The following is a 113,974-nucleotide window of genomic DNA, read 5'->3' as shown; positions in this document are numbered from 1 at the left end:
CGTACGAGCCCGACCGCTTCCCGGTGGTGTTCTGGGATCTGTTCGGCGACCAGGGGCATCCGATCCGCGCGACCGTGATCGAGATGGGACCCCTGGTTCTCGCCCGCCTGTTGGAACTCAACGACACCCAGGAGGGCGTCCTCAACATCGCCTTCCGGATTGCCGACGACAACGAATGGCCAGTCCTCGACCTCAAGGATCTGCGTGCCCTCCTGCTCTACGTCTCGGAGAACCTGAAGGCGATCTCGGGCCAGTACGGCAACGTCTCGGCGGCGAGCGTGGGGGCCATCCAGCGTCAGCTGCTGATGCTGGAGAATCAGGGTGCAGACCAGTTCTTCGGCGAGCCGGCCCTGGACCTCAACGATTTCATGAAGACCGACCGCGAAGGGCGCGGCATCGTCAACATCCTGGCCGCCGACAAGCTCATGCAGCGGCCCCGGCTCTACGCCGCCTTCCTGTTGTGGATGCTGTCGGAGCTGTTCGAGCAATTGCCCGAGGTGGGAGACCTCGACAAGCCCAAGCTCGTCTTCTTCTTCGACGAGGCCCACCTGCTGTTCGACGATGCGCCCAAAGCGCTTCTCGATGCCGTCGAGCAGGTGGTGCGGCTGATCCGCTCCAAGGGTGTCGGCGTCTACTTCGTCACCCAGAACCCCCTCGATGTCCCCGAGTCGGTTCTCGGTCAGCTCGGCAACCGGGTGCAGCACGCATTGCGTGCCTTCACGCCGCGCGACCAGCGTGCGGTGAAGTCGGCGGCCGAGACGTTTCGCCAGAATCCGGGTTTCGATGTCGCCAAGGCCATCACCGAACTCGGCGTCGGCGAGGCCTTGATGAGCTTCCTCGAAGCGAAGGGAACGCCTTCCATCGTCGAGCGGGCCCTCGTCGCTCCGCCCCAGGGCCGCGTCGGCCCCATCACGCCGGCCGAGCGAGCGAGCCTCATGGCGAACAGCCCCGTGCGGGGGAAGTACGATGCGGCGGTCGACAACGAGAGCGCCTACGAGATCCTGGCCAAGCGCAAGGGTTTAGATTCCGCGCCGGCAGAGGCGGCTCAGCAAGCCGAGGGCGGTCTGACGGGCATGCTCGGTGGATTGCTCGGCAGCGTCTTCGGCTCGAAACCCGCTGCAAAGGGGCGCCGCCCTCCACAAACCCTCGCCGAACAGGTCATCGGTAACGCTGCCCGTTCCATGGCGCGCAAGGTTGGAACGGAGGTGGGGAATGCGATCCTTCGCAATGTGCTGGGCGGGCTGACCAAGCGTTGAATTCGTGGCACGCGGCTCTTGCCCGAACCGGCATCGCATTGACAAATCACCCCCATCGCGCCTATGCACCAGCGCAATGCGCGGCTTCCTCGACGAAGTCCGCGCGTTTCGCGTTCGCGCCCGGCTCGACCCGGTGTCGCGGATGACCTGAACAAGAAGACGGTCCAGGTTCACCTGACGGTGAGCGGGAGGCCGGCAGAGAACACGAAAGAGAACGATGTTCGCAGTCATCAAGACGGGCGGCAAGCAGTATCGCGTTGCCGCCAACGACACCATCACGATCGCCACCCTCGAGGGTGAAGCCGGCTCCACCGTGACCTTCGGGGACGTGCTCCTTTTCGCCGACGGCGCTGGCGCCACTCAGATCGGCGCGCCGCTGCTCTCGGGCATCAGCGTCACCGGCGAGATCGTCAGCCATGGCCGCGACGCGAAGGTCATCGCCTTCAAGAAGCGCCGCCGCCAGAACTCGCGCCGCAAGCGGGGCCACCGCCAGCACCACACGGTGGTTCGCATCACCGGCATCAGCGCCTGACGGTCGGATCGTTTTTCGAGATTTCGGAGTAAGCCACAATGGCCCATAAAAAAGCAGGCGGCTCGTCCCGCAACGGCCGCGATTCCGCCGGCCAGCGCCTCGGCGTGAAGAAGTTCGGCTCGGAAGCCGTCATCGCCGGCAACATCATCGTGCGCCAGCGCGGCACCAAGTGGCATCCCGGCACCAATGTGGGCATGGGTACGGATCATACCCTGTTCGCCAAGACCGATGGCCGGGTGCTGTTCATGACCAAGCGCGGTCGTGCCTTCGTCACCGTCGTGCCGCTGCAGGAAGCTGCCGAGTAACGAACTTTTCTTTCGGTCGCCCGGCCTTCCGGCCGGTCGGGGCATGGATGGGGGAGGATGGGTATCCATCCTCCCTTTCGTCGTCTGAGGCGGAGTAGGTTCCGCCCACAGCGATGGGGTCGAGGCCATGAAGCGTACCCTTGCCGTATCGGGCGCGGCTGCCCTGGCGGCCTTCGGGTTTGCCGCCCTCCTGTTGCGTGGCTTGGACCACCCCCAGCCAGCACCCGGTGTCGTCGCGACGACGTCTGCGATGCCGACGCTGTACTGTGAATTCTACAATTTCGTCGGCCGCGCTCCGAAGGTCGGGTTCACCTTCTCGACCTCGCGCGCCAACGAAGCTCCGGCCTTCGCTCAAGTGAACCAGATCGAGGCGGACGGGACGCGGACCGCTTTTGGCGCGGACAGCGAGCCGTCACGGAATTGGACTTTCGAGGCGGGAGACCCGCCGAATCTGGTTTCGCCCGACGATGCCATCCGCATCCTCCTTTACGGATACGAGGGCACCACGTCCGCCGGGACGTGGTTCGAAGCCGGACTTCGGAGTATCCAGTACCTGAACCTCGACGGGAAATGCCGTCGCGGCGGCGCCTGACGCCGATACCGGCATCCCGCCGGAGCCGACCCGCGAGACCGCTTCGCGTGTCCGAGACGAATGAAGTGAGACGAGCAGTACCGTGAAATTCCTCGACGAAGCCAAGGTCTACGTGCGCTCCGGCGACGGTGGTGCCGGATGCGTGGCCTTCCGGCGTGAAAAGTTCATCGAATTCGGCGGTCCCAACGGCGGCGACGGCGGCCGCGGTGGCGACGTCTGGGTCGAGTGCGTCGACGGTCTCAACACCCTGATCGACTACCGATACCAGCAGCATTTCAAGGCCAAGAAGGGCGAGCACGGCATGGGCTCGAACCGCCACGGGGCCAACGGCGCCGACGTGGTGCTCAAGGTGCCGGCCGGGACTGAGATCATCGCCGAGGACGGCGAGACACTGATCGCCGACATGACCCATATCGGCCAGCGGGTACGCTTGGCCAAGGGAGGCAACGGCGGCTTCGGAAACGCCTATTTCACCACCTCGACGAACCGTGCCCCCAAGCATGCCAACCCGGGCCTCGAGGGCCACGAGCAATGGGTCTGGCTGCGCCTGAAGCTCATCGCCGATGCGGGCTTGGTCGGCCTGCCGAATGCCGGTAAATCGACGTTCCTCGCCACCGTGACGGCGGCCAAGCCGAAGATCGCCGATTACCCCTTCACCACCCTGCACCCCGGCCTCGGCGTCGTCCGCTCGGACGAGCGGGAATTCGTTCTCGCGGATATTCCCGGTCTCATCGAGGGCGCACACGACGGCGTCGGCCTCGGCGACCGGTTCCTCGCCCATGTCGAGCGCTGCCGCGTGCTCCTGCACCTCGTCGAGGCCACCAACGAGCATGCGGGCAAGACCTACAAGCTCGTCCGCAAGGAACTCGAGGCCTATGGCGGCGGCCTGACCGACAAGCCCGAGATCGTCGCCCTATCGAAGGCCGACGTGGTCGATCCCGACACGCTCAAGGAGCAGGTCGCCCGGCTCAAGCGCGCCTCGGGGAAGAAGCCGTTGATCCTGTCGTCGGCGACGGGGCTCGGCGTTCAGGACGCGCTGCGGGCGATCACCCGCTCCATCGCGGAGGCCAAGCGCGCCGAGGCGGAGGCGCAGCCGGCCGATGCGTGGCAGCCGTGAGTGACGCGGCGGTGACTTCGCCGCGTGCATCGACGCCCAACCTCCAGGACTTCCGCCGGATCGTCATCAAGGTCGGTTCGGCACTCCTCGTGGACCGCGCGCGCGGACGTCTGCGCCATGCCTGGCTCGCGGCTCTGGCCGAGGACATCGCCGACCTGCACGCGCAGGGAGCCGACGTCCTCGTCGTCTCCTCGGGCGCCATCGCCCTCGGGCGTACGGTGCTTGGATATCCGCCCGGTACCCTGCGGCTGGAGGAGAGCCAGGCGGCGGCGGCCGTGGGACAGATCGCGCTCGCCCGGCACTGGTCGGAGGCGCTCGGCCACCACGGGATCGCGGCCGGCCAGATCCTGGTGACGCCGCAGGACACCGAGGAGCGCCGACGCTACCTCAACGCCCGCGCCACCGTGCTCAAGCTGCTCGAAGTGCGCGCCGTGCCGGTGGTGAACGAGAACGACACCGTGGCCACCAGCGAGATCCGCTACGGCGACAACGACCGGCTCGCCGCCCGTGTCGCCACCATGATCGGTGCCGACGTCCTGGTGCTCTTCTCCGATATCGACGGCCTCTATACGGCGCCGCCTCACACCGACCCGCTCGCTCGCCATCTTCCGGTGATCGAGCGCATCACCCCCGAGATCGAGGCCATGGCCGGCGGTCCGGCCTCGGATCTGTCGCGCGGCGGGATGCGCACCAAGGTCGAAGCCGCGAAGATCGCCGCCAGCGGCGGCACCCACATGGTCATCGCCGACGGTCGCGAGAAGAACCCCCTGCGCACCATCCTGAAGGGGGGGCGTTGCAGCTGGTTCCTGTCGGGCTCCAACCCGATCGCCGCGCGCAAGGCCTGGATCGCCGGGTCCCTCGAGCCGCGCGGCATCCTCATCGTCGATGACGGTGCCGCCCGCGCGCTTCAGGGGGGAGCCAGCCTGCTGCCGGTGGGCGTCACCGGGATTCACGGCGGATTCGGACGCGGCGACGCCGTGGTGATCCGCGATGCCGCCGGGCGGACCCTCGGGCGTGGCTTGGTGGCCTACGACAGCGATCAGGCCGTGCGGATCATCGGCCGCCCGAGCCGCGAGATCGCCGATCTGCTGACTCATCCCGGCCGCGCCGAAATGGTGCATCGCGACGACCTCGCCATGGTGGGCGAATAGCCGGGTTGTCATGCGTTACGCTTGTTTCCCCAGTATCCGGCATGCGATGACGGGCGGGACAACAGGCGGGCGCGCCGGATCGCGCGACGGCCCGCGAGGATGAAGGCCGTGCCCGTTCTGAATCTGCGTACCGATTTTCAAGCTCCCGATCTGACCGCCGAAATGCATGCCATCGGCCAGCGCGCGCGAGCCGCCGCGCGTGGCATCGCGCTGGCACCAGCTCAGATCAAGGATATCGCGCTTCGCACCATCGCCGAGCGCTTGCGGGGGGCACAGTCCGAGATCCTGACAGAAAACGCCCGGGACGTGGAAGCGGCCCGCGCCGCCGGCCAGACTCAGGCGCTCATCGACCGGCTCACCCTCGATCCCACGCGCCTGAGCGCCATCGCCGACGCCGTCGAGAAGATCGGTGCCTTGCCCGATCCCGTCGGGCGTCAGGTCGCTGCGTTCGAGCGTCCCAATGGCCTGCTGATCGAGCGCATCGCCGTGCCGCTGGGCGTCATCGGCGTGATCTTCGAGAGCCGCCCCAACGTCACCGCCGATGCCGGCGCGCTGTGCCTCAAGGCCGGCAATGCCGCCATCCTGCGCGCCGGGTCCGACAGTCATCGCACGGCCATGGCCATCGCGCGGGCCATGCGGGCTGGTCTGGAAGCGTCCGGACTGCCGGCGGACGCGATCCAGATCGTACCGACCCGTGATCGGGCTGCCGTTGGCGCCATGCTGTCCGGCCTCGACGGCTGCATCGACGTGATCGTGCCCCGGGGCGGGCGCGGTCTGGTGGAACGTGTCCATGCCGAGGCGCGGGTGCCGGTCTTCGCGCACCTCGATGGTATCTGTCACGTCTACGTCGCCGCCGGCGCCGATCTCGACATGGCCCGTACCATCGCCCTCAACAGCAAGATGCGCCGTACGGGTATCTGCGGCGCCGCCGAGACCCTCCTGGTGGATCGCGCCTGCGCCAGCACGCATCTGGCTCCCCTCGTCACGGCTCTCATCGAGGCAGGGTGCGCCGTGCGTGGCGATACGGATGTGCAGGCGGTCGATGCCCGTGTGACGCCGGCCGCGGAGGCGGACTGGCGTACGGAGTACCTCGATGCCATCATCGCCGTCCGAGTGGTCGATGGTCTCGATGCGGCGATCACCCATATCGAGACCTACGGATCGCACCACACCGATTCCATCGTGACCGCCGACCGCGCCGAGGCGACGCGCTTCCTCGCCGAGGTCGATTCCGCCATCGTCGTCCACAACGCCTCGACCCAGTTCGCCGATGGCGGGGAGTTCGGCTTCGGGGCCGAGATCGGTATCGCAACGGGCCGGATGCATGCGCGCGGCCCCGTCGGCGTGGAGCAACTCACCACCTTCAAGTACCGCGTCCACGGGAGTGGGCAGACGCGTCCTTGACGCTTCGCTTCGTTCCGCCACCACACGCGGCTTCCGATGCGACTTGACGTGTCGGGACCCGTTCGGCTTCCGCCGGCCTGCCCCGGCCTCCGGATCGGCCTCTACGGCGGTTCGTTCAACCCGGCTCATCTCGGGCATCGGCATGTCAGCCGCGTCGCCCTGCGGCGCCTGGGCCTCGACCGCGTCTGGTGGATGGTCACGCCGGGCAATCCCCTGAAGGACCGGGCCGATCTCGCTTCCATCGACGCGCGCGTCTCGGCCGCTCAGGCTATCGCTGCCCATCCCCGCATCGTGGTGACGGCTTTCGAGAGCCTCATCGGTGCTCGCTACACTCGGCAAAGCCTTCGCTACCTCACGGACCGCCATCCGGCCGTGCGATTCGTCTGGATCATGGGAGCCGACAGCCTCGCGACATTTCATCGCTGGCAGGGATTCCGTGCGATCGCCGAAACCATGCCCATCGCCATCATCGACCGGCCCGGGTTCACTCTCAAGGGGCCGGTTGCGCGGGGTGCGCAAGCCCTCGGCCGTTGGCGGATCGACGAGGCGGATGCCCGTGTGCTCGCCGATCTCGACCCACCGGCCTGGGTCTTCCTGCACGGTCCACGCTCTCATCTGTCCTCCACGGCCCTGCGAACCGGGGGGCGGAAAGATGGATTGCGCGAAGACGCAACGGGAACGTTCCATGTCGCGCCCATTCAGGGTACGATCCCCGCATGACGATGGCCATTGCAGGAACTGAGACGCTGAACGACGCGGTCCACCAGGGAGCCCCAGGTTCCGACGACGTTGCCGACCGCAAGATCGGCGACCTCAGAGCGCTCGCCCTCGATTGTCTGGAGGACATGAAGGCGGAGGAGACCATCGAGATCGATCTGATGGGTCGGACGTCGCTCGCCGACACCATGATCATCACTTCGGGTCGCTCGCAGCGCCATGTCGGTGCCATCGCTGACCGCATCCTCCAGGACATGAAGGCCAAGGGTCTCGGCTCCGCCCGGGTCGAGGGCATGCCGGCCTGCGACTGGGTGCTGATCGATGCAGGCGACATCATCGTCCACATCTTCCGCCCGGAAGTGCGCGGCTTCTACAATCTCGAGAAGATGTGGGGCGCCGACCGTCCCGCCGTCGACCTGCCCAGCAACGCCCTGGCCGAGTAAGCGACCGCGGGTCGTCGACTCCATGCGGCTCCTCATCGCGGCGGTCGGGCGCCTGAAGGCCGGTCCGGAGCGCGACCTCGCGGCACGCTACCGCGAACGGGCGGCCCAACTCGGCCGCAGTCTCGGCTTTCCAGCCTGCGATACGGTCGAGATTCCCGAGAGCCGTGCACGTCGGCCGCAGGATCGTTGTGCGGAGGAGGGCACGGCCATCCTCGCGCACGCGCAGGGAGCCGCCCTCGTCGTCTACGACGAACGCGGACGCGCCGATCTCACCAGTGAAACCTTCGCCGATCGCGTGGCGGCCTGGCGCGACGCCGCGCGTCCGAGCCTCGCCATCGCCATCGGCGGAGCCGACGGACTCGATCCGGCGGTACGAGCGCGAGCCGATCTCACCCTGTCCTTCGGCGCGGCGACGTTGCCGCATGGCCTTGTGCGCGTGCTGGCCTTGGAGCAGGTGTATCGAGCGCTGACGATCCTCGCCGGCCATCCCTATCATCGCGGAAACCTCGACGAACGATGACGGCGGTGAGGCCATGGATGGCGGCACGGGGGGGAGGGCGCAGCTTATGCGTGCTCGCCCTGACCGGCCTCGCCGTGACCACGCCGGCTGCGGCGCAGGAATCTGCCAGGCAAGAGTCTGCCAGGGAAGTGACTCCGAAAGACCCAAGCGCCAAGTCACCGGCTGCCGAACCGGATGCGGTTCAGAAAGCCGTCGAGGAAAAGAACCGACGTGCCGAGAACTTGAAGCGCATCGAGGAGGCACTCGCGGCCTCGACGGGGACGCGTGCGCAACTTGAGGCCGAGATCGCATCCATCGGTGGCGACCGGGCCAAATTCAATACGGCCCTCCTGGATGCGACCCGTCAGGCTCAGGCGACGGAAGACCGGATGACCCGGTTGGAAGAGCGTCTCAAGACCCTTGGGGCCTCCGAGGCGGCCATCCGCCGGTCGCTGGATGGGCGGCGCGGCGTCATCGCCGAGATCCTCGCAGCCCTCCAGCGCATGGGTCGTCGGCCGCCTCCCGCGGTGCTGGTGCGTCCCGAGGACGTGCTCGCCGTTATCCGAACTTCGATGTTGCTCGGTGCCGTGGTGCCCGAACTGCGCGGCGAAGCCGAGACCTTGGCGGCCGACCTCACCGAACTCGTGCGCCTGAAAGGTCTCATCGCCGCCGATCGCGAGGGTTTGAAGAACGATCTCGCCGGATGGGCGCGGGAGCAGCAGCGCCTCAACGGCCTTATGGCTGCCCGAAAGGCGCGGCTGGCCGAGGTGGAGAGCGGCTTGGCGACCGAACGCTCACGCACCGCCGAACTCGGCCTCCAGGCCCGCACCCTCAAGGAACTCCTGGAGCGGATGGAAGGCGAGGTGGCCTCGGCACGCCGTGCGGCGGACGAGGCGCGTGCGGCCGAGACCCGGGAGGCGCGCGCCACGCAGGAGCGCTTCGCCGCCGCCGGTATCCGCGACCCGGCGCGCCTCGCCCCCAAGGTTCGGTTCGCGGACACGCGCGGCGATCTGCCTCGACCGGTGAGCGGAGTACTGACGCGCGGCTTCAACCAGCCCGACGGCAATGGTACCACCACCCGCGGCATTTCGCTCACCACCCGACCCAAAGCCGTGGTTTCGTCACCGGCCGATGGCTGGGTCTCCTTCGCCGGCCAGTTTCGGTCGTATGGCCGACTCTTGATCATCAATGCCGGCGATGGCTACTATCTACTGCTGGCGGGGATGGATCAGATCGACGTCGAGGTCGGCCAGTTCGTCCTGGCGGGCGAGCCCGTGGCGGCCATGGGCGAGGGCGGTGCGGGTACGACCCCGGCCGGCGGCGATCCGGTGTTATACGTCGAGTTCAGAAAAGACGGCGGCTCCATCGATCCGGAGCCTTGGTGGGCCAAAAGCCCCAGCGAGAAGGTTCGCGGATAATGCGCAAGGTTTCCCTCGTTCTCCTCGGCGCGTTCATCGGCGTCGGGTCCTCCATGGTCGCGACCCAGACCCGCCTGCTGTCGGGGACCAGCGCCGTGGCGGCCTCGGCCGAGACCTATCGCCAACTGAGCCTGTTCGGCGACGTGTTCGAGAAGGTCCGCACCGACTACGTCGAGAAGCCCGACGAGGCCAAGATCATCGAGGCGGCGGTGAACGGCATGCTCACGTCGCTCGATCCGCATTCGAGCTACATGGACTCGAAGAGCTTCCGCGACATGCAGGTGCAGACCCGCGGCGAGTTCGGCGGTCTCGGTATCGAGGTCACCATGGAAGACGGTCTGATCAAGGTCGTCACCCCCATCGACGATACGCCCGCGTCGAAGGCCGGCATCCTTTCCAACGACGTGATCACCCAGATCGACGAGGATCAGGTCCAGGGACTCACCCTGAATCAGGCGGTGGACAAGATGCGTGGCCCGGTGAACTCGCCGGTCAAGCTCAAGATCAGCCGCAAGGAGTCGAAGGACCCCATCGAGGTCGTGCTCAACCGCGACGTGATCAAGATCAAGCCCGTGCGCTCGCGCGCCGAGGGCGGCGACGTCGGCTACATCCGCCTGACCCAGTTCAACGAACAGACCTTCGACGGGCTGCGGTCGGCCATCGACAAGCTCAACGGCGAGATCGGCGCCGACAAGCTCAAGGGCTACGTCCTCGATCTGCGCAACAATCCGGGCGGCCTCCTCGATCAGGCCGTGATGGTCTCCGACGCGTTCCTCGATCGCGGCGAGATCGTCTCGACCCGCGGCCGCAATCCCGACGAGACGCAGCGCTTCTCGGCGAAATCCGGTGATCTGACCAAGGGCAAGCCCATCGTCGTACTGGTCAACGGCGGCTCGGCCTCGGCCTCCGAGATCGTGGCCGGCGCTCTGCAGGATCATAAGCGCGCGACGGTGCTCGGCACCCGCTCGTTCGGCAAGGGCTCGGTGCAGTCGATCATTCCGCTCGGCGGCAGCGGCGCCCTGCGCTTGACCACGGCACGCTACTACACCCCGTCGGGTCGCTCGATCCAGGCCAAGGGCATCGAGCCGGATCAGGAGGTGCTGCAGGAGGTGCCGGACGAGCTCAAGGGCAAGGACGAGACCAAGGGCGAGGCCGGCCTGAAGGGCCACCTCAAGCAGAAGGACGTCGAGGAGCGCGGTGGATCCTCCGCCTACGTTCCGCCCGACCCGGCCAAGGACAAGCAGCTCACGGCCGCCTTCGACTACCTGCGCGGCATCCAGAAGGGTGCGTCCAACACCAAGACGACGGTTCCGAACTGAGCCGGCACACGGTCGCTCTTTAGGGAAGCGTTAACCATGGCGGCCCCCAATGTCGGTTCAGAACCGATATCGGGGGCCGCTTTCGTTTCGGGAGGCGGTTGCCGTTCTCGTCCCGACCCTGAGGGAAGCGGCTGAGCGTGGCCTCCGACGACATCCTGACCCGGCCTCTCGGCGCCAAGCGAACCCCACGGGAGCGCCTTCGCAGCCTCAACGCCACGTACCTGACCCCACGGATGGTGACAGGGGGCCTCGTCCTCGGCCTCGTCGGTGGCCTGAGCATCCTCGGCGCCGTCGGCGATCCGCAGGGAGGCGAGCCGGTGGCCGTCGCCACCATCGCCCTGCGCGACCCGCCACCCGTGCCGACCGCTGCGGTCCCGGTGCCCGAGAAACCGGTCGCAGCCCAGCGCTCGGCCGATGCCGTCGAGACCGCCTCCGGTGTCACCGTGGTGCGCGCGGGCGGCGGCAATGCGCCGAGCGACGCCGTGGTGATCCGTGTTCCCGATGCGGCACCGGTCAAGCTCGCGTCCGCCCCCGACCCGCGCCTCGTCGAGCGCGGACGCCACGGCAGCGTGCCGCGCCTCGGCGAAGGGCGAATCCGCCCCCTCGACGTTTATGCCCGGCCCGATCCCGGGACCACCGGCCCACGCATCGCCATCCTGGTGTCGGGGCTCGGCATCGGGCAGGCCGCCACCGCCAGTGCCATCACCCGGCTGCCGCCGGAGGTCAGCTTCGCCTTCGCCCCCTACGGCGGCGACCTCGAACGGACCGTGGCGCGCGCCCGGGAAGCCGGCCACGAGGCGCTTCTTCAGGCACCCATGGAGCCGTTCGACTATCCCGACAGCGATCCGGGGCCACAGACCCTGCTTACGACCGCGCGTCCGCCGGAGAACCTCGACCGGCTTGCCTGGGCCATGAGCCGCTTCCAAGGCTTCGTCGGCATCGTCAACTACATGGGCGCCAAGCTGACGAGCGATGCCGCCGCCTTCGAGCCGGTGCTGCGCGAGATCGCCGCGCGCGGTCTCGGCTACGTCGACGACGGCACCTCGCCGCGTTCCATAGCCACCACCCTCGGTGCCAAGGCGAAGGTTCCTGTGGCACGGGCCGAGTTCGTCCTCGACGCCCTGCCCCGGCCCGAGGCCATTGATCGGGAACTCGCGCGGGCCGAAGCGCAGGCCCGTGCCAAGGGCTTCGTCCTGGTGTCCGCCACCGCGATGCCGATGACCATCGACCGGATCGCGCGTTGGTCGAAGGACCTCGAAGCACGCGGCGTGCGGCTCGTGCCCGTGAGCGTCGCCCTGCGTGCGGCTTCGGGGAGCGCCCGCCTCAGCAGCGCCGCGCCCTGAGTGTCGGGCCGATACGATTCTTCGCATCGTGCCGCCATCGTGCGTTGCGGCGCGGGGATGGGGTGCCCTATGGTCGCGCCGATGACAGCCCTCCCGAACGACGACGGCACCGGATTGCCGTACCGCCCCTGCGTCGGGATCACGTTGATCGCACGCACCGGTCTCGTATTCATCGGTCGTCGCCGCGCCGATGCCGGTCCGGAACACGTTGCCGATGGCCGTGCCTGGCAGATGCCGCAGGGCGGGATTGACCCCGGCGAGGCCCCCAAGGATGCGGCCTTGCGTGAACTCTACGAGGAAACCAACGTCGCACCCGGCTCCGTCCGGCTGCTGGCCGAAGCGCCCGACTGGCTGACCTACGATCTTCCGCCAGCGGTGATGAAGCAGGCCTGGAAGGGGCGTTATCGCGGGCAGACGCAGAGGTGGTTCGCCTTCGGTTTCCTCGGCGACGACAGCGAGATCGATGTCGCGTCACCCGGTGGGGGTGCCCACGCGTCCGAGTTCGATGCTTGGCGGTGGCAACCCATGGCTGGATTGCCGGACCTCATCGTGCCGTTCAAACGGCCCATCTACGAGGGTGTGGTCGCGGCGTTCGGTGGTTTGACCGACTGGTGCGTTCCGGCGTGAGCTCCAGCACTCTCCCGGCTCGCCGGTAAGGCTGCCACCGATGCGCTGGTGGTCGATCCCCGTTGTACTGGCGCTGTGCTGGTTCGTGTTCACCCTGACGCCGTTCTGGGCGCTCTACGACCTCGCCCGTGCCGTGCAGGCGCATGACGTGGCCTATATCGAGCGCCACGTGAACTTCCGCACCCTGCGGCTGTCGGTGATCCGACAGGCCGCCGCCGCCGCGCAGGCCCGTGGCGAAACGGGCGGTGCGGAACCGCGCGAGCGCCAGCGCGTGACCGATGCCCTGGTGGCCCTCGCAATCCCCATCGCCGAGTCCCTGGTGACGCCCCAAACCGTGGTCGACCTCCTCGACGACGGCTGGCCCCAATCCATCGACCTCGGCCCTCCGGAGCCCCGGCAAGGAGACACACCCGCCGACCTGCGCAAGCCCGGGCTGCATGCCGAGGGCTTCCGCCGGCTCATCCCGTTCTACCTGTCCTCCGAGATGCGCGGCTTTCGCACCGTGGTCATTCCGGTCCCGCCCGACGCGACGCGGGATCGCCGATTCCGCCTGCGCCTGCGCCTGCGCGGCTGGACATGGCGCCTCGTGGACATCGAGCTACCCGAGGAATTGCGCGAGCGGATCGCGCAGAAGCTCGCCCGTACGGGGCGGAGCCGTTAAGGCGAGGGTGCCAGGGATATAGGACCGGTTACTGGCCCCGGTTTGGTTGGGCCGGATCCGAGTGTTCGCTTCGCCAGAGCCAGCTTCTCAGGCCTATCTCTCAGGCAGCCGCATCGTCGGCGTTCCGGTTGGTGAAGCGAGCGTTGCCCAGGCCGGTGCCGATGGTGAGGATGCCCCAGCGCGTCACCTCCTGTCGGTACGGCACCTCGCTCAGGCCCTGCACGACGGCATCGTTGTGCATCACCACCATGGTGGCGTGGTCGCCGATCCGCGGGATCGCCGCGACGAGGCGCTCGGCGAGGTTGAAGCGGTCGCTCTCCCAGTTGCCGGGCAGGTTCTGTCCACCGCGGTCGATGGTGCCGTCCGCTTCGATAACGCCGGGGCAGCCGATGCCGATGAAGGGCGCCAACGTGAGATTGGCCCGGCCCGCTCGCCGGATCAGGTCGTTGAGCATCCCGATGAGCCGATCCACGGCGGCGTCGCGGGTCGGTGCCGGATCCTCGTCGCGGTGACGCCAGATCTCGGAGCGCCAGACCGCGCTCCGGGACAGGTCGGGCGCCTTGCGGAGGTTCGTCGCGACGACCCCGGCGCGGATGTTGGTGCCGCCGATATCGACGGCGAGCAGGCTGTCGTATCCGGCGAAGATCCAGGCCGGTGCGAGGTGGACCGACCCGATGAGGCCGGCTTCGTCGGGGTGGTGGCGGATCGGCTCCAGGGTTAGATCGAGGCCGGCGGCCCGCAGGAGCACACCGGCCCGGGCGATGGCGAGGTGCCCGACGCGGCTGTCGCTGAAGCCGCCCCCGACCACGATGCTCTCCGTGTCACGCCAGCCCTTCTGACGCAGGAAGCGGCGCACCACACGCGCGAGTTCCTGGGCGAACTCCTCGATGGCGCTGAAGATCAGGCCGGAGCTCAAGGGATCGCTGCCGTCCAGCGCCCGATCGAGCGCCTTCTTGCTGAGGTCGGCACTGGGCTTGTCGCCGAAAGGATCGGGGCCGGCCTTGCGCAGGGTTTCCCGCCACGTTTCCAGGATCTCGCGAAACGCCTTCTTCGAGACCTTGTCGCCGACGAACCCGTCGTCGGCCTTCAATTCGCTGTTGTAGTCGTCGACGATCACCGAAGGCAGTCGATGGGCGGCATGTGCGATGCCCGCCTCGCGGGTGAGGATGTCCGTCGCCATGCCGATACGCTGCCCCTGGATACGCGGTCGCCCCGCGACGCGGCATCCACCGTAAGGGATGGCGGAACGCGCGAGCGGGCGCCGCGGTCCTAACGCGGCGCCCGGGGCATGGGAAGCCGACCGCACCCCCAGGGGTGGGCCGGCCTGGATATCGGGTCGTCAGTTCGCCTTCGGCGCGGCCGGCGCGGCCTCGGCCGGGGGGGCCTTCGGCTCGCGGGTTTCCAGAACCTCCTCGGCCTTCTCCTCGTCGGTGTCGCCGCCGCGCTCGATTGCCTTTGCGGGATTGGCCGCGAGCGCCTTGACGATCGCGACGAGGCGTTCGCACTCGGGACCGTACTGGTAGGTCTCGAGCACGATGGCGGCGTCGCGCAGGGTACGAAGATCGCGCACGGTCTGCTTGTTGGCCGCCTCGCGCAGCTGGCTCTTCGCCGCGATGGCCTCTTCGAGCTTGGCTGCCTTCACGTCGCAGGCGGAAGCGACGCCCGTGGAGGCGATCACGAAGGCGAGGGTGGTGAGGATGGTGCGCATCGGTGGGTCCGGGGGCTGGCGCTCAGGCGTGGTGGGCGGGTGAGCGCAGGATGTCGTTGGCCAGGGCCACGAGGGCGCTGAGGCGATAGGGCTTCGGTACGAACACCGAGTCCGTCACGGCGTCGCCGTGGGCAAGATGGCCGCGTCCGCCCGAGGTGTAGACGACGGGCAGGTCGGGGCGAACCCGGCGGGCACGCTGAGCCAGGGCGAGACCGTTCGTGTTGCGGGCCAGATCGATATCGGTGAAGAGCAGATCGACCCGCTCACGGGCCAGGATGCCCTCCGCTTCATCCGCATCGGACGCGGTGAGAACGCGATAGCCTTCCTCCAGAAGCGCCTCGGCGGCAAGCTCGCAGACCATGATCTCGTCCTCGACGATGAGCACGGTCTCGGCGATCCCGCAGGAGCCGAAGACGGACGGGGTGAAGCTGGGCAGGGCGAGGGCGGCGCAGGCGAATGGGATCATGACGCAACTCCTACTCACCCGGCGGGGGACGCATGGTCCCGTACCGGATCACCCAACCAACGGACCGCAGCGGCGCGATGTTCGAGTGCGTTCACTCCAATTGCGCGGACTTGGTGAGCAAAGCTTTAACCCTGCCGGCCCGGTGGTGAACGCGAAGGGGCAGCGCCTGTGACCCGGCCCTGGCATCTCGGCTTCGGCCTGATCCTCACGGCGCTGGCCGGCTACGTCGACGCCCTCGGCTTCATTCGGCTCGGTGGCCTCTACACCTCGTTCATGAGCGGCAACACGACCCAGTTCGCCGTCGCCCTCGGACACGGCCAGCCCCACCTCGCCTGGCTGCCGGCCCTGCTCATCCTCGCTTTTCTCCTCGGTGGAATCTGCGGCGGCGCCCTCTCGGCCCTGACGCCCGCACGCTGGAGCACGCCGGTGATTCTCGGCTTCGAGGCCGCAATCGTCGCAGCTGCCTTCGAGGCTGCCGTCGCCGCCCCGGATTCGGGCCTCGCCTCCCTGATGCTGGCGCTTGCCATGGGGGCGCAGAACGCGGTCCTGTCCCACGTCCAGGGCTTTCGCGCCGGGACCACTTTCGTCACCGGCGCGCTGTTCAGCTTCGGCCAGAAGCTCGCTTTGGCGCTCGCCAGGCGCGGCGCCCGTTACGCCTGGGTCGGCGATGGGGTGGTCTGGCTCGCGCTTCTCGTCGGATCCCTCGCCGGAACGGTCGCCTACGGCCGTTTGGCGTTGTATGCCCTCGCCATCCCTGCCGGCATCGCCGGCATCCTGGCCGTCGTCGCCACGATCCTGACGGCGCGGCGTGCGGTCTCCGGCGCACCCGCCCTGTGAGGCTCGGGCTCCGCGCGCCTATCGCAACCGAGTGACGAGAGATCCCCGCCGGATGGCCGAGACTGCACCTTCCCTCCTCGACCACGTCACGCCCATCGCGGCCGGGGCTCACGTCACCGCCGCCGTGTGGTTGAAGGACACCCTGGCCCTGGCGCTGGGCGACGGCGCCGTGCTGCTGGCCGGCCGCGGCGAGTTCCGACGGATCGAATCGCACCCGGACGGCGCCATCCTGGTCGCCGCCGGTGACGGACGCCGGATCGTGACCGGGGGCGATGACGGCCGCGTGGTGGCGACATCGCCCGAGGGCGATGTCGTCGAGGTGGCCGTCGCCAAGGGCGGGGCCTGGATCGACGCCCTGGCGCTCCATCCCGACGGCGCCATCGCGTACGCCGCCGGACGAAACGTCGTGGCCCGCGACGCCAAGGGCCGCGAGAAGGTGTTCGCCGCCCCATCCACCGCGCGCGGCCTCGCCTTCGCGCCGAAGGGCTACCGCCTGGCCGTCTCGCACTACAACGGCGCCACCCTGTGGTACCCGAACCTCGAGACCGCGCCCGACTTCGTCGAGTGGAAGGGCTCGCACATCGACGTGACCTGGTCGCCGGACGGCCGCTTCGTCGTCACCACCATGCAGGAGAACGCCCTGCACGGCTGGCGTCTCCAGCCCGACCGCGGCCACATGCGGATGTCGGGCTATCCCGGCAAGGTCCGCTCCGTGGCCTGGTCGGGCGATGGCGACTGGCTCGCCACCGGGGGCGCGGAAGCCGCCATCATCTGGCCGTTCGACTCGAAGGAAGGCCCCACCGGCAAGGCCCCGCGCGAGTGCGGCGTGCGCCCGGCGCGGGTCTCGCGGGTGGCGTTCCATCCCAAAGCCCTGGTGCTCGCCATCGGGTACGAGGACGGCTGCATCCTGCTCGTGCGTTTCGCCGACGGGTCCGAACTGTTGGTGCGCCCGGCCGTGAAGGGCAGTGGCGTCACGGCCCTCGCCTGGGACGCGCGCGGCGCCCGCCTGGGCTTCGGCTGCAGCGACGGGGCCGCCGGCCTCCTCACCCTTCCGGGCTGACGTCCATGGCGCTGTTCGGGCGGAAACAGCCACAGGCCGATGCGGCGGTGCGCGCGGCGATCCTCGCCTGGGCACGACAGGCCGCGGGCTTCGACGCGGCGGGAATCGTCAAGGTGAACGAGATCGTTTGCGCCGATCCGGCCTGCCCCGGCATGGAAACGATCCTCCTGCTCATGCCGCCGGGGCAGCCGACCCGTGCGGTGAAGATCACCAAGCCCATGGCGGCGGTAACGGAAACCGATGTGGTCCTGGCCCTCGCGCGGGATTGACGATCCCGCGCAGGATTGAAACCGCGTCGCTTTTCTGTCATACGCCGCCTCGCGTTGAACCGCCCGGCCGATCGGGCTGCCGTGGCGGTTCGTGCTGCTCCATCAGAAGCATCAACCGAGCGCATCCCTTCGATCCCAACCCGGATCGGGGTGCATGCGCGTTCAGGAGAGCCAAATGCCCAAGCTGAAAACCAAGTCGGGCGCGAAGAAGCGCTTCAAGATCACCGGCACCGGCAAGGTCATGTACGCCCAGGCCGGTAAGCGCCACGGGATGATCAAGCGGACGACGAAGCAGATCCGCAACCTGCGCGGCACCACCACCCTGTTCGAGGGCGATGCCGCCAACGTGAAGAAGTATTTTTTGCCGAACAGCCGGTAAGCCTTCTTTCACCCGCCGAACTGCTTTTTCTGATCCAGGAGACTCCATATGGCCCGCGTCAAGCGCGGCGTGACCAGTCACGCGAAGCACAAGAAAGTCCTCAAGGCCGCCCGTGGTTATTACGGTCGCCGCAAGAATACGATCCGGATCGCCAAGCAGGCGGTCGAGAAGGGCATGCAGTATGCCTACCGCGATCGTAAGAACAAGAAGCGCACGTTCCGCGCCCTCTGGATCCAGCGTCTCAACGCCGCCGTCCGTGAGCATGGCCTGACCTATTCGCGCTTCATCAACGCGCTGTCCAAGTCCGGCATCGAGGTGGACCGCAAGGCCCTCTCCGAGCTCGCCATCCATGAGCCGGCCACTTTCGCCGCCGTGGTCGAGAAGGCCAAGGCCTCCCTGCAGGACGTCGCCAAGGCGGCTTGAATCTTCTTCGTTCGGCCTTCGCGTCGGACTCTGTAGAAAAGGCGCGGCCCCGCACGGGCGCCGCGCCTTTTCGTTTTTACTGGGCGCGCCGGGTTTTCCAGGGCGCGATGGCTTGCCAAGGCGGCCTCGACCCGCAAAACCCTCGCGCCATGATCGCCCGACCATCCTGTGGTCGAGCCGCAGCCGGTGAGTTGAACCGATGACCGATCTCGACACCCTCGAAGGTGACCTTCTCGCAGAGGTCGCCGCCGCGTCCGACGAGGCCGCCCTCGACGCCGTACGCGTGGCGGCGCTGGGGAAGAAGGGCTCGGTCTCCGAACTGCTCAAGACCCTGGGCGCCATGACGCCCGACGAGCGCAAGGCGCGCGGGCCCCTCATCAACGGGTTGCGCGATCGCGTGCAGGGCGCGTTGGGCGCTCGTCGCGAAGCCCTCGGCGAAGCGGCGCTCACCGCACGCCTCGCCGCCGAGCGCATCGACGTGACCCTGCCCGTGCGCGAGGCGCCGGAGGCGCGCGGCCGCATTCATCCCATCAGCCAAGTCATGGACGAGATCGCGGCGATCTTCGCCGATATGGGGTTCTCCGTCGCCGAAGGGCCCGACATCGAGACCGACGACTACAACTTCACGGCTCTCAACTTCCCGCCCGGCCACCCGGCGCGCGAGATGCACGACACCTTCTTCCTGGCGCCCGACCGCAACGGCCAGCGCAAGGTGCTGCGCACCCACACGTCGCCGGTGCAGATCCGCACCATGCGGTCGAAAGCGCCGCCGATCCGGGTGATCTGCCCGGGACGGACCTACCGTCACGATTCCGACCAGACCCACACGCCGATGTTCCATCAGGTCGAGGGTCTCGTCATCGACAAGGCGGCCAACATCGCCAACCTCAAATGGGTTCTGGAGGAGTTCTGCCGGACCTTCTTCGAGGTCGACGCCGTGAAGATGCGCTTCCGTCCGTCGTTCTTTCCCTTCACCGAGCCCTCGGCCGAGGTCGACATCCAGTGCTCGCGCAAAGGCGGCGAGATCCGCTTCGGCGAGGGCACGGATTGGCTCGAGATCCTCGGCTGCGGGATGGTCCATCCCAACGTCCTGCGCAATTGCGGCCTCGACCCCGACAGCATCCAGGGCTTCGCCTTCGGCATGGGCATCGATCGTATCGCCATGCTCAAGTACGGCATGCCGGACCTGCGCCCATTCTTCGAGGCGGACGTCCGTTGGCTCGATCATTACGGTTTCCGGCCGCTGGATATCCCGAGCCTGGTCGCCGGGCTGACCGGCTGATGTGATGTCGCGAAGGTCCGGGCGCTGCCCGGATCGTCCTTCTCAACCCTGATGGGTGCCGGATCGCCAGTCGCTGGCCGATCGGAGAGCGCCGACGGACGCAAGTCATGAAATTCACCCTCTCCTGGCTCAAGGATCACCTCGACGCCGAGGCCTCCCTCGACACGATCTCCGAGACGCTCACGCGCATCGGGCTCGAGGTCGAAGGCATCGAGGACAAGGCCGCGAGCCTGAAACCCTACGTGATCGCCCACGTGCTCACGGCCGAGCAGCACCCCAACGCCGACCGCCTGCGCGTCTGCTCCGTGGATGCGGGCGACGGGGAGCCGGTACAGGTGGTCTGCGGTGCGCCGAATGCGCGCGCCGGCATGAAGACCGTGTTCGCCCCCCCCGGCACCTACGTGCCCGGCAAGGCCATCACCCTGTCGGTGGGCACCATCCGCGGCGTCGAGAGCCGGGGCATGCTGTGCTCGGGCGCCGAACTCGGCCTCGGAGACGACCACGACGGCATCCTCGATCTGCCGGAGGACGCGCCCACGGGGCAGACCTACGCGGTCTATGCCGGCCTCGACGATCCGATCATCGAGATCAACCTGACGCCGAACCGCGCCGACTGCACCTCGATCCACGGCATCGCCCGCGATCTCGCCGCCACCGGCCTCGGTGGCCTCAAGCACACGCCCCAGCCGCCCGTACGGGGGGAGGGGGCCTGCCCGGTTCCCGTCACCCTCGATTTCGAGCCGGCCGACCGCGGCCTGTGCCCCTACTTCACCCTGCGCCGCGTGAGCGGCATCACGAATGGCCCCTCGCCGGATTGGATGCAGGCCCGCCTGCGCGCCATCGGCCTGCGCCCGATCAACGCCCTCGTCGACATCACCAACTATCTCACGTTCGACCGGGGCCGGCCGCTGCACGTCTTCGACGCCGCCAAGGTGGCGGGCGGCCTCACCGTGCGCCGCGCCCGCGATGGCGAGGCCCTGAAGGCGCTCGACGGCAAGACCTACGCGCTGACGGACGACACGGTGGTCATCGCCGACGACAACGGTGTCGAATCCATCGGCGGCATCATCGGCGGGGAGGCGTCCGGTTGCGACGCCGGCACCACCGATGTCCTCATCGAATCCGCCCTCTGGGACCCGGTGAACATCGCCCAGAGCGGCCGGCGCCTCGGAATCATCACCGATGCGCGCTACCGCTTCGAGCGCGGCGTCGACCCGGCCTTCACCCTGCCGGGCCTCGATCTCGCCACCCGCCTCGTCCTCGAGATCTGCGGCGGCACCCCGAGCCAGCCCGTGATCGTCGGCGAGCCGCCCGAGACCGAGCGGGTCATCGATTTCCCCTGGACCGAGACCCGGCGCCTGGCCGGCCTCGAACTGTCGCGCGCCGAGATGAAGGTGACCCTGGAAGCCTTGGGCTTCCACGTCGCCGGCAGCGGCGACCGGGTGAAGGTGCTCACCCCGTCCTGGCGCGCCGACGTCGAGGGCAAGGCCGATCTCGTCGAGGAGATCATCCGCATCGCCGGTCTCGATCGCATCGAGCCGAAACCTCTTGCGCGCATCGAGGCCCAGGTCGGTAAGGCCGTGCTCACGGTGATCCAGAAGCGCACGCGGCTCGCCAAGCGCGCACTCGCCGCGCGCGGCCTCGTCGAGGCCGTGACGTGGTCGTTCATTCCTCATGACGACGCCGTGCTGTTCGGGGGCGGCCGGGCGGATCTGGTGCTGGCCAACCCCATTGCGGCTGACCTCTCCGATATGCGCCCGAGCCTCGTGCCCGGCCTGCTGCGCGCCGCCCAGCGCAATGCCGACCGGGGTCTCTCCGACGTCGCCCTGTTCGAGGTCGGTCAGTGCTTCGAGAACGATCAGCCGGAAGGTCAGACCACACGCGCTACAGCGATCCGCCGTGCCACCGCCGGCCATCTCGGCGGTGGCCGCCACTGGGACGGTGCCGCTGCCCCCGTGGATGCGTTCGACGCCAAGGCCGATGCCCTGGCGCTGCTCGCCGCCTTCGGCATTCCCACGGGTGGCCTGCAGGTGGTCGCCGGCGGGCCGAACTGGCTGCATCCCGGCCGCTCGGGTACCCTCCAGTTCGGGCCGAAGAACCCCGTGGGGTATTTCGGTGAGATCCACCCGCGCGTGATGAAGGCGCTGGACCTCAAGGGCCAGATCGTCGCCTTCGAAATCACCCTCGATGGCGTGCCGTTGCCGAAGTATCGCCCGACCAAGGTGAAGCCGGCCCTGGCCCTCTCCGACTTCCAGCCGGTCTCGCGCGACTTCGCCTTCGTGGTGCCCCGCGACGTGGCGGCGGGCGACGTGGTGAAGGCGGCGCAAGGGGCCGAGCGCAAGCTCATCGCCGGCATCGACGTGTTCGACATCTACGAGGGCGTCGGCGTTCCCGAGGGGGCGAAGTCGGTGGCCATCGCCGTTCGGCTCCAGCCCGTCGAACGCACCCTGACCGACGCGGAGATCGAGGCGGTGACGGCCAAGATCATCGCCGAGGTCGGCCGCAAGACCGGCGCGACCCTGCGCGCCTGAACCCCGGAAGAACGGAGCCTCGCCATGATCGACCGTGCCCTCGTCGATGCCCTCTCGGCGGCCGAGTACCTGCCGGCCGCCGAACTTCGGCGCGCGGTCGAAACACCGGAGGCCATCGCCGACGAGGTGCTGCGCGTGCTGGCCGGGCCTGCGGACGGTGCCGAGGTGTCGGAGGCCGACGCCAACCTGCTGTTCTACGGTCTCCACGTCCTCGCGGCCGCCCGCGACACCCGTGTGTTCGCCCCCCTGGTGCGTCTGCTGCATCAGGACGGGGATACCCTCGACGCCCTGCTGGGCGACGCGGTGACGACGACGCTGGCCCGTATCCTCGTCAGCGTCTTCGACGGGGAGGTGGCGCCGCTGCACCGCCTCATCCTCGACAGCACCCTCGACGATTTCGTCCGTAACGAGGCCCTCGCGGCCCTGACCTTCCTGACCCAGACCGGCCACGTCGACCGTCAGGCGACCCACGACCTCCTCGTGCGCTTCGACGACAAGCGCGTCGCCGTCGAGGGTGATATCGGCTGGGTCGGTTGGGAGGAGACCATCGCGCTGCTGGGGTTTCGCGATCTGGCGCCCCGCTCGGCGGCCGCGCGCAAGGATGGTCGTCTCACCGATGAATTCAGCGACGCGCCGTGGTTCCGCACCACCCTGCGTCAGGCCGAGGCCAAGCCGGACGACCTCGCCCGCTTCGATCCGCGCCGCTACGGCACCATCGACGATCCCGTCGCGGACCTCGCCTGGACGGCCGAGGATGCCGGCCAGCCCGTGCGCAATCCGTTCAAGGATGTCGGGCGCAACGATCCGTGCCCGTGCGGCAGCGGCAAGAAGTTCAAGAAGTGCTGCCTCGACAAGGCCGCCTGACGGCTCACCGCGCCGCGCCGCTGAGCGGGTTCGCGTCGTCCCAGGCATAACCCAGGGTTTCGAACCGCATCGAGCGGGCATCGACCATGAGCAGGCGCCCGACCAGGGGCTCGCCGAAATCCGTCACAGCGCGGATGACCTCCAAGGCCATGAGCGAGCCCATGATGCCGGCGAGCGCCCCGAGCACCCCTGCCTCGGCGCAGGCCGGCACGGAGCCGGGTGGCGGGGGGCTCGGGAAAAGGCAGCGATAGGTCGGGTTCGGCCGCCCGTCCGCCCCGGTCTCGTGGGCCCGGATGGTCGTCAGCGACCCGTCGAACTGCCCGAGCGCCGCCGTCACCAGGGGGCGCTTGCCGTGGAAACACGCATCCGAGACGGCGTAGCGCGTCGCGAAATTGTCCGAGCCGTCGGCGACGAGATCGTAGTCCGCGACAAGTTCCACCGCGTTCTCTGCCGTCAGCCGGAAGGGGTGGGCCTCAATGGCGACGTGCGGGTTGAGGCGACCCACGGCGTCCGTGGCGCTCTCGACCTTCGGCCGGCCGATATCGGGCGTGCCGTGGATCACCTGCCGCTGCAGGTTCGACAGGGAGACGATGTCGTCGTCGACGATCCCGATGGTGCCGATGCCGGCGGCCGCGAGGTACTGGATCAGGGGCGCGCCGAGGCCGCCGGCCCCCACCACGAGGATGCGCGCCGCCTTGAGGCGGGCCTGTCCCGGGCCGCCGACCTCGCGCAGGACGAGGTGACGGGCGTAGCGTTCGACTTCATCGGATGACAGGGCCATGACCGGGAGATAACGCCCGCGAGGGCACATCGGAAGCCCCGCGATTTGCGCGGGCACCGGCGGGCGCCTATGGCCGTGGCGATAGTCGCCGAGACCCCGCGAGATTCTGGCCGTGTCCGATTCCCTCGACCGTTCGCCGCTCACATTGGCCCAGGCCCTGATCCGCTGCCCCTCGGTGACGCCGGAGGAGGGCGGCGCCCTCGCTTGGCTCGGCGAAGTTCTGGAATCGGCCGGCTTCACGGTCCACCGGCCGCGCTTCTCCGAACCCGGCACGCCCGATATCGACAATCTCTACGCCCGCATCGGCACCGGCGCACCCTATCTGCTGTTTGCCGGCCACACCGACGTGGTGCCGACGGGCGATGTCGCCGCCTGGCGCCACGGGCCGTTCGCCGGAACGGTGGCCGACGGCCTCCTCTACGGGCGCGGCGCCGTCGACATGAAGGGCGGCATCGCCTGCATGCTCGCCGCCGCCCTCGATTATCTCGACGCGGTCGGGCCGGGCTTCTCGGGCTCCCTCGGTTTCCTCATCACCGGCGACGAGGAGGGCCCGGCCGTCAACGGCACGGTGAAGCTGCTCGAATGGGCGCGCGCGCGCGGCGAGCGCTTCGATCACTGCCTGCTCGGCGAGCCGACGAACCCCGAACGTCTCGGCGACATGATCAAGATCGGACGGCGTGGCTCCCTCACCGGCAAGCTCACGGTCCATGGCCGCCAAGGCCACGTCGCCTATCCGCACCGGGCCGAGAATCCCATCCCCGGCATGCTGCGCCTCGCGGATGCGCTCCTGGCCGAGCCCCTCGACGGCGGCACCCGGCATTTCGATGCGTCGAACCTCGAATTCACCACCCTCGATGTCGGCAATCCGGCAACGAACGTGATCCCGGCGGAGGCGCGGGCGACCTTCAACATCCGCTTCAACGAGGGCTGGACCGCCGAGACCCTCGGCGCCGAAATCCGTGCACGCCTGGAGCGGGCGGCCGGGAACAGCGTACGCTACAGTCTCGACCTGCAGCCCTCGAATTCCCCCGCCTTCCTCACGGAGCCCGACGCCTTCACCAGCCTCGTCTCCGCCGCCATCGAGACGGAGACCGGTCGAGTGCCGAAGCTCTCGACCACGGGCGGCACCTCGGATGCCCGTTTCATCAAGGATGCCTGCCCAGTCATCGAGTTCGGCCTCGTCGGCGAGACCATGCATCAGACCGACGAGTGCGTGGCGGTGGCCGACCTGAACCGGCTCACCGCAATCTACACGCGGGTGCTCGCGGCGTATTTCGCCGCCGCGGCGCCGTCGGCTTGACCGTTCGCGTCAGGCGGCTCGGCGCTTGAGACTTCGGCAGAGCCAGCCGTGTCCGGACCGGTAGCGACACCGATAGTTGACGCGGCTCGACCGAAACCGCCGGCTGCTCGCGCCCAGGCGATCACCCACGGCGATGTAGATCTGCCGCAGGCGCTGGACGTGGGGATCGTCGAGGCGCAATTCGATGCTGGCCCGGACCATGGCCACCGCAGCCGGCCGTTCGGCAATCTCCCTCGGGACCAGTCCCTCGCCCAGGATGACCCGTCCGACTTCGAGGAGAAGGGCTTCGCTCGCACCCTCGCCCGAAGCGGCGAGGCGCTCGAGGTCGAACAGGGTCCGAACGCCCAGGGGCCATAACCGGATCACGCGATCACGCCCGACCGAGCAACAGAGTTGCGCCTGGGCGACCCAGTCCATGATCTGATAGACCCCATAGGGTGTCTCCACGAACAGCATCAACGGGTTGGCCGCGGCGAGGTTCTGCGTGGAGTGGATATGATAATCCTCGATCCGGATGCGGATATCGCTGTCGATGCCGTCGATGATCTCCACGGGCGTGATCTTGAACGCCTCGAACACCTCCTCCTCCCGCTTGAAGTTCCGTAATTTGTCGCGCTGGATGATGCTCCGCAGGACGACCTCCGGCATCACGCCCGCGATGAAGCTGGCGGCGACCACCAGCGCGATGACGGATGGCGCGGTCAGGGTCGCCTCGTTCGTCACCAGGGCTTGAACCGCCTCAGTGCCGATCCAGAAGAGGCCGACGACGAGTACCGGGGCGAGCACCGCGCTCAAAAGCATCCGGATCGTCTCACCGACGAGGGTTCCGGGGCTGAGATCGAAGTTCTTGATCGCTCGGTAGAGATTGCGAAGGGCGGTGATGTAGCTGCCGGCGAACGCTGCGCACAGGCCAAGCAGCCACACCATCCCGATGCCGTCGAGCGTAGGGTAAGTCACCCCCGGCCAGCGGAACGCCGCCGCATCGCTTCCCGCAGGCGCCAAAAGCGAAACGAGGAGCGACAGAGCGTAGAACATCGCCAGCCCCGACAGGACGCTGAACGGGATGCTGCCGATAAGCCAGGAGAGCGTTGCGTTGTCTTCCTTCCGACGCGGGAAGTCTTGGACTGCCGTGCCAGGCTGCATCGGAGTGACGACGGGCACTGAGCGGCGCTTGGCGCCGACGAAATACTTGTACTTCACAAATTCGAAGGATGGGATCAGGGAGGGGCTCGACCGGTCGGCGATCTCGAAAACCAGGGCGAGATCCTTGATGGTCTCCTGCCGCTGGCGTTTGATGGCCTCTCGGATCGCAATGAAGATCAGGGGTGAAAGGACCGCGAAGGCGGAGGCAACGACGATGATGACCCGCAGGGGTGTTTCCATGGCGATAATCCCGAGCTCCTCACGATGATCGGAGAGGTTGCGCATTTGGACGCAGAGCCGGGCATAAATTCAACCTCAGATTAAACTTTAATTTGAATCAGCGGTTCATTTAGGTAATCCACCCCCACCAGCGTCAGGCCACACGACGGGGCTAGAGGGCCGCAACGACTACGGTCCCGGCTCGCCAGGATCCCTGCGACATCGTCGGCCGTGATCTTGCCGGAGCCTGCGAGCACCAGGGTGCCGACGAGCCCCCGGACCTGGTGGTGCAGGAACGAGCGCGCCGACGCCGCCACCACGATCTCGTCGAAGTGACCCATGCTCACCATCGCGACGTCGAGCTGTTCCAGGGTGCGGATCGGGCTCTTGGCCTGGCATTCGGCGGCCCGGAAGGCCGTGAAGTCGTGGCAACCCAGGAGCGGGCGCGCGGCGGCCTGCATCAGCGGGACATCGAGGGGCCACGGCACCTGCCAGACCTGTCCGCGCGTCAGGGCCGCCGGGCTGCGGCGGTTGAGGATGCGGTAGCGATAGTGCCGGCGGAACGCGGAATGGCGGGCGTTGAAGTCCGGGGCAACGCGCTCGGCACTCAGGATCGAGACCGGATGCGGGCGCAGATGCGCGTTCAGGGCGTCGCGCACCACATCCGTGCGCCAAGCCTTGGTGAGGTCGAGATGCGCTACCTGATGCGTGGCGTGAACCCCCGTATCGGTGCGGCCGGCGCAGGTGAGGCCGGCGGTCTCGCCGGAAAAGCGTTTCACCGCCGCCTCGATGGCGCCTTGCACGGAGGGCTGCGCCGTCTGGCGCTGCCAGCCGCAGAACGGCGTGCCGTCGTACTCGATGACGAGCTTGTAGCGCGGCATCAGGCGCCGAGGGACGAGCCGGGCACCAAGCGGGCGCCCCGCATGAACTCCGGCCCGGTCGCGACGCCGCCCTTGCCGGCGCGGCGCAGGGCCGTGAGGCGGACGGCGCCCGTACCGCAGGCAAGGGTGCAGGCTTCGTCGAGGATCGTGCCGGGGTCGCCCTTGGCCTCCGTCGCGAGGGCGCCCAGCACCTTCACCCGCTCCGGGCCCTTGCCGAGATCGGCCTCGAAGAAGGCGCCTGGGAAGGGGGCCAGTCCGTTGACGTGGTTGGCGACCTCAGGGGCCGGGCGGGTCCAGTCGATGCGCGCCTCGTCGTTGGTGATCTTGTGGGCGTAGACGACGCCCTCAGTCGCCTGCGGTGTGAACGCGAGGGCGCCGTGCTCCAGTTCGGCGAGGGCGCGGGCCATCAGGTCGGCGCCGAGCGGCATGAGCGCGTCGTGCAGGGCACCGGCGCTCATGCCGTGCGTGATCGGTAGGCGCGCCTCCAGGCCGACCGGGCCGGTGTCGAGGCCGGCTTCCATCCGCATCACGCCGACGCCGCTCATCGCGTCGCCCGCCATCACGGCGCGCTGGATCGGAGCGGCGCCGCGCCAGCGCGGCAGCAGGGAGCCGTGGAGATTGAGGCAGCCGTGGCGCGGCAGGTCGAGGATCGCCTGGGGCAGCAGCATCCCGTAGGCCACCACCACGGCGACATCGGCCGCGTGCGCCCGAAAGGTCTCGACGGCTTCCGCATTCTTCAGGGTCGTGGGCGTCAGCACGGGCACGCCGAGGGCTTCGGCCATCACGTGGACCGGGGATGCCTTCAGGGCCATGCCGCGCCCGGCTTTGGCCGGCGCGCGCGTGTAGACGGCGACGAGGGTGTGGCCGTCAGCATGAAGGCGTGCCAGCGTCGGCACGGCGAAATCCGGCGTGCCCATGAACACGACGCGCATCGGGCTTTTTCCTAACGTGGGATCACGCGGCGTCGCGCTTGGCCGCCTTGGCGAACTTCTTCACCACCCGGTCGCGCTTCAGCTTCGACAGGTGGTCGATGAACAGCACGCCGTCGAGGTGGTCGATCTCGTGCTGGATGCAGGTGGCGAGCAAGCCGTCGGTCTCGATCTCCTGCGTCGCGCCATCGAGGCCGCGGAACCGCACGCGGACCCGGTCCGGCCGTTCGACCTCGCCATAATAATCCGGGATCGAGAGGCAGCCCTCGTCGTAGACCCGCTTCTCCTCCGAGCCCCAGACGATCTCGGGATCGAGAAAGACCTGCGGCCGGCGGTCGTCCTCGTCCTTCGACGTGTCGATGGTGACGACGCGCTTCGCCACCCCGATCTGGATCGCCGCGAGGCCGACGCCCGGAGCGTCGTACATCGTCTCCAGCATATCGGCGACCAGGGTGCGGATCTCGTCCGTCACGGGGCCGACGGGCTCGGAGACCTTGCGCAGGATCGGATCGGGCAGGATGACGAGCGGACGGATGGTCATGGCGTGATGGGGTTCGGCTGTGGGGATCGCGGCGCCGCGATCCCCAGCAGATAAGGTCGTGCCGATGAGCGGTCAAATGACCCGTGCGTCCGCCCGTCAGAAGGGTGTGCGGCTGCGGATGGCGGCCGTCAGCGTGCCCTCGTCGAGGTAGTCGAGTTCGCCGCCCACCGGCACACCGTGGGCGAGGCGGGTGATCTTCAGTCCATGGACCTTCAGCGATTCGGTGACGTAATGCGCCGTGGTCTGACCGTCGACCGTGGCGTTCAGCGCTAGGATGATCTCGCGCATGGCCGGGTCGCCGGCGCGCGCCACGAGGCTGTCGAGGTTGAGGTGCTCCGGCCGCACGCCGTCGAGCGCCGACAGTACGCCGCCGAGCACGTGGTAACGGGCCGTCACCGCGCCCGAGCGCTCCAGAGCCCAGAGGTCTGAGACGTCCTCCACCACCACGAGGGTCGAGGGGTCGCGGCTCTCGTCGCGGCAGATGGTGCAGGGCTCGGCGGTATCGACGTTTCCGCAGGCGCTGCACACGACGATGCGCTCCGAGGCGACCCGCATGGCGTCGGCCAAGGGAGCGAGCAGGGTTTCCCGCTTCTTGATGAGCTGCAGCGCCGCGCGCCGGGCCGAGCGCGGGCCGAGGCCCGGCATGCGGGCGAGGAGCTGGATCAGGCGCTCGATCTCGGGGCCGGCGACGGCTTGGGGCATGAACGGTCCGTCTGGGCTCGTGCGGATGGCCCGAGGCCACCACGTGGTTCAAGCGGGATAGCGGGTGAGGCGTACCCGGCGAAAGCAGGAATCCTCCACACATAGGGTCGCGCCGCTCCGGTTTCTCCCCCGCAGGCCTACGCCCGCGCGGGATACGGAGAATTCAAATTTCTTTTTCCATTGTCGCAAACGTGATTTGTCGGCAAGATTTGAGGAACCGAGCACAAACGGTGACTCGTGGGGCGGCGAACCTGCGCGCGGCGGACCTGAACGACCGCGCGGACGCCCCACACACGAGTCCGGCCCGGCGGAGCGATCAGGGGCCCGAGGAGGAACGCGCATGACTAACATCGGACTTTTCAATTCGGGCCACGGCGCGGAGGCCATCGGCCTGCGCCAGCTGAAAGCCGTGCATTGGAATCTCGAAGCTCCGCGGCTCTACGAAGAGGCGCTGCGCCGCAACGAGGCGGAACTCGCGCAGGGCGGCGCCCTGGTGGCGACCACGGGAAGCCACACGGGGCGCTCGCCGAAGGACAAGTTCGTGGTGCGGGACGAGGCCACCGAGAACGAGGTCTGGTGGGAGAACAACGGCGCGATCACGCCCGAGCAGTTCGAGACGCTTTATCAGGATTTCCTCAGCCATGCCGAGGGTCGCGAACTGTTCGCCCAGGATCTCCATGGCGGCGCCGACCCGTGCCACAGGGTCAAGGCCCGGGTGTTCACCGAGCTCGCCTGGCACTCCCTGTTCATCCGCAACCTGCTGATCCGGCCCGAGCGCGAGACCCTGTCGGATTTCGTGCCGGAACTGACGATCGTCGATCTGCCGAGCTTCGAGGCTCAGCCGCATCGCCACGGCTGCCGCTCGAAGACGGTCATCGCCATCGATTTCTCGCGACGCCTCGTGCTCATCGGCGGGTCGGCCTACGCCGGCGAGATGAAGAAGTCGGTCTTCACCTACCTCAATTACCGGCTGCCCAAGGTCGGGGTGATGCCGATGCACTGCTCGGCCAACGTGGCCCTCGACGAGGCCGGCCAGTCGGCCCTGTTCTTCGGCCTGTCGGGCACGGGCAAGACGACCCTCTCCAACGACTCCTCGCGCATGCTGCTCGGCGACGACGAGCACGGCTGGAGCCCTGATGGGATCTTCAACTTCGAGGGCGGCTGTTACGCCAAGACCATCCGCCTCTCCAGGAACGCCGAACCCGAGATCTACGCCACCACCGAGCGCTTCGGCACGGTGATGGAGAACGTGGTCATCGATCCCGAAACCCGGGTGCCCGATTTCGACGACGCCTCCCGCACGGAGAACACCCGCTGCGCCTATCCCCTCGACTTCATCGCCAATGCGAGCACCACGGGACGTGCCGCGCACCCGAAGAACATCGTCATGCTCACCTGCGACGCGTTCGGGGTGATGCCGCCCATCGCACGGCTCACGGGGGCAGAGGCGATGTACCACTTCCTCTCGGGCTACACCGCCAAGGTGGCAGGCACCGAACGCGGCCTGACGGCCCCGGAGGCGACGTTCTCGACCTGCTTCGGGGCGCCGTTCATGCCGCGTCACCCGAGCGTCTACGGCAATCTGCTGCGCGACCTCATCGCGAAGCACGCGGTCGACTGCTGGCTCGTGAACACCGGGTGGACCGGGGGTGGTGTCGGCACGGGCCGACGCATGCCGATCCGCGTGACGCGCCGCCTGCTCACGGCGGCCCTGGACGGATCCCTGTCCCAGGTGGAATTCCGACGCGATCCGTATTTCGGGTTCCAGGTGCCGGTCTCGGTGCCGGGCGTCGAGGCGCAGGTGCTGTCACCCGTGGAAACCTGGACCAACAAGGCGGCCTTCGCTGAAACGGCAACGCGCCTCGTCGCCATGTTCCAGGAGAACTTCAAGCGCTTCGCCGAACACGTCGACGCCGACGTGCGGGCGGCCGAGCCGTCCGCTCAGGCGATCGCAGCTTGATCTCTCGAAGGGGGCGACCTGCGGGTCGCCCCCTTCGAGCCCCTAAAAGAGTTTCAGGCCGGGCGGCAGGGGCAGGCCCTTCGTCAGCTCGCCCATGCGCTCGGCGGCGACCTGCTCGGCCTTGCCCCGGGCGTCGTTCATGGCGGCGACGATGAGATCCTCCAGGATCTCGCGCTCATCCGGGTTCATCAGGGTCGGATCGAGCTGCACGCCCTTCACCTGTCCCTTGGCCGTCATGGTCACCCGTACGGCGCCGCCGCCGGAGGCGCCCGATACCTCGACGGTGTCGAGTTCACCTTGCAGGGCGGCCATCTTCTCCTGCATGGCCTGCGCCTGCTTCATCATGCCCATGAGGTCGCGCATGCTCGTAATGTCCTTCGGCTGTATCGGGTGAGGCGTTCGGCCTGATCTGGGGACGGAGCGGCGCCGGCGCTATGCCTCGCCGTCCGTGTCTTCGGTCTCGGCCTCGCCCGTCGGCGGAGCCTCGACCGCAATCTCAGGGGTCTTGTCGCGCACGTCGACGATCTGGGCACCGGGGAAGCCCGCCATCACCGCACGCACGAGGGGATGGACGGCGGCGCTCTGATGACGGGTTTCCGTCGCGGCCCGTGCCGTGGCGTCGAGGGTCGGCTCGCCGGCCTCCTTCGACAAGGCGACGATCCAGCGCCGGCCCGTCCACAGGTCGAGGGCCTTGGCGAGGTCGTTGGCGATGGTCTGGCGCCCGCCCTCCGCGAGACGGAACTCGATGCGCCCCTCCTCGAAGCGCACGAGATGGACCTCGCGCTCGAGGGCCATCTTCAGGCCGATGTCGCGCTTGGTGTCGGCCAGCGCGACGACGTCTGCAAAGCGCGTCAGCCGTGGGCCTTCTGGTTCGGGGGAGGGGGCTTGGCTCGGTGCGGGCGCCTGGCTCGGCATGGGTGAGGGCGCGACCATCGATAGGGCCGGACGGCCACCGCCGCCGGCCGCCATGGACAGGGCCGGGCGCGGCGGCGGCTCGGACGAGAAGGTCGGGATCGGCGGCAGGGCCGGGCGCCCCTGCGCCGTGACGGGTGCGGAACTGGCGTGGGTGTCAGCCGGTGTCCGGGCCGGAGCCGCCAGGGCCTCGCCCTTGAACTGGCGCAGGGCTTCGTCGGGGGTCGGCAGATCGGCCGCGTAGGCGAGGCGCACCAGGGCCATCTCGGCGGCGGCCAGCGGCCGCGTCGCAGTCTGTACTTCCGGAATCGCCTTGAGGAGGATCTGCCACGCCCGCGAAAGCACCCGGACGGAGAGCTTGCCCGCGAATTCGCCGCCGCGCGACCGCTCCGCCTCGCTCAGGGTCGGATCGGCCGCGGCCTCCTCCGGTACCAGCTTCAGGCGGGTGACGAGGTGGGTGAAGCTCGCGAGATCCGACAGGATCACGGCGGGGTCGGCGCCCGCCTCGTACTGGCCGCGCACCTCGGAAAAGCTCGCCGGAATGTCGCCGCGCATCACCGCCTCGAACAGGTCGACGATACGGCCCCGGTCGGCCAGACCCAGCATGTCCCGTACGCCCTGGGCACTCACGTGTCCGGCGCCGTGCGCGATGGCCTGATCGAGGAGCGAGAGGGCGTCCCGCACCGAGCCCTCCGCCGCCCGCGTGATCGCGGACAGTGCCTCGGCATCGGCCTCGACACGCTCGGCGGCGCAGATCCCGGCCAGATGCGACACCAGGGTGTCGGCCTCGACACGGCGGAGATCGAAGCGCTGGCAGCGCGACAGGATCGTCACCGGGACCTTGCGGATCTCGGTGGTGGCGAACACGAACTTTGCGTGAGGTGGTGGCTCCTCCAAGGTCTTCAGGAAGGCGTTGAACGCCTTCTCGGAGAGCATGTGGACCTCGTCGACGATGTAGACCTTGTAGCGGGCCGAGACGGGTGAATAGCGGATGCCGTCGATGATCCCGCGCACGTCGTCGATGCCCGTGTGCGAGGCGGCGTCCATCTCCAGCACGTCCATGTGCCGGGATTCCATGATCGCCTGGCAGTGGCGCCCGAGTTCGGGCATCGCGATGGTGGGACCGGTGTCGGGATGGCCGTCGCGGACGTAGTTCAGGCCCCGCGCCAGGATGCGGGCCGTGGTGGTCTTGCCGACGCCGCGCACGCCCGTCAGCATCCACGCCTGGGGGATGCGGTTGGCCGCGAAGGCGTTGGCCAGGGTCCGCACCATGGCGCCCTGTCCGATGAGGTCGTCAAAGTTCTGGGGGCGATACTTGCGGGCGAGCACCCGATAGGGCGTCGCGGACGCTTGCGGCTCGGGAAAACCCGGAAGGCCGGGGGCGTCGCTCGGAGTGCCGGAGGTCGCGTCCATGCCGCCTTCGCGTGGGTTGGCGCCGCCCTGGTCGGAGGGATGCCGCCACGCGGGCTATAGATCGAAAGGTGGGAGGCTGGACGAAGACCCGCTCGGTCTCGTTAGGGCTGCTTCCTTCCGGACCTGACCCGGTTGGCGAGTGAAACGTCCCTCGCCAACCTCCCGTGCGCTATATGGCCGGGGCCGGCGGCGGATGCAAGCGGCCGGACCGCAGCAGTGACACGGGAGAGCGAGGCATGGCTTCATTTCGGGCGCGGGCGCTCCACACCGCCTTGATCCTATCGGCCAGTTTCATTGCGCTGGGGACCACGGTGTCGGGGCAGGCCCCCGCTCAACCCTGGGCCGGACACTACGCCTTCGTACACGATGGCGGCCGCACGGCCGGTGGTTCTCCCATCGTCGTCACGTATCGCCTCGACATCGCGTCGGGCCGGGGAAACCGCGACTGTCTTCTCAGGATCGAAGGGTTTCAGACCGACGAGACCATCGTCTGCAAACTCGATGGCGACGCGACCTCGGTCGCGGTGAGATTCCACACCTACGGCGATGGGCGGCTCGTGAACGCCTACGGCACGAAGCTCTACGAGATCGGAAAGACGCTGTTCGCCCTACGCCGGACCGGACCGGTGGTTCTCACGGAGTGGCAAGCTCTGGGTCCGGACGGCGTCCGCCAGGGCACGGCGGGCACCGCGTTCGAACGGCAGCGCTGATCCTCTCGGGAGCGACCGCTGCCGTTCGCCTTACTCGGGCTTGCGCTTCACGATCGCAAAGGTCTTCGGGTCGAGCTTGAGGTCGAACTGCTTGCCGTTGGCGTCGATGGCGTCGTCCACCTCGATCTCGTCGCTCTCGACTTCGATCTTCTTCCACTTGGTGAAGCCCGCCTCCTTCAGCACGGCGTCGATCCGGGTCAGCTCGGCGGCGGTGGGCTCGCGGTCCGCGCGGGCCGCACCGGTAAGGGCGAGGCCGAGGGCGAGTGCGGCGAGGCCGGTGGTCTTGAACGACATGTGAACTCCTTAAAGACGGTCGAGGTGGGGTGCGAACGATGCACCGCATGATCCGGTTCCCGGTCCCTGCGAAGTCCTGCGTGCGCTAAGGTTGTTTCCGATCGAACTGCCGCCTACGCTTGTATCCGTCGAGCCGTCCCAAAGGGTTGAGAGCCATGGTCACCCGCGTCGCCACCGTCGCCTTCGAGGGAATCGAGGCGCGGGCCGTCGATGTGCAGGTCCAGATCGCGCCCGGCCTCGTGGCCTTCACGGTGGTGGGACTTGCCGACAAGGCCGTGGGAGAATCCCGCGAGCGGGTGCGCTCCGCCCTCATCGCCTCGGGGCTGGCGCTGCCGGCCAAGCGCATCACCGTCAACCTCGCGCCGGCCGATCTGCCCAAGGAAGGCTCCCATTACGATCTGCCCATCGCGCTCGCCGTGATGGCCGCCATCGGCGCCCTGCCGGCCGATGCCCTGGCCGGCTACTGCGTGCTCGGCGAACTGGCCCTCGACGGCACCATCACGGCGGTCTCCGGCGTGCTGCCCGCCGCAATGGCGGCCAATGCCCGCGGCCTCGGCCTCATCTGTCCGGCTGCCACCGGGCCGGAGGCGGCTTGGGCGGCGGGCGACATGGACGTACTGGCGCCGCGCTCGCTCATCCAGCTCGCCAACCACTTCAAGGGCACGCAGGTGTTGGCTCGCCCCGAACCCGCCATCGCCGCGTCGGGCGGTCCACTGCCGGACCTGCGCGACATCAAGGGCCAGGAGGGTGCCAAGCGTGCCCTGGAAATCGCGGCGGCCGGATCGCACAATCTCGTGTTCAATGGCCCGCCCGGGGCCGGCAAGTCGATGCTGGCCGCCCGCCTGCCCTCGATCCTGCCACCACTCTCCCCGCGCGAACTCCTCGAAGTCTCGATGATCCAGTCCGTCGCCGGTGCCCTCAAGGATGGGGCGCTGTCGAACCGTCGGCCCTTCCGGCAGCCGCATCACTCCGCCTCGATGGCGGCTCTGGTCGGCGGCGGGATCAACGCCCGGCCGGGCGAGGCGTCGCTCGCCCATGGCGGCGTCCTGTTCCTCGACGAATTGCCCGAGTTCACCCCACAGGTGCTCGATTCCCTACGCCAGCCCATGGAGACGGGGGAGATCATGATCGCCCGCGCCAACCACAGGGTGACCTATCCGGCCCGCTTCCAGCTCGTGGCGGCCATGAACCCGTGCCGCTGCGGTCAAGCCCTGGAGCCGGGCTACGCCTGCCGCAAGGGTCCGAACGAGCGCTGCGTCGCGCAGTACGGTGCCCGCATCTCGGGTCCGCTCCTCGATCGCATCGATCTGCGCATCGAAGTCGCCGCCGTCACCGCCGCCGACCTCATCCTGCCGCCGCCGGCGGAAGGCTCGGCCGAGATGGCGGCCCGGGTCGCCGCCGCCCGCGCCCTGCAGACGGCACGTTATGCTGCTCGGGATCTCGGACCCAGCGTCACCAACGCCTCCTGCCCGGCCACGGTGATCGAAGCGGTGGCGGCGCCCGATGCGGAAGGGGCCGCCCTGATCCGGAGCGCGGCCGAATCCATGCGCCTCTCGGCCCGCGGCTTCCACCGCACCCTGCGGGTGGCACGCACGCTGGCCGACCTCGACGGCGAGGCCCAGGTCCGTCGCATCCACCTCGCCGAAGCCCTGTCCTACCGCGGCCGCGCCGATCGGCCGGTGGCGGCGTGACTCAGCGCCCGTAGATGTCCTCGACCCGGATGATGTCGTCCTCGCCCGTGTACGAGCCGACCTGGACCTCGATGAGTTCGAGGGCGATCCTGCCCGGGTTGGTGAGGCGGTGCATCGAGCCGATGGGCAGGTAGACCGCTTCGTTCTCGTGGACGAGGACCACCCGGTCGTCGACGGTGACTTCCGCGGTGCCCCGCACCACCACCCAGTGCTCGGCCCGGTGATAGTGCTTCTGCAAGGAGAGTCGGCCGCCCGGCGTCACCATGATGCGCTTCACCTGGAAGCGTTCGCCGATGTCGATGCGCTGGTACCAGCCCCAGGGGCGGTACATCCGCCGATGGGCGTCGGCTTCCGGATGGGCCTTCTCGCGAAGCTGGGCGACGAGGTCCTTGACCTGGCCGGAGCGGGCCTTCGAGGTCACGAGCACGGCGTCCGGGGTCGCCACCACCACCACATCGTCGAGGCCGACCACGGTGGTGAGGAGTTCGCCCTCGCTGTGGATCAGGCTACCGTGGGTGTCGATGGTCTCGACCCGGCCGCGCACGGCATTTCCCGACGCGTCGCGGGGCAGGACTTCCCACACGGCGTCCCAGGTGCCGACGTCCGACCACGGGAACGAGACCGGGAGCACGCCGGCCCGCTCGGTCCGCTCCATCACGGCGTAGTCGATGGAGGTCTTCGGAGCCCGCGAGAAGGCGGAGCCGTCGAGGCGCAGGAAGTCGAGGTCGACCTGCGCGGCGTCGAGGGCCGCCCGGGTCGCCGACAGGATCTCGGGCGCCCGCGCTTCGAGCTCGGCCAGCATCACGTCGGCGCGGAACAGGAAGTAGCCGGAGTTCCACAGGGCGCCCTCGCCGATGAGGCGCTCGGCCCCGTCGCGATCCGGCTTCTCGACGAAGCGCTCGACGGCGTAGGCGCCCGGCACCCCATCGAGGCCCGCTCCGCGCCGGATGTAGCCATAGGCGGTGGCCGGCCCCGTCGGTTCTATGCCGAGGGTCATGATCCGGCCGGCCCGTGCACCGATGGCGGCCGCCTGCGCGGCGGCGACGAAGGCCGGCGTATCGCCGATGACGTGATCGGCCGCCAGGATCAGAACGACGGCTTCCGGATCGCGGCGGGCCGCATGCAGGGCCGCGACCGCCACGGCTGCGGCCGAATCCCTGCGCTCGGGCTCCAGCACGATGTCGGCCCGCACGCCGGCCTGGAGCAGCTGCTCGGCGACGATGAACCGTGCCTCGGCGTTGCTGATGATCGTCGGGCGACCGAACACGGCGGGATCGAGCACACGGCGCGCCGTGTCCTGGAAGGTCGAGCTGTCGGCGTTCACCAGGGGGGTGAACTGCTTCGGCATGCTCTCGCGCGAGGCCGGCCACAGGCGCGTACCCGACCCACCGCACAGGATCACGGGGTGGATCAGTTCGGAACGTGCCTGTGCCATGGTCGATCACTCACGCGAGGGGAGGGCCAGGGTCCAGCATGGACCGGGCCGCGTGGATCATTCCGCCGCTTGGCGCGCGGCGTAGCCCAGGCGGCCGTTCAACTCCTGGATGAGCTTGACCGCCGCCTCGGCGATGACGGTGCCAGGCGGGAAGATCGCCGAGGCGCCCGCTGCATGGAGGGCGGGGTAATCGCCCGGGGGAATGACGCCGCCGATGACGATCATCACGTCCTCGCGCCCCTGCGCGGTGAGCGCGGCCTTGAGTTCCGGCACCAGGGTGAGGTGGCCGGCGGCCAGCGACGAGACGCCCACGATGTGGACGTCGTTCTCAACTGCCTGCCGGGCGGCCTCGTCCGGGGTGGCGAAGAGCGGCCCGATATCGACGTCGAAGCCGAGATCGGCGAAGGCCGAGGCGATGACCTTCTGGCCGCGGTCGTGGCCGTCCTGTCCCATCTTGGCGACGAGGATGCGCGGACGGCGCCCGTCGTTTTCCTCGAACGCTTCCACGAGATGACGGACCGTCTCGACTGCCGGCGACATGCCACCCACCTCCCGCTTGTAGACGCCCGAAATCGAGCGGATCTCGGCTCGGTGCCGACCCCAGGCCTTCTCCAGGGCATCGGAAATCTCGCCCACGGTGGCCTTGGCCCGCGCCGCTTCGATGCCGAGTGCCAACAGGTTGCCTTCGCCCTGCGCCGCCTCGGTCAGTGCTGCGAGGGCCGCATCGACATCGGCTTGGCTGCGCTCGGCGCGCAGGCGCTTGAGCTTGTCGATCTGCAGCATGCGGACGTTGCCGTTGTCGACGCGCATGAGCTCGATGGCGCGGTCGTCGTCCGGCTTGAACTTGTTGACGCCCACGATGGTCTGCCGGCCGGAATCGATCCGGGCCTGGGCGCGGGCGGCCGCCTCCTCGATGCGCAGCTTCGGGATGCCGGCCTCGATGGCTTTCGCCATGCCACCCAATTCCTCGACCTCGCGAAGATGCTCCCAGGCGCGGGCGACGATGTCCTGAGTCAGCTTCTCGACGTAGTAGGAGCCGCCCCACGGATCGACCACGCGCGTCGTGCCACTCTCCTGCTGCAGGAACAGCTGGGTGTTGCGGGCGATGCGGGCGGAGAAGTCTGTCGGCAGCGCCAGCGCCTCGTCCAACGCGTTGGTGTGAAGGGACTGGGTGCCGCCCTGCGTCGCCGCCATCGCCTCGATGCATGTGCGGGTGACGTTGTTGAACACGTCCTGCGCCGTCAGCGACCAGCCGCTCGTCTGCGAATGGGTGCGCAGCGGCAGGGACTTGTCGGTCTTCGGCTCGAATTCCTTGACGAGCTTGGCCCAGATCAGGCGCGCAGCCCGCATCTTGGCGATCTCCATGAAGAAGTTCGTCGAGATCGCCCAGAAGAACGACAGACGCGGGGCGAATTGATCGATGGTCAGGCCGGCGGCGAGGCCCGCCTTGATGTACTCGACGCCGTCGGCGAGCGTGTAGGCCAGTTCGAGGTCGTTCGTCGCCCCGGCTTCCTGCATGTGGTAGCCGGAAATCGAGATCGAATTGAACTTCGGCATGTTCTTCGACGTGTAGGCGAAGATGTCGCCGATGATCCGCATCGAACCCGCCGGCGGGTAGATGTAGGTGTTGCGGACCATGAACTCCTTGAGGATGTCGTTCTGGATCGTGCCCGCGAGCTTCTCCGGCGGCACGCCCTGCTCCTCGGCCGCCACGATGTAGAGGGCCAGGATCGGCAGCACGGCGCCGTTCATGGTCATCGAGACGGTCATCTCGTCGAGGGGAATGCCGGAGAACAGTGTCCGCATGTCGTAGATCGAGTCGATGGCGACGCCCGCCATGCCGACATCGCCCGACACCCGCGGGTGATCGGAATCGTAGCCCCGGTGGGTCGCGAGATCGAAGGCCACCGACAGGCCCTTCTGCCCGGCGGCGAGGTTGCGCCGGTAGAACGCGTTCGAATCCTCCGCCGTCGAGAATCCGGCGTACTGCCGGATCGTCCAGGGCTGGGTGACGTACATGGTCGGGTACGGCCCGCGCAGGAACGGCGCCACGCCCGGATAGGTGTTCAGGAACTCGATGCCCTCGCGGTCCTCGGGTCCGTAGACGCCTTTCACCGGAATGCCCTCGGGGGTCATCCAGGGCTCGCCCATCGGCGGCACCGGGGCGGCAATGGCATCGGCCGCGTAGGCGACGGCGGTGAAATCGGGAATGCGGGAGGGCATGGATGCGTGCTCGTGCGGCGGCGTGTTGCCCGGCATTATAGGTAAGCGCGCGAGCCGGGCTACTGCTATCCACCGAACGGCTGGCTCGATGTCACGAAAATTTCGCGCGCCGTGTCTGGCCTTAAAATAATTTTGCCTCGGGATCGGGCAGATTTGCCGGCGGCAGGGCGATGGCTCGCTTCACTCCGCCGCCATTCGGCGCGGCGCCCAGTCCTCGACTTCGGCTGCCACCGCCGCGACGACGGTCCGCAGGTGCCATACCAGTTCCGAGAAGCCCGGCCCGAGTGCGAGGCTCGTTTCGTTCATGTAGAGGGCACGGTTGATCTCCACCTGAAGGGCATGGCGTCCGAGATTCGGTTCGCCGTAATGTTCGGTGATGAAGCCGCCCGCATAGGGCTTGTTGCGCAGGGTGCGGAATCCACGGGCACGAAGGTGGTCCTCGAAAGCCCCGATGAGCTCGGGCGCGCAGGCGGTGCCGAACCGGTCGCCGAGGATGAAGTCGGCCCGTGCGGACTCGTCCCGGCCGAGGCTCGAGGACGGCATCGAATGGCAATCGATGAGGATGGCGTGGCCGAACTCGCGGGCGGTGCGCTGGATCAGTCCGCGCAGGGTGCGATGATACGGTTTGTAGAGAGTCTCGATCCGGGTGACCGCGTCCTCCACCGGTAGGCGTCCGCGATAGATTTCCTGTCCGTCGGCGACCACTCGCGGCACGGTGCCGAGGCCGCCGGCCACCCGCATGGAGCGTGTGTTGGCGAACGCCGGCAATCGCCCGTCGAACATGCGTGGGTCGAGTTCGTAGGGCTCGCGGTTCACGTCGAGGTAGGCCCGGGGGAAGTGCGCGCTCATGAGCGGCGCGCCGAGATCCACCACCGGCGCAAACAGCCGGTCGACATGCGCGTCCTCCGACCGACGCAGGGTCAGGGCGTCGAGGCGTGAGGCCTCGACGAAGGCGCGCGGATACACGGCCCCGGAATGGGGCGCATTGAACACGAAGGGGAGGGTGTGGGCCTCAGGCTCGTCCACGCGGAAGGGCGGGTCGAACCAGGGATGTTCCGGAGAATCCGGAGGGGAGAGCGGTTCTGTCATCGCGGCGCGGGCGCCTCGGTCCGGGCGGGAAAACGCATGGCCCCACTGTGCGGGGCCGTGCGGGCCGTGTCTACCGTCACGGCGCCCGTCGCCCGCAGGCCACGGTGCCGTCGCACACCAAGCCCGGGGGGCGGCCGGCGTCCGTTGGCAACGTTCTGTTTACCAAGCTGGTGCTTTGTGGAAAGAACACAGCGACTCAAGGGCACAAGGCAACGTTCGATGAAGATCCTCCTCGCGGAAGACGACAACGACATGCGCCGGTTCCTGGCCAAGGCGTTGCAGAATGCCGGCTACGACGTGCTCTCGTTCGACAACGGCCTCTCGGCCTACAACCGGCTGCGCGAGGAGCCGTTCGAGCTGCTCCTCACGGATATCGTGATGCCCGAGATGGACGGCATCGAGCTGGCGCGCCGCGCCACCGAGCTCGATCCCGACATCAAGGTGATGTTCATCACGGGTTTCGCAGCTGTGGCCCTCAACCCGGATTCGAAGGCTCCGAAGGACGCCAAGGTGCTGTCGAAGCCGTTCCATCTGCGCGACCTCGTCAACGAAGTCGAGAAGCTGCTCGCGGCCTGAAAATCGCCTCAGGCCCCGCGGAACGCCGCAGTAGGAAGAGTCTCCGGGCTCGCCTATAAGCGATGTGGAACGCCTTGGGGCCCTGAGACATGAAGCCGGTCACGATCTACACCACCGCCTGGTGCCCTTACTGCTCGGCGGCCAAGAGCCTGCTTCGAGAGAAGGGCATCGTCTTCACTGAGATCGACGTCGAGAAGACGGCCGGCTCGCGCGCCGCCATGGTTCAGCGGGCCGGGGGACGCACCAGCGTGCCGCAGATCTTCGTCGGTGAGAGCCATGTGGGCGGCTGTGACGATCTTTACGCTCTCAACGGCGCCGGCAAGCTCGAGCCGATGGTGTCCGCCTCGTGACGGACGCATCCCGCTTCGTCGCCGCCTGCGTGCAGATGCGCTCGGGACGCGACCCCCTCGCCAACCGCGACGCGGCGGTCGCCCTGGTGCGCGAGGCGGCGGATGCAGGTGCCGATTACGTGCAGACCCCGGAGATGACCTCCCTGGTCGAGCGCAGTAAGGCAAGCCTGTTCGAGAAGGTCACCGGCCAGGACGAAGACCCGACGCTGGCGGCCCTGCGCGAGGTGGCGCGGGAGCGCGGCCTCGTTGTCCAGATCGGGTCGCTCGCCGTGCGCAACGGTGACAAGATCGCCAACCGTGCCTTCCTCATCGATGGGCAGGGGGCGATCACCGCGTCCTACGACAAGGTCCATCTCTACGACGTCGATTTGCCCAACGGCGAGCGCTGGCGCGAATCCGCCACGTATACGGGAGGAGCCTGTGCGGTGGTGGCCGACACGCCGTGGGCACCCATCGGCGTCACCATCTGCTACGACATCCGCTTCCCGGCCCTGTTCCGGGCGCTGGCCGAGGCCGGCGCCACGATCCTCACGGCGCCGGCGTGTTTCACCCAGCAGACCGGCGAGGCCCATTGGCACGTGCTGCACCGGGCCCGCGCCATCGAGACGGGATCGTTCATGATCTCGGCGGCGCAGGGCGGCCATCACGAGGACGGGCGGGACACCTACGGCCACTCGCTCATCGTCGATCCCTGGGGCAAGGTGCTGGCCGATGCCGGCGGAAACGAGCCCGGGGTGATCCTGGCGGAGATCGACCTGTCCCGCGTCACCGACGCCCGTGCGCGGATACCGGCCCTCCTGCACGCCCGGCCGTTCACCGTGGAGCGGATCGGGCATTCCGCCTGATCCCGACCCGAGTCCGCCCATGATCCGGTACACCCTCGTCTGCGATGGCAGCCACGCCTTCGAGAGTTGGTTTCCGTCGAGCGAATCCTACGACGACCAGGCCGCGCGTGGGCTGGTGGCGTGTCCGGTCTGCGGATCCGCGCGGGTGGCCAAGGGAATGATGGCCCCGGCCATCGCCCGCACCGATCGTGCGGTGGCTCGCAGTCCCGCTGCCGATGTGCCCGAGGTGACGCCAGTCCCCGCTCCTGCGCCGACACCCGTGTTCTCGGAGCCCGAACAGCGCGTTCGCGCGCTCATGCGAGCCGTGCGCGAGCACGTCACCAGCACTGCCGACGATGTCGGCACGGCGTTTCCCGAGGAGGCGCGCCGGATGCATTACGGCGAGAGCCCGACCCGCCCGATCTACGGCGAAGCCAGCCTCAAGGAAGCCCGAGCCCTCGTCGAAGAGGGTATCGAGGTGGCGCCCCTACCGCCCGCCCCCGACGACCGGCACTGACCCCATCAGCGCTTCGCGGCGGCCGTGCCCGAAATGGACGCGAGGACGAACGCCACCACGGCGTTCCAGCCGGCGAGCGAGACGCCCAGGAACCGCCAGGCGGCGGTGGAGCAATCGGCCACCCGCGTGGTCTCGAGGGTCGCGCGGAAATCCGTGACCGTGGCGGGTGCCGCCCCGGTACCCCCGCCGCAATCCGTCGGACCGGCCCAGAGCGCCCACTCGGCGCCGACGTGATAGACGCTCAACCCGGCGCCGTAGAGCAGCCCGAGGGCGGCCAGGCCCAGGGCAACGCGGCTCAGGCGTTCCGGAAGCACGAGGGCGAGGATCCCGAGGGGGATCGCCGCATAGTACGGAATGCGCTCCTCGAGGCAGAGCTTGCACGGCACGTAGCCAAGCACGAACTGGAAATAGAGCGCCGCCGCCAGGGTCACCACCGCGCCGACGACGAGGATCAGGGCGCTCCGGCGCAGGCGCAGCAGGGTCGCGTAGTTCATCTTACAGAAGCACCTTGAACAGGACGAAGCCGAGGATAATCACCGCGACCGCGATGGCTGCGACGACGTTGAGGTGCCGGTCGAGCACCCCGCGGATCTGAACGCCGTAGCGCCCGAGAAGTCCCGCCAGAAGAAAGAAGCGCGCGCCCCGGGTGACGAGGGACAGAACCACGAACCAGAACAGGTCGTAATGGGCGAAACCCGAGGTGATGGTCACGAGCTTGAATGGGATCGGGGTCAGCCCCTTCAGCAGGATCACCCAATGGCCGTACTCGGCGTAGGACGCCTGGAACGTCGCGGCCTTCTCGGACAGGCCATAGACCCGGAACACCCATTGGCCGACGGAATCGAACAGCAGGGCGCCGATGGCGTAGCCGAGCACGCCGCCGGCCACCGAGGTCAGGGTGGTGATGAGGGCGTAGAACCACACCCGGTCGGGCCGGCTCACCGCCATGGGCACCATCATCACGTCGGGCGGTACCGGGAAGAACGAGCTCTCGGCGAACGACACCGCGCCCAGCGCCCACGGCGCCGACGGCTTGCCCGCGAGCGCGAGGATCCATTCGTACAGGCGGCGGATCATGGACGGATCATGGGCTTGGCGGAATCCGGATGGATGGGGTGGAAAAGCACTGCCCTTTGAGCATAGGCCAAAGGGCGTGGCGAGCACGCGGCCGTGGAAAATCGCCACTGGCTCGAATCACGAAGGTGTGCCATGAGGCGTGCATCGCGGGCGTGGTGGAATTGGTAGACGCGCCGGACTCAAAATCCGGTTCCGCAAGGAGTGTCGGTTCGATTCCGACCGCCCGCACCATCGTCACGCTCCGGTCTCCAGAAATCGCCTGATCCAGCCGCCGAGGCGTGGTCCGTCGTTGGCTCGCGCCAGCGAGGCGAGGGCTGCTGCGTGCACCGCCGGCTCGTGCGGTACCGCAGGGCTGTGGCCGGCGACGAGGGCCAGGGCGTAGTCGGACGCGAATTCCGGGTGGACCTGGAACGAGATTGCGCGCCGGTCACGGTAATTGAGGATGCCGTACGGCGTGAAGCTGCTGCCCGCGAGGGTCAGGGTGCCGGGCGGCGGCTCCAGAACCTGATCCTGATGGATCGCCGGGACGGCGATTTCGGTGACGTCGTCCATCCAGAGTGCGCGTGCCTGGACCCGGTAGGTATGCAGGCCGATGCCCCAGCCCTTGGGCGATTTCGCCACCCGCCCGCCGAAGGCGGCGGCCATGACCTGATGACCGAAGCAGATGCCCACCAGCGGCGTTTCGGGCGGCACCGTGCGCAGGAACCCGATGAGGGCGGCGATCCAGGGCAGCGGTTCGTAGACGCCCGCTGGGGACCCGGTGATGAGGTAGGCGTCCTGCTCCGAGGGGTCCGCCGGAAGGGTCCCACGCGCGACGGCATAGTGCGTATAGGCATGGCCGGGCCCGACGAGATCGGCCACCATCCGCCCGTAGGACGGGTAGCGGTCACTCAAGCGCTCGGGCGGATCGCCGGTCTCGAGGATGCCGATCTTCATGACGGGCGGCTTACCAGGGCGCCGGCCGCACCGGAAGCTCAGGCCGCCGTCACCCGGGTGCTCAGGCGGGCCGGTGCCTTCGGTCGGATATCCATGGGGTTGCCGCGCCAGAGAACCGCGCCCCGCATCCAGGCGCCGATCCAGATCACCGGGAAGACAGCGTCGCGGACGAGGAAGGCGAGGAGAAGGCGCGGCCCACGATACCATCCAGCTCGAACCGCGAGGCCGTACTCCGCGCTGTACCAGAGGGCGGCCAGAGCGCACAGCCAACCCGCGAGAGTCGTCGATGGAACCGACAGGAGGGCGATGCCGAAGGGCAGGACCGGACCGGTGCCGATCTCGGGTGCGAAGAACGCCGGAAAGGTGACGCGGCGCAGGCGCGCCCAGCGCAACTGGCGCGCCCAGACTTCGGCGGGCTTTCGCCGCCCCAGGGGCTGCTCGAACGGGCTCGCCACGAGATGGACCCGGGCGCCGGCCGCCCGCACGAGCTTCGTCGCCGCCGCGTCCTCGGCGATCTCGGCCGCGAGGGCGCGGATGCCGCCGCGGGCTTCCAGGAACGGCTTGTGCCACAGCATGCTCTTGCCCTGGGCGAAGCCGAGGCCCACGGCCTCGCCTGCATATTGCCAGCGGGCCTGGAGGGTGTTGAGGAACGCGCATTCGATCTCGGCGATGAAGCCATCCGGTCGCGCGCCGATGGGCGTCGAGCAGACGAGGCCGGTGTCGTGACGCCATGCCGACTGGAGCCGCTGGAGATAATCCGGTGGCATCAGGACGTTGGAATCGGCCAACACCACCCAGTCGTGACGCGCCGCCTCCCAGCCGCGGACGCAATTGTTGAGCTTCGGATTGTCGCTGATTCGCTCGTCGCCGACGATGAGGCGGGACGGAATCTCTGGATGAGCGGCCATCAGGCGGTGGAGCAGCGGCACGATGGGGTCGGCCCGGTCGGCCACGCAGAAGATGAGTTCGTAGTCAGGATGCTCGAGGCGAAAGCCCCGGGTGAGCATCTCCTCGCTGAAGGCCTCGAGGCCGCAGACCGGGCGCACCAGGGAGATCGGCGCTTTCGTGGGGAAGATCGAGGCGCCGCGCCGTCCCCCGAGACGCAGACCCGCCAGCCCGAGGCTGGCGAAGTTGATCAGCGTCAGGGCGAGACACAAGATCAGGGCAAGGTCCGTTCCGGTCCAGGCGTCCATCATGTCCGGGTCTCCCGCGCCGAGGCCGACATCGTGCCGCGCCCCGGTCGTCCGAACGGCCCTAACAGCCCCTCGGCTTCAGTCGTATGACAAGGTCTGCGGGATGGGCGGCGTAAGGGCGGGAATGCGGGGGATGGTCCACGGAGCGGAGGCCGCGGGGGCGTGACGGTCCCGCCCATCGTCTATCACCCGGACTATCAGGCGAGCCTGCCGGACGGGCACCGCTTCCCCATGGGCAAGTACCGCCGCCTGTCCGAGATCCTCCAGGCGCGGGGCCTCGCGCCGGGGGGATTCGTGCGTCCCGAGCCGGCGGATGTGGATCTCATCGCCGGGGTGCACGACCGGGCCTACGTCGAATCCGTCTTCGCCCACGACGTCCCGCGCGCCGTCGCGCGGGAGATCGGGCTGCCCGTGGAAGCGAGCGTGGTCGCGCGTTCGCGGGCCTCCGTCGCCGGGACCCTGCTGGCGGCGCGACTCGCCCTGGCGCATGGCCTCGCGGGAAGCGCCGCCGGGGGGAGTCACCATGCCCGCCGCAGCGGCGGGGCCGGGTTCTGCATCTTCAACGATGTCGCCATCGCGGCCCGTACCCTTCACCGGGAGGGCACCATCGCCCGCGCCGTGGTGATCGATTGCGACGTGCACCAGGGCGATGGCACCGCCGATTGCCTGTCGGGCACGCCGGACCTGTTCACGTTCTCGCTCCACGCCGAGAGGAACTACCCGGCCCGCAAGATCGCAGGCGACCGCGATGTCGGCCTGCCCGACGGGCTCGAGGACGCGGCATACCTCGCCGCTCTAGGAGCCCATGTCGGCCCCCTCCTCGATGCGCTCGCTCCGGATCTCGTCTTCTACAACGCCGGCGTCGATCCCCACCGCGACGATCGTCTCGGTCGCCTCGCCCTCACGGATGCGGGGCTGTCCGCTCGGGACCGCTTGGTCGTCGCGGCGGCGCGATCCCGCAACATTCCCCTCGTGGCGGTGATCGGCGGCGGCTACGCAACCGATATCGATGCCCTCGCGGCCCGCCATGCCGGTGTGTTCGAGGCCATGGCGGCGCAGGCCGCCTGAGCGTCACGCCCGGTCCGGGTCGCCTTTGGGAAGATCCCGCGCGAATCGCTCCATGGCGTCGAACAATCGAGCCAGATCCGCACCCTCGATGGTGTGGAAGCCGAGCGTCCGCGTCAGGAGCAGGCCGAGCGTCGCGAAGGTCAGCACCGCACCCGCGCCGGGGCAGCGGGCGACGTCTTCCATCTGGGCGAGGCGGTCCTTCAGGAATGTGTTGAAGCCTGCGAAGGCCTCGGGATTCTCCGCCGATGCCAGCAGGAGGGCGCGGGGAAATCCCTCTTCGTCGGCGTAGACCTGCCGGACATGGGCGATGAGCGCCAGAGGGAGAGCGGCCGGACCGGGTCCCTGAGCCGCCTCGTGGGCCGCGATGCTGTCGCGGATCATCCCGAGCTTGCGCTCGGCCAGCGCCTGGATCAGCGCGTCTTTCGAGCTGTAATGATGCAGCACGCCGCCCTTGCTCAGGCCGGCCTCCGCCGCCACCGCATCGATGGTCAGGGTGCGTGTCCCCACGCGGCGGATCAGGCGCTCGGCCGCATCGAGGATGATCGCCGGGCGGTCTTCGCGCCGCGTGCGCGGTTTGGTCATCACGTTCCTATTTCTAAAAACCGTCTGGACGGTCGGTAAGATAGCCGATAAGGATCGCCACCGATAGGGTCGCGCGAGGGACGAGCGGGAAGCGATGACGGATTTTTCACCGATCCGATCCTGGCCGGCTCTCCTCGGCGCGGCGCTTTTCGTGACCGTGGCCGTCCTTGCCGCAGTTCCCGTCCCCGCGGCGGCCGACGAGAGCGTTCGTTCTGGCGCGGACAGGATTGCCGGCACCGACAGGAGCCAAGAGCTCGCCCTGGTTCGCACGGTGGTGGCCCAGCGCACCACCATCAGTTCGGACCTCATCTTCACCGGGGACATCGAGGCGCAGTCTCAGGTCAACGTCTCGTTCCGCACCGCCGGCAAGATCGCCAGCCGCCTCGTCGAGGTCGGCGATCACATCCGGGCCGATCAGGTTCTGGCGCGCCTCGATCCGCAGGAGCAGCGGGCCAACCTCGACAACGCGAAGGCGGCGCTGACGTCGGCCGAAGCCCTGCTGACGCAGGCCAAGGTCAGCTTCAAGCGCCAGGAAAGCCTGATGGCCGGCGGCTACACCACGCGGCCGAGCTACGACGACGCCGAGCAGCAGTTGCGCACCACGCAGGCGGCGGTGGAATCCGCCAAGGCGGCCCTCGGCACGGCCCAGGAGCAATTTTCCTACACGGATCTCAAGGCCGGGGTCGACGGAATCGTGCTCAGCCGAACCTTCGAGGTCGGCCAAGTGGTCCAGGCCGGCCAGACCGTGATGGTCATGGCGCAGGACGGCCCGCGCGACGCGGTGTTCAACATCTTCGAGGCGGTGCTGGCGGCACCACCCGAAAGCGAGACCGTCGCCGTCGCCCTCCAGGCCGACCCCAAGGTGACGGCGGTGGGCCGCGTGCGCGAAATTTCGCCGAGCGTGGATTCCGCTTCCGGCACCGTGAGGGTCAAGGTCGGGCTCCAAGCGACCCCGCCGGGCATGAGCCTCGGCGCCGTGGTGATCGGCACCGGCAAGTTCCACGCGCGCCAGGCCATCGTCCTGCCGTGGTCGGCCCTCTACCGCTGGCAGGATGGTCCTGCGGTGTGGGTACGTGATCCGAAGGACGGCACCGTGGCGCCGCGCAAGGTCACCCTGGAGCGCTACGCCCCCGATACCATCGCGTTGGCGGGCGGGATCGAGCCCGGCGAGGAAGTGGTCATCGCCGGTATCCAACTGCTCCGACCGGGCCAGGTCGTCGCCGTCGCCCAGACCCTGGGGGTTGCCCCGTGAACCATCACCCCGCTCCTGCCGTCGTGGCTTTCCTCGCGGTCCTCGTCTCGGGGGGCTGCAAGCCGGAGCAGGAGGCCGGTCCGGCCCCTGTTCGCCCAGTGCTGACCACCACGGCCAAATCGGTCGCAACGGAAGTCTTCGGCCCCTTCGCGGGGGTCGTGGCACCGCGCTACCAGTCGGAGATCGGCTTCCAGATCGCCGGACGCATGGTGGCCCGCGACGTGACCGTGGGCGATGTCGTGAAGAAAGGGCAGCGCCTCGCCGCCCTCGATCCCGTCGTGCCGCGCTTCGCCCTGACACGTGCGGAGGCGGACCTCGCCGATGCCGAGGCCCAGGCCGAGAATGCCGGCGCGACGGAGAACCGCCGCCGCAAGCTGCTCGCCGGCGGAAACGTCACCCAGGCTCAACTCGACAGCGCGGTCGCCAGCCGCGACACCGCCCAGGCCCGTCTCGCCCAGGCCCAGTCCAGCCTCCAGAAGGCCCGCGACCAGATCGGCTACACCGAACTCCACGCCGATTTCGACGGCGTCGTCACCGTGCGGTCGGCCGAAGTCGGTCAGGTGCTCAGCGCCGGCCAGGCGGTGCTGACCCTCGCTCGCCCCGAGGAGCGCGAGGCGGTGGTCGACATCCCGGAGGACCTCGTCGGCGCCATGCCGAAGGACGCGGTGTTCACCGTCGCCCTCCAGAGCGCACCCGACGTGACGGCCACGGCCAAGGTCCGCGAGACCGCGCCGTTCGCCGACCGTGTCACCCGGACCCGGCGCATCCGCATGACCCTGCTCGCTCCTTCGCCGGCCTTCCGCCTCGGCTCGACCCTCACGGTCTCCCTCTCGCGGAACGTCGCGCCCCGCTTCGTCCTGCCGGCGACGGCACTGTTGAATACGGATGGCCAGGATTCGGTCTGGCTCGTGGACGCGAGCGGCAAGACCGTGACCCGCCGTCCCGTCACCGTGACGGGACGGAACGGCAGCCGCGCCACCGTCACACAAGGCCTGGCCGCCGGCGACCGCGTGGTCGTCGCCGGCATCCATTCGCTGAGCGAAGGCCAGGCCGTGCGCCTGCCCGACGCCACGCCGTAACCGGTCGGAAGCGAGACTGACCCCGTGAAGAACTTCAACCTGTCGGAATGGGCCCTGGAGCACCGCTCCTTCGTCTGGTTCCTGATGCTGATCTCGGTGATCGCCGGCGTGCTGGCCTACGAGAAGCTCGGCCGCGAGGAGGACCCGCCCTTCGCCATCAAGACCATGATCGTGCAGGCGCGTTGGCCCGGCGCCACCATCGGCGACACCCTCGATCAGGTGACCGAGCGAATCGAGAAGGAACTGCAGCAGATCGACGCCGTCGATTTCAGCCGCTCCTACACCACGCCCGGCCAAGCCACGGTGTTCGTGCAATTGCGCGAGACTACGCCGCCGAAGACGATTCCGGCGATCTTCTATCAGGTCAGGAAGCGCATCGGCGACATCCAAGGCACGTTCCCGCAGGGAATGCAGGGCCCGTTCTTCAACGACGAGTTCGGTGACGTGTTCGGCAACGTCTACGCCTTCACGGCGGACGGCGTCAGCATGCGCCAGCTCCGCGACTACGTGGAACGGGTGCGCGCTGCGGTGAAGTCGGTGCCCAACGCCGGGAAGATGATCCTCCTCGGTGCCCAGGACGAGGTGATCTACCTCGACTTCTCCGTGCGGAAGCTCGCGGGCCTCGGCCTCGACATGAATTCCGTGATCAGAACCCTGCAATCCCAGAACGCCATCACGCCGTCCGGTGTGATCCAGGCCGGGCCCGAGCGGGTCTCCGTAAGGGTCGGCGGGCAATTCATCTCCGAGGACAGTCTCAGGGCCATCAATCTGCGGGTCAACGACCGTTTCTTCCGCCTGTCGGACGTCGCGGAGATCTCACGCGGCTTCACCGATCCACCGACCGCCCTGTTCCGCTTCAACGGCGAGCCGGCCATCGGTCTCGCCATCGCCATGCAGCCATCGGGTAATCTCCTCACCTTCGGCCACGACCTCAAGGCTCGCATGCGCAAGCTCGAAGGCGAGTTGCCCGTAGGCGTCGGCATCCATCTCGTGTCGGATCAGCCCAAGATCGTGGAGGAGGCTGTGGGCGGCTTCACCAAGGCCCTGGTGGAGGCGGTGGTCATCGTGCTCGCCGTCAGCTTCGTCAGCCTCGGCTGGCGCGCCGGCCTCGTGGTCTCCCTGTCGATCCCCTTGGTGCTCGCCATCGTGTTCGTGGTGATGCAGGTGATGGGGGTGACCCTCCAGCGCATCTCCCTCGGCGCCCTCATCATCGCCCTCGGATTGCTCGTGGACGACGCGATGATCACCGTCGAGATGATGGTGGCGCGCCTGGAAGTCGGCGACAACCTCAAGAAAGCCGCGACCTTCGCCTACACCTCCACGGCTTTTCCGATGCTCACCGGCACCCTCGTGACCGTGGCGGGCTTCCTGCCCATCGGTTTCAACGGGTCCTCTGCGGGCGAGTACACCTACAGCCTGTTCGTCGTCATAGCCGCGTCGCTCCTCGTCTCCTGGGTGGTGGCGGTGCTGTTCGCGCCCCTCATCGGCGTGAAGCTCCTGCCGGCAACCATGAAGCACAAGGACCACGACAGGCCCGGTCGCCTGATGCGGATGTTCACGGCGGCGCTGCTCGCTGCCATGCGCTGGCGCTGGACCACGGTGGCGGCCTGCATCGGCCTCCTGGCCGCCGCCATCGTCGGCATGGGCCACGTCCAGCAGCAGTTCTTCCCGGCTTCCGACCGGCCCGAACTCCTTGTCGACATGACGCTTCCGCAGAATGCCAGCATCGCCGAGACCAAGGCCCAGATGGACCGCTTCGAAGCGACCCTGAAGGGCGATCCCGAGATCGCGCGCTGGAGTTCCTATGTCGGTCAGGGCGCCGTACGCTTCTACCTGCCCCTCGACCAGCAGCTCGGCAATGCCTTCTTCGGCCAGATCGTCATCGAGACGAAATCCATCGAAGCGCGCGAGCGCATGAAGACGAAGCTCGAGGCGCTGGCCCGAGACCAGTTCGTGGGCACCGATTTCCTCATCCACTCCCTCGACCTCGGCCCGCCCGTGGGGCGTCCGGTGCAGTACCGCCTCAGCGGTCCCGATCTCCAGGCCCTGCGTGGGCACGCTCTGGCGCTCGCCAACATCGTCGGCGGCAATGCCCACCTCAACGTGCCGACCTTCGACTGGAACGAGCCCGGCAAGGTGCTGAAGGTCGACATCATCCAGGACAAGGCGCGCCAGCTCGGGGTCACGTCCGAGGATATCGCCGGGCTGCTCAACGGCATCGTCGGTGGCCGGGCCATCACCCAGGTGCGCGATTCGATCTACCTCGTCGACGTGGTCGGCCGTGCCCAGGCAGTGGAGCGCAACTCCCTCGACACCCTCCAGACCCTGCAGATTCCGCTGGCCAACGGCAGCGTGGTGCCGCTGCTCGCCTTCGCCACCATCGGCTACGAGCTGGAGCAGCCCATCGTCTGGCGCCGGGACCGCTTGCCGACCATCACGGTCCGCGCCTCCATCGCGGACGGCACCCAGCCCCAGACCGTGGTGACCGAGCTCGACAAGAGCATCACCGCCTTCGGAAAGTCGCTCCCCGACGGCTACACCCTCGCGGTGGGCGGCGCCGTGGAGGAGAGCGCCAAGGGCCAGGGGCCCATCGCGGCGGTGGCCCCCGTGATGCTGCTGACCATGGCGGTGTTCCTGATGATCCAGCTGCAGAGCTTCCAGAAGCTGTTTCTCGTCGCGAGCGTGGCGCCCCTCGGGATCATCGGCGTCGCGGCCGCCCTTCTCCTGTTCGACAAGCCCATGGGGTTCGTGGCGATCCTCGGAATCCTCGCCCTCATCGGCATCATCGTGCGCAACTCGGTGATCCTGGTGACCCAGATCGACGAGTACGAGCGCGACGGGCTGGCTCCCTGGGACGCCGTGGTCGACGCCACCTGCCACCGCATGCGTCCGATCCTGCTGACGGCGGCGGCGGCGAGCTTCGGTCTCGTCCCCATCGCCCGCGAGGTTTTCTGGGGGCCGATGGCCTACGCCATGATCGGCGGCATCCTCGCCGCCACCTTCCTGACCCTGTTCTTCCTGCCGGCCCTCTATGTCGGCTGGTACCGGATCAAGGCGCCGCCGAAGGGCACGCCTCGGAAGACGCATGGCGCCGACGGGCAGGTCCACGCCGCCTGAATTCTTCGGCCTGATCAGTCCGCCCCGGCGCGCTCCACCGTCGCGTCGGGGCGCGAATCCGTCGAGGCGTAATACGGCTTGATGTCGAGGAGCGGCGTGCCGTCGCGACAATCGAGGCCGCGGACCCTGACATGGACGCCGTCGATCCCGAGGTTCTCCACCACCGACAGGGCGATGGGGTTGGGCCGGGCCGGCGAGCGAAGCGAGAACGTGCCCCGGCTCCCGTCGGCATGGCGCGGGCGCTGGCGGATGATGTCGCGGGCGGCCTCGTCCATCCAGTAAAGCACGATGAGATGGCTCGCGCCGGAGAGGTTCTGTAAGCCGGGGGTATAGGCCGGATCGAGCACCAGGGTGCAGACCGCATCGGTCTGGAGGCCGTTCTTCGGGCAGTCCCAACGTCCGGGCCACGGCGTGCGGATGCGGCCGATGAAGTACACGCCCGCGTCGAAGGCCTCGGGCAGCGGGATGGTGTCCTCTCCGGGACGGCGTTCGGCGGTCTGCGTCATAGGGAAAGGGCTCCGGCTGAACCGGCATGTCGGATGCTTTGGCACCCCACCGCAACCCTGCGGCCGGTCGCGCCACGCGCGGCGGCGGTGTACAGCCCCGTGCGGGGATTCAGCGAGGAGACACCGTGATCCGCGACGAATTGCGACCGATGGAATCCGTATCCGATCCCGAGACCGCCGTGGACCGGCTCGCCGCCCTACACGCCGGGGCCACGGATGCGCTGCAATCGGCGTTGGCCCGTTACCTCGACGGCGGTCCGGCCCCCGACGCGACGGAGCGGCTGCAATTCCGCTACCCCGAGTTGCGCGTCACCTATCAGCCGTCGGGGCCGATGCCGCAGGTCACCCGCGCGACGGCGAAGTTCCAGGCACCGGGCACCTACGCCACGACCGTGACCCAGCCGGGACACTTTCGCGGGTATCTCCTCGAACAGCTGACGCCGCTGGTCCGCGACTACGGCGCGAGCCTCGAAGTCGGCTTGAGCGCGCAGGAAATCCCGTATCCCTACGTCCTCGAGCCCGGCCTCGATCTCGGGCGAAGCGGAGTCACGCCCCGCGATCTCGCCACCTACTTTCCCGTCCCCCTTCTGTCCGTGGTGGGCGACGAGATCGCCGACGGCCTGTGGCAGGACGCGCCCGACGCGCCGCGCCCCCTGGCCCTGTTCGATGCGATCCGGACCGACTATTCCCTGCGCCGCCTCGTTCACTACACCGGCAGCGACTGGGGCGACGTGCAGCCCTGGATCCTGTTAACGAACTACCATCGCTACGTCGACGGTTTCATCCGCCACGGCCTCGAACGCCTCGCGCGCGGCGACGACGGCTTCGAGCGGATGATCCTGCCCGGCGGCATCTCTGTTTCGCAGGGGGAGGCGGCGTCCGTCGATCCGACGGCGCTCATCGCCGCATCGCCCTGGCACAAGTACCAGATGCCCGCCTATCACCTTGTGGCGCGCGGACCCGACGGCAGCCAGCAGGGCACGACCCTGGTCAATATCGGCGTCGGTCCGTCCAACGCGAAGACCATCACCGATCACCTCGCGGTGCTGCGCCCGCATTGCTGGCTCATGGTCGGCCATTGCGGAGGTCTGCGCCAGTCGCAGACCATCGGCGACTACGTGCTCGCTCATGGCTATCTGCGCCGTGACCGGATCCTCGACGAGCTGGTCCCGCCCGATGTGCCGGTGCCGGCGCTCGCCGAAGTGCAACTCGCCCTCCAGGCCGCGGCCGCCAGCGTCACCGGGGAGGCCAGCGACGCTCTCAAGCGCCGCCTTCGCACCGGCACCGTGGTGACCTACGACGACCGGAACTGGGAACTGCGCTTCTCCCAGGAGCGGCGGCGGATCAACCTGTCGCGCGCCATCGGCGTCGACATGGAGAGCGGCACCGTCGCGGCCCAGGGCTACCGCCTGCGGGTCCCCTACGGCACCCTGCTGTGCGTGTCGGACAAGCCGCTCCACGGCGAGATCAAGCTGCCGGGCGCCGCCAACGCCTTCTACGAGCGTGCCGTCGCCGAGCACCTCCTCATCGGTCTCTCGGCCCTCGATATCCTGCGCGCCGACCGTCACGGCCTGCATTCGCGCAAGCTGCGGAGCTTCGACGAACCGCCGTTCCGCTAGAGCTGCGCTCGACCACGTTGGGCCGGGACACATCGCGAGGCCTGTGTTTTGGCGCGCTTTTTTCCGCCGAACCGGCATCCACTTCGGCGGAGAGCGCCCTCGTGCACCCACGATCGTGCCGGACCGGCGCCGGCCCGAAGCGCTTGCCTGCGGGTGGTTCGCGCAGCGACGCGCCTGCGCTTCTCTAACAAACTTTAGGACGGTTCACCGTTTGGTGAGGCAGGGGTGCGATTGCCGAGGAACTCCCATTCTCCCACGGTGCCCGAGACTCGGTGCCGGGGAGGACCTCACCAAGGCAAGTGTCATGTTGGCGCGAATTCGTAACCTCAGAATCGCAACGAAGATCGGCGCGGCCCTCGCGCTGATCGTCCTCGTCGCCGTCGCCTCATCCGTCATGACGCTGCGCAACATGGCTGTCGTCTCGGAAACGGGCCGTTGGGCGGAGCACACCCACGCGATCCTGGGCGAGATCAGCCGCCTCACCGGTGCGATGGTCGATCGGGAAACCGGTGTCCGCGGCTTCCTCATCTCGGGCGATGACGCGTTCCTGGCCCCCTTCACCGCCGGGACCCGGACGTTCGAGGCTTCCCTGGCCTCGGCCCGCACGCTCACCGCCGACAACGCGGCGCAACAGGAGCGCCTGGGTACGCTCGGCGACCTGGCGCGTCGGTGGCACGACGAGGTCGCCCAGCGCGAGATCCGATTGATGCGCGATCCTGCGACGCGAGAGGAGGCGCGCGGGCTCGAAGCCTCCGGGATCGGCAAGGCAGGCATGGATGCGTTCCGCGCCAAGGCCACGGAAATCGCCGGGGTAGAGTCGGCGCTACTCAAGATTCGCGCCGAGGAGGCCGTTCGGGCGAGCGATGCCGCCTGGCTCACCAGCGTGCTCGGTTTGGCCGGCATGGTGCTCATCGCCGGGTTGGCCCTGGTGCTGCTCCAGATCGGCATCGGCCGCCCCATCGACGGCATGACGCGCACCATGAGCCGCCTTGCCGGCAACGATCTCACCGTCGCTGTTCCGGGGCTCGGGCAGCGCGACGAGATCGGCGCGATGGCGCAGGCCGTGTCCGTCTTCAAGGATACCATGATCCGGACGCGTCAGCTCGAAGCGGACGCCGAGCTGGCCCGCGCCGGCGTCGAAGCCCAGCGCAAGGCCGCCATGCGCGAACTCGCCGAGTCCTTCGAGGGTGCCGTCGGCGGCATCATCACCGCCGTGTCGTCGGCCTCCACGGAACTGCAGGCCACCGCACAGTCCATGACCGTGACGGCCTCGCAGACGAGCAGCCAATCGAATCAGGTGGCCGTCGCCGCCGATCTCGCCGCCACCAACGTCACGATGGTGGCCGCCGCCGCCGAGGAGCTCGGTGCGTCCGTGCAGGAGATCGGTCGCCAGGCCGATTCGGCCGCAAGCCTCGCGAGCGGTGCGGTGGAGCAGGCGGCCGAGACTGCGGGTCTGGTCGCGGCCCTGAGCCGGGGCGCCGCCAAGATCGGCGATGTCGTCGGTCTGATCACCACCATCGCGGGCCAGACCAACCTGTTGGCGCTCAACGCCACCATCGAGGCGGCGCGCGCAGGCGAGGCCGGACGGGGCTTCGCCGTCGTCGCCACAGAAGTGAAGGAACTCGCCGGTCAGACGGCGCGGGCCACGGAGGAGATCACGCGCCAGATCGGCGAGATCCAGGCCGCCACCCATCAGGCCGTCTCGGCCATCGACGGCATCGCCGGTCGCGTCCGCGAGATGAGTTCCGTGGCGACTACCATCGCCGCCGCCGTCGAGGAGCAGGGCGCTGCGACCCAGGAGATCGTGCGCAACGTGGCCCAGGCCGCCGTCGGCACCAACGAGGTCACCGCCAATATCGGTGGCGTCGCGACGGCCGCTGCCGGCACGGGCGAGGCCGCCGGCCACGTGCTCACCGCCGCCTCGGACCTCTCGCGCCAGAGCGAGCATCTCGGCTCGGAAGTCGGACGTTTCCTCGCCACCGTGCGGGCGGCCTGAGCCGGCGTCTCCCCCGGGCCTGACGTTAGAGAAGTCCCGGTCAGCTTCGCTCGCCGGGACTTTTTTCATGGGCGGGAGGCCAAGTGCCCCCCGGCGTCAGCGCTCCCGCCGCCACAGTCCCGCACGCTCGGAGCGGGCTTGTTCCTCGGCCGCGAGGAGATCGGACGGGGCATCCGCCGAAGCCCGGGCACCGCCGGCCGCGAGAATGAGGGATGCCAGGTCGTCGCCGTCGATCTGACAGCGCAGGGGTCCGGCATCGGCCCCCGCGGCGGCCGTACAGATCACTTCGCGTCGACGCAGATAGCGTGCGAGCTGGCGGGCGAGTGCTCCACCCTCGCCGTCGACGCCCAGAAGCCTAACCGTGCGGCCGCGGAAGGCCAGGGTTCCGGTATCCACCACCTCCGGGACGCCGCGGATCGCCGCTCCCGACACGGCGGGTGCCACATCCCGGGCGGGCGCCGGTTCGGCCCGGGCGGCGGAGGGGCGTTTGCGCCCGCGCGCCATCTGGGCGGCGGCACGCTGGACGAAATCCCGGAACAGGGCGGCTGGAATGTCGCCGCCGCCGACGCGGTTCATCGACGTATTGTCGTCGTTGCCGACCCAGACCCCCACGACGAGATCCGGGGTCATTCCGACGAACCAGGCGTCGCGATAATCCTGGGTCGTTCCGGTCTTGCCACCCACCGGCATGCCCTGCACCCGCGCGGCCTTACCGGTGCCGCCGTCGACCACGGCCTGAAGCGAATCGAGCATCATCGCCCGCGCCTGGGTCGGCAGGGCTGTGCCGGGCCGTGCTTCGGGGCGCAGGTAGAGCGGCGGCGGCGCGCCGCCCCGGATGGCATGGACGCTGTGGGCATCCACCGGCACGGCGCCGGCCAGCACGCCCGCGTAGGCGCGGGTCATCTCCAGCAGTGTCACCTCGGCCGAGCCGAGGGCGAGGCTCGGCACGTTGGGCAACTCGGAGACGACGCCGAGGCGGCGGGCCGTCGCGATGACGGCCGGGATGCCGATCTCGTCGGCGAGCTGCGCCGCCACGGTGTTGATCGACTGCGCGAAGGCCGAGCGCAGGGGCATCGCGCCCTTGAACCGGCCGGTGGAATTCTGCGGCTCCCAGTCGCCGATCTGCGTCGGCTGATCGACGAGAACGGTCTCCGGCGTGAACCCGGTCTCGTAGGCGGTGAGGTACACGAACAGCTTGAATAGGGAGCCGGCCTGACGCTTGGCCTGTGTGGCGCGGTTGAACTGGCTGTCCTCGTAGTCGCGCCCACCCACCATGGCGAGGATCGCGCCCTCCTTGTTCATCACCACCATGGCGGCCTGGCCCGCCTTCTTTTTCGCCCCTTCGGCATCCATCCGCCGGGCCACCACACCCTCGGCCAGACTCTGCAGATCGAGGTTCAGTGTGGTCCGGACGGTCACGTCCCCGGTGGTGTCGGCGAGTCGCTTGGCTTCGCCCGACACCAGATCGAGGAAATAGTTGGTGCCCGGCGGGGTCTCGGGTGGCGTCCGGAGCGTGATGGTCTCGGTGCGGGCCTTGTCCGCCTCAACGGCCGTGATCGCGCCGGTCTCCACCATGGTCTGGAGCACGACGTCGGCCCGCTCCTTGGCGCCGCCGAAATTGCGGGTGGGCGCCAGCTGCGAAGGGGCGCGCACGAGGCCGGCGAGCATCGCCGATTCCGGCAGGGTCAGCGCTTTGGCGCCCTTGCCGAAGTAGCGCCGGCTGGCGGCATCGAGGCCGTAGGCGCCGGCTCCGAAATAGGCGGTGTTGAGGTAGCCGAGGAGGATGTCGTCCTTCGACATCGTCGCCTCGACGCGCAGGGCCAGGAACGCTTCCTGGATCTTGCGCCGCAGGGTCTTCTCCTGGGTCAGGGAGGTGAGGCGGACATATTGCTGCGTGATGGTCGAACCGCCCTCGCGGACGCCGCCGCCCGACGTGTTGCGCCACATCGCCCGCAGGAGCCCGCGCGGATCGACGCCCCAATGCGAGCGGAAGCGCCGGTCCTCGATGGCGATGATCGCCTGGGCCATGTGCGGCGGCAGATCGGCGGCAACGAGCTTCTGACCCTGGAACGCACCGCGTGTGGCGAAGACCCGGCCGTCGTCGGCCTCGACCGTGAGCGCCCGTTGGCCGGCCTCCGGCACAACGCCGCCGAGCGGCGGCAGGGTGACGAAGCTGTAGAGGACGAGGCCGGCCAGAAGCACCGTCGGCAGGGCGACGAGGGCGAGGATCGCCAGGAGGACCGGTCGCCCGCGCAGGCGCCCACCCCAACGCGGATTTGGGGCGGCAATGGGCGCGGGCGTGGGGGACACGGGGGACGCAGCGGCGGGCCCTGCCGCCGTCTCCGGCCCTTGCCGCCGGCCGGATCCGAGGCGACCGGCCAATCGGGTGAAGGCTTGCCCCGATGCGCGCGCGGCGCCGGTCGCGCCACGTCCGCCCGTGCGGGCCGCACTCCCCAGGAGGACTCCGAGCTGGCGCCCGAGGGTGCGGGCTGCGGCCGCCGCCTCGCGGGCTGCGGCACGGGCCGCCTCGCTCTCGGACGAGGCTCCCTTGCCTTGGGCATCCTTGCCTTGGGCATCCTTGCCTCGGGCATCCTGCGGCGAAGGCGCATCGGGACGCGGGTGTTCGGGGTCGACGGACTTCATGGGGGCACTCGACGGTCGTCGGCACCCACAGGGGCGGGGCCGTCGCGTGTGCGGGTTCTAAACCGTTTCTTTCGCGGCGGGCTATGTTCCGTCGCCCTACTCAGCCGGCGTCGCCTCGGTCACCCGGACGCGGTGGATGTGGGCCGCCTCCCCGGCATCGGCTTCGAGGACCGGCAGTTCGACCTTGACCTCGGGCGCCACGAGGGCCGCGACGCCCTCGTACTGATCGAGGCGCCGGTCGATCATTCCGCCGATCTTCTCGCGCACTTCCGCGACCGTGAGGCTACGTCGGCCCTTGCCGGCCTTCTCCGTGAACAGGCTGCGATTGGCCTTCGCCGCGGCCTTGAACACCTGCTTGGCCACCTGGCCCGGCTTGTCCGCGTTCAGGGCGAGGAAGCGTCCGGCGCTGGCCGTCCCGAGGAAATGCGCGAAGTAGAGCTCCGCCGTGGTGAGGTCCCGGCCGATGCGCTGCTCGATCCGGCCGCGGTCGCGCTTGATGAGTTCCCCAGCCATCAGGGCCGCGACATAGGGGTCCTGGCGCAGGCGCAGGACGCGGGTGCGGGTGGCATCGTCGGAAATCGTGATGGCGCTGCCGCGCCCCGACACCGCAGCGGCCTCGGTCTCGAGACCGTGCCGGGCGCCGTAGGTGCGGATGAGTTCGAGCCAGGTGCTGCTGAGGAACTGGAACAGTCCTTCGGCCGAAGAGGTGGCCGCCTTCACCGTGGTGGAGAAGCTCGATTCCTTGTCGGCGAGCGCCATCATGTAGACGGGGTCGACGCCGGTCTCGCTGGCCGCGCGCAGGATCGTTTCGACGATCTCGCGGGGCACGGCCATGTCACCGAAGCGGAGGCGTTCCGTTCCGGCGCCGTCACGGATCGGTACGAGCGTGGCGAGGTCGTCGGCGATGAGGGCCAGCGTCGCCGGTTCCTGCTCGATGACGGGAACTCCGGCCCAGTCCTGTGCGTTCGGCTGATGTTCGACCTGCGGTCGCACTGATGTGCGGATCGCGAAGTCCCGCTCGTCGATACGAGCGTGAGCGGCCGCCGCGGGTGCCAGGGCGTTCTGCGGCAGGGCCGCACCGATCACCAGCCCGGCCACGAGGGTGGCGAGGGTCCGGCGTCCAGCTTTGGCAAGGGTGCGGCGCGCGCGGCGCTCGGTCCGGGGCAACCAAGCCACGGAAGGATCTGCGGAAAAGGTCTCGTTGGGCACGAGACGGCTCACGTCGTCGGCGCAGGGCGCCGGCTCCGGGAAAACCCCCATCTTTCGTCCTTGTTCGTGCCGCTGCCTTCATGGGCGCGGCTTCGATTTGTTCAGCGCGGCGATGTCTCGCCGCCGGCTGTGACCAGAATGGGACAGCGGCGTGATTCAACCGTGGCACGCTTAACGGACGGTTAAGGCTCTGTTTTCACGAAGTTTTAACGAAGCGTTCGGTTGCCGTTCAGGCAGACCGCGGCAAAAAAGCGTTTCCCGCTGGACTTGGAATGACGCACACGCGGTCCAGTTAGCTAGGGCCTAACGGGAGGCTCCGCTCTGCGGAGCGGCAATCCCCGTGGACCCAATGAAGGAAGCCTTTTTCCAATGAGCATGCAGACCGGTCGCCGTGTCGGCGTTGCGTTCGTTGGCATGGGTGGCGCCGTTGCCACCACTGCCATCGCGGGCATCGAGATGATCAAATCCGGATCGAACCGCCTCGACGGATTGCCTCTGGCCGGTCTCTCCGTCGCCGGATTGGCCGACTACAAGGATCTGGTCTTCGCCGGCTGGGACCTCAACGACGACGATCTCGCCTCCGCGGCCACGGGTCACGGCGTGCTGAGCCAGCAGGACATCGAGAACGGCGCCCAAGTGCTCAAGGGCATCAAGCCTTGGCCGGCCGTGGGCAGCGCAAAGTTCTGCAAGAACATCGAGGGCGCCAACCGCATCGTGGCGGCCGACCATCGCGAGGCGGTGTCCGTCATCGCCAACGACCTTCGCCGCTTCAAGGCCGAGAGCAATCTCGACGATGTGGTGGTGATCAATCTCGCCTCCACGGAGCGCTGGCCCGATCTCACCGCCGCGACCCTGAACTCGCCGGAAGCCTTCGAGAAGGGCCTCGATTCCAGCGACGAATCCATCAGCCCGGCGATGCTCTACGCTTACGCGGCGATCAAGAGCGGCGTTCCCTATGCGAACTTCACCCCGAGCATCGCCGCGGACGTTCCGGCCCTGCTCGAGATGGCCAAGACCCTGAACGTTCCGGTCGCCGGCAAGGACGGCAAGACCGGCCAGACCATGATGAAGACGGTCCTGGCCCCGGCTCTCAAGGCCCGCGCCCTCCATGTCGATGGTTGGTTCTCGACGAACATCCTCGGCAACCGTGACGGCCTCGCCCTCAACGACAAGGATTCGCTCCAGTCGAAGCTCAACACCAAGGGCACGGTGCTGGATTCGATCCTCGGCTATCCCGTCGAGGACCATCTGGTCCACATCCACTATTACCGGCCGCGCGGCGACGACAAGGAAGCCTGGGACAACATCGACGTCACCGGCTTCCTCGGTCAGCGCATGCAGATCAAGGTCAACTTCCTCTGCAAGGACTCGATCCTGGCGGCCCCCCTCGTCATCGAGATCGCCCGCGTCCTCGATCTCGCCAAGTCGCGCGGCGACGGTGGCGTCCAGGAGCAGCTGTCGTCGTTCTTCAAGGCACCCATGGTCAAGAACGGCCGCGGTCCCGAGCACGATTTCGGCAAGCAGCAGACCATGCTCCTCGACTGGCTCGGCGTGAACTGATGACAATGTCCCTGGAGGGCGGCCCGGCCGCCCCCCTCGCCCTGCGCCCGCTACTGGTCGAACTCAACGACCTCAAGCGGGTTCATGCCGCCGGCCGCACCGGCTCCATTGCCGAGCGTCTGTTCGCGCAGGGATGGGGTGCCCTCACGGGCGGCGCTTCTGCGGAGGATGTCGCCCTCGACATCACCGCCAAGGCGTTGGCGGCTGCACGCCTCTGCGACCTCGACGCGGCTTTCCTGGCTGCCGTGGGCCTCGATCCTGCCGACGCATCCGGAGTTCTGGTCGCCGGGTTCGATGCCGTCACCGACAGCGTCGACACGGCTTTGCGCGATCGCCTTCGGGCGCGCCTGCGTGAACCGGGCGGCGTCGTACCCGGCCCGCTTCCAGGGTTCGTTACCGCCCTGGCCCACCAGCCGAGAGCCGGCGTGACCTGTCCGGGCAAGCCCCGCATCTTGTTGGAACCACCCGAGAATCACGCGGAACATTGCCTGATGGTCGCGGTCTACGGGGTCGTCCTGAGCCCGTTCTACCGGGCCGATCCGACCTTGGTGTTCCTGGCTGCCATGAGCCACCACTTCCACAACGCAGCGATGCCCGATGCCGGCTTTACCGGCGAGATGCTGCTCGGTGAGCATCTCCTGCCGATCATGGCCCGTACCACCCAGTGGGCGTTGGACGAACTCGATCCCGCCTTGCGCGAGACCGTGGCGCGTGCCCGTGCGGTGCTGCCCGACGACGCGACGGCCGAGGGGCGCGCCTTCCACGCCGCCGACTGCATCGACCGTGTCCTACAGATCGCCCAGCACCTGCGTGCCGCCGGCCTGACCATGGGTACGGTCCTCGATGAGATGGAACTCGTTCACGCGGGTCCGGTGAAGGAGTTTCATGATCGCGTCCTGACGGACATGCATATCCCGTGATCCGTTGGTTCGATCACGTGGACACCGCGTCATGATTCCGTTCGCGCTCCTGTCGCCCGAGACTGGGGAATCCCTCAAGGCGGACACCCCGCATTCCTTGCGCGAGAGCGGAACGGGCGCGCGCTGGCCTGTCATCGACGGCATTCCCTATCTGCGTACGAACCGGTCCGAGCTCATCGCCAGGACCCTCAAGCTCCTGGACGCCGGCGAGACGGGGCTCGCCCTCGAAGGCCTGCTCGCGGATCAGGACGATTGGTGGACCGGGCCACCGGCCGATGCCCTCGATCTGCACGAACTCGTGCGCGACCGGGCGAAGCTCAGCCTGCGGGATGCCGTGCGCCTTCTCGGGTGGGGCCGGGTCGGCGATTACTTCGTCAACCGCTGGACCGACCCGACCTATCTTGGCGGCCTCGCCCTGCTGGAAGCGCATTGGAACGATCCCGTCTGCGTGTTCGAGTTCGCATGCGGCATCGGCCATTATCTGCGGGATTTCGCCCTGCGCGGTCTCAAGGTCGCCGGGGCCGACGTGGTGTTCGCCAAGCTCTGGGTCGCCCGGCACTGGGTGGTCGGCGAGGGCGTGCAACTCGTCTGCTTCGATGCCGGCTCACCGAATTGGCCGATCCCCGGTGCGCCCGTCGATCTCGTGGTCTGCAACGATGCGTTCTATTTTCTCGACGGCAAGGCCGAGGTCCTCGACAATCTGCGCCAGAACGCCGGCGACGACGGCTGGCTGGTGTTGAGCCACATCCACAACAGCGGCTGCCCGGGCTTCTCGGCTGGGCGCGCCGTCTCGGCGGCGGAGATCGAGGAGTTGTTTCCCGATGGTCTCGTCTACGATGACGCGGAGCTGACCCGCGCCCTCGTCGAGGCCCGCGCACCCTCTCCGCGTGCGCCGAGCGATCTCACCGGAGTCGAAGCGTTCTCGGTCGTCGCCGGTCCCGGTATGCGTCCGGCTCCGCGTGCCATCGTCGACGGCATCACCCTGCCACGCGCCGGAACGCGGCTGCGCCTCAATCCGCTCTACGCTCCGGACCCGACCGGGGGCTACCGCATCGTCTGGCCGTCGGACCGCTACGAGGCGGAGTATGCCGGTCTCGCGACCTATCCCTCCCATTCGGGCGGTCCGGCAAGCATCGCCTGGAGCGGCGGCCTTGAGAGCCCCGATCTCGACCGCATCCGTGCGCGCGAGTTCGTCGATTTGCCGGAGCGGTGGTGATGGATTCGATCGCCTGGGGAATCGTAGGCTTCGGTTGGGTCGCGCGGGACTATATGGCGCCGGGCATCCGGGCGGCCGGGCATCGGCTCGTGGCCGTGGTCGATCCAGGCTCGGAATCGCGGGCGGCCGCGGAAGCGTTGGGTGCCCGTGCCTACGCGAACCTCACGGATCTCGCCGCCGACCGCGAGGTCGAGGCGGTCTATGTCGCGACGCCGAATCACCTCCACCGCGAAGCCATCGAGGCGTTGGTCGGCTCCGGCAAGGCGATCCTATGCGAGAAGCCCATGGCGGCCAGCCTCGCAGACGCCGAAGCCATGGCGGCGGCGGTCGGCGCGGGGAGCACCTTCTACGGCACGGCCTTCGACCAGCGCCATCACCCCGCCCATCGGGCGATGCGAGACTGGATCGCGGACGGCCGTCTCGGCACCGTCACGGCGGTCAGAATCGTCTATGCCTGCTGGCTTCCGCGAAGCTGGGCCTCCGTCCCGGGGCAGGACAACTGGCGCATCGATCCGAAAAAGGCCGGTGGCGGCGCCCTGATGGATCTCGCCCCCCACGGCCTCGACCTCGTCGATTTCCTCGTCGGCGAATCCATCGTCGATCTCGCGGCCCTCACCCAGGCCCGCGCCCAGGATTACGCCGTGGATGATGGTGCCCTCCTCATCGGCCGCACGGGCTCGGGCGTGCTCGCCAATCTCCATGTCGCCTACAATTGCCCCGACGCCCTGCCACGCCGGCGCCTCGAAGTGACCGGAACGGCGGGGCAGCTCACGGCCATCGACACCATGGGGCAGGTGGCGGGCGGCAGTCTCACGTTCATCGACGGGTCAACCGGCGTGTCGGAAGACATCGCCTTCGACGGCGCGGCCTCGCCCTTCCTCGAACAGGTCCGCGCCTTCGGCTCCGCCCTGCGGCGTCCCGGCGAGCGAGCCGCCTATAGCGCGGCCCGCGACCTCCACACCATGCGCCTGCTGGCCCGCGCCTACGACGCCCTGGCCTGAGAACGGATCATCACGTGAGCGAACACGATCAGGACGCCAGAGCCCGCAATCCGCGCGTCAAGGCTCCGCGCGCCTACCCCTACGGCGCCGCGCGCCAGATCGAAGGCCTGCCCTCCGACTTGCCCGAGCCCGTCCGCGCCTACCTCGATATCCTGCCGCAGGGGCGCATCGTCGGCTTTCCCTTGGCGCCCCTGGATCGTACCGGCATCCCCGTCTGGTTCGTCTCGCTCTTCCTCGACGACCCGTTCTTCGTCGGTGCCATGCCGAGCGGCATCGGGTACGGCGCCACGGACGACGAGGCCCTCATCGGGGCCGTGGCCGAGATCGCCGAGAACCTGATGCCCTCGTTGGCGGTGATGCCGCGCAAGAAGGAGCGCGGCAGCTACGAGGACCTCGTAAAGGTGTTCGGCGCCGGCTCCGTCGCCGACCCGCTGACCCTGTGCCTGCCGGCCGGCAGCCCCGTCGGCCGAGGCTCGGTGCTCGAATGGACGCCCGCCATCCGTGCCCGCACGGGCGAGACCGTGTTGATGCCCCTCGACATCGCCGCGACGGATTATTTCGAACTGTCCGAGGGCTACAAGCCTTTCACCAACCTCATCACCAACGGCCTCGGCGCAGGGCCGGACACGGATTTCGCCCTCGGTCATGGTCTGCTCGAACTCCTGCAGCGCGACGGCAACGGCCTGCTGTTCCGCGCCCTCGACCAGGGGGTGATGCTCGACCTGTCGGAGGGGCTCGGTCCTGAGACGCGCGGCATGCTCGACCGCCTCGATGCGCTCGGCATCAAGGCCCTGCCGAAATTCGCCACCGACCAGTTCGGCCTGACCAACATCTACGTCGTGGGCCACGATCGGAACTTGGCCGACACGCCTGTGCCCATCGCCTTGTCGGCCTGCGGCGAGGCCTGCGATCCGGACCGCGAGCGGGCCCTGCGCAAGGCATTGCTCGAATTTCAGGCCGCCCGCGTGCGCAAGGCCTTCGGCCACGGGCCTCTGTCCTTCGCCGAGCGTGTCACCCCGCCGGGCTACGTTCAGGCCTTCATCGACAAAGCCCTGCCGAGCCTCGATCTCGAAGAGAGCCGGGCCCTCAAGGCCATGCTGGAATGGATCGTCCTGCCGCCCGAAGATCTGGCCGCGACCTTGCGCGACACGGTGTATTCCGAGCGCGGCACGAAGAAATTCACGGACTTGCCGACGACCGCCGCTCCCGATGGACACGCGCGCGGCCGTATCGCCCGCGAGCGCCTGGAAGGGGCCGGCTTCGACGTGCTCTACGTCGATTGCGCGCCGCCCGGCGGTTCCGTCGGCGTGGTCAAGGCGATCGTGCCGGGGCTCGAGGTCGAGACCATGAGCTATCACCGCATCGGCGAGCGCAACACGCAAAAGCTCATCGCGCGCGACCACCCGCTGATCCGGTTCGGAGAGGCCAGCGAGACCCTTCGCCCCGTGCGGTTGACACCCGAGGCCCTGGAGCGCTTCGGCGGTCAGCCCCTGTTCGATACGGCACTGGCCGACCAGATCGTCGGGTCGCATTATCCCCTCTATCGCGAGCCGGAATCGCACCACGCACCGTTCCGCCTCGCCCAGCAGGGGACAAGGTGAATGAGCCTGCGTTTTGCCTACAACACCAATGGCACCGCCAATCATCGCCTGACCGATGCCGTCGATCTCATCGCGGATGCCGGCTACCAGGGCGTGGCGCTGACCCTCGACATCCACCACCTCGACCCCTTCGCCGAGCATTGGGTGCAGGACGCGCAAAGCCTGTCGAGCCGCCTCCAGCGCCTCGGCCTCGGTGCGGTGATCGAGACCGGCGCCCGCTTCCTCCTCGATCCGAAAGCCAAGCACGAGCCGACCCTGGTCACCGGCGACGCCGTGGGTCGTGCCCGGCGCATCGGTTTCCTCAAGCGCGCCATCGACGTCGGCGCCATCCTTCAGGCCGAGGCGGTCTCGTTCTGGGCTGGTGTACCGAAACCCGGAATCGACCGGGCCGAGGCGCGGCACTGGCTGATCGAAGGCTTGGCGGAGGTGACGGACTACGCCCGCGCCCATGGCGTGGTGGCATGCCTCGAGCCCGAGCCCGGCATGCTCATCGAGACCCTCGACGATTTCGCCGCCCTGGATATTCCGGGCCTGCACCTCGCCCTCGACACCGGCCACTGCCTCGTCACCGGGGAGCGTGATCCCGCCGCGGCGGTCGCCGAATTCCAGGACCGGATCGGCACGGTGGCCATCGAGGACATGAAGCGCGGCGAGCACATCCACTTGCCCTTCGGCGAGGGCGACATGGACGTACCCGCCGTCCTCGATGCCCTGGATGCCATCGACTTCCGACAACTCATCTGCGTCGAACTCTCCCGCGAGAGCCACCGGGCCGACGTCATGGTCCCGGCCTCACTCCAATTCCTTCGCGATTGCCGCAAGCCCAGGGCGGAGCCGGTCCAGTGAGAATCTGCTTCGTCAGCCGGCGCTACTTCCCGGCCATTTCCGGCATGAGCGTCTACGCCCAGAACCTTCTGCGCGAACTCGTGCAAGCTGGCCACGACGTGACGATGATCAGCCAGTATCGCGGTGACGATTTCGGCACCCGCGTCTACGGCGGCGGTCCGCCTCCGCCGGTTCCGGGCGTGAACGTCATCGGCCTCGAACAGGTCGGCGAGCAGACCGACGGCGATTTCGAGCGCGACATCGACACGATGGTGGCGACCATCCGGAGCGAGCACGAAAGGCAGCCCTTCGATATTCTGCACGCCCAGTATGGGTATCCCACCGGCTGGGCGACCCTGCTGGCCGCCAAGGCCATCGGCGTGCCGACGGTGGTTTCGATCCAGGGCGGGGACGGTCACTGGGTCGGCTCGTGCTGCGAGACCCACCGCGTCGCCATGTGCGACGTGCTGGCCCACGCCAACGCCCTGCTCATCGGCGGCCCGTCCTTCGTCGACGAAGTCTGCGACCGCCTCGGCTCGGACCCGGCCCGTTTCACCATCGTGCCGGGTGCCGTCGACACCGCGCGCTTCACGCCGGGACCCGGGGACCATGCCGGTCCCGTGCGCCTGTTCTATCATGGCCGCGTCGACCGCCGGAAAGGCGTCTTCGACTTCATCGACGCCCTCGGTCTCGTGCGCGCGCGTGGGGTGCCGTTCGAAGCGATCATCTCGGGCATTGGGCCGGATGTGGAGTCCTCGAAGGCCCGCGCCGCGGAACTGAACTTTTCGGAGTTTGAAATCCGCTTCACCGGCTACGCCGATTACGACACGGTGCCGGACCTCTATCGGGCCGCCGACGTGTTCGTGTCGCCGACCTATGCGGAGGGCTTCTCCAACACCATCCTGGAGGCCATGGCGGCGGGTCTCGCCGTGGTCTCGACCCATTCGGTTGGCGTGTCCGATTGTCTGCGCGATGGCGAGAACGGGCTCATGGTCCAGCCCGGTGACGTGCCGGCCTTGGCGGAGGCCCTGACGCGGGTGATCGAGGACGACGCCCTGCGCGCGCGCCTCGCCCGGGACGGCCTGGAGGAATGCCGCCGCGTCTATTCCTGGGGTGCGGTCGGACGCCGGATCATGGACGTGTACGATGCCGTCGCGGGCATGAAGCCGGCCACGGACTTCGCCGGCGATCTGCCGCACGACCCTACCTGTCGTTTCCGCGCCGAACCCCACCTGCTCTGATGCCGGCGGTTCTTACCCTGTCGCCGCACCTCGACGATGCGGCCTTCTCTTGCGGCGGCACCCTCGCGGTGCTGGCGCGGGCCGGCTGGCACGTCACCATGGCGACGGTGTTCACCGGCTCGGTGGCCGATCCGAAGGGGTTCGCCCTGGCCTGCCAGACCGACAAGGGTCTCGGGCCGGAGATCGACTACATGGCGCTGCGCCGGGACGAGGACGCGGACGCCGCCCGAGCCCTCGGCATCGCTGCGCCACGGCATCTGCCGTTCCGCGAGGCGCCCCACCGGGGCTATGCCAGCGCGCCCGAGCTGTTCGCGGAGCTTCGGGGCGATGACGGCATCGTACCGGATCTCGTGCGCGCCTTCGGAGAACTCATGGCCGAGACGCAACCCGACCTGATCCTGGCGCCGCAAGCCGTCGGCGGTCACGTCGATCACGTTCAGGTCGTGGACGCCCTCACGACCATCGCCACCGGCGTCCCGATCCTGTGGTGGCGCGACTTTCCCTACACCGTGCGGGACGCCGAACCGCGCGAGCCCCTGCGCGGTCGCTTCGCCGAACTACCGGTGCAGGTCATCGCGTTCGATGCGGCGGCACAAGCGGCCAAGTACGCGGCCTGCGCGGCCTATGCGAGCCAGCTCGGGTTTCAGTTCGGCGGACCTGACAACCTCGCCGAGCAACTGGCACGGGAGGGCGGCGTCGAACGCTTCCGGCTGAGCGGCGCCCTGCCGGACCCTGTTGCACGCCTCGTCGGGTGATCCCGAATCGCCCGAAAAGCCTGCGAGACCCCGCCGACCTCGCCGCGCGCCGCGACCTTCTGGCGGCTCCGCATCTCGCACCCTTGCGCACGCTCGCCCACCGCATCGCGGCCGAGCGGGACGCCCCTGTGCCGGAGCCGGACCCCTTCGATGGCGGTGTCGATGCGCGGCTTCTGATGCTGCTGGAAACGCCGGGCCCGCGCGGTACCGGCTTCGTTTCGCGCGACAACCCCACGGGCACGGCCGCCAACCTGTTCCGGTTCTTCCGTGAGGCCGGCATTGCGCGGGCCGACACCGTGATCTGGAATGCGGTCCCGTGGGTGATCCACGCGCCGGGCGCGCGCAACCGCGCGCCGCGCCGATCCGAAATCGCCGCAGCCGCGCCCTACCTGGAGCCGTTGCTCACCTGTCTGCCACGCCTGCGCGTCGTGGTTCTGGCAGGGCGCGTGGCAGGACTGAACCGTCCCGCACTCGCGAGTCTGCGGCCCGACCTGCCGGTGATCGCGGTGCCGCATCCGAGCCCGACCTATGTCTGTACGGCGCCCAGCGTCGCCGAACGCATCCGACGGGGCTTCGGCGAAGCCGCCGCCATCCTGGCCTGACGGGATGCTCCGATCCAGTGCAACCCACGGGCAAGATCGGTCCATCGCTGGCAATTGCCGGCCGATGCCCCTAAATGCGGGCCACGGGCCGCGGTCCGGCACAAGCCCGGGCCATCCATGCCGCCGCCAAGGCCGAGCGGGGTGCCCGGCGGAGGCGGACGCCGATACGATGAACTTTGCGGGACAGCACAAGGAGCTCGGCCGGGCCGAGACGATCGGCGAGGACGCGTCCGGCGTCGAGCCCGACGATGCTCATTCCAGCGATTCCCGCCCCAGCGATATCCCCGCGGCTCCCGCCGCCAAGCGTTCCTTCAAGGGGCGCTACGCCTGGATCGGCACCATCGCCAGCATCGTGATCTTCGCCGTGTCGGTCTACGTCCTGTGGCGGCTCGTCGAGACGGTCACGTGGGCCGAACTCCACGCGGCCTTCACGGCGGCGACACCGGGACAGCTCGGACTCGCCTTCCTGTTCGTCGCCGTGAGCTATCTGTTCCTGACCTGCTACGACGCCCTGGCCCTGCGACAACTCCAGATCGTTGTCCCCTACCGCACGACGGCGCTCGCCTCGTTCACCAGCTATGCGGTGAGCTTCACCCTCGGTTTCCCGCTGCTGACGGCCGGCACCATCCGCTACTGGATCTATTCCGGCCGCGGCTTGAGCGCCGCCAAGATCGCCGCCCTCACGGTGATCGCCGGCTTCACCTTCTGGCTCGGCATGGGCGTGGTGCTGGGATTGAGCCTCATCGCGGAGGCCGGGCAACTCGCCGGGCTCACCTTCACCAGCATTCGCCTCAACCAGGGGGTCGGCCTCGCCGCACTCCTGTCCGTCGTCGCCTACCTCGCCTGGGTGTCGCTCAAGCGCCGCAGCGTCCGGGTGAAGGGCTGGCGCCTCGAGTTACCCGGAGCTTCGGTTTCGTTGAGCCAGATGGTGGTGGGCATCGGCGACGTCTGCGCGGCCGCCGCCACCTTGTACGTGCTGTTGCCGGCTGAAACCTCCATCGGCTTCACGACCTTCGTCGCCATCTACGTGCTCGCCGCCATGCTGGGCATCGCCTCGAATGCGCCCGGCGGCCTCGGTGTGTTCGAAGCGACGATCCTGCTCGCCCTATCGAGCCTGCCGCGCGATCAGGTGCTCGGCTCCCTGCTGCTGTTCCGGGTCTGCTACTACCTCGTGCCGTTCGTCATCGCGCTGTCGATGTTGGGGGGCTACGAAGTGCTGAAGCGCGTCCGTGCCGGGCGTCTCCGGCGCGCTGAAGGGACGTGATCGCCGCCGTCTGAAAAGCGGCAGGGAGGGCAGCATGGCACGGGGCGCGCGTCGATCCGCCTGGACCGCCGCCGCGTGCGCGAGCGTCGTTCTCGGCCTGTGCGCTTGGGCGCGCGGGACTCTGGATGCGCCGTGGATCGCCGCCTCCGTCGCGGCCCTCGCCCTCGGAGGCTTCGTCGGTGGCCTGTTCCGCACCCGTATCCGGGCCGCGCCGGAGGCCTCGGCCCACGCACGGCATTCCGTCGCCGAGGCGCTCCTCGCCAACATTCCCGATCCGGTGATCCTGGTGGACCGGCGCGCCGTGGTCATCGAGGTCAATCCCGCCGCCCGCGCGCTCCTTCCGGCCCTGAAGCTTCGCCATCCGCTCTCGTTCGCCCTGCGCGCGCCCGATGTTCTCGATGGCATCGAGGAGGTGCTGCGCACCGGCGCCCCCCTGAAGACGCTCTACGCCACCCGGGTGCCCACGGAGCGTGCCTTCGAGGTGCAGATCGGCGCCCTGCCGATGCCCGACGGGCCAGCGGGCGGCCAGCCCAACGTCGTCCTGTTCCTGCGTGACCTCACCTCGGCTCGTCGCCTGGAGGCGATGCGAGTGGATTTCGTCGCCAACGCGAGCCACGAACTGCGCACCCCGCTCGCCTCGCTCCTCGGCTTTATCGAGACTCTTCAGGGGCCGGCCCGGAACGACGCCCCGGCCCGCGAGCGCTTCCTTGCCATCATGAAGACCCAGGCGCATCGAATGACGCGCCTCATCGACGACCTGCTGTCCCTGTCCCGCATCGAACTGCGCGAGCACGTGCCACCGACGAAGCCCGTCGATCTCGCCCGGATCGCCCGCGAGATGGTCGAGACGCAAAGTCCCCTTGCACGGGAGCGCGGCGTCGAAGTGACGTTCGAGGCGGACGGCGTCCACCCAATGCCGGGCGAACGCGACGAACTCCTGCGGGTGGTCGAGAACCTCGTCGAGAACGCCGTGAAATATGGCGGCCGCGGCGGCCGCGTCGCCGTCTCGGTCGCCCGCCTCGTGGAGTTGCCGCCACGCCGCGCCCGCATCGTGCTCGCCGTGCGCGACGAAGGCCCCGGCATCGCGCCCGAGCACATCCCGCGCCTGACGGAGCGATTCTACCGCGTCGACGTCGCCTCGAGTCGGGATCAAGGCGGCACGGGCCTCGGCCTCGCCATCGTCAAGCATATCGTCAACCGCCACCGTGGCCGCCTCGTCATCGAGAGCGCTCCGGGTGCCGGGACCACCGTGCGGGTGTCCTTTCCCGAATTCGTCATGGAGCCCGGCAACGCGGCCGAGACGGCCGGACGGTGAGCCCATGCGCTCGGACGAATCCCCCGAGCGCGACGCATTTGCGACATACCGGGCGTGCGCCCACGTTCGATTTTCCTCCCCGGGCCGAAGCCCCACATGAGGAGCATGACACGCCCTGCGCACGCCTCTCCTCCTTCGTTGCCCAACCGCTTCGACTTTCCGGTCACCGGCTTGTCCTGTGCCTCCTGCGTGGGGCGGGTAGAGCGTGCCCTGACGGCGCTGCCGGGAGCATCCGAGGTTGTGGTCAACCTCGCAACGGGGCGTGCCAGCCTGCGCCTCGACGGCACCGGTGCGGGGGCGGCCGTGGAAGCCATCGCCCGGGCGGGCTACGGCGTCCCGGAAGCGACGACGGCGTTCGATATCACCGGCCTGTCCTGCGCCTCCTGCGTGGCTCGAGCCGAGCGTGCCCTCGTGGGCGTCCCGGGGGTGATCGCAGCGTCCGTCAATCTGGCCACGGGGCGCGCCACCGTGCGTCACACGGAAGCGGTGGTCGCGTTCGATAGACTCGCGGCAGCCGTAAGGGGGGCGGGCTACGAGGCCGTTTCGGGCGCCGTCGCCGCGCGGGAGACACCCGAAAGCCGTCGGCAGGCGGAACGAGCCACCCTCCAGCGCGATCTTCTTGTCGCCGCTCTCCTGGCAACACCCCTCGTCGTCCTCGATATGGGCGGCCACATCGTCCCCGGCCTTCACTATGCCACCGGGACGATGGTCACGGCCTGGATTCAAACCATCCTGGCGACCCTGGTCCTGGCCGGTCCGGGCCGCCGCTTCTTCGTTCAGGGCGTTCCGGGTCTCCTGCGCGGTCACCCCGACATGAACGCCCTCGTCGCCCTCGGGGCCGGCGCGGCCTACCTGTACTCCCTGGTCTCGGCCTTCGCCCCGCATTGGCTGCCGCCCGGCACCGCGCATCTCTATTTCGAGGCGGCGGTACTGATCGTCACCCTCATCCTCCTCGGGCGCACCCTTGAGGCACGGGCCAAGGGCCGTACAGGTGCCGCCATCGCCCGCCTCGTGGGTCTGTCGCCCACCACTGCCCGTGTGATCCGCGACGGCGGGGAGCTGTCCGTGGCGCAGGCGGATCTGCGCCTCGGGGACGTGGTGCGGGTCCGCCCCGGCGAGCGCGTCTCGGCCGATGGCACCGTGGTCGCGGGAACGAGCTTCGTCGACGAAAGCATGGTGACGGGCGAGCCCGTGCCCGTCTCCAAGGGCGTCGGCGATGCCGTCATCGGCGGGACGCTCAACACCACGGGCGGGTTCGACCTTTCCGTCGGAGCCATCGGGACCGAAACGGCCTTGGCCCGGATCGTCGCCATGGTCGAGGCCGCGCAGGGCGGTAAGCTCCCGATCCAGGCCGTGGTCGATCGGGTCACCGCCTGGTTCGTACCCGCCGTCATGATCGTCTCGGCCCTGACCTTCGTCGCCTGGTTCGTCCTCGGCCCGAGCCCGGCCCTGGGCTTCGCCCTCGTCAACGCCATCGCGGTGCTCATCATCGCCTGTCCGTGCGCCATGGGCCTGGCGACGCCGACCTCGATCATGGTCGGTACGGGGCGAGCGGCCGAACGCGGCGTTCTGTTTCGCAGTGGCACCGCTCTCCAGGCTTTGCGCGATGCGCGGGTCGTCGCCCTCGACAAGACCGGGACCCTCACGGAGGGTCGTCCGAGCCTCACCGATCTCGTGCCGGCACCGGACGTCTCGGACGACGAGGTTCTGGCGCTGGCCGCGGCCCTCGAAGCCCGTTCGGAACATCCCGTCGCCCGTGCCATCGTGGCAGCGGCCGAAGCGCGGGGGCTTACCCTCGCGCCGGTGACCGAGTTCGAGGCTTCGCCGGGGTACGGCATCACCGGGCGCGTCGCCGGCCGATCGGTGGCGGTCGGGGCGGACCGCCACATGGCCCGGCTCGGTATCGCCACCGCCGCACTCGCCGCCCAGGCCGCCGCCCTGGAGATGCGAGGCCGCAGTCCTCTCTACGTCGCCGTGGATGGGCGCTTGGCCGCCCTCGTCGCCGTCGCCGATCCGATCAAGCCGGGCGCAGCAGAGGCCGTCGCAGCCCTGAAGAGGCGCGGCCTCGCCGTCGCCATGGTGACCGGCGACGCACGCGGTGCCGCCGAAGGCGTGGCCAGAACCCTCGGGATCGACACGGTTTTCGCCGCGCTTCTTCCCGACGGCAAGGTCGAGGCCGTGCGCGCGTTGCGGGCACGCTTCGGCACCGTGGCCTTCGTCGGCGACGGGATCAACGATGCACCGGCCCTGGCGGAGGCGGAGATCGGTATCGCCATCGGCACGGGTACGGACATCGCCGTCGAGAGTGCCGACGTGGTGCTGATGTCCGGTGCCCTGGACGGCCTCGTCACCGCGATCGGTCTGTCGCGGGCGGTGATGCGCAACATCCGGCAGAATCTGTTCTGGGCGTTCGCCTACAACGTCGCCCTGATCCCCGTGGCGGCGGGCCTGCTCCACGCCTTCGGCGGTCCCCTGCTGTCGCCGGTGCTGGCTGCGGCCGCCATGGCCGTGTCGAGCGTCTTCGTGCTGGCCAACGCCCTTCGCCTGCGCCGGGCCGACGGGGTGCGCGAGGCCGTCACCGGGTGATTCGCCGCCACATCCCGAAATCGGGTAGGTTCGATGCGGTCGTGGGCCCGATCACGCGTCTGGCCCCTTGTTTGCTGGGCCGTCTTGCGTTTGTCACCCGAAGTCCATCCTGAGAGGGGCCGCCCCTTCGAAAGTCAGTCCCATGCCCGTCCTCGACCGGATCGCAGCCCTGGCGCCGGAGATCACCGCCTGGCGCCACGATCTGCACGCCCATCCGGAACTGCAATACGACGTCCACCGGACCGCTGGCTTCGTCGCCGACAAGCTCAGGGCCTTCGGCTGCGACGAGGTGGTAACCGGCATCGGTCGTACCGGCGTCGTCGGGGTGATCCGGGGGCGGGCGCACGGCTCGAACCGGGTCATCGGCCTGCGCGCGGATATGGACGCACTGCCGATCCGGGAAGTGCGCGATTTGCCCTATCGCTCGACGAACCCCGGGAAGATGCATGCCTGCGGGCATGACGGTCATACGGCCATGCTGCTCGGCGCGGCGCGGTATCTCACCGAAACCCGCGACTTCGACGGAACGGCGGTGATGATCTTCCAGCCGGCGGAAGAGGGCGGCGGCGGCGGCGAGGCCATGGTCCGCGATGGGCTCATGGAGCGCTTCGGCATCGAGACCGTCTACGGCATGCACAACATTCCGGGTCTGGCGGTCGGTCACTTCGCCATTCGGCCCGGCCCGATCATGGCCTCCACCGACCGCTTCACCATCACCGTCGAGGGCAAGGGCGGCCACGCCGCACAGCCGCACGCGGCCATCGACAGTGTCTTGGTGGCGAGCCACGTCGTGGTTGCCCTCCAATCCATCGTGGCGCGTTCCGTCGACCCCCTCGACAGCGCGGTGGTCTCGGTCTGCGCTCTGGAAGCCGGAGAGGCCTTCAACGTCCTGCCGCAATGCGTGACCCTGCGGGGGACCATGCGGGCCCTGTCGAAACCCGTGCGGACTCTGGTCCAGGGACGCATCGAAGCGGTGGTCACCAACGTCGCGGCGGCCTTCGGCGCACACGGAAGCATCGTGTTCGGCAGCGGCTACCCGGTGACCGAGAACCACCCGGCGGAGACGGATTTCATCGCCGACGTGGCGGCCGGTATCGTGGGCGAATCACAGGTCGAGCGCGCTGTGGCGCCCATGATGGCGGCGGAGGATTTCTCCTACATGCTCGCCCACCGGCCCGGTGCCTACATCTTCCTCGGCAACGGAGCCAGCGCCGGACTGCACCACCCGGAATACGATTTCAACGATGCGGCCGCCCCGTACGGCGCCTCGCTCTGGGCGCGCGTCATCGAGACCGGGCTGCCCCTCCGGTCGGGCACGCCCGAATAGGGCGACCCGGCCTGAGGTCCGGTTCAGCCCCGCTGGGGCGCGGTACCGCCGAGATGGAACACCCGGTGCGGCACCAGTTCGCCGCGCTCGACATCGCCGACCGCCACAAGGATGCCGCCGCAGGTGGCGAAGGCTTTGCCCTCCACCGGGGCGTCGCGCCCACGCAGGATCACCGCCTGACCGCGCATGAGGCGTAGTGCCATGTCACGGGAGACGGGCACCGACGGAACGGCGTCGAGGGCCGTTTCGACGGGATGAAGGTGCGGACCGTTCCCGTCGGGGCCGGCTTCCTCGAGGGTGGCGACGACGCAGGATTCGGCCTCGGCGAAGGGACCGACGCGGGTACGGCGCAGGGCCGAGACATGGCCGTAGCAACCGAGCATCCGCCCGAGGTCGCGGGCGAGCGCCCGCACATAGGTGCCCTTGCCGCACTCCGCCTCGATCACCGTGCGCTGGCCGTCATGCTCCACCACGGCGAGGTGGTCGATCTGGACGGGGCGAGCCACGAGCACCACCTCCTCGCCGTCGCGGGCGAGGTCGTAGGCGCGTTCCCCGGCGATCTTGATGGCCGAGTAGCGCGGCGGCACCTGCTCGATGGCGCCGACGAAGCTCGGCAAAGCGGCTTCCACGGCCCCGCGCTCGGGCCGGCTCTCGCTGGTGGCGACGGGGCGCCCCTCGGCGTCGTCCGTGTCCGTCTCGATGCCCCAGGTCACGGTGAACACGTAGGCCTTGCGGCCGTCCATGACGAACGGAACGGTCTTCGTCGCCTCACCCAGCGCGATGGGAAGGATGCCGGATGCCAGGGGGTCGAGGGTGCCGGCATGGCCGGCCTTCTTGGCATTGAAGGCGCGCTTCACCACCGCGACCGCATGGGTCGAGGTCATGCCGACGCCCTTGTCGAGGATCACCCAGCCGTTGACGTCGCGGCGCTTTGGGCGGTCGGGCCGCGGCCCGCCGCGCGGCGGCCGGCGTCCTTCGGCGGGGCGAGCATCGGCGGCCGTGTCGTCCGCGCCGAGGGGCGGCGGAACACCCTCATCGGGGGATTCGATGGTCGTGTCGTTGGTCATGCTGTCCTCGGTCGAGGGACGGGGCGCACGCGGGGCCAGGGCCGTCCGGTCTTGGTGTCTGGAAAAAAGATCGGCGCGGGAACGCTACGGCGTCCCCTGGTCGAACGTTCGGGGTCCGCTTCGGGACACCGACGGGACCGTCAAGGCGCCTCCGGGTCCGGTCCGTCCTCGTTGGACTTCTGCGCCTCGAGGTCGCGCCGGACCTTGTCCGTGCGCAGGAGGGCGTCGATCCGGTCGGCCTCGTCGAAGGTCGCGTCGCGCAGGAAGCGAAGGTCGGGGGCGAACTTGAGGTTAACCCGGCGGGCCACCTCCTGGCGCAGGGCCTTCTTGTTGCGCTCCAGGGCGGCGATCACCGGTGCTTCGTTCTGGCCGCCGAGCGGCATGATGTAGGCCGTGGCGAGCTTCAGGTCCGTCGACATGCGGACCTCCGGCACGGTGATGACGTGCGCGCTCAGCACCGGATCCTGGATGTCGCCGCGCTGGAGCACCTCCGCGATGGCGTGGCGGACGAGCTCGGCCACGCGCTGCTGGCGCTGCCTCGGTCCGGTCGGGGTCTGTCTCTGAGCCATGAACGGTTCTGATCGTCTTGTCGGAACGGAGGGTTGGCGACCCGCCCCCCCACCGCCCGGCGGACGGAGCTCGAGGGGAAGACCGCCATCGGTCCGTCACTGATACGGAGCATCGATCCGCCGCCGCTTGGAAAACGGAAGCCGGCCAGACCGAAGCGGATGTCGAAGGGGCCTCTCTTAGCCCAAATACTCGTTCCGGATATAGGCCTGTTGTGCGCGTTTCGCCGTCGCCGGGGTACGGGCCGGGTGGTCGTGAATGTGCGCGGCGAACATCCGGTCGATCCATTGCGCGTTTTTGAAGATGCGCTTCGACCGCAGGAGGTTGAACGGCGCGATCTTCCGCATGGGGTGGGCCGCGTTGAACTCGGCCACCGCCAGCAGCTCGCCGTTCCACGGATTGCAGCCGTCCATGGCGACATCGTCGAGGTAGACCGGCACGATGGGCAGGTACCGGTCGGGGGCACCGTCGAGCACCGGCAGGGTTCGTACCGTCGAGGAGTAATAGTCCACGTCCACCGAAACGAAGCCGATGGGGGCGTCGGGGCCGACGCCGGCGAGGTAGCCCGGGATCGTCTCGGCGACGTCGCCGATGAGCAGGCGGCAGCGCTCAGGCAGGGCGCGGCGCAGGGCCTCGAAATCCATCGGATAATCGCCCTCCTGGAAATATTCCGGCAGGTCGCGGTGATCCACGGCGGGGGGCATGCCGGTGCCGGTGTCGAAGCCGACGACGTCGATGCTCACCCCCGTCGCGGCTTCCGTGCGTGCCGCGAGCGCGCACATGTTGAGGAGGCCCGCTCCCGTGGCCACGCCGAACTCGAGAATCGCGATCCGCTTGAGGCCGAGCTTCTTCGCCGATTCCGCGGCGAACAGGATCGGGTAAGCGTATTGCTGGCGCACCACGAGATCGAAGGCGACCTTGGCCGGGTAGCTGCCGAACAGGGCCACGCCCGCCGAAATGATGTTCAGATGCAGGGGCTCGGTGAGCCGCTCGACGAAGATCTTCCGGTACTTGTTGTCCGACAGGGCCCGTCGCAGGGCGTATGAGTTCAGCATCGTGCCCGCCTCGACCGGGCCGTATGCCGGTCGTTCCGCGGCCCATATAGCCGCCTCGCACCTGCAGCGACGAGAGGGCCGTGTGCCTTCCCCCAGCCAAACTCGACGATGCGGTTAAGGCCCGACATAGCGACTAGGGCATGCCTGCGCGGGACGCGATCCCCGCCCTGGTCGATCTTCCCCGTCTGGTGCAACGACGGACACCCGCTGCCGACCGATGAACCCCGCGTGCCGTGCGATGTGGCCGGAAACGAGAACAGGGCCGCGACGGATGTCGCGGCCCTGTTCGTCTGGATCCTGCCCGTACGCTCAGAGCGTGCGGCGGATTTCCTCGACCCGGTAGCACTCGATGGTGTCGCCGGCCCGCATGTCCTGGAAGTTCTCGAAGGACATACCGCACTCGTAGCCGGAGATGACTTCCTTGGCGTCGTCCTTGAGGCGCTTGAGCTGCGAGAGCTTGCCCTCGTGGATGACCACGCTGTCGCGGATGAGGCGAACGTGGGCGCCACGCTGGACCACGCCGTCCGTGACGCGGCAACCGGCGATCTTGCCGACCTTCGACACGTCGAAGATCTGCAGGATCTGGGCTTCGCCTAAGCGCTCTTCGCGGAGCGTCGGGGGCAGCATGCCCGACAAGGTCGCTTTGATGTCGTCCACGAGGTCGTAGATGATGTTGTAGTAGCGGATCTCGACGCCCTTGTTCTCGGCCGACTCGCGCGCTTCCTTGTGGGCCCGCACGTTGAAGCCGATGACGACGGCCTTGGAAGCCTCCGCCAGGGTGATGTCGGACTCGGTGATGCCGCCCACACCCGAGAGCAGGATGCGTGCCGACACCTCGTCGTTGCCGAGCTTCTCCAGGGCGCCCGTGATGGCTTCCACCGAACCCTGCACGTCGCCCTTGACGACCAGCGCCAGTTCCTTGCGGCCGGCGCCTTCCTTGAGGTCGCGCATCATGTCGACGAGCGAACGGTTGGCGCCGCCCGTGCGGGCTGCGATGCGCTCGCGCTTCTGACGGGCACGGTACTCGGTGACCTCGCGAGCACGGGCCTCGTTCGGCACCACCACGACACGGTCACCCGCATCCGGCGTTCCGTTGAAGCCGAGCACTTCCACCGGTACCGAGGGACCGGCGTAGGGAACGTTCTCGCCCTTGTCGTCGATGAGGGCGCGAACACGACCCCACTCGGCGCCGGCCACGACGATGTCGCCGGTGAACAGGGTGCCGCGCTGCACGAGGACAGTGGCCACGGGGCCGCGACCGCGATCGAGCTTGGCCTCGATGACCGTGCCCTCGCCGTCGCGCGTCTCGTTGGCGCGCAGGTTCATGATCTCGGCCTGCAACTGCAGACCATCGAGCAGTTCCTCGAGACCGTCGCCGGTCTTGGCCGAAACCTCGAATTCGAGGGTCTCGCCGCCCATGGACTCGACCTGGATGTCGTGCTGCAACAGCTCGGTACGGACCCGCTGCGGGTTCGCCTCGGGCTTGTCGATCTTGTTGATTGCCAGGATGAGGGGCACGCCCGCCGCCTTGGCGTGGGCGATGGCCTCCACCGTCTGGGGCATGACGCCGTCATCGGCCGCCACCACCAGCACGACGATGTCCGTCACCTTGGCGCCACGGGCGCGCATGGAGGTGAAGGCCGCGTGGCCGGGGGTATCGATGAACGTCACCATGTCGCCGCTGGGGGCCGCGACCTGGTAGGCGCCGATGTGCTGCGTGATGCCGCCGGCCTCGCCCGAGACCACGGTGGTCTTGCGGATGGCATCGAGCAGCGAGGTCTTGCCGTGGTCGACGTGACCCATGATCGTGACGACGGGGGGACGGGGATCGAGATCCTCCTCCAGCTCCGGCTCGTCGCTGAACAGGCCTTCCTCGACGTCCGACTCCGCGACGCGGCGCACGGTGTGGCCAAGCTCCTCGGCGATGAGCTGCGCTGAGTCCGAGTCGATCACGTCGGTGATCTTGTGGATCTCGCCCTGCTTCATCAGCAGTCGGATCACGTCCACGGCCCGCTCCGACATGCGGTTGGCGAGTTCCTGAATCGTGATCGTCTCCGGGATCGTCACCTCACGCGAGAGCTTCTCTTTCTGCTCGACGTGACGGTTGCCGCTCATACGCTGCTGGCGACGGCGGAACGAGGCGACGGAGCGCGTGCGCTCGTCCTCGCCCGAAGTCGCGGTCGCTATGGTGAGACGTCCGCGATTCCGGTCGCCGCCCGGCTGCTTCGGGGTCTTGGGCGGCGTGATGATCTTGAGCGGCATGCCGGGACGGCGGATCACGCGCTTCTGCTCGTTCTCCTCCTCGGCGGCCTGCGGACGACCCGGCGTGCGGGCCGTGGTGGCAGCACCGGCCGGACGCGCGGCGGTGGCCGTCGTCGGCGTGGTCGGCTCCGGCTCGGGGGCCGGGGCGGGGCGGGCCATGAAGTTGAGGTCGCGCGGCTTGCGCACGTCGGCCGTGATCGTCTTGCGCGGCTCGGAGGAGGCCGGGCGCGCAGTCAGGGGCGGACGTGCCGCAGGCGCTGCAGGTGCAGCGGCGGGACGCACCGGAGCCGCAGCGGTGGCTGCAGGGGCAGCCGGCGCGCGCGGAGCCGCGGGCGGCGTGCGAACGATGGTCGGGGCCGCCGGCATCGGCGCCGTCTTGGAGACGGTCGGCGCCGGAGCAGGCGCCGCGTCGTCGGCAGCGACAGCCTTCGCTGCTTCCTTCGAAGCCTCCCTGGCGGCCTCGTCGGCCGCGCGGCGCGCTTCCTCGGCGGCGGCGAGGCGAGACTCTTCTTCCTGACGGCGACGGGCTTCCTCGTCGCGCTTGCGCGCTTCGGCGGCCTCACGCTCGCGCTGCTCGACGGCCAAGCGTTCGCGTTCGGCGGCGGCATCCGCCTCCGCACGTTGCTTGGCCTCGGCCTCGCGACGCTTCGCATCGGCGAGGGCGGCCGCGCGGGCGTTGCTCTCCTGCTCGCTCAGCGTCCGCAGCACGACGCCCGATGCCGAGCGCTGAGCCTGGCGGGGCGCTGCGGGGGGCGGAGGGGGCGCAACGCGCGTCGCCGGAGCGACAGGTGTCGTTTCCCGTACGGGTGCGGCCGGTGCCGCGCCGATCACACGACGCTTCACCGTCTCGACCACGACCTGCTTGGTACGGCCATGGGAGAAGCTCTGACGCACCGTTCCCTGCTCGATCGGGCGCTTCAAGGACAGCGGCTTCGAAGGGGGTCTCGCCTGCGTCTTGTCGCCCGGATTGTTCGTATCGCTCATTCAGTCCAAACCCTGAGGGTTTCCATCGTCCCGAGAACCGGCAAACTGCTGTGCGCCGGGCGAATCCGTCACTTCGTCGTCGTGCAGATCGGAAGTGGTTCGCCCATAACGGGCGGAACCGGCCTCCTCGGCCGTCGTCGCCAAACCTTCGAAGGAACGGAGCCGACGCCAACGCGCAAGGCAGCCGGAACTCCCGACTCCTGCGACGAGAGCCGCATGTATCACATGATCCCGGCCCAAGGCCACGCCCAATTCTTCATTGGACAGGCTATCGATGACGGGAATGCGGGATATGGCATCGCCATGGCGGCGGTGCAATGCCGCCGCGATCTTCCGGCGGCCGTCGGCGCTGCCGTCGTGCGCCTGGATCACCGCCGCGACGCCGGCCTTGTCGCCGATGGCCGCCTCGACCTTGGCGAAGCCCGCCACCACGCAGCCGGCCTTGTTGGCGAGCGACAGGGATTGACGCAAATCTGCCCGGAGGCCTTCCGCGATTCGGTCCGCAAGGTCGGCCGGTGCCGCAGCGTCCTTGGTCTTGAACGCCCGTTGGAACGCGCGTTTCTTCAAGGCTTCGATCACCACCGCGCGCGTCGGCGTGAGCCACGCGCCCCGCCCGGGAAGCCTGGCCCGCAGATCGGCCACCACCTCACCGTCGGGCGAGAGTACGAATCGAATGAGCCCGTCGGGCGGCCGCTTCGTGCGGGTGACGATACAGCTCCGCTCCGCGCCCTGGCGGCCACGGCCGAGCCCGGCATCGAGCAACGCGCTCAATTCCGTCTCCGTTGCCTCGGCCGCGGGATCGACAGCCATGGGATCGTCGGGGATGGGCGCCATGGCATCCTGAGGGACGGGGGGATTTATGCGAAAACGGAGGGGCCGGGCTCGCCGGTTCCCTCCGCTCGATGTTCAGGTGTCGGCGATCAGGCGGTGGCAGGCGCCTCGGCATCCTCGGCCGCACCGTCCGCTTCGGCGGCTTCCGTCGGCGCCTCGATCCAGCCGGCATGCACGCGGGCCGCCATCACCATGGCCTCGGCTTCCGTGCGGGAAACCTCGAACCCATCGAGATAGCCGGCGTGGCGCGTCGCCTCGGGGCCGCGCCCCTCGGTGTAGCCGACGAGATCGTCCGTGGCGCAGCCGGCGAGATCCTCGATGGTCTTCACGTCGTTCTCACCGAGCGCCACCAGCATGGGGGTGGTGATGCCGTCGATCTCGCGCAACTCGTCCTGTACGCCGAGCTCCTGGCGCTTGGCGTCGAATTCCGATTCGATCCGGGCGAGGTGGTCCTGCGCACGCGCCTGGATCTCGGTGCCGCTTTCCTCGTCGAGGCCCTGGATGTTGGCGAGTTCGCCGGGTTCGACGTAGGCGATCTCCTCGACGTTGCGGAACCCTTCGGCCGCCAGCAGCTGACCGACAGTCTCGTCGACGTCGAGGGCTTCCATGAAGATGGCGGTGCGCTCGGCGAACTCTTTCTGGCGGCGCTCCGACTCCTCGGCCTCGGTGAGGATGTCGATATCCCAGCCGGTGAGCTGCGAGGCGAGGCGCACGTTCTGGCCGCGGCGTCCGATGGCCAGGGAAAGCTGGTCGTCCGGCACCACCACCTCGATGCGGTCGGCCTCCTCGTCGAGCACCACCTTCACGACCTCGGCCGGCTGGAGCGCGTTGACGATGAAGGTGGCCTGATCCTCGGACCACGGAATGATGTCGATCTTCTCACCTTGAAGCTCGCCGACGACGGCCTGGACGCGCGAACCGCGCATGCCGACGCAGGCGCCGACCGGATCGATGGAGCCATCGCGCGAGATCACCGCGATCTTGGCGCGCGAGCCCGGATCGCGGGCCACCGCCTTCACCTCGACGATACCGTCGTAGATCTCCGGAACCTCCTGGCCGAAGAGCTTGGCCATGAACTGCGGATGCGAGCGCGACAGGAAGATCTGCGGCCCACGCACCTCGCGGCGCACGTCGAACAGGTAGGAGCGGATTCGGTCGCCGGGGCGGAAGGTCTCGCGCGGAATCATCTCGTCGCGGCGGACGATGCCCTCGCCGCGTCCGAGATCGACGATGACGTTGCCGTACTCGACGCGCTTCACGAGGCCGTTCACGACCTCGCCGATGCGGTCCTTGTACTCGTCGAACTGACGGTCGCGCTCGGCGTCGCGTACCTTCTGGACGATGACCTGCTTGGCCGACTGGGCGGCGACGCGGCCGAAATCGAAGGGCGGCAGAGTGTCGGAGATCACGTCGCCCACGAGGGCGCCGGGGTTGTAGCGGCGGGCCTGATCGAGGGTGACCTCGCGGGCGTCGTTCTCGACCTGATCCACCACCACGAGGTGGCGTGACAGGCGGAGCGCGCCGGTCTTCGGATCGATCTCGGCATGCACGTCCGTCTCGGCGCCGTAGCGCGAGCGGGCCGCCTTGGCGATGGCCTCCTCCATGGCGTCTATGACGATGGAGCGGTCGATCACCTTTTCGCGCGCGACTGCTTCGGCGATCTGCAGGAGTTCGAGCCTGTTGGCGCTGACGACGGCCATCGGTTTTCGTCCTTCTCTTCGTCGTGGTTTTTTCGTGATCGCGTCGCGCGTTCGAGCGCGATCCGGGCGTTTCTAGTGAAGCTTGCCGTCATCCTTCACCCGGACCGCCTTGGTGCGGATGGGCTTGGCCTTGTTCTGGGCCTTGATGGCGAGGCTCGCTTCGGTTTCGATCTTCTCGGACTTGGGCCGGGCCGAAGCCTTCGGCTTAAGCGGCCGTGAAATCTTCTTCTTAAGGGGGGGCGCCGGCTCGGCCTCGGGGCCGTCCTCGTCCTCGTCCTCGTCGTCCAGCATCGGCGGCGGGCCACCGCCCCGGCGCAGGGACTCACGCACCAGATCGTCCGTCAGGACGAGATAGGCATCGCCGAGATCGCGCAAGGGCAGATCGATCCGGCTCGGCAGGCCTTCCTTCACGTCGGGCAGGTCGATGGGCACCGTGAGCCCGTCCGGATTGGGCGTGCGGATGATCCCACGGAACCGCTTGCGACCCTCGAGGGGCACGGCGAGCTCGATCTTTGCCTCGTAGCCGGCCCAGCGCTCGAAATCGACGGCCCGCACCAGGGGACGGTCGATGCCCGGCGAGGAGATCTCGAGGTAGTACGGCTTGCCGATGGGGTCATCGAGGTCGAGGAGCGGCGAGATCGCCCGGCTCACCGCCTCGCAATCGTCCACCGACATGGTGCCGTCCGGCCGCTCGGCCATGATCTGCACCGTGCAGCCGTTGGCGCTCGAGACCCGCACCCGCACCACCCGAAAGCCCAAGCCTTCGATGGAAGCCTCGATGACCTGGACGACGCGCGCGGCGACGCCGGTCTCGGTGATCAGACGTTTTTCGGGAGAGTCCGCCATGCTGCGCTTAAAGTCCGGCCTTGGTCGAAGGGATCCGGTGGCGCTGAGCTTGCGGCAATAAAAAAGAGCGGACCCGGTGGGGCCCACTCCCGAACCGCAGCCTCAAGACTGCAACCAGAACTGATGTGCTTTAGTTAGTCCCGTCGCGGGTTCGTTTCAAGCGGTTTCGCGCGCTGGAAATCGAACCGCGTCAGTGCCCCGAATCGCGTACGGCCATTCGGAGTTGGCTTTCCAGGCGAGCGAGACGGTGGGTCGCCGCCTTGTGGAGGCATCCCCGGAAGCTGTCGCCGGCGAAGAAGCCGATTTCGGCCTGGCGACGACATTCGAGGAGGGGCGGCCCGAGAACCACTCCCAGCGCCACGACGAGCACGATGCCGACGTTGATCAACGCCGCGGCGAGCCAGGCCCTTCCGCTGCCGAATGCACGGCCGCCGGATGGAGCAGGCCGTGCCGCATCGTTTCCCGTCGTCAGGTCACGAACGGACGGAGGCGGTCCACGCCGGGTCGCCATCAGGCGGTCGAGATCGACGCCCTGAGAAGCCTTGGCCAACACATCCCCCTGGTCCGGCGCCCCCGTCGTCCGAGGCGATTGCCCCGGGTCCAAGCTGCACACGAGCGATGTTCGGCCTCCAATCTTGAAGGAACCGCAAAGATCTGAGCGATCGTCTGACATCTCGGGCCGAACGTGTTCATCACCGGTGACGCCCGCTTGAGCGTAGCGGTGGTTTGCGCAAGATGCGGCCACCGCTCCGAACGCCACGGAATTCCGCCCATGTCGAACACATCCCGCCCGCCCGCCGGCCCGACGGGGGACCCGGCCACCGAGGGGGCGCTGTCCCGCTTGGGGATCCGCTTCACCGCTTGGGCGGAAAAGTGGTTTCCGGATGCGTTCGTCTTCGTCGCCATCGCGGTGGTGATCGTGGCGCTCGGCGCGCTGGCCAACGGCGCCCCGCCGGCGGCCATCGCGAAAAGCTTCGGCGACGGGTTCTGGAGCCTGATCCCCTTCACCATGCAGATGGCCTTCGTCACCATCGGCGGCTACGTCGTGGCCACCGCCCCTCCGGTGCAGGCTCTGATCGACCGCCTCGCGGCGATCCCGAAATCCGGTCGCGGCGCCGTCGGTCTGGTGGCGGCGGCCACCATGCTGTCGTCGTTCCTCAGCTGGGGCCTGAGCCTGATCTTCGGCGGCCTCCTCGCTCGGGCGCTGGCGCGGCGCACGGACCTGAAGATGGATTACCGCGCGGCGGGTGCCGCCGCCTATCTGGGGCTCGGTGCCACCTGGGCCATGGGCCTCAGTTCGTCCGCGGCGCAGCTTCAGGCGAACCCGGCGAGCCTGCCGAAGAACCTCCTCGCCATCACGGGCGTGATCCCGTTCAGCGAGACCATCTTCCTGTGGCAGTCGATGCTGATCGCCGTGATCCTGTTCGTGATCTCCATCATCATCGCCTACGTCTCGGCACCCGGGCCGGCCAATGCCGTCACCGCGGAATCCATGGGCGTCGATGTCTCGCGCGAAAAGCCCGACACCACGCGTCCGAGCCAGCCGAGCGAGTGGCTGGAGCATTCGCCGATCCTGACCCTGCTCCTCGCGGTGCTGGCGGTCGGCTGGCTCGTGCAGGAATTCGCCCGGCAATCCTGGATCACCGCGATCTCGAGCCTCAACACCTACAACTTCCTGTTCCTCACCCTCGGACTGCTCCTGCACTGGCGGCCGAAGAACTTCCTGAAGTCCGTCGGCAAGGCCGTGCCGGCCACCGCCGCCGTCCTGATCCAGTTTCCGTTCTATGCCGCCATCAGCGCCATGCTTACCGGCCCGAAGAACGGGGCCGGCACGTCCGTGTCCGACGTCATCACCCACGCGTTCGTGAGCCTCAACACCACGGGCAGCTTCCCCATCTCCATGGGCGTCTACTCGGCGGTGCTCGGCTTCTTCGTGCCGTCCGGCGGCGGAAAATGGCTCCTGGAAGCGCCCTACGTGATGCAGGCGGCCAACGAACTTCAGGTCCATCTCGGCTGGGCGGTGATGGTCTACAACGCGGCGGAAGCCCTGCCGAACCTCATCAATCCGTTCTGGATGCTGCCGCTGCTCGGCATCCTCGGCCTGAAGGCCCGCGACATCGTCGGCTTCAGCTTCCTGCAACTCATCATCCACCTCCCGGTGGTGCTGTTCCTGCTCTGGGCATTGGCCTTCACCCTGACCTACCACCCGCCCGTGATGCCGTAGGCCGCGTGATGTCCAACCCCGACCGCATGCCGGAACTTCCGGTCGAGCAACTCACCGACGCCCAGAAGGCAGCGTCGGAGGCGTTTCGCGTGGCACGCAAGGGACCGGTCTTCGGGCCGTTCGTGCCGCTCCTGCGCAGTCCCGAACTGATGACCAACGCCAGCACCATGGGGTTGCACCTGCGCTACCGCAGCGTGCTGCCCCTGCATCTGTCGGAACTGATCATCCTGATCACGGCGCGGGAATGGACCCAGCAGCTGGAGTGGCACATCCATGCGCCCATCGCCGTGGAGGCCGGGCTCGATCCGGCCCTCGTCGCGGCGATCCAAGAGGGGCGGCGTCCCGATGCGATGGGTCGGGAAGAGGCGTTGGTCTACGCTTTCTCGATGGAGCTTCACCACAACAAGGCGGTGAGCGACACCACCTACGCCCGCGTGGTCGAGGCCTTCGGCGAGCAGGGCGCCATCGAGATGGCGGGGATCAACGGCTACTATACGTTGCTCGCCATGAGCATGAACATGGCCCGGACGGCCCTGCCGGACGGAGCGACGCCGCAATTGCCGCCGTTGGTCGGGTAGTTCTCGAGTTTCTATCGTGCCCGCTGGCCGGCGGCGCGGTTCGATGTCGGAACCGGATCACGCGCCTGACGACGACCTGCGGCCTCGTGCAGGCGGACGGCGACATATCCCATCACGACGACGATGGCGGGCGTGACGACGAATGCGAGAATGGCAAGCTCGGTCATGGGGTAAGCTCCTTCAGCGTACGCCTCGCCAACAGATGTAGGATGGTCGCAGCGGTAAGCCAACCGGCAATCCCCAGCATCAGAGCAAGCGGTTTCAACGTCACCTGCAGATTGCTGACATTGTAGATGTAGCCGGCCACGGGCGTTGCGATCCCGACGGTGAAGCAGGATGTCGCCGCCGTGTTGAGCGCAGTCGCCAGGAGTTTGGTCTGTTCGTTGAAGACGATGCTCATTGGGTCGACCGTCGCGCGAGGCGTTACCGGTTCACGACCGGCCCCGAACCGGCACGAACGCCGCCACGGCGGCCAGCAGCCATCCGCCCATGAGCAGGACCCCGCCCGTGGGCGCGGCCATGGCAAACAGCGGCGTGCCGTGGAGCGCCCGCAGGGCGAGGTCGCCGGAGAACAGGGCCAGGCCCACGACGAGGGTGGCGGCGGCGAGCCGGGTGAGGAGACGGTGCGTCGCGCCCGTGGAGGCCAAAGCCACCAGTCCGAGGAGGGCGGGGGCGTGGAACAGCAGGAACTGCGCGGCCGTCTTCAGGCTGTCGGCTCCGGCCCCGTGGGCCGCCCTCGCGCTTGCCGCGACCCCGAGGAGGCCGGCGAGGGCGCCCAGCGCCATGAGGATGCGGTCGGGCAGGGTCATGCGCCGCGCTCCTTGAGCAGGCGGGCGACGCTGGCGCGCAGTTCCGGCACGCCGCGATCGTCGCGGCTCGAGGTGATCAGGATCTCCGGATAGGCGGCCGGGCGCTTCGACAGGGCCTCGCGCGTCTTCTCGATGCGCGCCTCGATCTCGGATTTCTTCAGGGCGTCGCCCTTGGTCAGCACCACCTGATAGCTCACGGCGGCTTGGTCCAGGCCGTCGAGGACGTCGGTGTCGATGCTTTTCAGGCCGTGGCGCGAGTCGATGAGCATGAACACCCGGGCGAGGTTGGCCCGACCTTTCAGGTAATCGTGGATGAGGTCGGTCCAGGCCTCGACCTTGGTCTTCTCCACCGCCGCGTAGCCGTAGCCCGGCATGTCGACGAGGGTCAGGCGGCCGCCGATGTCGAAGAAGTTGAGCTGCTGGGTGCGGCCGGGCGTGTGCGAGGTCCGCGCCAGGGTGTTGCGGCCGGTGAGTGCGTTGACGAGGCTCGACTTACCGACGTTGGAGCGCCCCGCGAAGGCGATCTCGACGCCCTTCATGGGCGGCAGGGCCACCACGGTGGGGGCGGAGGAGAGGAAGTCGGCGGCGCCGGCGAACAGGAGGCGGCCGGATTCGAGGAGCGCGGCGTCGGCTTCGGTCTGGGATTCTGATTGAGACATGGGTCGGGACCGATCGGGGCGGGCGTATCCGCCATTCGAGAGCCGACACGCGAGAAACAGGACGGTCCTCCCCGTCGCAGGACAGGGAGGACCGACGGGGAGAGGGCGAGCCGTGAAGGCGCCAATCCGGTTCGTGTCGGACCGGCGTCTTTCGAAAAGATCAGCTTTTGGCCGGCGCGTTCTTGTCGGCGGGCTTCTTCTTGAACATCCCCGAGAGGTTGTCCCACAACTCCACCTTCACGCCGTTGCGGCGCATGATGACGTATTGCTGGATCACCGAGAGGGTGTTGTTCCAGGCCCAGTAGATCACCAAGCCGGCCGGGAAAGAGCCGAGCATGAACGTGAACACGATCGGCATGAAGGTGAAGATCTGCGCCTGGACCGGGTCCGGTGGCGCGGGATTCATCTTCATCTGGATGAACATCGTGATGCCCATGATGATGGGCCAGATGCCGAGGTGGACGATGTCCGGCGCCGCGTAGGGGAGCAGACCGAACAGGTTGAGGAAGCTCGTCGGATCGGGCGCGGCCAGATCCTGGATCCAGCCGAAGAACGGCGCGTGCCGCATCTCGATGGTGATGAACAGCACCTTGTAGAGGGCGAAGAACACCGGAATCTGGATCAGCACCGGCCAGCAGCCGGCGACCGGATTGATCTTCTCCTTCTTGTACAGCTCCATCATCGCCTGCTGCTGCTTCAGCTTGTCGTCGCCGTAGCGTTCGCGGATGGAGGCCATCTCGGGCTGTACGGCCTTCATCTTGGCCATGGACTGGTAGGACTTGTTGGCGATGGGCAGGAACAGGAGCTTCAGACACAGGGTCACGACCAGGATCGCGACGCCGAAATTCCCGAACAGGTGGAAGAAGAAGTCCAGCGCCCGGAACATCGGCTTGGTGATGAAGTGGAACCAGCCCCAGTCGATCATCAGATCGAACTTCTCGATGCCGAGGTCCTTCTGGTAGCCGTTGATGGTGTTGACTTCCTTGGCCCCGGCGAAGAGCTGCTGGGTCGCCGTCGCCGTGGCGCCGGGATCGACGACGCGCACGCCGCCGAGCACGCTCGCCTGATAAACCTTGGTGGCGCCGTCCGTTCGCTCGGTGAAGCTGCCGGTGTATGGCGCCGCCTGATCGGGGATCGCTGCCGCGGCCCAGTACTTGTCGGTGATGCCGACGAAGCCACCGGTGACGCCGGTCCAGGCCTTGCCCTTGGTGGCGACGTTGCCGAGCACCGGCTCCTTGGCGAGGTGGTCGTAGGTGTATTCCTGCAGGCCCTCGGCGCCGAGCACGCCGATCATGCCCTCGTGGAGCACGTAGTAGCCCTGCGTCGTCGGCTTGCCCCAGCGCGAGACGAGGCCGTACGGGTAAAGGCTGACGGCGGCCGCACCCTTGTTCTCGACCTCGTCGCGGACCGTGAACATGAACTTGTCGTCCACGGCGATGATGCGGCGGAAGACCAGGCCGGCGCCGTTGTCGAAGCTCAGGGTGACGGGCTTGCCGACCGACAGGGTGGTGGCGTCGGCGGTCCAGACCGTGTCGCCGCCGGGTAGCGGGCCGGCATTCTGGCCGACCCAGCCGAATTCGCCGTAATAGGGATTGGCCGTGCCGGTGGGGGAGAGCAGCACGATGCGCGGGCTCTTGTCGTCCACGGTCTCGTGGTAGTTCTTGAGAAGGACGTCGTCGATGCGGCCACCCTTGAGGGCGATGGAGCCGGCGAGTGCCGGCGTGTCGATGGTCACGCGGGGCGAGCGGGCGATCACCGCCTCGCGGGGCTCGACAGCGCCTTGGCCGTTGCCGGTGGCACCCGGAAGGGTCCCGGGCACGGGGGCGGCCGGGCCGCCTTCCTTCGGGCTCGGGCTCGGTACGCCGTCGGCCGAGGTCGCCGCCTTGCCCTGGAGCGCTTGGGCTTGGAGGGTCGCCTGACGCTGCTGCTCGACGCGCGGGGCGGCGATGAAGTAGTTCCAGCCGAGCAGGACCGCCAGCGACAGGGCGATCGCGACGATCATGTTCGTCTTGTCATTACCCATCGGTCGGTCCGTCGCATGCGTTGGGGATGGGGGAGGGCGCCGTGGCGCGGCCCTGCGAGGCGTCAGCCCCGGGACCAGAGGCCAATAGCGGCATCGTGGAGTCAGCGCCAGACGCCGGCCGGTCGGATGTCGGCTTGTCGGATGCAGGCTTGCCCCGACCACGCCGGGGGCTGGAGCGGACTGCCGCCTCGCCAGCCGAATCCTTGCGCGTCTGCGGCTTGGTCACGATGGGTACGGCGCGGCGCAGGTCTTCGATCAGGGTCTCGAACGCGGCGGACAGAGCCGGGCGCCGAGCGATGAGCACCACGTCGGCCGCCGGACTCGGCAAGACGTCTTCCGCCGCGCGCAGGGCCGCGCGAAGACGCCGCCGGATGCGGTTGCGCTCCGTGGCGTGCCCGACCCGCTTCGTGATGGTGAAGCCGATGCGCAGGCCTTCGGCCACTGCGGCGGGTTCCTCGCCGGATTTCTGCACACACTCGCTGCGCAGTCGGCCCTGGGCGGAGAAGCGCTCCGTGTGGAAGCGTCGTCCGCTCGCCGCGGTCAGGAAGTCCGAGCGTTGCGTGAGCCGTCCGATCGTTGCCACGGCCAATCCGATCTCGTGGCCGGAGGCCAAGGTCATAAGACCGGGTTCGGACAGGACCGGCCGCCCGAAGGCGGCCCGGCACCCCGGTCGCTCTCAGGCCGACAGCTTCTTACGGCCGTGGGCGCGGCGGGCGGCGATGACCTTGCGGCCACCGGCGGTCGCCATGCGGGCACGGAACCCATGGCGACGCTTACGCACGAGCTTGCTGGGCTGATAGGTTCTCTTCACGGCACGATCTCCGATGGCCAAGGATGGGTGCCGCAGGCTTCACCGCCAGTGCAGGCCCCGTCACTCGTCCAGAATGTGTCTGCAAGCGCGAAGAGCGCCCAGAAGGGCGCCGCGTCGCGATGGCGCGGCTTATGGCGGATGGCCGGCGCCGAGTCAACGCGCATCGGCGGATCGAAGGCCGTGGAACAGGCTGCCCGCGCCCGCTCGAGTTAAGGTTAACTTTAGGTGAAAGAGGCGCTCGCTCGTTCGCGGCGTTAGCATTGCGGACCATCGGATGAAAGCGGCGGGATTGTCCCCGATCGGGACGATGGACCGACGAAGCGCCGCACGGGAGGCACGATGAACGGATTCGACGTCACGATTCGGGACGAGCGGGACTGGGTCAGTTTCGGTGATACCTATGTGGGCTCCGATGCCTTCAAGACGCTGTTTCGCGAAGGCATGACCATGGTGGAGGAGGCGGCGGCCTATCTCGATGGCGAGGGCCGCGACGAGTCGCGCCTGATGTCGCGGGACGGCACCCTCAGCTACGCCAGCGAGACCATGCGGCTGACCACCCGCCTCATGCAGATCGCGTCCTGGCTCCTGGTGCAGCGCGCCGTCGCCGAGGGCGAGCTGACGCCCAACGAGGCCTTGGAAGAGAAGACCCGGGTGCGCCTCGCCACCCCCGATCCGTTCAAGGCGGACGTCTTCGGGATCCTGCCGGCCCGTCTGCAGGACCTCATCGTGCGCTCGCGCCGGATGCATGCCCGCATCCTCCACCTCGATGGGCTGATCACCGACGAGCGTCCGGCTCCCGTCGCGGTCGCGAGCCCCGTCGCCGCGCAGCATACCCTGCTGCATGCGGCGTTCGGGACCGCGCACTGAGATCTGCCAAGTGACGACACCCCGGCCGATGGGGATCGGCCGGGGTGTCCTGTTCGAGCGACGGTTGGATGCCTGAGCGTCAGGCGACCCGAACGCGCCAGATCTCGGCGGCGTATTCGCGCATGGAGCGGTCGGACGAGAACCAGGCCATCCGGGCCGTGTTGAGGATGGCCGAGCGCCACCACGCGGCCGGATCGTTCCAGGCCGTGTCGACGGCCCGCTGGGCGCGCCAGTAATCCTCGAAATCGACGGTCAGCAGGTAGCGGTCGTCGTGGACGAGGCTGTCCACGATGGGCCGGAACCGAGCGGGATCGTCGGGCGAGAATCCACCCGTCCCGATGAGGTCGAGGGCGGCCGCGAGGCGCGGCGAGGCGGCGATGGCGGCCCCGGCGTAGTCCGGCTCGTTCATGCGGGCTTGCACCCCAGCCGCGTCGAGGCCGAAGATGAAGATGTTGTCCGCACCGACATGATCGCGGATCTCGATGTTCGCGCCGTCGAGGGTGCCGATGGTGAGGGCACCGTTCAACGCGAGCTTCATGTTGCCGGTACCGGACGCTTCCATGCCGGCGGTGGAGATCTGCTCCGACAGGTCGGCTGCCGGGATGATCGCCTCGGCCAGAGACACCGAATAGTTCGGCAGGAACACCACCTTGAGGCGCCCGGCGACATCGGGATCGTCGTTGACCACCCGGGCGACGTCGCAGGCGAGCTTGATGATCAGCTTGGCCTGGACGTAGCTCGGCGCGGCCTTGCCGCCGAAGATCTTGACCCGGGGCGTCCAGTCCCGGTGCGGCTCGGCCTTGATCGCCTGATAGAGTGCCACCGTCTCGATGACGTTGAGGAGTTGGCGCTTGTACTCGTGGATGCGCTTGATCTGTACGTCGAACAGGCTCGACGGATCGATGGTGACGCCCGTGCGCTCGACCACCACCCGGGCCAGCGCCTCCTTGCGGGCGCGGCGCATGGACCGGTAGCGGTCCTGGAAGCTGGTGTCCGAAGCGTGGTCGGCGAGCCCGGTCAGCAACTCGGGATTGTCGAGGACGCCGGCGCCCACGGCTTCGACAGCGAGGCGCGTCAGTTCCGGATTGCAGTTGTGCAGCCAGCGGCGGAAAGTGATGCCGTTGGTCTTGTTGACGATCTTGTCCGTATCGAGGGCGTGCAGATCCTTGAAGACCGTCGAGCGCATGAGGTCCGTGTGCAGGGCCGAGACCCCGTTGACCCGCCGCGCGCCGAGGAAGGCGAGGTGCCCCATGCGCACACGCTTGCCGTTGGCCTCCTCGATGAGGGACACGGAGGCGAGCTGCGCCGCATCCGCCCGGCCGTGCCGGCCCTGCTCCTCGAGGTGCATCCAGTTGATGAGGTAGATGATCTGCATGTGACGCGGCAGCACCCGCTCCATCAGCTCGACGGACCACGTTTCCAAGGCCTCGGGCAGCAGGGTGTGGTTGGTGTAGCCGAGCGTGTTGGTGGTGACGTGCCAGGCGTCTTCCCAGTTGAAGCCGTGATCCTCCAGGAGGAGACGCATCAGTTCCGGGACGGCGATGGCCGGATGGGTGTCGTTGAGCTGGATCGCGGCGTGGTCGGGCAGGGTGCGGAGATCGCCGCGCTCGGCCGCGTGCCGGCGCACGAGATCCTGCAGGGACGCGGAGGTGAAGAGGTACTCCTGGCGCAGGCGCAGTTCCTGGCCGGAATCCGACGAATCGCTCGGATACAGCACCCGTGAGATCGCCTCGGCCCGGGACCGCGCGGCCACGGCGCCGATATGGTCGCCGCCATTGAAGCGTGCGAGCTCGACGGGCGCTTCCGCTTCGGCCTTCCAAAGGCGCAGAGTGTTCACGTGGCGGCCGCGCCAGCCCACCACCGGCACGTCGTGGGCCACCGCCTGGACCGTCTCGGCCGGGTGCCAGTGACGGCGAATCACGCCCTCGGACACGGCCGACATGGTGACATGGCCACCGAACCCGATGGTGTAGGTCGCCTCCGGGCGGACGAATTCCCAAGGGTTGCCCTCGGCGAGCCAGGTCTCCGGGGCTTCCTTCTGCCAGCCATCCTCCAGGGATTGCCGGAACAGGCCGTGGTCGTACCGGATGCCGTAGCCGATGGCCGGGATCGAGAGGCTCGCCATGCTTTCCATGAAGCAGGCGGCGAGGCGCCCGAGGCCGCCATTGCCCAGGGCCGCGTCGGGTTCGGCGCCCTCGACGGTGTCGAGGTCGACGCCGAGGTCGCGCAAGGCCGCGCGCGTTGTCTCGACGAGGCCGAGATTGTTCATCGCGTCCGACAGCAGACGGCCGATGAGGAATTCGAGGGAGAGGTAGTAGACCCGCTTGTTCGGCACGGATTCACCGTTCGCCATACAGGCATCGACGATCCGGTCGCGCAGGGCCAGGGCGGTCGCGGCGAACCAGTCGCGCTCGCGGGCGTTCTGCGGGGTCTTGCCGATGGCGTAGGCGAGCTTGGCGAGGATCGCTTCGCGCAGGTCGGCCACGGCGTCGCCCGATGTGGAGACGACGGGCAATGTGCGCGCGACCGCCCGGTGGACGCTCGCCTGACCGGATGCGTCCTCACCGGTCTCGGGTGCGATGAGCTTCTCATTCAACACGTGTCGATCCCCCTCATGCTTGCAGGCGCGCGGCCGGTCGCTTGAGCGCGAGCCCCCAAGGCATCGCCTCCATGCGGGCGTGCGCCTCGGGGTTTCGCGGTTGCCACCTGTTGAATCGCGCTGCGGGTCGCTTCTCTCGCCGGTCTGCGAGAGCCGCTCCCGTCTCCGTGATGCGTTCGGACCCTGAGGTCCGACAACACCGTGCGTCGCATCGAATCCGCACGGGAATGAGACAGGGATAGGTTGAAGGTTCGATGAATGCGGCGGAAACGCGCAGTCAGCGGCCACATTGTGCGGGAGCCGCCCAGTTCCGTATGCACTGCATTGCCAATTGCATACAAAGAGCTACATGATTGCATATTCGCTATCCGCTTCACGGAGGCCGACCATGAGGGACTGGGCGACGCAAGGGAGTGCCCGCGCGGCGCGCATCGCGGCCGGCGCCTCCTTCGCCCGCGGCAAGGTCGTCGACCTGTCCGATCTCGCGCCCTTCCTCGAAGCGGTCCTCCGACCGGGGGACAGGGTGTGCCTCGAAGGCGACAACCAGAAGCAGGCCGACGTCCTGGCCGACGCCCTGGCCGAGGTCGACCCGGGGGTGATCCACGACCTCCACATGGTGCAGTCGGGCATCGTTCTCCCGTCCCATCTCGACGTGTTCGAGAAGGGGATCGCGCGTCGGCTCGACTATTCGTATTCCGGCCCGCAGGCGGCGCGCATCGCCCGGATGCTCTATGGCGGACAGATCGCCCTCGGTGCGGTTCACACCTACCTCGAGCTCTTCGCGCGCTACTTCATCGACCTAACGCCGCAGGTCGCCCTGATCGCGGCCGTCAGCGCCGACCGCGACGGAAATCTCTACACCGGCCCCAACACCGAGGACACGCCCACCGTCGTCGAGGCCACGAGCTTCAAGGACGGCCTCGTGGTGGCGCAGGTCGGCCAGATCGTCGACCGGGTGCCCCGCGTCGACATCCCCGGCGACCGGGTCCATTTCGTGGTCGACGCGGGCAAGCCGTTCTACGTCGAGCCCCTGTTCACCCGCGATCCCGCTGCCATCACCGAGACCCAGATCCTCACGGCGATGCTGGCGATCAAGGGCCTCTACGCCCCCTACGGCATTCGCCGACTCAACCACGGCATCGGCTTCAACACCGCCGCCATCGAGCTGCTGCTGCCGACCTACGGCGAAGCGCTCGGTCTGCGCGGACAGATCTGCACCCACTGGGCGCTGAACCCGCACCCGACCCTGATCCCCGCCATAGAGGCCGGTTGGGTCGAGCAGATCCACTGCTTCGGTTCGGAAGTCGGGATGGACGATTACATCGCCGCCCGGCCGGACATCTACTTCACGGGCTCGGACGGGTCGCTACGCTCCAACCGGGCCTTCTGCCAGACCGCGGGCCTCTATGCCTGCGACCTCTTCATCGGCTCGACCCTGCAGATCGATCTCTCGGGTCACAGCTCGACGGTCACCACTAACCGCATCGCGGGCTTCGGCGGGGCGCCCAACATGGGGTCCGACCCACGCGGCCGGCGCCATCCGAGCGAGCCCTGGCTCAAGGCCGGTGCGGAGGCCGATCCCGATACGCCCGCCCCCTTGCGCCGGGGCCGCAAGCTCGTGGTGCAGATCGGCGAGACATTCGGGGATGCCAACGTACCCCTGTTCGTCGAGCGGCTCGATGCCCTCGCGCTCGCCGAGAAGCTCGATCTGCCGCTCGCGCCCGTGATGGTCTACGGCGACGATGTCACCCACATCGTCACCGAGGAGGGCATCGCCAATCTCCTGCTGTGCCGCAACGTCGACGAGCGAGAGCAGGCGATCCGGGGGGTGGCCGGCTACACCGAGATCGGGCGCCGGCGCGATGCCGGCATGGTGGCGCGCCTGCGCGAGCGCGGCGTGATTCGCAGGCCGGAAGATCTCGGCATCGACCCCCTCGACGCGGACCGTAGCCTGCTCGCCGCCCGCTCCATCAAGGATCTCGCCCTCTCGTCAGGCGGCCTGTACCGGCCGCCGAGCCAATTCCGCAACTGGTGACGGTGAAGCATGGAACGCCTCAGCTACACCCTCGACGCGCCGATCCCCGCCGGGGGCACCAAGCTCCAGGCCCTCGTCGGGATCGTCGCCTCCGGTAATCTGGAAGTGCTGCTGGAGCGGGTGCTCGCGCCCGACCGGTGCACCATCGAGATCGCCACGGCCGCCCATGGCTTCGGCGAAGTCTGGGCCGCCGTGGTGGCGGATTTCGTGGCGCGCCGCGGCGCGGGCGGCCTGCGCATCGCCATCAACGACGGAGGCGCCCGGCCCGACACCGTCGCCCTGCGCCTCGCCCAGGGCGCACGGCTCATCGCCGGAGACGCGCCATGAATCCCGCCTTCGAGACCGAGGCCTTGAGCTGGTACGAGGGCAGCGCCCGCCAGCGCGTCGCCGCCCTCGTCGATCCAGGCAGTTTTCACGAGGTCGTCGGTCCCGAGGAACGGGCGACGAGCCCGCATCTCGCCCTGTTCGACCTGCCCGAGCAGTTCGACGACGGCATGATCGTCGGAAGCGCGACCCTCGACGGCGCCGAGGTTCTGGTCGCCGCCCAGGAGGGACGTTTCATGGGCGGGGCCGTGGGGGAGGTTCACGGGGCCAAGCTCGTCGGCCTGCTCCGCGCCGCCAAGGCTCTCCGCCGCGATGTGCTCATCCTGTTCGACACCGGCGGCGTGCGCCTGCAGGAAGCCAATGCAGGCGAGACCGCCATCGCGGAGATCATGCGGGCCCTGATCGAAGCGCGTGGTTCCGGATCGCGCGTGGTCGGCCTCGTCGGTGGGCGTTCGGGTTGCTACGGCGGCGGCGGGCTCATTGCCGGCTGTTGCTCGGCCCTCATCGTCACCGAACAAGGACGCATCAGCGTCACGGGCCCGGAGGTGATCGAGACCAATCGGGGCGTCGAGGAGTTCGATTCCCGCGATCGCGCATTGGTCTGGCGCACTATGGGGGGTAAGCACCGCTACCTCGTCGGTGGCGCGGACGCTTTCGTCGACGACGGGCCGGGCGCGTTTCGCGCGGCGGTGCAGGCGATCCTGGCAAAGCCCGACCGCCTCGATCTCGCGACCCTCGACGCCGAGCAGGCGCGGCTTGAGCGGCGGCTCGTCCGCTTCGGTACCGCCAGTGATGCGGTCGCGGTCTGGTCGATCCTCGGGGTCAAGGACGCACCCGGCGTTCCGGGCCTGTCCACGCAGGCGTTCCACGCCATCGCCACCTGCCGGGAGAGTGCCGATGACGCTCGCTGAGATCCTCGCCGGACTGTTTCCGGACGGCCATGATGTGGCTGTCGCCGATGGGCTCATCCTCGGCACCGGGCGTCGCGCCGGCGGCAAGCCCGTCCATGTGCTCGGCCTGGCCGAGGGCACACCCCTCGGCATCGAGGGAGCCTTGACCCTGGCGGGGCGGGTCCTCGCCATCGCCCGCTCCGGCGACGGTGCGCCGATCCTGATGCCCGTCGATTCGTCCAGTCAGCGCATGAGCCGGCGGGACGAGCTCCTCGGTCTCAACGAGTACCTCGCCCACCTCGCCAAGGCACTGATGCTCGCCGAGGCGGAGGGGCACCGGACCCTCGGCCTGCTCTACGGCCGCAGCGCCGCCGGGGCCTTCATCGCCACGGCGCTGGCCACCGGCCACCTCGTCGCCCTGCCGGGCGCCCACCCGGAGGTGATGGACCTGCCCTCCATGGCCCGGGTCACGAAACTCTCCCTCGACGTTCTCACCGAGAAGGCCCGTGCGACCGCGGTGTTCGCCCCGGGCCTCGACAATCTCGTCCAGACGGGGGCGATCCACGAGACCTGGGACCCGCGGAGATCCCTGGCCGAGCAGTTGGAGGCTTGCCTTGCAGCGCCACAGGCCTCTGGCGATTGTCGCGACCGTCTCGGGTGGGAGCGCGGCGGTCGGACTCGGGCTGCCGCCATCGCCGAGCGGGTTGCGGCGCGCGTCGCGGACCATGCCTGAGGCGCTCGGGCGCCATCAGATGGTCCGGGTCGCCCCCGCCGCCTGGCGCACGCTCCTCATGCGGCGGCCCGAGTACGATGGCCTGCCCTACGTCGCCGACTGGGCCGAACGGAACTGGCCCCTGGTCGTCCGGCGTCCCGCCGGGGGCGAGGCGGGTATTCCCCTGGGGCTGCCCCTGCCACCCGCTCAGGGCAAACGACGTCTGTCCTTCGTGCTGGAGGCGTCCGCGCTCCGTGCCATCGCACCTCCGCCCCGTCTTGCCGAGGCCGCGCCCGCGGCGCCGCCCGAGTGGCAACCGACCCTGCGACGCCTCCTCGATCTCGACCCCGAGGCACGGACTTTCGGCAGCCTCGCCTGGCAGCACCTCACGGGCCTTCCCTACCTGTCGCCGACGTCCGACATCGATCTGCTGTGGCGCCTCGACGGGGCGCCCGAGGCGCTCCTCGCCGGTCTCTCGACCATCGCCAGCGAGGCCCCCATGCGGATCGACGGCGAGTGCCTCGGAGCCGGCGGGATGGCCGTGCAGTGGCGCGAACTCGCCGAGGGGATGCCCGAGATTCTGGCGAAGGATGCCCGCGGCGTGAGCCTCGTCGCCCGCTCCGATTTCCTCGCGGGTGCCGGATGCTGAGCGCCGCGCGGGTGTCGGCGCTCTCCACACCGGCTGACGCGCTCGCCGCAACGGCCGTGTCCTGCCTGCGCCTCGAGGTCGCCACCTACCCGAAGCCGGGCCTCGTCAGCCACGTCGATCCGGGCGCCCATGCGGACATGGATGCGGCCCTGCTGAACCGCAGCGCCGACACCCTGGAGCCGTACTTCGCCGATCTCGCCGAGGCCGGCGGGCGGGGCGCCGGCATGGACACCCTGAGGGCCATCGGCCTCGCGGCCGAGGCGGCGATGCTCGCAGCCACAGGCGGGGTGAACACCCATCGCGGCGCGATCTTCGGTCTAGGCCTCCTCGTGGCCGCGGCCGGATTCCGCGACGCCTCTGGCGATTGCCGGCGCCTCGGGCGTCTCGTCGCCGACCGTTGGGGTGCCGCCATTGCGAACGGTCCCATCCCCCTCCACAGCCACGGTTCCGCCGCCTTGCGACAATACCGGGCCGGCGGTGCGCGACGCGAGGCAGCGCTCGGGTTTCCAACCCTCTACGCCCTCGGACTCCCGGCTCTGCGCGAAGCCGAGGCCATACGACCCGATGACCCGGAAGCCGTGCGGGTGCAGCTCTGCCTCGCCCTCATGGCCGGCGTGGAGGACACGAACCTTCTGCATCGCGGTGGTGCCGCGGGCCTCGCCTACGTGCAGGGGGCCGCCCGCGCGTTTCTCGCGGCCGGCGGCATCGCATCTGCCGACTGGCGGGCGCGGGCACAGGCGCTGCACATCGCCTTCACGCGCCGCAACCTCAGTCCGGGCGGCTGCGCCGACCTCCTCGCCATGACCTTGTTCCTCGACGGGGTGGGGCCATGACGTTGGCCCTGCTCTGCTCCGGCCAGGGGCTGCAATCGCCCGATCTGTTCGCCTTGACGGCGGATGCCCCCGCCGCCGCGCCGATCTTCGCCCATGCCGCCGCGTATCTCGGGTGCGATCCGCGAAGCCTCGTGGCGCAGGCCGATCCAGCGGAACTCTACGCCAACCGCATCGGGCAGATCCTGTGCGTCACTGCCGCCCTGGCCCTGGCAGAGTGCGTCGCCGACATTCTCCCACGGCGCTGTGTCGTCGCCGGCTACAGCGTCGGCGAGATGGCGGCTTGGGGCGTTGCCGGAATCTGGACGCCGGAGCAGGTCCTCGGCCTCACCGCTGCGCGGGCCGAGGCCATGGACGCGGCGAGCCGCCCCGGCCAGGGGCTCGCCGCCATCCGTGGCCTGCCGCGTGCGACCCTCGATCCTCTCGTGGCGCGTCATGCCTGCGCAATCGCCATCCGCAACCCCGCGGACCTGTTCGTGGTCGGCGGCATGGGTGACGCTCTCGATGACCTCTGCGCCGAAGCCGCGCGGATGGGCGCGGCGCGGGCGAGCCGGTTGCACGTCGGGGTCGCCTCGCACACGGCCCTGCTCGAACGGGCCGTGGACCCGTTCCATGCGCAGCTCGCCTCCGTACCCGTGCGCCGGCCCATCACAGGCCGGATCCTCCTGAACGGCACGGATGGCACGCCGATCTTCGACGCCGGGCGATTCCGCGGTGCGCTCGCCCGACAGGTCGCGACCTTCGTCGATTGGACTGCCTGCCTCGATGCCGTGGTCGAGCGCGGCGCCGAACGGAGCCTCGAACTCGGTCCGGGCCACGCCCTGGCGGACATGATGCGGACACAAGCGCCGCAGCTCGCCGTTCGCTCGGCCGATGCCTTCCATACGCTGAGCGGTCTGCGCGCCTGGATTGCCGAAACCTGATCCGTCGTTTGCTTCGCCTTCGCGCCGGGCCTTCGGCATTCGGTCGCGGCCATCGTCCTGAACCGACCCTGAATTCGACGGGCTGCGACCGTTTGCGCCGCACCAAAAGCAAGGAATTCGTAACCGAAATCGTGGCTTGGATTGTGCATCGCAACGGAACCATTTACCAATCGGGGCGTTCACGATGCCGACGTCAGCCACGGGTTGTTTCGCCCTGCACGTCCAAGGTGCCCGGAGCGGCAAGGATAAAATGACGTCTGCGGCGACTGCTCACTCCGCCTCCGCCCGTGGCCTTCTCGGCCAGACGATCCCTCCGCTGCATCAGCCCCGCATCCTGTTCGCCACGCCCGAGATGGCGGATTTCGTGAAGACCGGCGGTCTCGGCGAAGTCGCGGCGTCCCTGCCGCGGGCCCTGCGGCGGCACTACGACATCCGCGTCCTCATCCCCGGCTACCGTCAGGTGGTGGATCGCTTCGACCACATCCCCGTCGTCGCGCAGTTGCCCGGCCATGCCGGTGTGCCGCCCTGCGAACTCGGCCTGGTCGAGAGCGCCGACGGCCTCCAGATCTACGTCGTCCTCAGCCCCGAACTCTACCAGCGCGACGGCACGCCCTACGGCGACGGGCAGGGCGATTTCGCCGACAACGACATCCGCTTCGCCCGCCTGAGTCTCGCCGCCGCCGAGATCGCTCGTGGCGTCGATCCGGCCTGGGCCGCCGACCTTCTCCACCTCAACGACTGGCAGGCGGCCCTCGCCCCGGCCTACCTCGCCTGGTCCGGAGTGCGGGTGCCGAGCATCCTCACGGTGCACAACCTCGCCTACCAGGGCCTGTTCCCGCACGAATCCCTCGGCCGTCTCGGCGTCCCGGACCACGCCTTCCAGATGGACGGCGTCGAGTTCTACGGGCAGCTCTCCTTCCTCAAGGCCGGCATCTACTACGCCTCCCACGTCACGACAGTGAGCGACACCTACGCCCGCGAGATCACGACGCCGGACGCCGGCTGCGGCCTCGACGGGTTGCTGCGCACCCGCGCGTCCCAGGGGCGGCTGGCCGGTATCCTCAACGGCATCGACGAGAGTTGGGACCCGCGCACGGATCCGTACCTCGCCACCCGCTTCGAGGCCGACGACTGGAAGGGCAAGCGCGCCAATGCGGAGACCGTCCGCCGCCAGTTCGGCCTGGCCGTCTCACGCGGACCGCTCTTTGCCATCGTTTCGCGCCTCGTTCACCAGAAGGGCATCGACCTCAGCCTGGCGGCCGCCGACACCATCGTGGCGGAGGGCGGCCAGCTCGTGGTCATCGGGCAGGGCGAGAGCCGGTTCGAGGGGGCCCTGCGCGATCTCTCCCGCCGCCATCCCGACGCCGTCGGTGTCCATGTCGGGTTCAACGAGCAGGATGCCCGCCGAATGTTCGCCGGCAGCGACTTCCTGCTGATGCCGTCGCGCTTCGAGCCCTGCGGTCTGGCTCAGATGTACGCCCAGCGTTTCGGCTCGCTTCCCATCGTCCATCGTACCGGCGGTCTCGCCGACACCGTCGAGGACGGCGTGACCGGCTTCACCTTCGGCGATGCGTCGGCGCGCGGTTTCTCCGGCGCCATTCGGCGGGCCCTCGACACCTTCGGTCAGAAGAAGCGCCTCAACGCCATGCGCCGCACCGCCATGTCGCGCACCTTCGGCTGGGACGAGGCCGCGACCACCTACGCCTCGCTCTACGCCCGCGCGTTCGGCAATGGCGCCGGCCTGCGGGCCCGCGCGGCCTGATGCGATAACACTCCACGGGGGCCGAACCCCAAGACCTGCGAAAAGGCCCTTGCCACGCATCGCCTCCCGCCCGCAAAAGCGCGGCGAACCGTGAGAGATGCGATGCCCGCCTACCGTTCCCGCACCACCACCCATGGCCGCAACATGGCCGGCGCCCGCGGCCTGTGGCGTGCGACCGGTATGAAGGACGGCGATTTCGGCAAACCGATCATCGCCGTGGTGAACTCCTTCACTCAGTTCGTGCCCGGCCATGTCCACCTGAAGGATCTCGGCCAGCTCGTGGCCCGGGAGATCGAGGCGGCCGGCGGCGTCGCCAAGGAATTCAACACCATCGCGGTCGATGACGGCATCGCCATGGGCCATGACGGGATGCTGTACTCGCTCCCCTCGCGCGAGCTCATCGCCGATTCCGTCGAGTACATGGTCAACGCCCACTGCGCCGACGCGATGGTGTGCATCTCCAATTGCGACAAGATCACACCCGGCATGCTGATGGCGGCTTTGCGCCTCAACATCCCGGCGGTGTTCGTGTCCGGCGGCCCCATGGAGGCCGGGAAGGTTCAGCTCAAGGGCGTGATCAAGAAGCTCGACCTCGTCGACGCCATGGTGGCGGCGGCCGACGACCGAGTGTCCGACGAGGATGTGGCCGCCATCGAGCGCGCGGCCTGTCCGACCTGCGGCTCGTGCTCGGGCATGTTCACGGCCAATTCGATGAACTGCCTGACCGAGGCCCTCGGTCTGTCCCTGCCCGGCAACGGCTCGGTGCTGGCGACCCATGCAGACCGTCGCCGTCTGTTCGTCGAGGCCGGCCACCTCATCGTCGATCTCGCCAAGCGCTACTACGAGGGCGACGACGCCAGCGTGCTGCCCCGCGCGGTCGCGGGCTTCTCGGCTTTCGAGAACGCCATGACCCTCGACATCGCCATGGGCGGCTCCACCAACACGGTGCTGCATCTGCTGGCCGCCGCCCACGAGGCGGAGGTGCCGTTCACCATGGCGGACATCGACCGGCTCTCACGGCGCGTACCCGTGCTGTGCAAGGTCGCCCCGGCGGTGGCCGAGGTCCACATGGAGGACGTGCACCGGGCGGGCGGCATCATGGCGATCCTCGGTGAACTCGACCGCGCCGGCCTCATCGATGCGCAGGCCGGGAGCGTGCACGCCGGCACACTGGCTCAAGCCCTCGACCGCTGGGACGTGCGTCGCACGGCCAGTACCACGGTGTCAGAGTTCTACCGCGCCGCGCCGGGCGGTGTGCCGACCCAGGTCGCCTTCAGCCAGACGGCGCGCTGGGAGGACCTCGACCTCGACCGCGAGGGCGGCGTCATCCGCGCGGCGGCGCATGCCTATTCGCAGGATGGCGGCCTCGCCGTGCTTTACGGAAACCTCGCCGTCGACGGCTGCATCGTGAAGACGGCGGGTGTCGACGCCTCGATCCTCACCTTCACCGGCATCGCCCGGGTGTTCGAGAGCCAGGACGCGTCGGTCGACGCCATCCTCAACGGGCGGGTGAAGGCCGGCGAAGTCGTCTTGATCCGCTATGAAGGTCCCCGTGGCGGTCCCGGCATGCAGGAGATGCTGTACCCGACGAGCTACCTGAAATCGAAGGGCCTCGGCAAAGCCTGCGCCCTGGTCACCGATGGGCGGTTCTCCGGCGGCTCCTCCGGCCTGTCCATCGGACACGTCTCGCCGGAAGCGGCGGAGGGCGGCCTCATCGGCCTCGTGCGCGACGGCGACCGCATCGAGATCGACATTCCGGGACGCGGCATCCATCTCGCCGTTGACGAGGCTGAACTCGTCTCTCGCCGAGCCGCACAGGACGCCGCCGGGTGGAAGCCGGCCGAGCCACGCAAGCGCCGGATCACCACGGCCCTGCGGGCCTATGCGATGTTCGCCACCAGCGCCGCGCGCGGGGCCGTGCGTCAGGTCGGACCCGAATAGGGGTTCGGCCCGACTGGAGCGCTCTCCGCAGAAGTGGATGCCGGTTCGTCGGAGAGCGCGGCCGAACAAAGGCCTCGCGGTGTGTCCCGACCCAACGTGGTCGGGCACGTCTCTAGCCGCGCCCGAACGATTCAAACCGGGCTCTCGTCACGAGAAGCCGGTTTTTCCGTGTCAGGGGATGGGATCGAGCAGGATCGGATAGCAACGCGCGCCGGCCGCCGCCGCCAGGACTTCGACGGCGCCAACGGTCGAGGCATCTCCCGCGACATGGACCACATCGGTGGTGCGCAGCGACGGCAGATGCGCCGTCAGGGGGCCGGGTCGCACGTCGGGCGGGCGCTGGCGGCTGCGGTCGGCGACGAGCACGACGCGGCCGACGCCCGTGGCACGCAGCCAATCCAGGGATGGCCGCATGTAGAGGTCGAGGGGATCGCGGGCACCGACATGGATCGCCACCTCGCGCGCCGGCTCGATGTACCGCGCGGCTCGCGCAATGGACCAGATCGGAGCGAATCCGGTCTCGGCGGCGACGAGGACGAGGCGACCGCCACCGGGCCGGTAGTAGCCCCGGCCGACGGGCCCTTTGATCTTCACCGGATGGTCGAGCCGGATGCCGTCCCCGAACGCGTCGGGCAGGGCCGCGCGGTCTCCGGTGAGGCGAAGGTGAAAGACGAGTTCGTTGAGTTCCGCCGCGCCGTCGACGCGCAGGGTCGGACTGAGGGTGACGGGATCGAAGCCCTCGAAGGTGGCCACCACGCCATGGCCCGGTTCGAAGGCGAGCCGCTTGGTGATCGTCACCACGACTTCGAGGGTGTGTGGCCCGAGTGGGGTGATCTGCGTGACCGTTCCGGCGCGCTTTTGCGCAGGAACGGGCTTCACCGGGGCAGCGACCGTCTCGGACCGCTCGATGAGGCTGGGGCGGGGCAGGGTGAGCTTGACGGCGTCCGAGCGGTGGCTGCGTGCCTGTGCACGCCGGGGGAGGGGGCCGGACCCCTGGCCCAGGAGACCGGGTTGCGCGGCGATCATCCCGTCGGCCAGGGCGGCTTCCAGGGGCGTATCACCCGTGGAAACACGCACGGACCTGCCGTTGACCACGAGGGAGCAGCGGGCGCTCATCAGTATCCCTCGAACGGGGCAGGGCGGCGCGTCGCGCGTCGCGGAGGGGCGGCTATCGTGCGGTGTGCAGGAGCTGGTCGACGAGGGCGGCCCAGCGGTCGCGCACGGCCTGGGCCTCGGGCGTCAGCGGCTCCGGGTCGGCGATGGTCGCGATGCAGGCCCGCAGGTGGGCGGCCTCGTCGCGTTCCGAGCGTAGAACCGCCTTCATGACGAGGAGCTGGGCCTTCAGGCGAGCGACCTCCTCGGAGGCCTGCGCGCGATTCTCGGGGGCCGCGGCGCCCGGGTGAAGCGTGACGACCTCGGCCATGGGGGTCTCGACGAGTCGAAGCGGCCGGGCCATCAGGCGCCGCACGATGGTGGAGTCGAAACCTTCGTCGGTCCGGAGTGCGGCCTCGGCCATCACGCAATTCCCTCTCGCACGGCCACTCGAATCTGGCCTTTCGTCATCGAGAACGATGCCGGATCATGGTTAAGGGAGGTTTAAGCCGATCCAAGACATTCACGCGATGGGGCGTTCTACCGAGGCGGCGGACGAACTCGTCCCGACCCGAGCAGACGTGTGGCGTTCGACCGACCCTGCGTGACGCGCCGTCTCGACGAAGCCATTCGGCGTGTCGATCGACCGGGCGGTCTCAGGCGGCTTCCGGGGCCGCTCCAAGGAGCTGTCGAGCCTGGAGCATCGACATGGGCTCGCCGAAGGCGAAGCCCTGAGCGTACTCGCAGCCGAGTTCCGCCAGCGCCTGCGCGTCGGCTTCCGATTCCGCACCCTCGGCCACGATGGCGAGGCCGAGTTCCTGCGCCATCTTGACGATGGAACGAAGGATCCCCGTGCGTCCCGTCGCGATCTGGCGAACGAAGGATTGGTCGATCTTGATCGTGTCGAACGGAAAGCGCTGGAGGTACGACAGGGCGGAGTAGCCCGTCCCGAAATCATCCAGCGACAGGCCGGCGCCCAGATCATGGATACGGGCGAGCATCTGCGCCGCGTATTCCGGATTCTCCATCACCAGGCTCTCGGCGAGCTCGAGCTTGAGAGACCCCGGCAGCACGCCGGAACGCGCCAGGATCGTCTTCACGTCGTGCAGGAGATCGTGGCGCAGCAACTGCCGCGACGACATGTTGACGGTGGCGAAGATCGGCGGTTCGACGTCGAGGGAACGTTGCCAGGCGGCGAGTTCGAGGGCCGTACGCTCCAGGGCGAAAATTCCGAGGTTGACCACGAAGCCGCATTCCTCGGCCACCGGCATGAAGGTGGACGCCGGGATACGGCCGAGTCTCGGATGGTCCCAGCGCAGGAGCGTCTCGAAACCCGCGACGGTGCGGTCCTCCAGCCGGACGATGGGCTGGAACAGCACTTTCATCTCGTTGCGTTCGAGGGAGCGGCGCAGGTCCCCTTCGAGCATCAGGCGGTCGCCGCGCTCGTTGCGCATATCGGCGCGGAACACCTCGATGCGGTCGCCGCCGCCGCGCTTGGCCTGGATCATGGCGATCTCGGCGTTCTTGAACACCTCCTCGCGCTTCAGGGTGGCTCCGACCTCGTGCAGGACGATGCCCACGGACACCGTGAGGAAGATCTCGCGATCGGCGTAGGTGATGGGCGTGGCGATGGCCTTGCGGATCATCTCGGCGAACGAAAGGATGCGGTCGGGATCGCGTTCCGACAACAGGATGAGGGCGAATTCGTCGCCCGCCACCCGGGCCAGGGTGTCCTGCGGGCGGAGGAGCCGGCCGAGGCGACGCGACAGGGTCAGCAGGATCGAGTCGCCGGCCGAGAGACCAATCGCGTCGTTGATGGCCTTGAACCGGTCGATGTCGAGAACGATGGTCGTCGGCTTCAGACGCGCATCCTGGCTGGCAAAAGCGAGTGCCGCGTCGAGTCGGTCGTGGAACAGTTCGCGATTGGGCAGTCCCGTGAGGCTGTCGTGCACGGCATCGTGCAGCAGGCGTTCCTCGGCGGTCTTCACCTCGGTGACGTCCGCGATGGTGCCGACGATGCGCACCACCTCGCCGTCGGTGCCGATCACGGGGCGCGCCTTCAGGCGATACCAGTAGTACGGCCCGGCCGTGGAGCGCAGGCGGAAATCGTGGACGATGCGGCCGCGCCGCTCCTCGATGACCGTATCGAGGGCGGCCGAGTAGCGCTCCACGTCGAAGGGATGCACCAGGGCGAGCCAGTTCACCGCCGGACCTTCGAGGGTTCCCCGCTTCAGGCCGAGTTGCACCTCCATCTCCTGACCGGCGAAGACCCGGTCGCCGGGTACATCCCAGTCGAACACCACGTCCCCTGCGCCGGTCAGCGCCAGCGCTCTACGCTCGGTGTCGGACACGAGGGCGTGGGTTAGGCCACCCCCGGCGAAGGCGTGCTGCATCACCGTGAACCCGATGAGCATGACGATAAGGACGAGACCACCGATGAGGGCAGGCTGCACGAGATCGGAACCGATCTGGCCGGTGATGGCGAACCCCGCCGCCACCACCCACACAAGAAGAAGGAACCATGTCGGGATCAGCAGGATCGCCCGGTCATAGCCGTTATGGGCGGCGAGATAGACGATGAGGAGCAGGCCGACGCCGGCCACCGCCGCGATGGAGATGCGGGCGACGCCCGCGGCCACGGGCGGATCGAATACCGCGAGCGCGACGAGGCCCGCGAGGAACGCGAGCCAGAAGAACGCCACGTGGCTGTAGCGCACGTGCCATCGGCTGAGGTTGAGGTAGGCGAACAGGAAGACCAGCAGGGTGGCGCCCAGCACCGCCTCGGCCGACGCACGATAGATTCGCTCCGCCACCTCGGTGACGGGGAGAATGCGCTGCAGGAATCCGAAATCGATGCACGCGTAGGCGAGCACAGACCACGCCAGCGCTGCGGCGGCCGGGAAGATGATCGCGCCCTTGACCACGAAGATGATCGTTAGAAACAGAGCCAGCAGGCCGGCGATGCCGATGATGATCCCTTTGTAGAGGGTCAGGCCGGTGGACTTCTTCCGGTAGGCTTCCTGGTCCCAGAGGTAGACCTGGGGGATGTTCGGTCCACGCAACTCGGCCACATAAGTGACGGTGGCGCCGGGATCGAGAGTGATGACGAACTGGTCGGCTTCCGGGTTCTCGTCGCGCTCCGGGCGAATACCCTGGCTCGCCGTGATCGCGGCGATGCGCGAGCCACCGAGATCGGGCCAGATCACCCCGGACCCGACGAGACGGAAATGCGGGGCGACGAGGACCCGGTCGATCTGCTCGTCGGTATCGTTGGTGAGCGCGAACACCATCCAGTCGGGGCGTGCACCCGTGTCGCGCGCCTTGACGACGATGCGGCGGACGATGCCGTCCTTACCCGGCGCCGTGGAGATCTGGATGAGGTCGCCGTCCGAGCGGTAGCGCTCGATCATTGTCGTGAGGTCGATGGCCGGCGCATCGAGGGTGACCCGCACGGCCTCGACGGCGCGCGCCGGCGCGCTGAAGACCAGGGCGCCGAACAGGGCCGTGAAGACGGCGGCGAAGACGAGGAGGATTTGACGCAACGGGCGAGTGTTCCGGCCGGGCGGGCGAGTGTGACGAATACGGCTCAGCTAGGATGCCCAGTCGTATCGGCGGCGACCTCCACCGGCAAGGCGGAGTGCTCGCCGAAGCGGAGGCACCCACTGTTTCTCAACCGTGACGCCGGACCCGCTGGATCACGTTCCTTTGCGGCCAAAACAAGCCGCCCGCGAAATCCTTAGGCCGCGCTCAAGGCCGCGGTGATCCGCTCGAGGGACGGCAGCTTCTTGATCGGGCCGATGGCGGCGAGGGTTGGGGCGCCGGTGAGAAGCCTTCTGCCGGCAGCCCGCACATCATCGACGGTCACGGCATCGACCTTGGCGATGACCTCCTGCGCCGGAATCACCCGGCCCCAGGCCAGGATCTGGCGGGCATTGCGCTCGATGCGGCCCCCCGGTGTTTCGAGGGCCGACAGCAGGGCGACCTTGAGCTGTGCCTTGGCGCGGGCGACCTCGACGGTGTCGGCGTCGCGGGCCGCCCGGGTTGTGGCCTCCAGGGTCACGTCGATCAGTTGGCCGAGATCGCCGCCCGAGGTGCCGGCGCCGATGCCGAACAACCCGCAATCGTAGAAGGACCAGTGGAACGCCTGAATCTCGTAGGCGAGGCCCCGCGTCTCGCGGACCTCGTGCCACAGGCGCGAGGTCAGGCCGCCGCCGAGCACTTGAGCGAACATATGCAGGGCGTAGTAGCCGGGATCGCGGAACGAGAGGCCCGGCAGGCCGAGGACCACATTGGCCTGCTCGAGCTTCTTCTGGATCCGCTTCTCGCCGCCCTTGTAGACACCCGGGACCGTCTCGGGGGGCGTCGCAGCCTTGAGATCCCCGAAATGGGCCCGCGCCGATTCGACGATGGCGTCGTGCGCGATCGCACCGGCCGCCGCGAGCACGATGCGGTCTGGGGTGTACTCGCGGGCGATGTAGGCTTCGATGCCGGCGCGGTCGAAGCTGTTGATCGTCTCGGGCGTCCCGATGATTGGCCGACCCATGGGCTGATCGGGGAAGGCCGCCTCGGTGAAGGCCTCGTAGACCACGTCGTCGGGGGTATCCTCGATGGCGGCGTGCTCCTGAAGGATCACGCCCTTCTCACGCGCCAGCTCGCCGGCCTCGAACACCGAATCCGTGAGAATATCGCCGATGACGTCGAGGGCCACGCCGGCGTCCTCGCCCAGTACGCGGGCGGTGTAGCTCGTCCCC

At 68.6% G+C, this 113,974-nt stretch carries 105 protein-coding genes, 1 tRNA gene and 1 other RNA gene (2 of these 107 only partly in view); 63 read left to right on the top strand and 44 right to left on the bottom strand.

The annotated features are described in order from the left end of the window. From ASF25_RS01005 to ASF25_RS00935, 15 genes are all read left to right on the top strand, one after another. Positions 1 to 1,256, top strand: the 3' portion of a protein-coding gene (locus ASF25_RS01005; RefSeq protein ID WP_056302724.1) for a helicase HerA-like domain-containing protein. The gene continues 277 nt to the left of window position 1, outside the view; only the last 1,256 of its 1,533 coding nucleotides appear in the window; the start codon falls outside the window, past its left edge; the stop codon is at positions 1,254 to 1,256. Between the two features lie 217 nt (positions 1,257 to 1,473). Then, positions 1,474 to 1,788: a 50S ribosomal protein L21 gene (rplU, locus tag ASF25_RS01000; RefSeq protein ID WP_056087079.1), complete on the top strand. Its 315-nt coding sequence runs from the start codon at positions 1,474 to 1,476 to the stop codon at positions 1,786 to 1,788. A 38-nt stretch (positions 1,789 to 1,826) separates the two neighbouring features. Then, complete coding sequence (rpmA, locus tag ASF25_RS00995; RefSeq protein WP_056302722.1) at positions 1,827 to 2,093, top strand: 50S ribosomal protein L27; 267 nt, start codon at positions 1,827 to 1,829, stop codon at positions 2,091 to 2,093. A 127-nt stretch (positions 2,094 to 2,220) separates the two neighbouring features. After that, positions 2,221 to 2,685, top strand: coding sequence for a hypothetical protein (locus ASF25_RS00990; protein WP_056171858.1), 465 nt, complete (start codon positions 2,221 to 2,223; stop codon positions 2,683 to 2,685). 82 nt (positions 2,686 to 2,767) lie between these two features. Next, positions 2,768 to 3,802, top strand: coding sequence for a GTPase ObgE (gene obgE / locus ASF25_RS00985; RefSeq protein ID WP_056171856.1), 1,035 nt, complete (start codon positions 2,768 to 2,770; stop codon positions 3,800 to 3,802). After that, the gene (gene proB / locus ASF25_RS00980; protein WP_244472854.1) at positions 3,799 to 4,953 is read left to right on the top strand and encodes a glutamate 5-kinase; all 1,155 of its coding nucleotides are present in this window, start codon (positions 3,799 to 3,801) and stop codon (positions 4,951 to 4,953) included. The genes obgE and proB overlap by 4 nt, the downstream gene beginning before the upstream one ends. Before the next feature lie 108 nt (positions 4,954 to 5,061). Next, a complete protein-coding gene (locus ASF25_RS00975; protein WP_056266178.1) occupies positions 5,062 to 6,357 on the top strand; it encodes a glutamate-5-semialdehyde dehydrogenase in 1,296 nt (431 codons plus the stop codon). A gap of 36 nt (positions 6,358 to 6,393) precedes the next feature. Then, a complete protein-coding gene (locus ASF25_RS00970) occupies positions 6,394 to 7,077 on the top strand; it encodes a nicotinate-nucleotide adenylyltransferase (protein WP_082483749.1) in 684 nt (227 codons plus the stop codon). Beyond that, positions 7,074 to 7,517 carry a ribosome silencing factor gene (rsfS, locus tag ASF25_RS00965; RefSeq protein ID WP_082478728.1) on the top strand — a complete coding sequence of 148 codons (444 nt, stop codon included), beginning with the start codon at positions 7,074 to 7,076 and terminating at the stop codon, positions 7,515 to 7,517. The genes ASF25_RS00970 and rsfS overlap by 4 nt, the downstream gene beginning before the upstream one ends. A 22-nt stretch (positions 7,518 to 7,539) precedes the next feature. Then, positions 7,540 to 8,037: a 23S rRNA (pseudouridine(1915)-N(3))-methyltransferase RlmH gene (gene rlmH / locus ASF25_RS00960; RefSeq protein ID WP_056171854.1), complete on the top strand. Its 498-nt coding sequence runs from the start codon at positions 7,540 to 7,542 to the stop codon at positions 8,035 to 8,037. Positions 8,038 to 8,111: 74 nt separating this feature from the next. Next, positions 8,112 to 9,434, top strand: a complete 1,323-nt coding sequence (locus ASF25_RS00955; protein ID WP_056303137.1) for a peptidoglycan DD-metalloendopeptidase family protein — start codon at positions 8,112 to 8,114, stop codon at positions 9,432 to 9,434. Next, complete coding sequence (locus ASF25_RS00950; protein WP_056171849.1) at positions 9,434 to 10,753, top strand: S41 family peptidase; 1,320 nt, start codon at positions 9,434 to 9,436, stop codon at positions 10,751 to 10,753. The genes ASF25_RS00955 and ASF25_RS00950 overlap by 1 nt, the downstream gene beginning before the upstream one ends. 131 nt (positions 10,754 to 10,884) lie before the next feature. After that, complete coding sequence (locus ASF25_RS00945; protein WP_056302720.1) at positions 10,885 to 12,096, top strand: divergent polysaccharide deacetylase family protein; 1,212 nt, start codon at positions 10,885 to 10,887, stop codon at positions 12,094 to 12,096. Between the two features lie 69 nt (positions 12,097 to 12,165). Beyond that, positions 12,166 to 12,723, top strand: a complete 558-nt coding sequence (locus tag ASF25_RS00940) for an RNA pyrophosphohydrolase (RefSeq protein ID WP_244472853.1) — start codon at positions 12,166 to 12,168, stop codon at positions 12,721 to 12,723. A gap of 40 nt (positions 12,724 to 12,763) precedes the next feature. Continuing rightward, a complete protein-coding gene (locus tag ASF25_RS00935) occupies positions 12,764 to 13,384 on the top strand; it encodes a DUF2939 domain-containing protein (protein WP_056302718.1) in 621 nt (206 codons plus the stop codon). A gap of 100 nt (positions 13,385 to 13,484) precedes the next feature. Here ASF25_RS00935 and ASF25_RS00930 read toward each other — a convergent pair whose 3' ends face one another. The 3 genes from ASF25_RS00930 to ASF25_RS00920 all read right to left on the bottom strand — a co-directional run bounded on the left by ASF25_RS00930 (position 13,485) and on the right by ASF25_RS00920 (position 15,558). Continuing rightward, positions 13,485 to 14,564, bottom strand: coding sequence for an ROK family protein (locus tag ASF25_RS00930; RefSeq protein ID WP_056171842.1), 1,080 nt, complete (start codon positions 14,562 to 14,564; stop codon positions 13,485 to 13,487). A gap of 159 nt (positions 14,565 to 14,723) precedes the next feature. Then, positions 14,724 to 15,092: a hypothetical protein gene (locus ASF25_RS00925; protein WP_056171840.1), complete on the bottom strand. Its 369-nt coding sequence runs from the start codon at positions 15,090 to 15,092 to the stop codon at positions 14,724 to 14,726. A 22-nt stretch (positions 15,093 to 15,114) separates the two neighbouring features. After that, positions 15,115 to 15,558 carry a response regulator gene (locus ASF25_RS00920; RefSeq protein WP_056171839.1) on the bottom strand — a complete coding sequence of 148 codons (444 nt, stop codon included), beginning with the start codon at positions 15,556 to 15,558 and terminating at the stop codon, positions 15,115 to 15,117. 168 nt (positions 15,559 to 15,726) lie between these two features. On the opposite strand from ASF25_RS00920, the gene ASF25_RS00915 reads away from it, so the two are divergent. The 8 genes from ASF25_RS00915 (at position 15,727) to ASF25_RS00880 (ending at position 23,203) form a co-directional block, all read left to right on the top strand. Then, entirely contained in the window at positions 15,727 to 16,395 is a 669-nt protein-coding gene (locus tag ASF25_RS00915) for a YoaK family protein (RefSeq protein WP_056171836.1), read from the top strand. Between the two features lie 52 nt (positions 16,396 to 16,447). Further along, on the top strand, positions 16,448 to 17,455 hold the full coding sequence (locus tag ASF25_RS00910) for a hypothetical protein (RefSeq protein ID WP_056302715.1): 1,008 nt from the start codon (positions 16,448 to 16,450) through the stop codon (positions 17,453 to 17,455). A gap of 5 nt (positions 17,456 to 17,460) precedes the next feature. Continuing rightward, positions 17,461 to 17,724, top strand: coding sequence for a hypothetical protein (locus ASF25_RS00905; RefSeq protein ID WP_056266051.1), 264 nt, complete (start codon positions 17,461 to 17,463; stop codon positions 17,722 to 17,724). Between the two features lie 175 nt (positions 17,725 to 17,899). Further along, a complete protein-coding gene (gene rpmI / locus ASF25_RS00900; protein WP_018044555.1) occupies positions 17,900 to 18,103 on the top strand; it encodes a 50S ribosomal protein L35 in 204 nt (67 codons plus the stop codon). 48 nt (positions 18,104 to 18,151) lie between these two features. Then, a complete protein-coding gene (gene rplT / locus ASF25_RS00895; RefSeq protein ID WP_056087037.1) occupies positions 18,152 to 18,526 on the top strand; it encodes a 50S ribosomal protein L20 in 375 nt (124 codons plus the stop codon). A 199-nt stretch (positions 18,527 to 18,725) separates the two neighbouring features. Continuing rightward, entirely contained in the window at positions 18,726 to 19,808 is a 1,083-nt protein-coding gene (gene pheS / locus ASF25_RS00890) for a phenylalanine--tRNA ligase subunit alpha (protein WP_056302713.1), read from the top strand. A gap of 107 nt (positions 19,809 to 19,915) precedes the next feature. Further along, positions 19,916 to 22,339, top strand: a complete 2,424-nt coding sequence (gene pheT, locus ASF25_RS00885) for a phenylalanine--tRNA ligase subunit beta (protein WP_056302711.1) — start codon at positions 19,916 to 19,918, stop codon at positions 22,337 to 22,339. Positions 22,340 to 22,363: 24 nt separating this feature from the next. Beyond that, entirely contained in the window at positions 22,364 to 23,203 is an 840-nt protein-coding gene (locus ASF25_RS00880; RefSeq protein WP_156368803.1) for a DUF1186 domain-containing protein, read from the top strand. Positions 23,204 to 23,207: 4 nt separating this feature from the next. On the opposite strand, the gene moeB is transcribed toward ASF25_RS00880, so the two are convergent. Further along, positions 23,208 to 23,984, bottom strand: a complete 777-nt coding sequence (gene moeB / locus ASF25_RS00875; RefSeq protein WP_056302709.1) for a molybdopterin-synthase adenylyltransferase MoeB — start codon at positions 23,982 to 23,984, stop codon at positions 23,208 to 23,210. Between the two features lie 112 nt (positions 23,985 to 24,096). Between moeB and dapE the strand changes: the two genes are divergently transcribed. Then, on the top strand, positions 24,097 to 25,284 hold the full coding sequence (gene dapE, locus ASF25_RS00870; protein ID WP_056171825.1) for a succinyl-diaminopimelate desuccinylase: 1,188 nt from the start codon (positions 24,097 to 24,099) through the stop codon (positions 25,282 to 25,284). A 9-nt stretch (positions 25,285 to 25,293) separates the two neighbouring features. Here dapE and ASF25_RS00865 read toward each other — a convergent pair whose 3' ends face one another. From ASF25_RS00865 to recR, 5 genes are all read right to left on the bottom strand, one after another. Beyond that, entirely contained in the window at positions 25,294 to 26,667 is a 1,374-nt protein-coding gene (locus tag ASF25_RS00865; RefSeq protein ID WP_156368802.1) for a hypothetical protein, read from the bottom strand. A gap of 80 nt (positions 26,668 to 26,747) precedes the next feature. Beyond that, entirely contained in the window at positions 26,748 to 27,527 is a 780-nt protein-coding gene (gene truA / locus ASF25_RS00860; protein WP_056302705.1) for a tRNA pseudouridine(38-40) synthase TruA, read from the bottom strand. Beyond that, positions 27,527 to 28,459, bottom strand: coding sequence for a methionyl-tRNA formyltransferase (fmt, locus tag ASF25_RS00855; RefSeq protein ID WP_056302703.1), 933 nt, complete (start codon positions 28,457 to 28,459; stop codon positions 27,527 to 27,529). Before fmt ends, truA begins: the two co-directional genes overlap by 1 nt. A gap of 22 nt (positions 28,460 to 28,481) precedes the next feature. After that, positions 28,482 to 28,997 carry a peptide deformylase gene (gene def, locus ASF25_RS00850; RefSeq protein ID WP_056171816.1) on the bottom strand — a complete coding sequence of 172 codons (516 nt, stop codon included), beginning with the start codon at positions 28,995 to 28,997 and terminating at the stop codon, positions 28,482 to 28,484. A 96-nt stretch (positions 28,998 to 29,093) separates the two neighbouring features. Continuing rightward, the gene (gene recR / locus ASF25_RS00845) at positions 29,094 to 29,699 is read right to left on the bottom strand and encodes a recombination mediator RecR (protein ID WP_056171814.1); all 606 of its coding nucleotides are present in this window, start codon (positions 29,697 to 29,699) and stop codon (positions 29,094 to 29,096) included. A 340-nt stretch (positions 29,700 to 30,039) separates the two neighbouring features. Between recR and ASF25_RS00840 the strand changes: the two genes are divergently transcribed. Then, on the top strand, positions 30,040 to 31,659 hold the full coding sequence (locus ASF25_RS00840; RefSeq protein WP_056302701.1) for a phosphoenolpyruvate carboxykinase: 1,620 nt from the start codon (positions 30,040 to 30,042) through the stop codon (positions 31,657 to 31,659). 42 nt (positions 31,660 to 31,701) lie between these two features. On the opposite strand, the gene ASF25_RS00835 is transcribed toward ASF25_RS00840, so the two are convergent. The 3 genes from ASF25_RS00835 to ffs all read right to left on the bottom strand — a co-directional run bounded on the left by ASF25_RS00835 (position 31,702) and on the right by ffs (position 34,148). Then, entirely contained in the window at positions 31,702 to 32,022 is a 321-nt protein-coding gene (locus ASF25_RS00835; protein WP_056171811.1) for a YbaB/EbfC family nucleoid-associated protein, read from the bottom strand. 69 nt (positions 32,023 to 32,091) lie between these two features. Then, entirely contained in the window at positions 32,092 to 33,984 is a 1,893-nt protein-coding gene (locus ASF25_RS00830; RefSeq protein WP_056302699.1) for a DNA polymerase III subunit gamma/tau, read from the bottom strand. 67 nt (positions 33,985 to 34,051) lie between these two features. After that, positions 34,052 to 34,148: signal recognition particle sRNA small type (ffs, locus tag ASF25_RS21650), an RNA gene on the bottom strand. A 72-nt stretch (positions 34,149 to 34,220) separates the two neighbouring features. On the opposite strand from ffs, the gene ASF25_RS00825 reads away from it, so the two are divergent. Continuing rightward, positions 34,221 to 34,694 (top strand): DUF5991 domain-containing protein, encoded by a 474-nt coding sequence (locus ASF25_RS00825; protein WP_056302697.1) that lies wholly within the window; start codon positions 34,221 to 34,223, stop codon positions 34,692 to 34,694. A gap of 30 nt (positions 34,695 to 34,724) precedes the next feature. Here the strand turns inward: ASF25_RS00825 and ASF25_RS00820 are convergent, their stop codons facing one another. Further along, positions 34,725 to 34,988, bottom strand: a complete 264-nt coding sequence (locus ASF25_RS00820; RefSeq protein ID WP_056171805.1) for a PepSY domain-containing protein — start codon at positions 34,986 to 34,988, stop codon at positions 34,725 to 34,727. 155 nt (positions 34,989 to 35,143) lie between these two features. Here ASF25_RS00820 and ASF25_RS00815 point away from each other — a divergent pair, with 155 nt between their 5' ends. Next, positions 35,144 to 36,679: a YifB family Mg chelatase-like AAA ATPase gene (locus tag ASF25_RS00815; protein WP_056171803.1), complete on the top strand. Its 1,536-nt coding sequence runs from the start codon at positions 35,144 to 35,146 to the stop codon at positions 36,677 to 36,679. A 1-nt stretch (position 36,680) separates the two neighbouring features. On the opposite strand, the gene ASF25_RS00810 is transcribed toward ASF25_RS00815, so the two are convergent. The 3 genes from ASF25_RS00810 to ASF25_RS00800 all read right to left on the bottom strand — a co-directional run bounded on the left by ASF25_RS00810 (position 36,681) and on the right by ASF25_RS00800 (position 41,426). Then, positions 36,681 to 38,114, bottom strand: coding sequence for a mannose-1-phosphate guanylyltransferase/mannose-6-phosphate isomerase (locus ASF25_RS00810; RefSeq protein ID WP_056302695.1), 1,434 nt, complete (start codon positions 38,112 to 38,114; stop codon positions 36,681 to 36,683). A 57-nt stretch (positions 38,115 to 38,171) separates the two neighbouring features. Beyond that, positions 38,172 to 40,337, bottom strand: a complete 2,166-nt coding sequence (gene scpA / locus ASF25_RS00805) for a methylmalonyl-CoA mutase (RefSeq protein WP_056172175.1) — start codon at positions 40,335 to 40,337, stop codon at positions 38,172 to 38,174. A 180-nt stretch (positions 40,338 to 40,517) separates the two neighbouring features. Further along, positions 40,518 to 41,426 (bottom strand): N-formylglutamate amidohydrolase, encoded by a 909-nt coding sequence (locus ASF25_RS00800; RefSeq protein ID WP_056302693.1) that lies wholly within the window; start codon positions 41,424 to 41,426, stop codon positions 40,518 to 40,520. 219 nt (positions 41,427 to 41,645) lie between these two features. Between ASF25_RS00800 and ASF25_RS00795 the strand changes: the two genes are divergently transcribed. From ASF25_RS00795 to ASF25_RS00780, 4 genes are all read left to right on the top strand, one after another. Next, positions 41,646 to 42,002, top strand: a complete 357-nt coding sequence (locus ASF25_RS00795; protein ID WP_003603128.1) for a response regulator — start codon at positions 41,646 to 41,648, stop codon at positions 42,000 to 42,002. A gap of 89 nt (positions 42,003 to 42,091) precedes the next feature. After that, the gene (grxC, locus tag ASF25_RS00790) at positions 42,092 to 42,352 is read left to right on the top strand and encodes a glutaredoxin 3 (protein WP_056171797.1); all 261 of its coding nucleotides are present in this window, start codon (positions 42,092 to 42,094) and stop codon (positions 42,350 to 42,352) included. Further along, positions 42,349 to 43,197 (top strand): carbon-nitrogen hydrolase family protein, encoded by an 849-nt coding sequence (locus ASF25_RS00785; RefSeq protein WP_274533790.1) that lies wholly within the window; start codon positions 42,349 to 42,351, stop codon positions 43,195 to 43,197. The genes grxC and ASF25_RS00785 overlap by 4 nt, the downstream gene beginning before the upstream one ends. Before the next feature lie 19 nt (positions 43,198 to 43,216). Then, positions 43,217 to 43,693 carry a DUF1178 family protein gene (locus ASF25_RS00780; protein ID WP_056302691.1) on the top strand — a complete coding sequence of 159 codons (477 nt, stop codon included), beginning with the start codon at positions 43,217 to 43,219 and terminating at the stop codon, positions 43,691 to 43,693. A 5-nt stretch (positions 43,694 to 43,698) separates the two neighbouring features. Here the strand turns inward: ASF25_RS00780 and ASF25_RS00775 are convergent, their stop codons facing one another. Beyond that, positions 43,699 to 44,187 (bottom strand): disulfide bond formation protein B, encoded by a 489-nt coding sequence (locus ASF25_RS00775; protein ID WP_056302689.1) that lies wholly within the window; start codon positions 44,185 to 44,187, stop codon positions 43,699 to 43,701. 1 nt (position 44,188) lies between these two features. Then, complete coding sequence (locus ASF25_RS00770) at positions 44,189 to 44,770, bottom strand: YqaA family protein (RefSeq protein ID WP_056171790.1); 582 nt, start codon at positions 44,768 to 44,770, stop codon at positions 44,189 to 44,191. Positions 44,771 to 44,916: 146 nt separating this feature from the next. On the opposite strand from ASF25_RS00770, the gene ASF25_RS00765 reads away from it, so the two are divergent. After that, positions 44,917 to 45,001, top strand: a tRNA-Leu gene (locus ASF25_RS00765). 3 nt (positions 45,002 to 45,004) lie between these two features. Here ASF25_RS00765 and ASF25_RS00760 read toward each other — a convergent pair. Then, positions 45,005 to 45,706, bottom strand: coding sequence for a glutamine amidotransferase (locus ASF25_RS00760; RefSeq protein WP_056302686.1), 702 nt, complete (start codon positions 45,704 to 45,706; stop codon positions 45,005 to 45,007). Between the two features lie 38 nt (positions 45,707 to 45,744). After that, on the bottom strand, positions 45,745 to 46,902 hold the full coding sequence (locus tag ASF25_RS00755; protein WP_056302684.1) for a ceramide glucosyltransferase: 1,158 nt from the start codon (positions 46,900 to 46,902) through the stop codon (positions 45,745 to 45,747). Between the two features lie 159 nt (positions 46,903 to 47,061). Between ASF25_RS00755 and ASF25_RS00750 the strand changes: the two genes are divergently transcribed. Next, positions 47,062 to 47,967, top strand: coding sequence for a histone deacetylase (locus tag ASF25_RS00750; protein ID WP_056266004.1), 906 nt, complete (start codon positions 47,062 to 47,064; stop codon positions 47,965 to 47,967). A gap of 3 nt (positions 47,968 to 47,970) precedes the next feature. Here the strand turns inward: ASF25_RS00750 and ASF25_RS00745 are convergent, their stop codons facing one another. Then, positions 47,971 to 48,549 (bottom strand): TetR/AcrR family transcriptional regulator, encoded by a 579-nt coding sequence (locus ASF25_RS00745; protein ID WP_056302681.1) that lies wholly within the window; start codon positions 48,547 to 48,549, stop codon positions 47,971 to 47,973. Between the two features lie 94 nt (positions 48,550 to 48,643). On the opposite strand from ASF25_RS00745, the gene ASF25_RS00740 reads away from it, so the two are divergent. Genes ASF25_RS00740 through ASF25_RS00730 form a run of 3 tightly spaced genes read left to right on the top strand, consistent with a single transcriptional unit; the run spans position 48,644 to position 53,997 of the window. Then, complete coding sequence (locus tag ASF25_RS00740) at positions 48,644 to 49,801, top strand: efflux RND transporter periplasmic adaptor subunit (RefSeq protein ID WP_056302679.1); 1,158 nt, start codon at positions 48,644 to 48,646, stop codon at positions 49,799 to 49,801. A 23-nt stretch (positions 49,802 to 49,824) separates the two neighbouring features. Further along, positions 49,825 to 50,880 carry an efflux RND transporter periplasmic adaptor subunit gene (locus ASF25_RS00735; protein WP_244472877.1) on the top strand — a complete coding sequence of 352 codons (1,056 nt, stop codon included), beginning with the start codon at positions 49,825 to 49,827 and terminating at the stop codon, positions 50,878 to 50,880. A 24-nt stretch (positions 50,881 to 50,904) separates the two neighbouring features. Next, positions 50,905 to 53,997, top strand: coding sequence for an efflux RND transporter permease subunit (locus ASF25_RS00730; protein WP_056265998.1), 3,093 nt, complete (start codon positions 50,905 to 50,907; stop codon positions 53,995 to 53,997). A 14-nt stretch (positions 53,998 to 54,011) separates the two neighbouring features. On the opposite strand, the gene tsaA is transcribed toward ASF25_RS00730, so the two are convergent. Further along, positions 54,012 to 54,503: a tRNA (N6-threonylcarbamoyladenosine(37)-N6)-methyltransferase TrmO gene (gene tsaA / locus ASF25_RS00725; protein WP_056302675.1), complete on the bottom strand. Its 492-nt coding sequence runs from the start codon at positions 54,501 to 54,503 to the stop codon at positions 54,012 to 54,014. 149 nt (positions 54,504 to 54,652) lie between these two features. On the opposite strand from tsaA, the gene ASF25_RS00720 reads away from it, so the two are divergent. Then, entirely contained in the window at positions 54,653 to 56,122 is a 1,470-nt protein-coding gene (locus ASF25_RS00720; protein ID WP_210166257.1) for an AMP nucleosidase, read from the top strand. A gap of 304 nt (positions 56,123 to 56,426) precedes the next feature. Beyond that, positions 56,427 to 58,118: a CHASE3 domain-containing protein gene (locus tag ASF25_RS00715; protein ID WP_056302673.1), complete on the top strand. Its 1,692-nt coding sequence runs from the start codon at positions 56,427 to 56,429 to the stop codon at positions 58,116 to 58,118. A gap of 96 nt (positions 58,119 to 58,214) precedes the next feature. On the opposite strand, the gene ASF25_RS00710 is transcribed toward ASF25_RS00715, so the two are convergent. Continuing rightward, complete coding sequence (locus tag ASF25_RS00710) at positions 58,215 to 60,761, bottom strand: PBP1A family penicillin-binding protein (RefSeq protein WP_082502416.1); 2,547 nt, start codon at positions 60,759 to 60,761, stop codon at positions 58,215 to 58,217. Between the two features lie 96 nt (positions 60,762 to 60,857). Then, the gene (locus ASF25_RS00705) at positions 60,858 to 61,937 is read right to left on the bottom strand and encodes a transglycosylase SLT domain-containing protein (protein WP_348271318.1); all 1,080 of its coding nucleotides are present in this window, start codon (positions 61,935 to 61,937) and stop codon (positions 60,858 to 60,860) included. Between the two features lie 402 nt (positions 61,938 to 62,339). Between ASF25_RS00705 and ASF25_RS00700 the strand changes: the two genes are divergently transcribed. The 13 genes from ASF25_RS00700 to ASF25_RS00640 all read left to right on the top strand — a co-directional run bounded on the left by ASF25_RS00700 (position 62,340) and on the right by ASF25_RS00640 (position 78,183). Beyond that, a complete protein-coding gene (locus ASF25_RS00700) occupies positions 62,340 to 63,530 on the top strand; it encodes an inositol-3-phosphate synthase (protein WP_056171764.1) in 1,191 nt (396 codons plus the stop codon). Beyond that, complete coding sequence (locus ASF25_RS00695) at positions 63,530 to 64,450, top strand: hypothetical protein (RefSeq protein ID WP_056302669.1); 921 nt, start codon at positions 63,530 to 63,532, stop codon at positions 64,448 to 64,450. The genes ASF25_RS00700 and ASF25_RS00695 overlap by 1 nt, the downstream gene beginning before the upstream one ends. A 31-nt stretch (positions 64,451 to 64,481) precedes the next feature. Beyond that, complete coding sequence (locus tag ASF25_RS00690) at positions 64,482 to 65,666, top strand: methyltransferase domain-containing protein (protein WP_056302667.1); 1,185 nt, start codon at positions 64,482 to 64,484, stop codon at positions 65,664 to 65,666. Beyond that, positions 65,666 to 66,667 (top strand): Gfo/Idh/MocA family oxidoreductase, encoded by a 1,002-nt coding sequence (locus tag ASF25_RS00685; protein ID WP_056265980.1) that lies wholly within the window; start codon positions 65,666 to 65,668, stop codon positions 66,665 to 66,667. The genes ASF25_RS00690 and ASF25_RS00685 overlap by 1 nt, the downstream gene beginning before the upstream one ends. Before the next feature lie 14 nt (positions 66,668 to 66,681). Further along, positions 66,682 to 68,268 carry a YcaO-like family protein gene (locus ASF25_RS00680; RefSeq protein ID WP_056265978.1) on the top strand — a complete coding sequence of 529 codons (1,587 nt, stop codon included), beginning with the start codon at positions 66,682 to 66,684 and terminating at the stop codon, positions 68,266 to 68,268. Then, the gene (locus ASF25_RS00675; protein WP_056302666.1) at positions 68,269 to 69,114 is read left to right on the top strand and encodes a sugar phosphate isomerase/epimerase family protein; all 846 of its coding nucleotides are present in this window, start codon (positions 68,269 to 68,271) and stop codon (positions 69,112 to 69,114) included. Next, positions 69,111 to 70,334, top strand: a complete 1,224-nt coding sequence (locus ASF25_RS00670) for a glycosyltransferase family 4 protein (protein WP_056302664.1) — start codon at positions 69,111 to 69,113, stop codon at positions 70,332 to 70,334. Before ASF25_RS00675 ends, ASF25_RS00670 begins: the two co-directional genes overlap by 4 nt. Next, positions 70,334 to 71,089 carry a PIG-L family deacetylase gene (locus tag ASF25_RS00665; RefSeq protein WP_056302662.1) on the top strand — a complete coding sequence of 252 codons (756 nt, stop codon included), beginning with the start codon at positions 70,334 to 70,336 and terminating at the stop codon, positions 71,087 to 71,089. Before ASF25_RS00670 ends, ASF25_RS00665 begins: the two co-directional genes overlap by 1 nt. After that, positions 71,086 to 71,691 (top strand): uracil-DNA glycosylase, encoded by a 606-nt coding sequence (locus tag ASF25_RS00660; RefSeq protein WP_056302660.1) that lies wholly within the window; start codon positions 71,086 to 71,088, stop codon positions 71,689 to 71,691. Before ASF25_RS00665 ends, ASF25_RS00660 begins: the two co-directional genes overlap by 4 nt. Positions 71,692 to 71,860: 169 nt before the next feature. Next, positions 71,861 to 72,955, top strand: a complete 1,095-nt coding sequence (locus ASF25_RS00655; RefSeq protein ID WP_056171746.1) for a lysylphosphatidylglycerol synthase domain-containing protein — start codon at positions 71,861 to 71,863, stop codon at positions 72,953 to 72,955. Between the two features lie 34 nt (positions 72,956 to 72,989). Next, positions 72,990 to 74,270, top strand: a complete 1,281-nt coding sequence (locus ASF25_RS00650) for an ATP-binding protein (protein ID WP_056302658.1) — start codon at positions 72,990 to 72,992, stop codon at positions 74,268 to 74,270. Between the two features lie 105 nt (positions 74,271 to 74,375). After that, positions 74,376 to 76,856, top strand: coding sequence for a heavy metal translocating P-type ATPase (locus ASF25_RS00645; RefSeq protein WP_244472852.1), 2,481 nt, complete (start codon positions 74,376 to 74,378; stop codon positions 76,854 to 76,856). Positions 76,857 to 76,998: 142 nt separating this feature from the next. Continuing rightward, the gene (locus ASF25_RS00640) at positions 76,999 to 78,183 is read left to right on the top strand and encodes a M20 aminoacylase family protein (RefSeq protein ID WP_056302654.1); all 1,185 of its coding nucleotides are present in this window, start codon (positions 76,999 to 77,001) and stop codon (positions 78,181 to 78,183) included. 23 nt (positions 78,184 to 78,206) lie between these two features. Here ASF25_RS00640 and truB read toward each other — a convergent pair whose 3' ends face one another. The 8 genes from truB to ASF25_RS22405 all read right to left on the bottom strand — a co-directional run bounded on the left by truB (position 78,207) and on the right by ASF25_RS22405 (position 88,045). Further along, entirely contained in the window at positions 78,207 to 79,250 is a 1,044-nt protein-coding gene (gene truB, locus ASF25_RS00635) for a tRNA pseudouridine(55) synthase TruB (protein WP_056171739.1), read from the bottom strand. A 140-nt stretch (positions 79,251 to 79,390) separates the two neighbouring features. Beyond that, on the bottom strand, positions 79,391 to 79,819 hold the full coding sequence (gene rbfA, locus ASF25_RS00630; RefSeq protein ID WP_056302652.1) for a 30S ribosome-binding factor RbfA: 429 nt from the start codon (positions 79,817 to 79,819) through the stop codon (positions 79,391 to 79,393). 177 nt (positions 79,820 to 79,996) lie between these two features. Further along, positions 79,997 to 80,872 carry a hypothetical protein gene (locus ASF25_RS00625; RefSeq protein ID WP_056171735.1) on the bottom strand — a complete coding sequence of 292 codons (876 nt, stop codon included), beginning with the start codon at positions 80,870 to 80,872 and terminating at the stop codon, positions 79,997 to 79,999. 309 nt (positions 80,873 to 81,181) lie between these two features. Further along, on the bottom strand, positions 81,182 to 84,118 hold the full coding sequence (infB, locus tag ASF25_RS00620) for a translation initiation factor IF-2 (protein ID WP_056302650.1): 2,937 nt from the start codon (positions 84,116 to 84,118) through the stop codon (positions 81,182 to 81,184). After that, the gene (locus ASF25_RS00615) at positions 84,119 to 84,928 is read right to left on the bottom strand and encodes an RNA-binding protein (RefSeq protein WP_056172172.1); all 810 of its coding nucleotides are present in this window, start codon (positions 84,926 to 84,928) and stop codon (positions 84,119 to 84,121) included. 110 nt (positions 84,929 to 85,038) lie between these two features. Further along, positions 85,039 to 86,649, bottom strand: coding sequence for a transcription termination factor NusA (gene nusA, locus ASF25_RS00610; RefSeq protein ID WP_056171732.1), 1,611 nt, complete (start codon positions 86,647 to 86,649; stop codon positions 85,039 to 85,041). Positions 86,650 to 86,721: 72 nt separating this feature from the next. Beyond that, the gene (rimP, locus tag ASF25_RS00605; RefSeq protein WP_056171729.1) at positions 86,722 to 87,495 is read right to left on the bottom strand and encodes a ribosome maturation factor RimP; all 774 of its coding nucleotides are present in this window, start codon (positions 87,493 to 87,495) and stop codon (positions 86,722 to 86,724) included. A gap of 190 nt (positions 87,496 to 87,685) precedes the next feature. Then, positions 87,686 to 88,045, bottom strand: a complete 360-nt coding sequence (locus ASF25_RS22405) for a hypothetical protein (protein WP_156368799.1) — start codon at positions 88,043 to 88,045, stop codon at positions 87,686 to 87,688. A 222-nt stretch (positions 88,046 to 88,267) separates the two neighbouring features. Here ASF25_RS22405 and ASF25_RS00595 point away from each other — a divergent pair, with 222 nt between their 5' ends. Continuing rightward, on the top strand, positions 88,268 to 89,719 hold the full coding sequence (locus tag ASF25_RS00595; RefSeq protein ID WP_056171724.1) for a TIGR00366 family protein: 1,452 nt from the start codon (positions 88,268 to 88,270) through the stop codon (positions 89,717 to 89,719). Between the two features lie 26 nt (positions 89,720 to 89,745). Continuing rightward, positions 89,746 to 90,297, top strand: a complete 552-nt coding sequence (locus ASF25_RS00590) for a carboxymuconolactone decarboxylase family protein (protein WP_244472851.1) — start codon at positions 89,746 to 89,748, stop codon at positions 90,295 to 90,297. An 11-nt stretch (positions 90,298 to 90,308) separates the two neighbouring features. Here ASF25_RS00590 and ASF25_RS22400 read toward each other — a convergent pair whose 3' ends face one another. The 7 genes from ASF25_RS22400 to rpmH form a co-directional block, all read right to left on the bottom strand. Further along, positions 90,309 to 90,464 (bottom strand): hypothetical protein, encoded by a 156-nt coding sequence (locus tag ASF25_RS22400; RefSeq protein WP_156368798.1) that lies wholly within the window; start codon positions 90,462 to 90,464, stop codon positions 90,309 to 90,311. Then, positions 90,461 to 90,697 (bottom strand): hypothetical protein, encoded by a 237-nt coding sequence (locus tag ASF25_RS00585; RefSeq protein ID WP_056171720.1) that lies wholly within the window; start codon positions 90,695 to 90,697, stop codon positions 90,461 to 90,463. The genes ASF25_RS22400 and ASF25_RS00585 overlap by 4 nt, the downstream gene beginning before the upstream one ends. Positions 90,698 to 90,728: 31 nt before the next feature. Then, positions 90,729 to 91,106 carry a DUF423 domain-containing protein gene (locus ASF25_RS00580; RefSeq protein WP_056302647.1) on the bottom strand — a complete coding sequence of 126 codons (378 nt, stop codon included), beginning with the start codon at positions 91,104 to 91,106 and terminating at the stop codon, positions 90,729 to 90,731. After that, a complete protein-coding gene (gene yihA / locus ASF25_RS00575; protein ID WP_056171716.1) occupies positions 91,103 to 91,765 on the bottom strand; it encodes a ribosome biogenesis GTP-binding protein YihA/YsxC in 663 nt (220 codons plus the stop codon). The genes ASF25_RS00580 and yihA overlap by 4 nt, the downstream gene beginning before the upstream one ends. 160 nt (positions 91,766 to 91,925) lie before the next feature. Continuing rightward, entirely contained in the window at positions 91,926 to 93,788 is a 1,863-nt protein-coding gene (yidC, locus tag ASF25_RS00570) for a membrane protein insertase YidC (RefSeq protein WP_056302645.1), read from the bottom strand. Then, entirely contained in the window at positions 93,781 to 94,371 is a 591-nt protein-coding gene (rnpA, locus tag ASF25_RS00565) for a ribonuclease P protein component (protein ID WP_082502443.1), read from the bottom strand. Before rnpA ends, yidC begins: the two co-directional genes overlap by 8 nt. A gap of 93 nt (positions 94,372 to 94,464) precedes the next feature. After that, complete coding sequence (gene rpmH, locus ASF25_RS00560; RefSeq protein ID WP_055947927.1) at positions 94,465 to 94,599, bottom strand: 50S ribosomal protein L34; 135 nt, start codon at positions 94,597 to 94,599, stop codon at positions 94,465 to 94,467. 339 nt (positions 94,600 to 94,938) lie between these two features. Here rpmH and ASF25_RS00555 point away from each other — a divergent pair, with 339 nt between their 5' ends. Continuing rightward, the gene (locus ASF25_RS00555; protein WP_056171710.1) at positions 94,939 to 95,466 is read left to right on the top strand and encodes a DUF1465 family protein; all 528 of its coding nucleotides are present in this window, start codon (positions 94,939 to 94,941) and stop codon (positions 95,464 to 95,466) included. 79 nt (positions 95,467 to 95,545) lie between these two features. Here the strand turns inward: ASF25_RS00555 and ASF25_RS00550 are convergent, their stop codons facing one another. Then, entirely contained in the window at positions 95,546 to 97,981 is a 2,436-nt protein-coding gene (locus tag ASF25_RS00550) for a glycogen/starch/alpha-glucan phosphorylase (protein WP_244472876.1), read from the bottom strand. Between the two features lie 472 nt (positions 97,982 to 98,453). On the opposite strand from ASF25_RS00550, the gene mdcA reads away from it, so the two are divergent. The 9 genes from mdcA to ilvD all read left to right on the top strand — a co-directional run bounded on the left by mdcA (position 98,454) and on the right by ilvD (position 108,131). Then, positions 98,454 to 100,100 carry a malonate decarboxylase subunit alpha gene (gene mdcA, locus ASF25_RS00545; protein ID WP_056302640.1) on the top strand — a complete coding sequence of 549 codons (1,647 nt, stop codon included), beginning with the start codon at positions 98,454 to 98,456 and terminating at the stop codon, positions 100,098 to 100,100. Positions 100,101 to 100,109: 9 nt separating this feature from the next. Next, a complete protein-coding gene (gene mdcC, locus ASF25_RS00540) occupies positions 100,110 to 100,427 on the top strand; it encodes a malonate decarboxylase acyl carrier protein (RefSeq protein ID WP_056302638.1) in 318 nt (105 codons plus the stop codon). Next, positions 100,424 to 101,335: a biotin-independent malonate decarboxylase subunit beta gene (locus ASF25_RS00535; protein WP_056302636.1), complete on the top strand. Its 912-nt coding sequence runs from the start codon at positions 100,424 to 100,426 to the stop codon at positions 101,333 to 101,335. Before mdcC ends, ASF25_RS00535 begins: the two co-directional genes overlap by 4 nt. Next, complete coding sequence (locus ASF25_RS00530) at positions 101,322 to 102,047, top strand: biotin-independent malonate decarboxylase subunit gamma (protein ID WP_056302635.1); 726 nt, start codon at positions 101,322 to 101,324, stop codon at positions 102,045 to 102,047. Before ASF25_RS00535 ends, ASF25_RS00530 begins: the two co-directional genes overlap by 14 nt. Then, positions 102,040 to 102,675 (top strand): malonate decarboxylase holo-[acyl-carrier-protein] synthase, encoded by a 636-nt coding sequence (gene mdcG / locus ASF25_RS00525; RefSeq protein ID WP_056302633.1) that lies wholly within the window; start codon positions 102,040 to 102,042, stop codon positions 102,673 to 102,675. The genes ASF25_RS00530 and mdcG overlap by 8 nt, the downstream gene beginning before the upstream one ends. Continuing rightward, on the top strand, positions 102,669 to 103,508 hold the full coding sequence (gene mdcB / locus ASF25_RS00520) for a triphosphoribosyl-dephospho-CoA synthase MdcB (RefSeq protein ID WP_056302630.1): 840 nt from the start codon (positions 102,669 to 102,671) through the stop codon (positions 103,506 to 103,508). Before mdcG ends, mdcB begins: the two co-directional genes overlap by 7 nt. Beyond that, positions 103,505 to 104,428 carry an acyltransferase domain-containing protein gene (locus ASF25_RS00515; protein ID WP_056302628.1) on the top strand — a complete coding sequence of 308 codons (924 nt, stop codon included), beginning with the start codon at positions 103,505 to 103,507 and terminating at the stop codon, positions 104,426 to 104,428. Before mdcB ends, ASF25_RS00515 begins: the two co-directional genes overlap by 4 nt. 250 nt (positions 104,429 to 104,678) lie before the next feature. Further along, positions 104,679 to 106,190 carry a glycogen synthase GlgA gene (gene glgA / locus ASF25_RS00510; RefSeq protein ID WP_056171691.1) on the top strand — a complete coding sequence of 504 codons (1,512 nt, stop codon included), beginning with the start codon at positions 104,679 to 104,681 and terminating at the stop codon, positions 106,188 to 106,190. A gap of 102 nt (positions 106,191 to 106,292) precedes the next feature. Continuing rightward, positions 106,293 to 108,131 (top strand): dihydroxy-acid dehydratase, encoded by a 1,839-nt coding sequence (ilvD, locus tag ASF25_RS00505; RefSeq protein WP_056302627.1) that lies wholly within the window; start codon positions 106,293 to 106,295, stop codon positions 108,129 to 108,131. A gap of 171 nt (positions 108,132 to 108,302) precedes the next feature. On the opposite strand, the gene ASF25_RS00500 is transcribed toward ilvD, so the two are convergent. The 4 genes from ASF25_RS00500 to ASF25_RS00485 all read right to left on the bottom strand — a co-directional run. Continuing rightward, complete coding sequence (locus tag ASF25_RS00500) at positions 108,303 to 109,247, bottom strand: hypothetical protein (RefSeq protein WP_056265904.1); 945 nt, start codon at positions 109,245 to 109,247, stop codon at positions 108,303 to 108,305. Between the two features lie 52 nt (positions 109,248 to 109,299). Then, the gene (locus tag ASF25_RS00495) at positions 109,300 to 109,647 is read right to left on the bottom strand and encodes a hypothetical protein (RefSeq protein ID WP_056302625.1); all 348 of its coding nucleotides are present in this window, start codon (positions 109,645 to 109,647) and stop codon (positions 109,300 to 109,302) included. A 232-nt stretch (positions 109,648 to 109,879) separates the two neighbouring features. Beyond that, entirely contained in the window at positions 109,880 to 112,765 is a 2,886-nt protein-coding gene (locus ASF25_RS00490; RefSeq protein ID WP_056302623.1) for a sensor domain-containing phosphodiesterase, read from the bottom strand. 194 nt (positions 112,766 to 112,959) lie between these two features. Then, a protein-coding gene (locus tag ASF25_RS00485) for a pitrilysin family protein (protein WP_056171682.1) crosses the window boundary here: on the bottom strand, positions 112,960 to 113,974 show its 3' portion. The gene runs 281 nt beyond the window's last position; only the last 1,015 of its 1,296 coding nucleotides appear in the window; its start codon lies off the right edge, out of view; it ends in the stop codon at positions 112,960 to 112,962.

Source organism: Methylobacterium sp. Leaf100 (assembly GCF_001422845.1).
Lineage (GTDB): Bacteria > Pseudomonadota > Alphaproteobacteria > Rhizobiales > Beijerinckiaceae > Methylobacterium.
This window is presented reverse-complemented; position numbering and strand designations above follow the sequence as displayed.

Bases quoted from the DNA above. Each gene is read 5' to 3' on its own strand.
- rsfS (WP_082478728.1), top strand. From the start codon at position 7,074: ATGACGATGGCCATTGCAGGAACTGAGACGCTGAACGACGCGGTCCAC.
- pheS (WP_056302713.1), top strand. From the start codon at position 18,726: ATGACCGATCTCGACACCCTCGAAGGTGACCTTCTCGCAGAGGTCGCC.
- ASF25_RS00615 (WP_056172172.1), bottom strand. From the start codon at position 84,928: ATGGCTGTCGATCCCGCGGCCGAGGCAACGGAGACGGAATTGAGCGCG.
- def (WP_056171816.1), bottom strand. From the start codon at position 28,997: ATGACCATCCGTCCGCTCGTCATCCTGCCCGATCCGATCCTGCGCAAG.
- ASF25_RS00950 (WP_056171849.1), top strand. From the start codon at position 9,434: ATGCGCAAGGTTTCCCTCGTTCTCCTCGGCGCGTTCATCGGCGTCGGG.
- ASF25_RS00715 (WP_056302673.1), top strand. From the start codon at position 56,427: ATGTTGGCGCGAATTCGTAACCTCAGAATCGCAACGAAGATCGGCGCG.
- ASF25_RS00675 (WP_056302666.1), top strand. From the start codon at position 68,269: ATGAGCCTGCGTTTTGCCTACAACACCAATGGCACCGCCAATCATCGC.
- truA (WP_056302705.1), bottom strand. From the start codon at position 27,527: ATGCCGCGCTACAAGCTCGTCATCGAGTACGACGGCACGCCGTTCTGC.
- rlmH (WP_056171854.1), top strand. From the start codon at position 7,540: ATGCGGCTCCTCATCGCGGCGGTCGGGCGCCTGAAGGCCGGTCCGGAG.
- infB (WP_056302650.1), bottom strand. From the start codon at position 84,118: ATGAGCGATACGAACAATCCGGGCGACAAGACGCAGGCGAGACCCCCT.
- ASF25_RS00685 (WP_056265980.1), top strand. From the start codon at position 65,666: ATGGATTCGATCGCCTGGGGAATCGTAGGCTTCGGTTGGGTCGCGCGG.
- moeB (WP_056302709.1), bottom strand. From the start codon at position 23,984: ATGGCCCTGTCATCCGATGAAGTCGAACGCTACGCCCGTCACCTCGTC.
- ASF25_RS00535 (WP_056302636.1), top strand. From the start codon at position 100,424: ATGAATCCCGCCTTCGAGACCGAGGCCTTGAGCTGGTACGAGGGCAGC.
- ASF25_RS00780 (WP_056302691.1), top strand. From the start codon at position 43,217: ATGATCCGGTACACCCTCGTCTGCGATGGCAGCCACGCCTTCGAGAGT.
- ASF25_RS00935 (WP_056302718.1), top strand. From the start codon at position 12,764: ATGCGCTGGTGGTCGATCCCCGTTGTACTGGCGCTGTGCTGGTTCGTG.
- ilvD (WP_056302627.1), top strand. From the start codon at position 106,293: ATGCCCGCCTACCGTTCCCGCACCACCACCCATGGCCGCAACATGGCC.
- rbfA (WP_056302652.1), bottom strand. From the start codon at position 79,819: ATGGCTCAGAGACAGACCCCGACCGGACCGAGGCAGCGCCAGCAGCGC.
- grxC (WP_056171797.1), top strand. From the start codon at position 42,092: ATGAAGCCGGTCACGATCTACACCACCGCCTGGTGCCCTTACTGCTCG.
- ASF25_RS00650 (WP_056302658.1), top strand. From the start codon at position 72,990: ATGGCACGGGGCGCGCGTCGATCCGCCTGGACCGCCGCCGCGTGCGCG.
- ASF25_RS00580 (WP_056302647.1), bottom strand. From the start codon at position 91,106: ATGACCCTGCCCGACCGCATCCTCATGGCGCTGGGCGCCCTCGCCGGC.
- fmt (WP_056302703.1), bottom strand. From the start codon at position 28,459: ATGCGCGTCGTGTTCATGGGCACGCCGGATTTCGCCGTGCCGACGCTG.
- mdcG (WP_056302633.1), top strand. From the start codon at position 102,040: ATGCCTGAGGCGCTCGGGCGCCATCAGATGGTCCGGGTCGCCCCCGCC.
- rplT (WP_056087037.1), top strand. From the start codon at position 18,152: ATGGCCCGCGTCAAGCGCGGCGTGACCAGTCACGCGAAGCACAAGAAA.
- ASF25_RS00755 (WP_056302684.1), bottom strand. From the start codon at position 46,902: ATGATGGACGCCTGGACCGGAACGGACCTTGCCCTGATCTTGTGTCTC.
- ASF25_RS00775 (WP_056302689.1), bottom strand. From the start codon at position 44,187: ATGAACTACGCGACCCTGCTGCGCCTGCGCCGGAGCGCCCTGATCCTC.
- tsaA (WP_056302675.1), bottom strand. From the start codon at position 54,503: ATGACGCAGACCGCCGAACGCCGTCCCGGAGAGGACACCATCCCGCTG.
- ASF25_RS00840 (WP_056302701.1), top strand. From the start codon at position 30,040: ATGACTAACATCGGACTTTTCAATTCGGGCCACGGCGCGGAGGCCATC.
- ASF25_RS00590 (WP_244472851.1), top strand. From the start codon at position 89,746: ATGCCGGAACTTCCGGTCGAGCAACTCACCGACGCCCAGAAGGCAGCG.
- ASF25_RS00625 (WP_056171735.1), bottom strand. From the start codon at position 80,872: ATGCTGAACTCATACGCCCTGCGACGGGCCCTGTCGGACAACAAGTAC.
- glgA (WP_056171691.1), top strand. From the start codon at position 104,679: ATGACGTCTGCGGCGACTGCTCACTCCGCCTCCGCCCGTGGCCTTCTC.
- rimP (WP_056171729.1), bottom strand. From the start codon at position 87,495: ATGGCGGACTCTCCCGAAAAACGTCTGATCACCGAGACCGGCGTCGCC.
- ASF25_RS00640 (WP_056302654.1), top strand. From the start codon at position 76,999: ATGCCCGTCCTCGACCGGATCGCAGCCCTGGCGCCGGAGATCACCGCC.
- mdcA (WP_056302640.1), top strand. From the start codon at position 98,454: ATGAGGGACTGGGCGACGCAAGGGAGTGCCCGCGCGGCGCGCATCGCG.
- ASF25_RS00710 (WP_082502416.1), bottom strand. From the start codon at position 60,761: ATGAAGTCCGTCGACCCCGAACACCCGCGTCCCGATGCGCCTTCGCCG.
- truB (WP_056171739.1), bottom strand. From the start codon at position 79,250: ATGACCAACGACACGACCATCGAATCCCCCGATGAGGGTGTTCCGCCG.
- ASF25_RS00910 (WP_056302715.1), top strand. From the start codon at position 16,448: ATGGCCGAGACTGCACCTTCCCTCCTCGACCACGTCACGCCCATCGCG.
- yidC (WP_056302645.1), bottom strand. From the start codon at position 93,788: ATGGGTAATGACAAGACGAACATGATCGTCGCGATCGCCCTGTCGCTG.
- rpmA (WP_056302722.1), top strand. From the start codon at position 1,827: ATGGCCCATAAAAAAGCAGGCGGCTCGTCCCGCAACGGCCGCGATTCC.
- ASF25_RS00990 (WP_056171858.1), top strand. From the start codon at position 2,221: ATGAAGCGTACCCTTGCCGTATCGGGCGCGGCTGCCCTGGCGGCCTTC.
- rpmI (WP_018044555.1), top strand. From the start codon at position 17,900: ATGCCCAAGCTGAAAACCAAGTCGGGCGCGAAGAAGCGCTTCAAGATC.
- ASF25_RS00880 (WP_156368803.1), top strand. From the start codon at position 22,364: ATGATCGACCGTGCCCTCGTCGATGCCCTCTCGGCGGCCGAGTACCTG.
- ASF25_RS00495 (WP_056302625.1), bottom strand. From the start codon at position 109,647: ATGGCCGAGGCCGCACTCCGGACCGACGAAGGTTTCGACTCCACCATC.
- ASF25_RS00770 (WP_056171790.1), bottom strand. From the start codon at position 44,770: ATGATCCGCCGCCTGTACGAATGGATCCTCGCGCTCGCGGGCAAGCCG.
- pheT (WP_056302711.1), top strand. From the start codon at position 19,916: ATGAAATTCACCCTCTCCTGGCTCAAGGATCACCTCGACGCCGAGGCC.
- ASF25_RS00695 (WP_056302669.1), top strand. From the start codon at position 63,530: ATGACAATGTCCCTGGAGGGCGGCCCGGCCGCCCCCCTCGCCCTGCGC.
- ASF25_RS00920 (WP_056171839.1), bottom strand. From the start codon at position 15,558: ATGATCCCATTCGCCTGCGCCGCCCTCGCCCTGCCCAGCTTCACCCCG.
- ASF25_RS00820 (WP_056171805.1), bottom strand. From the start codon at position 34,988: ATGTCGTTCAAGACCACCGGCCTCGCCGCACTCGCCCTCGGCCTCGCC.
- mdcB (WP_056302630.1), top strand. From the start codon at position 102,669: ATGCTGAGCGCCGCGCGGGTGTCGGCGCTCTCCACACCGGCTGACGCG.
- ASF25_RS00500 (WP_056265904.1), bottom strand. From the start codon at position 109,247: ATGAGCGCCCGCTGCTCCCTCGTGGTCAACGGCAGGTCCGTGCGTGTT.
- ASF25_RS22400 (WP_156368798.1), bottom strand. From the start codon at position 90,464: ATGACCGAGCTTGCCATTCTCGCATTCGTCGTCACGCCCGCCATCGTC.
- ASF25_RS00810 (WP_056302695.1), bottom strand. From the start codon at position 38,114: ATGGCACAGGCACGTTCCGAACTGATCCACCCCGTGATCCTGTGCGGT.
- ASF25_RS00865 (WP_156368802.1), bottom strand. From the start codon at position 26,667: ATGGAAACACCCCTGCGGGTCATCATCGTCGTTGCCTCCGCCTTCGCG.
- ASF25_RS00515 (WP_056302628.1), top strand. From the start codon at position 103,505: ATGACGTTGGCCCTGCTCTGCTCCGGCCAGGGGCTGCAATCGCCCGAT.
- ASF25_RS00595 (WP_056171724.1), top strand. From the start codon at position 88,268: ATGTCGAACACATCCCGCCCGCCCGCCGGCCCGACGGGGGACCCGGCC.
- ASF25_RS00830 (WP_056302699.1), bottom strand. From the start codon at position 33,984: ATGGACGCGACCTCCGGCACTCCGAGCGACGCCCCCGGCCTTCCGGGT.
- ASF25_RS00690 (WP_056302667.1), top strand. From the start codon at position 64,482: ATGATTCCGTTCGCGCTCCTGTCGCCCGAGACTGGGGAATCCCTCAAG.
- ASF25_RS00930 (WP_056171842.1), bottom strand. From the start codon at position 14,564: ATGGCGACGGACATCCTCACCCGCGAGGCGGGCATCGCACATGCCGCC.
- ASF25_RS00835 (WP_056171811.1), bottom strand. From the start codon at position 32,022: ATGCGCGACCTCATGGGCATGATGAAGCAGGCGCAGGCCATGCAGGAG.
- ASF25_RS00970 (WP_082483749.1), top strand. From the start codon at position 6,394: ATGCGACTTGACGTGTCGGGACCCGTTCGGCTTCCGCCGGCCTGCCCC.
- ASF25_RS00700 (WP_056171764.1), top strand. From the start codon at position 62,340: ATGAGCATGCAGACCGGTCGCCGTGTCGGCGTTGCGTTCGTTGGCATG.
- ASF25_RS00530 (WP_056302635.1), top strand. From the start codon at position 101,322: ATGACGCTCGCTGAGATCCTCGCCGGACTGTTTCCGGACGGCCATGAT.
- ASF25_RS00905 (WP_056266051.1), top strand. From the start codon at position 17,461: ATGGCGCTGTTCGGGCGGAAACAGCCACAGGCCGATGCGGCGGTGCGC.
- yihA (WP_056171716.1), bottom strand. From the start codon at position 91,765: ATGTCTCAATCAGAATCCCAGACCGAAGCCGACGCCGCGCTCCTCGAA.
- ASF25_RS00800 (WP_056302693.1), bottom strand. From the start codon at position 41,426: ATGACAGAACCGCTCTCCCCTCCGGATTCTCCGGAACATCCCTGGTTC.
- ASF25_RS00925 (WP_056171840.1), bottom strand. From the start codon at position 15,092: ATGCGCACCATCCTCACCACCCTCGCCTTCGTGATCGCCTCCACGGGC.
- ASF25_RS00940 (WP_244472853.1), top strand. From the start codon at position 12,166: ATGGTCGCGCCGATGACAGCCCTCCCGAACGACGACGGCACCGGATTG.
- ASF25_RS00665 (WP_056302662.1), top strand. From the start codon at position 70,334: ATGCCGGCGGTTCTTACCCTGTCGCCGCACCTCGACGATGCGGCCTTC.
- ASF25_RS00645 (WP_244472852.1), top strand. From the start codon at position 74,376: ATGACACGCCCTGCGCACGCCTCTCCTCCTTCGTTGCCCAACCGCTTC.
- ASF25_RS00740 (WP_056302679.1), top strand. From the start codon at position 48,644: ATGACGGATTTTTCACCGATCCGATCCTGGCCGGCTCTCCTCGGCGCG.
- rplU (WP_056087079.1), top strand. From the start codon at position 1,474: ATGTTCGCAGTCATCAAGACGGGCGGCAAGCAGTATCGCGTTGCCGCC.
- nusA (WP_056171732.1), bottom strand. From the start codon at position 86,649: ATGGCCGTCGTCAGCGCCAACAGGCTCGAACTCCTGCAGATCGCCGAA.
- mdcC (WP_056302638.1), top strand. From the start codon at position 100,110: ATGGAACGCCTCAGCTACACCCTCGACGCGCCGATCCCCGCCGGGGGC.
- ASF25_RS00760 (WP_056302686.1), bottom strand. From the start codon at position 45,706: ATGAAGATCGGCATCCTCGAGACCGGCGATCCGCCCGAGCGCTTGAGT.
- ASF25_RS00825 (WP_056302697.1), top strand. From the start codon at position 34,221: ATGGCTTCATTTCGGGCGCGGGCGCTCCACACCGCCTTGATCCTATCG.
- recR (WP_056171814.1), bottom strand. From the start codon at position 29,699: ATGCCCCAAGCCGTCGCCGGCCCCGAGATCGAGCGCCTGATCCAGCTC.
- ASF25_RS00555 (WP_056171710.1), top strand. From the start codon at position 94,939: ATGAACGGATTCGACGTCACGATTCGGGACGAGCGGGACTGGGTCAGT.
- scpA (WP_056172175.1), bottom strand. From the start codon at position 40,337: ATGCCCTCCCGCATTCCCGATTTCACCGCCGTCGCCTACGCGGCCGAT.
- ASF25_RS00655 (WP_056171746.1), top strand. From the start codon at position 71,861: ATGAACTTTGCGGGACAGCACAAGGAGCTCGGCCGGGCCGAGACGATC.
- ASF25_RS00585 (WP_056171720.1), bottom strand. From the start codon at position 90,697: ATGAGCATCGTCTTCAACGAACAGACCAAACTCCTGGCGACTGCGCTC.
- ASF25_RS00720 (WP_210166257.1), top strand. From the start codon at position 54,653: ATGGAATCCGTATCCGATCCCGAGACCGCCGTGGACCGGCTCGCCGCC.
- ASF25_RS00815 (WP_056171803.1), top strand. From the start codon at position 35,144: ATGGTCACCCGCGTCGCCACCGTCGCCTTCGAGGGAATCGAGGCGCGG.
- ASF25_RS00745 (WP_056302681.1), bottom strand. From the start codon at position 48,549: ATGACCAAACCGCGCACGCGGCGCGAAGACCGCCCGGCGATCATCCTC.
- ASF25_RS00795 (WP_003603128.1), top strand. From the start codon at position 41,646: ATGAAGATCCTCCTCGCGGAAGACGACAACGACATGCGCCGGTTCCTG.